Source organism: Chryseobacterium sp. MMO-72 (assembly GCF_037146035.1).
Classification (GTDB): Bacteria; Bacteroidota; Bacteroidia; order Flavobacteriales; family Weeksellaceae; genus Chryseobacterium; species Chryseobacterium indicum.
On the sequence record NZ_JBBCWG010000015.1, the window covers coordinates 1 to 102187 of the forward strand.

Sequence of the window (102187 nt, forward strand, 5' to 3'; positions counted from 1 at the left end):
ATACAAAGTTTTGTAACTCCAGAGGGCTTACTCCATGTTTAAGCGGAACTGATGCCTTTGGATGTCGTGTTGATGGGCAATGCGTCACTTTTTAAAAAATCATTTAAAATCCAAAATATTATGAAAAATCTAAAAAAACTTTCAAGAGAAAATTTGAAATCCGTAAAAGGAGGATATACACAAGAACATACAAAGTTTTGTAACTCCAGAGGGCTTACTCCATGTTTAAGCGGAACTGATGCCTTTGGATGTCGTGTTGATGGGCAATGCGTCACTTTTTAAAAAATCATTTAAAATCTAAAATATTATGAAAAATCTAAAAAAACTTTCAAGAGAAAATTTGAAATCTGTAAAAGGAGGTGTAAAAGAAGGCTGTCCTGGACCAAAGTCACCATATTATCGTCCATATGCTACACAAGCAGAATGTGAAGCAGCCACAGGAAAAACCTGCTCATATTCAGAAGATAGTTATTGCTTTCCTGCCGGATGGAATGCTGATCTTTAAAAATTAAAAATTTAATTTTTTGAAAGAAAATAGTTGTCGTCTTACCGGCGGCAACTTATTTATAAATAAAAACGTCAATCATTGAAATCTTTTCCTTTCTATCGCCAACCAGATTCTAAAGACTGCGGTCCTACCTGCCTTCGTATTGTAAGCAAACATTATGGCAAAAGTATATCTTTACAACAAATCCGTAACCTCTCTGAAACGACAAGAGAAGGAAGCAGTTTACTCGGATTGAGTGATGCAGCGGAAGACCTTGGTTTCCGCTCTTTGGGCGTTCAGATTAATTTCGAAGCTTTAGCGGAGGAAGTTCCTCTTCCGTGTATTGTCCACTGGAATAAAAATCACTTCGTGGTTGTTTATAAAATAGACAAAAACAACAAAGTTTATGTTTCCGATCCGGGCTATGGATTGATTACTTATACCAGAGAAGAATTCATCAAGTTATGGATCGGTGAAAATGCCAATGAGAAAACAGAAGAAGGTATTGTTCTTATTTTAGAAACAACTCCTGCTTTTTTTCAGACAGAATTTGATGATCAGGAAAGTAAAGCCAGTTTTTCTTTTCTTTCAAAATATGTATTAAAGTATAAATCGCTGGTTATCCAGCTCGCAGTAGGACTTTTGGCAGGAAGTTTACTTTCTCTGATTTTCCCTTTCCTTACCCAGAGTATTGTAGATGTTGGTATTCAGAATCAGGATCTCAATTTCATTTATCTTGTTCTTTTAGCACAGGTGATGCTTTTTATGGGAAGAATGGGAATTGAAATGATTCGAAGCTGGATTTTGCTTCATCTTTCGGCAAGGATTAATATTTCTATTATTTCCGATTTCTTTATCAAACTCATGAAGCTTCCGATCAGTTTTTTCGATACGAGAATGACCGGAGATATCATGCAGAGAATTAATGACCATCACAGAATCGAGCAGCTTCTCACAAGTTCTTCGCTGAACACCCTGTTTTCATTAGTCAATCTTATTATTTTCAGTATTGTACTGTTATTTTATGATTATAGGCTGTTTATCGTTTATCTTATCGGAGCAGCGGCTTACATCGGATGGATCAGTTTTTTCCTGAGCAAAAGAAAAGAACTCGATTACAAAAGATTTTCACAGGTTTCTCAGGAACAGAGTAAAGTGATTGAGCTGATCAACGGGATGCAGGAAATTAAAATGCATAATGCCGAGAAACAGAAAAGATGGGACTGGGAATTTCTTCAGGTTAAATTATTCAAGCTGAGAATAAAGTCTTTGTCTTTAGAACAATGGCAGTCCGTAGGAGGAAACTTCATCAATCAGATGAAAGATATTTTTGTGAGTTTTCTTTCTGCAAAACTGGTGCTTGACGGAAATCTTACCTTAGGAATGATGCTTTCTGTTCAGTATATCATCGGGCAGTTAAACAGTCCATTGCTTCAGCTGATCGATTTCATTAAACAGTTTCAGGATGCTAAAATTTCTTTGGAAAGATTGGGTGAAATTCATGATAAGGATGATGAGGAGAATAAGGAAGAGCAATATTCCCACGAAATTCCGGAAAAAGACATTCTGGTGGAAAATGTTTCGTTCAGATACACCGGTTCCGATGTTCCCGTGTTTGAAAATCTTACACTTAGCATTCCTTTTCAGAAAACGACAGCCATTGTTGGAGCCAGCGGAAGCGGAAAAACGACACTTTTAAAACTTTTAATGAAATTCTACGAACCTTCTCAGGGAGAAATTCGATTGGGGAATACAAAGCTTAACAATATTTCTCCGAGATTCTGGAGAGACCATTGCGGAGTGGTGATGCAGGAAGGCTATGTATTCAATGATACCATTGCCAATAATATTGCCGTAGGTGAAGATTATGTGGATAAGCAAAAATTGAGGAGATCCGTAGAAATCGCCAACATTAAAGAATTTATTGAAGAACTGCCTTTAAGCTACAACACAAAAATCGGAAATGAAGGTTTGGGAGTGAGCGGTGGTCAGAAACAGAGACTTTTCATTGCAAGAGCAGTTTATAAATCTCCTGATTATATTTTATTCGATGAAGCTACTTCAGCTTTGGATGCAAACAATGAAAAAGTAATCATGGAAAATCTCGAACAGTTCTTCAAAGGAAAAACAGCAGTTGTGATCGCCCACAGGCTTTCCACCGTAAAACATGCCGATAAAATCATTGTTTTGGATAAAGGAAAAGTGGTGGAAGAAGGAAATCATGCAGAATTGGTTGCTCTGAGAGGAGAATATTACCGATTGGTGAAGAATCAGTTAGAACTTGGAAATTAAATTTTAGGTATACAGCGAAATCCGAAAAGCTTACAGAGTAGGAGTAAATAACAAAAATCAATTTATTTTATGAAAAAAATGAAGAAGTTAACAAGAGAAAATCTCAAAAATGTAAAGGGAGCAGGTGGTCCCACATATCCGGACGATTCTATTTATTATTGCCACTGTGGCGGAACCGGATGGTATATTGTAGAGGAAAAATCATGTATGGATATTAACGGGAATTATTATCCGCCGATTTGCCAATAATTCAACTTAAATCACATTCAAAATTACTATGAAAAATCTTAAAAAATTAACCAGAAAAGACCTTAAACATCTAAGAGGAAGCGGAGGCGGATTTTCAGGTGAAGGTTTAGGCGGCGGAGATTGTGGAGATTATTTCCCTCAAGATCCTCCGATGCCGGGAGAGCCTTATAACTGCGGATGCAATTATCTTGCGTGGTGCGAAAAAATGTCCGCCTGTGTACACATGAACTTTTATAGTGCAGAAAATTGTCACCTTTAATACAAATTAAAACAAATTTTAATTATGAAAAATTTAAAAAAATTAACAAGAAAAGATTTAAAAGATCTTAAAGGAGGAGGATTAAACGATTGCGGAGCATATTTCCCGCCAGAACCACCACTTCCGGGAGAACCGTATGATTGTGGCTGCAACCTTATGTGGTGCTCAAAAAGAAGTGCATGTATTCATCAGAATATGTACTCTCCGCAAATCTGCGAATAATTAAAAATTTTAAATTTCAATTTAAATCTGATGTATAACAATAGCAATCTTCTAAACGGAAGATTGCTTATATTAAAGTATGGAAAAAGACATTTTAGATAATATTGAGCTTCGTTCTGAAAGTGTTCAGGATATTCTTACCCAGCCTCCTCATTGGATGATCCGATGGGGGAATACCATTATATTTCTAATATTGGTACTGATACTAATCATGAGTTATATTATAAAATATCCGGAATTCATTCCTGCGCCAATTATTGTGACTTCACAAAATCCACCGGAAAAATTAGAAGCCAGAACCAATTCTAAAATCGAAAAAATATTCATCAAAGATCATCAGGAAGTTAAAAAAGATCAGGTATTGATGGTCATGCAGTCTTCTGCAAACTACAAAGATGTTCTTGCATTAAAAAAAATAATCGATTCTTTATCTCCGAATCAATTATCATCGTTTCCACTAACCGAAACCTCCCATTTCAAACTGGGAGAACTTCAGGGAGATTATAATGGTTTTGCAAAAGCATTTCAGGATGAAGCCTTATTTACAAGATTGCAGCCATATGCGCCGGAAAATCTAGCCGCCAATCAAAGCCTTTCTGAATACAGGGTGAGAATTGCGACTACCAAACAGCAGAAAAGTCTTGAGCAGGCAAAATATGAACTGACCAAGAAAAACTATAGCCGTTCACAGGAATTATTCAATCAAGGGGTAATTTCCTCCATGGAACTTGAAAATGAAAAAATAAAATACATACAGGCGCAACAGAATTTAGAAAACATCAATATTTCTCTTTCACAAATGGAAGAAGGTATTTCTAATTTAAATAAAACAAAAAGTGGAACTGCCATTAATACAGAGAAAGACAAGATCACCTACTCTACCCAGACTTTACAGTTGTTTGAACAGTTGAGAAAATCCCTGAAACAATGGGAACAAAACTATCTTCTTATTTCGAATACACACGGTATTGCAAGTTTTCAGCAGTTTTTCGGCGAAAACCAGTTTATTAAAGCCGGAGATGCCGTTCTCTCTATTCTTCCTAAAAACAGGGAAAAATTAGTCGGCAGAATGTCTGTTCCGGCTACCAACTCAGGTAAGATTGCTTCGGGTGAAAAGGTTTTAATTAAGCTCGATAATTACCGTTATCAGGAATATGGAATCGTGGAAGGAAAAGTGCAGAATATCTCTCTTTCTCCCGATAAAGAAGGAAATTATTATGTAGATGTACTTCTCCCGAAAGGATTAAAGACCAGTTATAACAAAAATTTAGTTTTTGATAAAGAGTTAAAAGGCAATGCCGAGATTGTCACTCAGGATTTGAGGTTAATCGAACGCTTTTTCTATCAAATGAGAAAATTGTTAGGATATCAAAGCTAATACAGAATATAGAAACCGAAACGTAATTGTTTCGGTTTATTTTTGCAGTCAGTTATATACAACTGGCTTTTTTATAGATAAAAAAGTTCGACAATCATAAAATAAAAAGGTTTCAGAAATATCCTGAAACCTTTATTCATCTGTAGCGAAGACGGGAATTGAACCCGTGACCTCAGGGTTATGAATCCTGCGCTCTAACCAACTGAGCTACCTCGCCGTTTTGGTGGTGCAAATATACAAAAATATTCACTACCTCCAAATTTATTTTAACTTAAAATATTCCAAAACATCACCAACATGCTCTGGTTTACTGATTATCTTATTGTTAGCATCTAAAATAAAATACGTCGGAGTTGCATGAACATTATATGTATCTACATAACTGCTGTTCCATCCTTTCAATTCGGAGTCATTTATCCATGGAAATGCTGCAATCTTTTTAGAATAAGAATCTTTATCTACATCCAGAGACAAGCCTACAACCTGAACGTTTTTGGCCTTTAAATCGTTGTATTTAGCCAATAATTGAGGAAGTTCACTCTCACAGTGAGAACATGTAGAAGACCAGAAAATAACGACCTTTTTATCAGCCTTCACATCCTGTAAAGATTTAGCGGTAGTATTTACGGGTGAATTGAACTTATAATTAGGGAAAACTGCTCCCATCTCAACATTTGCGTTGGATTTCAAAGTTGAAGCAAGTCTGTCTGTTATGGTGCATTTAAGATTTTTAGCCAGATTGAGATATTTATCCTTGAAATCCTGCATATCATACACATCAAAAATATCAATTAACTCAGAAAGCACGGTCTGCCCACGAGGAGTTTCTACTTTTAATCTGTCTAAAAGTTTATCTACAGATGCAGTAACATTGGTATTTCCACCTGAATTCAGATAACTTACTAAAACCGGTCTAAGTAATGAGGAAGTTTCCAGCATATCATTAGACTTATCTAAAAAATTAATGATTTCGTCCTGAGCAACTTTTTTAGATGCATCATTAGACAAGAATTTGCTGTAATTTGTATTATAATAATAAATGAACGGATGCTGTGTCTGGTCTATTCCCGAAGAATTTCCCGAAAGTCTGTTTATTTCAGTCTTTAATGCCTTTCCAAACTCCGTATTGTCTTTATAATATTCTTTGATCTGAGCTAAAGCAGGCAGAATAAGTTCCTTTTTCTGTGAACCTTCCTGAAGTTTACTCATAAGATCATTCGCTTCATCAAGATAAACAATATCTTTTATTTTATTAGCCTGCGTTTCAAGCTTAACACTTACATTTTTATTTTCTGAAATGAAATTGAAAGTATTATTGGAGTTGGGAAAATAAACTTTCATCATTCCCATATAATTTTTGGGATATTTAAAAGTCCATACATTATTTTTACTTTGTTCTTTGGTTACAATAATATCCTTAGAACCATTTAAAGTATATAAAATTGCGTCTTGATCTTTAAAATCGGCAGGAGCCTGAATGGAGATAGTAAACTGAGCCTGTAATGAAAATGCAGCTGCTAAAGCTGATATTGTAAAAATTTTTTTCATAACGTAAAAATAAAAAAACTCTCTGAGTAATCAGAGAGTTTAATATTATTTTAATAAAATTTTATGCTTTCTTAGCTGTATATCTTCTAGTAAAAAATGCTATAAATAAAACAGCAATAATTCCTAATGCATACACATACATGTCTATTGGCGAAGCAGTAGCACCCGGTCCTACCGTACCACTACCTCCTGTTGGATTAGGAGGCTGCGCCATGACAAACATTGCAACAAACAGAAAAAAGATAGACACTAGTTTATTAATAGTTTTCATATTCAATTATTTTAAGATTTTCGTGTTAACAATATCTCCTTTATCCGAAACAATTTTAACCACGTAAGAATTTTTGATTTGCTGATCTAATTCAATCACAAAATCTCTGGTTGTTTCCACCGCCTTTTTAGAGATTACTAATTTACCACTCATATCATAAACTTCGATATCTGCTTTTTTCCAGTTTGGATCGAATCTAACAATGTAGTTCGTGATTGCAGGATTGTAAATAACAACAGTTCTTGATGGAGATTTCGTTTCGGTTGTTGCTAAAACTACATTTGGTTCTCCATAGTAAAGGTCGTACTCTGCGTTTGTAACACTAGTAACACCTCCTTGCACTGCTTGTTGTAAAGTACCATTAGCAGCTTTATAGTAGAAACCAATTCCGGTAGATAAGGCATGAGTTCCATTAGCTACTAGCTGTGCATTTTCTCTAATTTCAAATTTATAAGACTTAATCTTATTAAGGTCGTAATTAACTAACTTAATATTTTTGCCCTTGAAATTAAATTCGTTTGCCTCGTTTATATAAAGCCAGTACTGACCTGTATAGTTATTATCATATCCTCCGTTAACATCTTCTTCAAATGTTCCTAAAATATCACCGGAAGACAAAGTAACCTGAGTTAATGCATTGGTAGAATGCCCAGTTGTACCGTTAGGATAAACCACGTAGTAAGTACGTGCTACCTCATTTCCATTTGCATCAAGACCAATCACACCTAATTGTTTTACTGTTCCGCTGCTGTTCTTGTTGGCTGCAACGCTATAGTTTGTACTTGCGGCTCTCGAATAGTAATTAAACCTTCTAAGATTAGCAAAATTGAAAGTATCTGAGCTAGTATTGTCCAATAGCTTAATTACAAATGTTCCCATAGGTCTTACCACAGTGTAATCTACATCACCTGTAGGAACTCCTGATGGATATGTAATAAATTTATATGAACTGGAGCCAGTACCACCTGAACCACCTGTAGAACTCGCAGTCTGTACTCCCGACACTTCTAGTCTTACCCCCTGAATTTTTGTAAGATTTATTCCGTCTCCCACTGTAGCACCTTCGTTAACTGCAATTTGAGACAAATCTATATTAGTAAGGAACGGATTGGAAAACTGATAAATATTTCTTCCATAGTTACCCTGCCAAGCAGTACCACCGCTCCCAATATGGAAACCATCCTGAAGATATGTATAATATTTTTCGTTATACATATTCGTAGCACTTCCTCCCGTACCAAAATTAATACCGTTACCCGCGTTTTGTAATGTAACCGTAGTTCCAATATCCGTTAAAGGTCTACCTTTAAGTGTTCTTGTTGTATTGCTTACATCCAATCCCAATCCGCCAAGCATATAATATGCTGTTCCAGGATTCGCAACACCAAGTTTTGTAGTTATATCTACATTCATTGAAACTACTGTTGGATTGCTGTATGCAAGAATCTCGTTTTTAGAATATCGAGCATTGGTAAATGTTTTACCTAATTCTGCGCTAAGAGTAGAAGCCGTTTTATCATAAAACGGTAAACCGATCTGTTGATAAGTTCCATGATTTACTGCTCTATATTCCTGATCCACAATACCCGTAATATTGGTTTGAGGAATACCGGAAATAAAAAGCTGTCCGTAAGTATAAGCCGGTGTAGCGGAAGAACTATTTGTATTATAAGTTGCATAAGCGGTAGGCTCATTAAGCTTATTAACAAAATTACCGCCACCATTTGCCTCAGTTTTATTTACATTTGAAGCATCAATAGTTTTAAAAGAATCTGTAGATGTCCCGTCAACCATAAAGTTACCGTGATTTTCTACAATTCCAGATCCCTTCATCTGTAGGCCACCGCCACTGTAAACAAGTGTACCTTTACTTACATACGTAGTAGCAGCATCATCTACGTGTACTAGAACATTCTGCGCCTGAACAGAATTAATAGCTGCTAATAAACCAATAGCAAATAAACTTTTTCTCATTGTATATAAATATTTGTGTGTTAATACAATATCTCAAATGCAAAGTTATGTTTTTTTTACTAAAAAACAAAAATATTTTATGTATTAACAAAAATATTATCTTCCGTTAATATTATTTCTTTTTCTTCCCCTATAGAAAACATATAATCCTCAAGCACTTTTTCCGTAGTTCCTCTCAGCCCTCTTGCTCCTAAACCTTTTTCAATAGTTTCTTCAACAATTTTTTCAATGGCTCCGTCTGTAAATTTCAGATCTGTTCCGTCCATTTTAAAAAGCTCAATAAACTGGTTCACAATAGAATTTTTAGGTTCTTTCATAATTCTTACCATCGTTTCTTTCGTAAGTTTATCCAGGTAAGTAATGATCGGGAATCTTCCCAAAAGTTCAGGAATTAATCCGAAAGAACGAAGATCGATGGCATTAATATTCGTTAATATATATTCGTCTTCATCCGTTTTATTGATTTTTTCTGAGCTGAAACCAATTGCCTGCTTGTTCATTCTTCTTTCGATAATCTCTTTGATCCCGTCGAAAGCTCCACCTGCGATAAACAGAATATTCTGTGTATTCACCTGAATATATTTCTGATCGGGATGTTTTCTCCCTCCCTGTGGCGGAACATTTACAATACTTCCTTCCAGCAATTTCAGCAATCCCTGCTGAACTCCTTCTCCGGAAACGTCTCTCGTAATACTCGGATTATCAGATTTTCTGGCGATTTTATCAATTTCATCAATAAAAACGATTCCTTTTTCCGCTTTTTCCACATCATAATCGGCAACCATTAAAAGCCTTGAAAGAATACTTTCCACATCTTCGCCTACATAACCGGCTTCGGTTAGAATCGTAGCATCTACAATACAGAAAGGAACATTCAGTTCTCTGGCGATGGTTTTTGCCAGTAACGTTTTTCCTGTTCCTGTTTCACCAATCATAATGATGTTTGATTTTTCCAGCTCTACTTCTCTGTTTTCGTCCTGAGCGTGAAGTAATCTCTTGTAGTGATTGTACACGGCAATCGACAATTGTTTTTTTGCCTGATCCTGCCCGATTACGTACTGATCGAGAAATTGTTTAATCTCTTTCGGCTTCTTAAGTTCGTTTATATTTTCTGCCGGAGCATATCCTGATTTTGAACTGCTGTCCTTCACGATTGCATGAGCCTGCTCGATACAATTCTCGCAAATAAAGCCGTTTTGACCTGAAATCAGCATCTGCACTTCATTTCTCTTTCTTCCGCAGAAAGAACATTGGTTTGAATTCATTTTTTAGATCTAAATATATAAGGTATAGATTAAAGAAACTCGTAAAAATCTGCTTTACGAGTTTCCTTTATTTTTAAGAATTAATTATTGAGTTCTGAATTTCGGTATATTCTTCACCCGTAAGTTTTAATCGCTCATTTTTAAAATTCATATCTTCCACAGTATTGAGCGGGATAAGATGAATATGTGCATGAGGAACTTCTAATCCTACAACGGCCACCCCAACTCTCACACAAGGTATTGCTTTTTTAATTTTTTTGGCAACTTCCTGAGAAAAACCCCAAAGGTTTTTGTATTGTTCGCTATCCAGATCAAAAATTAAATCAACTTCTTTCTTGGGAACAACCAATGTGTGTCCTTTTACTAAAGGCATTGCATCCAGAAACGCAATAAAGTTTTCATCTTCGGCAATTTTATAAGAGGGAATATCGCCATTGATGATTTTTGTGAATATTGTGCTCATTTTAATTTAAAAATGTTAAAGATTAGAAAATTAAACAACAGTTATTTTACAGGGTAATATCCAATACTTCAAAAGAAAGTTTGTTTCCGTTTGGTAACGTGATATCTGCCGTTTCTCCTACCGCTTTTCCAAGCAGTCCTTTTGCAATCGGCGTGTTTACTGAGATCTTTCCGGATTTCAGGTCGCTCTCATTATCCGGAACCAGTGTAAATACCTGCTCCTGATTGGTTGCATTATTTTTAAGTTTTACCGTTGTAAGAATTGAAACTTTTGAAGTATCCAGCTGACTTTCGTCTATGATTTTTGAAGTGGAGATCACATCTTTCAGCTTAGAAATCCTCATTTCAAGCATTCCCTGAGCTTCTTTTGCCGCATCATATTCTGCATTTTCCGACAAATCTCCTTTGTCTCTTGCTTCTGCGATCTGCTGAGTAATTTTTGGTCTCTCTACAGTTTCCAACTGTTCCAGCTCAGCTTTCATTTTCTCTAATCCCTCCTTTGTAACATAGCTTGCCATAATTTTCAAAATTTAGTTTTAGTATAAAAAAATAATCCGACATTTGCCGGACAATGTTTTCGTGTAATAATCGTTTAATTTTTACAAATATATAAAAATTTAAATTGAAATGAAAAAAACTTTTTCAATATTATCTATCATCACATTATTGATTTTCAGTAATTTATCTATACATTCCTGCGGAAGCCGTGAAGACACCGTAAGTTGCTTTCCAAGTAATCCGATCAATGTTACACTAAATCTGAACCTTCCTGCTTACTACGCTCTGAATCAGGTTGGTGGATGGGTTTACATCAATGAGCAGCAATCCGGAACGAAGGGATTAATTGTGGTAAGAGCATCCGACAATTCTTTTAAAGCCTACGACAGAAATGCGCCTCACATCTGTCCCGACAGCAATACCACTCTGGAAGTTCAGGACAACATAAGAATTGTCTGCCCGAAAGACAATGCCCAATGGATTTTGTTAACCGGACAACCCACTGCTGTAGCCAATGTACAGCCGAAAACGTATCTTTACAATTATGATCCTTCAGGAAAAATTTTAAATATTTATTATTAAAAATGAAAGTTGTCATACAAAGAGTTTCAGAATCCAGCGTAAAAGTGGATGGAAAAGTGGTCGGGGAAATCGGAAACGGATTAATGCTTCTGGTAGGAATTGATGAAAATGATGAAAAAAACGATGCAGACTGGCTTGTACAGAAAATTTTAAACCTCAGAATTTTCGGGGATGAAGAAGGGAAACTCAATCTTTCTGTTCAGGATATTCAGGGAGAGATATTATGCATCAGTCAGTTTACCCTGATTGCCGATTACAAAAAAGGAAACCGTCCTTCTTTCATTAAAGCAGCAAAACCGGATAAAGCGATTCCCTTATTTGATTATTTTAAAGAAGAAATTTCAAAATCCGGACTGAAAACCGAAAGCGGAATCTTCGGAGCAGACATGAAAGTTTCGTTAATTAATGACGGACCGGTAACAATTGTGATGGATTCCGTTACAAAAGCTTAAATTCGCAGAAAATATATTTACATTCAACAATGAAAAAAACGTTATTTACCTTAGTTCTTTTAACAGGAGTAAATCTTGCATTCGCTCAGAAATCTTATACAGACGAGCAGAAAGCGTCTTATTACATCGGTCTTGATATTGCTGAAAACATGAAGAAGCAGGGTTTTCCGGCAGATCCTGAATTATTGGCACAAGGTTTTAAAGATGCATTCGGAGATAAGGCAAGTTTATTCCCGAAAGAAGAAATGGGAACTTTTTTGCAGGGCTTTATGCAGAAGCAGAATGAAAAAAAGCAGGCTGAAGCAAAAGTAAAAGCAGATGAAAACAAAAAGAAAGGTGCCGAGTTTTTAGCTAAAAATAAACTGAACAAAAACATTAAAACCACGGCAAGCGGTTTACAGTATGAAGTTCTTAAAGAGGGCGATGGTAAGGCAAAGCCTACAGCTTCAAGCACAGCTAATGTAAAATACACCGGAAAATTAATGGATGGAACGGTTTTCGATTCTACAGATAAAAACGGAGGACAGCCTATTGAATTAAATATTTCCAGCGTTATCAAAGGATGGACAGAAGGAATTCAACTGATGTCGAAAGGTGCAAAATACAGATTCTATATTCCGTCTGATCTTGCATACGGAGACAACGGAGCAGGCGGCGTAATTCCTCCGGGAGCAACCCTTATTTTTGATGTTGAACTGGTAGATTTTAAATAATCTTTTCTATAAAAAAAAGCAAAAACGTCTTTCAGAAATCTGAAAGACGTTTTTTAAAATAAACTTTTATAAAAAAACTAATTCGCAGGAACGCTGCTGAAATTTAGTGCAATTCTAAGGTTCATGTCCGAACTTGTCTGGTTCTTCAGTTCATAAACCGTTCTTACGGTAACCCCCGTACTTTTTACTACCTCATCCAAAAATCCTGAGGTTGCAAGATCAAGATTTAAACTTGAAGCATCTGTAGAAATATTGGTTCTTGAAGCAACCAGTCTTTCTCCTGTTCCGCTCGATGAAATGTATACTTTTATCGATTTAAAAGCATTCAGGCTTCCTCCTGCCGGAGAAACTACGGAAACTTTGGCATCCGATATTCTTACGTCTTTAATCTTCGCATTGTTATTGCCTCCAAACCACGTCTGAACATTAGACGCAGTAGAAGTAGAAGAAACTTCTTTATCGGCGGGAACTCCTGTGGAAACTAACACATTGGCTGTATAAGGAAATGTATTCTGAACCAACGACTGCACCGTTCCACAACTTACAAGAGCTACTGAAGCTACTGCCGCCGTCAAAAATATATTTTTCATAATGATAAATTTTAAAGTTTTGTTTGCATAAACTGTACCAAAATGATGAAAATTATTCTACGCTTACGGTAAAACTGCCTTTTGTATTACCGGAAGCCATATTGCTTTTTCCGATGATCAGCCAAACTTCACCTTTATCTTTTACATCATAAGTAATTTCTCTTCCGAAAGGTCCGTCGAAATCTCCATTGGGAAGTTTAATCTGATTGAATCTGATATTGAAATCCTTTTCATTTGTTGATATTTTAGCCTGTATTTTGGATTTGTTGAAATTGATGATTTTCAGAATAAATTCCTGTCCGTCCGTCGTGAACTCTTCTCCTAAAGTGAGCGGAAACTGTTCTGCATCTACGGTTCTGGTGATCTTCCCGTCCTTTACGGTCCTCATCACTCCTGTTTTAAGAACTTCTTTGGTTTTCGGCGCGTTATTAATCACGGAATCCTTCATTTTTATGGCTGCAGAATCTGTTTTCGGAGCAGAATCAGGCTGTTCGCTCATGATTACTGAATCTTTATCCTGAGTTTCAACAGAAGCAGATTCTTTTTTACACGAAACTATGAGTAACGGGATCAATACTAAGAACTTTTTCATAACAATTATTTTTTGAATACGATCTAAAACCGTCTTGATTTTTAAAGTTTATGGAGATGCCAAAATTGTTCCATTGACTGAGATTTTTCAATAAACAATAACCCTTTTTAATTTTTTATAACAATAACTTCCCTGTTAAGATTATTTACAGACTTCATCATAAAATACATAAAATTGAGCATTACTCCCATCAAAACAGTTACTCCCCATGTTTTTGTATAGTCCATCGGATAAATAATTCTTACAGCAATATCATTGAAGAGACCAAAAGGATTGCTGAGAATATCCCAACTGTTCCATCGTAAAAATCTTCCCAGATAAACACCAAAACTCGCTATGAATAAAAACGAAAACGTAAGGAAGTTGATGATTCTTGGTTTAAAATAATCTGACAATAGTTTTTCAATGTCAAGCAAACTAACGAATCCACAAAATAATCCTGTCCATGCATACGAAAGAATGACCACCAAATCATACCAGATCGGAATTGCATTTCTACTTTTCAGATGAAAAAGGTCAGTAAGAATATATGGTGAATTGGGAAAAAATACAATCCAAACAGCGATTGCTACAACAAGTGATAATTTACTTCTGATTTTAAAAATTACTAAAAAACTGCTGATAAAAAAAGGAATCCAGGCAAGAAACAAATTCCAGTTAAGAAATAAAAACACTTTCGTTTCACTGATGTAATATCTGGAAATTGAAAGACTGAAACAAAAAAGTGTCATTAATACCAACAATAAAGTGATTTCAAATCTTTTGCTATTTTTTAATTTTCTGATCATTTTTAAATTGATTATAGTTAAGTTTTTATTGACAATAAAAACCTCACAGGTTTTTGAAACCTGTGAGGTTTGACCGGAGATCTTCTTACTTTAAATTCTGATAATACAAAACCTGAGAAAGAAATTTTTCATTTTTCTGGAATTTCACTCTTTCTAAATTCAGAATTTCGGATTTTAAGGCATTGTTATGATGTTCTTCGGCATAATTCAGCAATTGCTTCTCACTGAAATTAATTTGAGTTTTATGGTAGTTTAAAGCAAAATCTTTCCGTTTCATATTTTCAAAAGTGATGATGCCGCCCCAATTGATGTAGCTGCAAACAAGGATTACTCCGTAAATATACCATGCCATCGTATTGAAAAGAAAAACATTTCTCTTCTGCTTCTGAATTTTAATAAAAGTGGTGACCAAGCCAATTAAAGCCAATATCAAAAATGCATAAACACCCAGTCTTTTGTAAGTAAAACCATAATTGATGATGTATTCTGAGTTTTTCACCATGGCAGAAATAACGAGAACGGCATTCAGGAAAATCCAGACTTTGGCTAACATTTTCATTAGTCCGGCTTTCGGATCAAAATTGAAATTCGATTTAAAGTAAAACATAATCACCAGAATCGACATGATGATTGAAAGAATGACTGCATTTACTCTTTCATGTGTTTCTTCGGAAAGTTTAACGGGACTTTTTACCGACTCGTAAAACTGTTCATAATTGTAGGTGATGATGAAAAAGACAAGCAGAACATTCAGAGATACTAAAGAAATCACGCCGCTCATTCTTTCAGCATCGAGATCAAGAAAAGAATAGGTGGCTTTCTGAATTTTATCTTTCTCCCCGAAATTGTTATCCAGCAATCGGTTGCTTTTGTAAATAAACCGTTCAACGGCGAAATTCCAGTAATTGAATGCGATGAAGAAGCCTAAAAAGATCATTGCCAGCAATTGCCAGAAATTAATATCCAGCTCTACATTCGTGAATAAATTGGCAAAATGATCGCTTCCCGCGGAATAGATTCCGAAGAAAACAGAGATCAGAATTAAAGGAATTATTACAAAAGCCAGTGTTTTCTGCCACAAACCGGAAACATTTCTTTTGGGAAGCCACGCATCGAAATTCAGAATTCTGAAAAACTCTGTAAAACAATTCGTCACAAAAACCGGAACAAGCAAAAGGATTTTCATTCTTCGGTTTCGGGATCGGTATCCTAACAATAACAGTGAACTGACAACCGCCAGAAAGGACGGAAAATCTCCGTACCACGCAAACGCAGCACTCGAAATAATGCTCGTTACCAAGAGAAAAATAAACGTTTTGGTTCGGTTTCGTTCAGGCGTTCTGAAGAAAGTAAGCACGGCATAAATAATTCCGATAATTCCGAGATTGAGACCTACATTCTGATCATAAAATACAATGACAAAAAGCAGAGTCGTAAGAAATATATAGTGATGTGTTTTCATAGGTTAGTTTAAATGTTGGTGAAAATAATAAAGTAAAAGGCGGCGATCGGAATATTCAACAGAATCAGCAAAGCTGAGTTTCCGTGCGATTTTTTATCTGAAACATCGGTTAAAAAAGTCAGCAATTCGGAGCAGAAAACAATCATGTTGATAACAACGGCAATAACGACATAATAAAATCCTAGCCAGACAAAAAACCAAGATTCGGAGATCCAGAATGCCAATAAGATGATGGTTCCGAGCAGCCATGAAATCAGAAACAGACTTTTTCCGACGGGACTAAATTTTACCTTTTCCATAATTAATATAAAACAGCGGTATTCTTCTGTTGAATGAAATCTTTCAGATGCTCAAAATTCTGCCAAAGCAAAGCTTCAAAATCCCACTGGTAAAACGGACGCATATTTTGTCCTTTTTTGTAGGCTTTGATGTAGAGTTTGTAATATTCCGGTAAAATGATGCTTCCCAAAACAATCGCTGCCAAAAGATGGGCGTTGAGTTTTCCGTTTCCTAACAGGAGAAACTGCATGGCGATTTCGTCCTCGAAATTGGTTCCGCATCCTGTAATAAGATGATGAACATCGTGATTTTCCATTTTGGGAATCATCGTGAAACCATGTTTTTTATAAAACTCTCCCAGTTTTCTGCCCAGAGAATCTTCCTGAAATTCCAGCAGTTGTTTTTCGGTAAACTGCCACTGCCTTTTCTTTTTCTTGAAATAGGTTCTGTACAATTTCTGGGTTTTATTATAGACAAACAGAAGAAATTTAACACGTATTTTTTTCATAGTTTATAGTTTATAGTTTATTTTAAATTGTTATTACACTCATTCCAATTACTATGTAAATCATTGCAAACGGTATATTGAGTAACATTATACCTGCCGATTTTAAGCAAACATTCAGCTTCGATTTATCAAAAATTCCATAAACAATTAGGATTAAAACTGCTATAAGATTAATATAGAATCCCCATCCTAATAACAGAAGTCCTCCTTCTATGAAACTGTTACTTTTTGTGAAAATATATCCGAAAAGACAGATATTTCCCAGTCCGAAAGAAAGCCAAAACAGAGTTTTTCCGATGGTTATGATTGTTTTTTCATTCATAGTTTATAATTTTAATCGATTTTAGTATAGACATGATTCATATCTGCGTTCAGAATAATTTTTGGCTTTTCAAAAAGTTTATTCGAAAAATAAGTATTACCTAATGCTGGTTCTCCATCACTTATATAATGCAGGATAATTTTGGAAACCAGCCCATTGCTAACCTCAAACCAACCTTTCCCATAAAATCCGCTTTCAAAATGTCCGTCACGGAATAAGATCAAAGTATCCGGTTCATGAGGAGCTTCAACACAGCAAATCGGATTTTCGTAATTTGTATTAATGTATTTACCAAACAGTGTTTTTTCTCTTAAAGGAAAATCTATGGTGAAAATTATGATCACCAATATTCCCAATGCAAAAATTTTAAGTTCCAGTTTCATCATTTATCCTTGTCTTAAAGTAAAAACCGTAATTTCCGGACGCACCATAAAGCGAACCTGAAAAGAATGTCCCAAAGCACGGTTGATGTAAAGCATTCTTCCATCTTCAAGATCAATTTCTCCGGAAATATATTTTCTGTTTTTCACGGGAAGCAGAGGTGTAATGACTCCGGGAATTCGGCACTGTCCTCCATGCGTATGTCCGCTCAGAATCCATCCCTGATAACCATTCCAGATATCTTTATCACAGGCATCGGGATTATGACAGAGAATAATATTCGCTTTGGAAGGATCATAATCTTTCATCACTTTCTGTGGTGCAAAATTGGGCGACCATAAATCTTCAAAACCGATAAAATTCAGTCCGTTGCTTTCCTGTTGCGCATTATTCAGCATTGTGATTCCGAAGCCTTCCAGAATATTGCAAATATTGTCGGATGACTGAAGATCCTGCCAGTCTTTTCCGTAATCGTGATTTCCCAGAATTCCAAATGTTGCCAGATTTCCCAACACAGCGTGTTGCATCACTTTTTTAAGGTCTTCCGTTTCTTTAGCTCCTCCCCGATTAACAAAATCTCCCGTATACACCACAAAATCCGGATTGTATTTTTTAGCTTTCTGAAAAGAATCGATAATGAAATTCCAGTCGAAGCGGGTTCCAACGTGGAGATCAGAAATCTGCATCAGTATTTTTCCTTCAAGATTTTGGGGTAAATTTTTAACCGGAAGTTTCCGTTCTACAAACTCAAGCCAAAATGGCTCAATCTGCCATGAATAAAGAAGAGGAAATGCTCCTATTACAGAAAGCTGAAAGATCTTTTTTAAAAATGTTTTCCTGTTCATTTATGTTTTAGTTTTTTTACAACATTAGCTTCCCGCGAAAGGAGTTCCGAAAAGTCCGACCGCCAGTTCGATCCAGACTAAAGCCAGGACTAATAAAATCGCAAAGCAGATCAGCAGTTTATACCGTAAAGATTTTTTAGAACGGATGACAAGATTGATGAAGAATGCAGTTCCGAAAAGTAAAGATCCGGCAATAATAAAATCAGCAGGTGACCAGTTCCAGTCTTCTGCAAAAAGATTGGCAAAAAATGCCGTAAGCATTAATAATGCAGGAACTGCGAAAATGATGGTTGTTTTTTGTTTTTCTAAAGTCATAATTTTTGTTTTAAATTATTAAAAGTACTTTGTATTTCAAAGTTTAAAAATAAAAAAATTTAATCTCTATTTTCCGAGTAATTTTTCCAAAGCATTAAGATGTTCTGTAAAGGCTTCTCTTCCACTTTGGGTTACACGATACGATGTTTTGGGTTTCTTGCCCACAAATTCTTTCTTCACTTCTACATATGCAGCTTTTTCCAGCGCGTTGCTGTGACTGGCAAGATTTCCGTCTGTAATTTCCAGCAGGCTTTTCATTTCTGAGAAATCAACCCAGTCGTTTACCATGAGAACAGACATAATGCCCAATCTTACACGGCTTTCGAATTCTTTATTGAGTTGATTTATATTTATCATTTTAATTTTATCCTTTCTATTCTGAAATAATCATACACTGTGGCATCAATGCCGATTATTTCCTTTGTCTTTACATTTTCAACGGTTACAAAATCATGATCTCTGAAAAATTCAGAATTAAAATGTCTGTTGATATTTTCATTCATTAAATAAATTTCTCCGACGTTATGATGAACTTTCCATTCGTTTTCCAACCCGCTCTGCTTTAATTTAAACTGAATAACAGAAGCTAAAAATGCTGAGTAACCGATACAGTTTGCTTTTTTGGTTTCAACTAATTTATCCGTTTCATGATCACATTTATAAAATGAAAAACTAAGGGTAGAAGCAGTTTCCTTCAAAGAATTCTGAATGAGATCTTCTACAGACGTATTGTTTTCCGTTTCCTTTAACCGATTTTTCAGTTTCTCGTTGGCAACATCTAAAACCGTTCTTTCTTTAATTGTGTCGTAAGAGAAAAACATCCGGAATACATAAGTTCTGCAGATGACTATTGCAAAAATAATGATTAAAAATATCCCCCACTTTTTCACAATTCTATTTGTATTTCTTATGCATTATCAATCCGTAAACGATATGCAACGCACCAAATCCGATTGTCCAGAAAACCAGTCCCCATCCTAAAAAGAATAAGGAAATTAATCCTAAAACAATCTGACAATAGCCTAAATATTTTATATCCGTTAAGGTGTATCGTTCCGCACTTACCAGAGCCAGTCCATAGAACAGCAATGTTGCCGGAGCAATAAACACAAAAAGATGATGATAAAGAAGTGCCAGACAAAAGAAACCTCCCGTTACCAAAGGAACTGCAAAGGTAACCAAAAGTCTTTTAGTTGTCGCATCCCAAATCTTCAGTCCCTTCTTTTTACTTTTATTGGCTGTAAAAATATAACCACTGAGCAATGCAACTCCTAAAATAACAATCCCGATGATGACAAGTTCTTTCACTAATGATGGCCTGAAAATATTTCTTTCCCCGTCAAAATAATCAATCCCCTCTCTCTGAAAGACAAAATAAACATATACCGCTCCGATAATTGCAGCCAAACCGGCAACAACTCCGGACAATCCGCTCAAAGAAATAAATCTGGAAGAACGCTCCATCATGGAGCGAATATGTGATAAGTCTTCGTGATAGTTTTTTGATTCCATAAAAAGAACTTTGAATTACAAAGTTAATATTTATTTTGAATCTGCAAAATATTTTTTTGAAAAAAGAATGTATAAAAAAGCCGCTGATTTCTCAACGGCTTTATGATTATTTTGCTCTTAATCTTTCTTTAATGGCTCCGATGTTTTTCTTAGCCGAGTCTTCCAGTATTAAACTGGCACTCATATGAATTCTTGCAGGCATTAGTTCATTGAAATGATCTGTTCCTTCCCACGAAACTTTTTTAATTAACGCCAAAGCATCGCTGCTTCTTGAAGCCAGAGTCTGAAGGAATTTTTCCAGCTTGGCATCCATTTCTTCAATGGTTTCTGAAACCGAATGATAGATATTGTGCTGTTCTGCCCATTCTGCCGATCTGAAATCCGCATCAATTGCCATTGCCGAAAACTGAGACTTTCCGATTTTTCTTTCCACATACGGTCCGATCACGAAAGGCCCGATTCCGAGATTAATTTCCGTTAAGGCTAATGCAGAGTCTTTGGTTGCAAAACAGTAGTCTGCTCCACACGCAATTCCAACTCCGCCACCTGTAGTTTTTCCCTGAACTCTCACAACAACTATTTTTCCACAGTTTCTCATTGCATTCAGAACTTTGGCAAAACCTCCGAAAAATTTTGTGGATTTTTCGAGTTCCTCAATTTCCAGAAGTTCATCGAAACTTGCTCCCGCACAGAAAGCTTTTTCCCCTTCACTTTTTACAAGAATGGCTTTCACCTCTTCTTTTGCTCCTTCATCTAAAATGGTCTGTGCTAACTTTTCAAGAATGGCTCCCGGAAGCGAGTTGCTTTTCGGAGTTCCGAATGTAATTTCGGCAATGTTATTTTTTAGTTCTGATAGTACAAATTCGTTCATTTTTAGTTTTAATTGGATTTACACAAAAATACTAAATAGAACGCGTTCCGAGAGAATAAACTTTAATAAATAAAACACCTAAATCTTCACATTATTTTCTTTCACACAAAAAGAACACGAAAAATATCGAAATTACAATATACAAACTAATAAACACATATTAAGATTAATAATTCAAACATAACCAATTTACACAACTATATATTTGTTAAATAAAACAAATATTTATTATATTTATATCAAATCCGTAAAAATACGTAATCTGCAATTTGGTATTTTCTACTCTATGGCAAATATTTCTATTGTTGTTACTTTGACATGTCAATAAGACATAAGTTTTTAAAGATTTTCTGGCGGTATCCGAAAAGCCATAAACAGAGTAGGAATTTTAAAAAAACTGAAAATTTATATTATCATGGATGACGAATTAATGGGCGTAATCAAGACGTTCGCAGGAAATTTTCCGCCGGTAGGTTATATGTTCTGCAACGGAGCTCTTCTAAGCATTTCGCAGTACTCTGCTCTTTTCTCGATCTTAGGAACCACTTACGGTGGTGATGGTGTCAGAACTTTTGCTCTACCCAATCTAAACGGACGTGTTCCAATTAGTGCAGGACAATCTACAACAGGGCAGTATTATGAATTGGGAGAAGCAAGCGGCACTCCTACAAATACACTTCTTGCCTCTAATCTACCAAGCTTCGCAAGTCAGCTAAAAGTATCTTCGGCTAATGCGACAACAGCTGTACCAACCTCTACAACATCGATTGCAGTAAGCGGGACACAGGCAGGAAGAGACTTTTTGGCCGTTCCGAGCTTTATAAATGCAGCTCCGGATACTATGCTATACCCTCAGTCTGTTTTTTTTATCGGTCAGAACTTACCGGTTAACAATATGTCTCCATATTTAGGAGTCAACTACATTATATGTGTGGAAGGAATTTATCCTTCAAGACCTTAATTTAAACTAGTACTAACAATATAAATACAATAATCATGGACGAAGAATTAATTGGAACCATCAAGCTTTTTGCAGGAAATTTTGCACCAAGAGGCTATATGTTATGCAACGGTGCAATACTAAATATCAGCCAAAATCAGGCACTTTTCTCTATCTTGGGATCAGTTTATGGCGGAGATGGAAAAACAACATTCGCTTTGCCTAACCTTAACGGGCGTATGCCAGTTGGCGCAGGAACTTCAAACACAGGTAAAAGTGTTGTATTAGGAGAAGCTGCAGGTACTGTTAACAACACTCTGCTAAGCTCAAATCTTCCGTCAATAGTAAGCCAGCTAAGAGTTTCAAAATCTAACGCAACAACTTCAACGCCATCATCATCGGCATCAATTGCTGTATCAGGAACTCAGGCAGGAAGAGATTTCACAGCTGTTCCGAGCTTTATAAATGCAGCACCGGATACGCCTATCAATTCGGCTTCAGTAACCTTTGCAGGTCAGAACCTGCCTGTTAACAATATGCCACCTTACCTTGGTCTTAATTATATTATCTGCGTAAATGGTATATATCCATCAAGACAATAATTAATAACCTAAAAATTTAAAATCATGAAAAGTACTATACTTTTTACCTTATCTCTTCTTTTTATATCGGTTTTTTCTTTGGGACAGACCAGTACGGAAACGTTTGAGACAGAATCCAACGGAAGCGCAAGTTTTACTGATAACGGAGTAATTTTCAATATTCTGTCGCATGTTAACACATATGACATTCAGGCTTCTTATCCCGGTACAGGATGGAGTGGTACCGCAATTGATAACAGATATATAGATAACTCCGGAGCGGGTAACCAATCTTCCGGAACATCCTTTAGTATCAAAACAACATCTAACCTGTTTAAAGTAAACAGATTCTGGGTTTATTTAGGTGCAGCAACTACTGAACAGAATGTAACGGGGACATTAACTATTACAGGTAAATTATCCGGAGTTACAAAATTTACTCAGACAAAAACTACAGGTTTTGTTAATTCTATTGCTGTTACAAACGGATATACTTTAATTGATATGACCAACCTGAACGGACAGAACTATAGCAATATTATAATCGACCAGCTGCAGATTACTGCGGGAGGAGGTTATCAATATATGGGGCTGGATTCTTTCACATGGGTAAAAGATACAGGAATTGTATTGTCTGCCAATGATGTAAAAGCTTCAAAAAAAGATTCAGGATTTTACCCTAACCCGACTAACGGTCCGCTAACGATCAAAACTAATGAAAATACTAAGTTTGAGATGTACAGCCAGGCGGGGCAACTGGTAAAAACAATTGAAACTCAAAAAGGAGTAAATGAAACAGACATTTCAGAACTGCCAAAAGGTGTTTACACCGTAAAGTCTTCTAAAGAATCTTACAAAGTTATTAAAAAGTAATACAGGCTATTATTAAAGTGAAACTAATAACCATGAGATTCAATAAAAGCATCTAATTGTACCTTGAAAGATTTTAAAGCATAATATTGTGATGATGTCCCCTGAGCAATCGGGGGATTATCATATTTTCCCTCGTTCCGGCGATATTGAATAATATCATCGTCCCGAAAACTCTTTGAGAAATTCAAAGAGTTTTATTTTTTTAGAGCAAGAATATACTTGTCAATGTATAATTGTTTGTCTTTGGATTTGTACTGCTGTATATATCTGGGATGTTCCAAAACCGTCATCTTACCAAATAAATTAGCTTCCCGATTTAATTTTAAAATGAAATCTGCATTCTTCTTACCTAAAACAAAGACTTCCGAAGTGTCGAGATTCAGAGAGATATGTTTTCTTAAAGAATCAATCATAAATTTTTTTACGTCCCTGAAAAGCTCTTTATCGTCATAATAATTCGCATTGATCCAGCTGCCTTTCGATTTCCTGACGATCGCTAAAGGAAACGGTGAGTTTATATAAACATCCTTGTAAAATTCTTCTGCTCCGCCATACTGCTCAATCATATCATACATAAAAACAGAAGAAACTTCATGAGTATGAGCAGATTTCATCTTAATTCCGCACACGCTTTCCAGACGTTTTGTATCTGTAAAAGGAACTCCTGTAACGCCTGCTCCGTGACGACTGGGATTAATCCCTATCAGAAATTTTCTTTTATTGAAATCATTGTAGTATTTATGATAAAACCTTTCCATGACAATTATGGTTTCGGGATTGTCGAGATAAGGATTTAACACCTGAAAATCATCGGGAAGTATTCCGGAGTAATATAAGTTTCGGTTAAATTCTACTACTTCCTCAGCAAAAGTTTTCGTCATATTTGGTTTTAAAAAAAAATTATATGGCTGATCTTTTTAATCTACATCATCTTCGTCTCCATCTTCGCTTAAGGCTAATTCAATATCAATAAACTGGATGTATAATCCACAAATACTGTCATGGATATCATAAGCAAAATATACCGGATAAGTACCGTCTCCAAAACCACTTGCAAACATAGGAATATGATAATTGGTATTCGGAACTTTCCAGTTGATCCAGTCTCCGGCATCTCTTTGATTCTCCGGATGGTCTTTATAGCTTTGCTCGAAAAGTGCGGCGAAATAATCATCGTAAAAATTGTCGACATTAGTTTCATCCGCAAATTTATCCACAAAAGGAAGCACTTCTTTATCAGTAATACAACCTAAGCCTGCATCCACACTAAAACCAAAATAATCATCTTCAGTAACACCTTCCAATTCTTCAATTCCAACCAAGGCTTCCCTGTAAACAATTGGTTTTTCTTTCGTAAATTCTACTTTAACAACAGCATATCTATCACCCCAGTCTTCTGACTTTACCACAGCAATGGTTACAGGAAAATCACCTTTCGGAGCCTGAATAAAATAGGGCGATTGATTTCCGTTCAGATCAACAAGCGGATCTCTCACCACTATCTTACCGGAAGGAAGAGAAACATTTCCGATTTCCATCACTTCCAACGGTTGCCCTGCAATTTCATCAGACGTAAAATAGGTTTCCAAATCCGTCGGACATATGAGAACATCTTTTACTTCTTCATATTTCTGTAGCCAGTTTTCGTTCATTTCTTTTGTTTTATGATATAATTAAACCTGAAAATAAGGAATAAAAACAAGCGTATCAAATATCATTAAGTTTTTAACATAAGATTATAAAAACCCCTTTCAATATAGACTGAAAGGGAGTATTGAATTATTTAACTGAATTAGACTCATCAAAATGATACATGAAATATTGATTTTGTATCCTTAAGAATCTGCACATATAACACATGCTCTTGGAGTAGTCGGCCAGATTCCGGGAATGCAGCAGCTTCCTTTAGGGCAAGAAGTGGGCGTACAAGACCAATTAGGACCGGAACCTTCTATAGATCTTAACTCTGGTCTTGACAATTTTTTCAAATTTTTCATAATAATTTAGTTTTAATGGTTATTTCCTACTCTATATGCTTTTCGGATTTCGCATTCTAAAGTTAGCAATAAAATTACTTAAAAACAATTTAATCAAATAGTTACACAATTAAAAAGCAGCAATTCATTAAAGAATGCTGCTTTTTATAATCTTCTGAATTTAAATTAATCCAAACTGTTCAAAATGATGCGTAAAATGCTTCTTATGCATTAGTTCCCACATTTCCTTATTCAGTTTTCCGAATACGAAATTCATGTGTTCTGCCTGTGGATTTTCTTTATAATAAATCACAAATCTTTTTAAGTTATCAATGAAAGACTGTTTAGCAGCTTCAAGATTTTTATGCCTTAACTCCAATAGTTTTTCATCATCCGCTAAAAACGGCGCAGGGAAATCTTTCGGCATTTTTCTGTGGTTATACAAAGAATCCTGCCATTTTTCCAACTGTTCTTCAGAAGTGAAGCATTTATCAGCTTCCGGTTCGCCAAGGCTTACCAAAACTCCGTGCTCCAGATGTTCAATCATTTGCTGAGGAGACATTTTACCCCAGCTTGGCTGAGTAGATTCTGTTAATCCATTCAGCATTTTCTGAATATTTTTTAAGTTTAAATCGATAAAAGGAGACTGTTTTGCCACCAATGTTAAAATAGTGGCCACACAAACGATTTCATCTCTCTGATTTACGACCTCAACTAACCATTTTACAACTCCGGAAGGAATATTTCTTCCTTTTACTCCTCTGTTGATTTTTTCTTTCGCCGTTAAATACACCGTAATGGTATCTCCCGCATAAACAGGTTTAAAGAACGAACAGTTTTCCAGTCCGTAATTTGCGATAACCGGTCCTTTTTTCCCTGAAACAAACAGTCCTGCCGCTGCTGAAAGGATGAAATATCCGTGAGCAACTGTTTTATCGAAAATTGTTCCGGTTAAACTTGTTGCATCGGTATGAGCGTAGAAATGATCCCATGAAACATTGGAAAAATTTACGATATCTGCATCGGTAACCGTTCTTCCTGCCGTTTCCAAAGAATCTCCAACCTCAACTTCTTCAAAATACTTCTGGAAAGGATGTTTATCTGAATATTTTTTCTCGGCTCCTTGCTGATAAATTTTGGTAATCGCGGTTAAAACATCCGGAGAACCCTGAATTGCTGTTTTCTGAAGGAAGAAATGAAGACCGTTCAGTCCGCCCATTTCTTCACCGCCTCCTGCTCTTCCGGGACCGCCGTGCATCAAAGTCGGAAGCGGAGAACCGTGACCTGTACTTTCTTTCGCACTGTCTCTGTTCAGTACAAAAATTCTTCCGTGTTGTGAAGCCATTTTCCAGGATGTTTCGGCAACGAAATTATTATCATGGGAAACGATAGAACCTACCAAACTTCCTTTTCCTCTTTTTGCCAACGCCGCCGCTTCTTCCGCATCTTTGTAAGGCATTAATGTAGAAACCGGACCGAAAGCTTCGACATCGTGAGAGATATTTTTTTCAAATGGTTTATCATTTAAGAACAATTTCGGACTCATGAAAGCTCCGTTTTCGTAATCGGCATCTACCAATTCGTGCTTTCCGTCGTAAATTAACTCGGTTTCAGCTTTAAGCAAATCAACTTTTCTTAAAACCTCATCATACTGTTGTTTTCCAACCAAAGATCCCATTCTGGTTTCTCTACTCAACGGATTTCCGATTTTTGTCTGATCTAAAGCTTTAGATAAAGCATTCTGAACGTCACCAATTAAGTTTTCGGGAACAATAATTCTACGGATTGCTGTACATTTTTGTCCGGCTTTCGTCGTCATTTCGTTACGTACTTCTTTGATGAATAAATCAAACTCCGGAGTTCCCGGTTTTGCATCCAATCCAAGAATTGAACAGTTCAGAGAATCTGCTTCCATATTGAAACGAACGGCATTTCCTGCAACAGATGGTAAAGATTTTAATTTTCTTCCTGTATTGGCAGAGCCTGTGAACAAAACAGAATCTCCATCCTGCACATAATCCAGAATATTTCCCGGTTCACCACAAACCAACTGAACCGCTCCTTCAGGAAGAATTCTGCTTTCAATCATATCCTGAAAAACAGCGTTCGTTAAATAAGAACCGAAAGGCGAAGGTTTTACGATCGAAGGAACACCTGCTAACAATGATGTGGATAATTTTTCCAGCATTCCCCAAACCGGAAAGTTGTAAGCATTAATTTGTACCGAAACTCCTTCGCTCGGTGTTAAAATGTGGGTTCCCAAAAAGGTTCCGTTTGCTGAAATTTTCTGTGTATCTCCATCTACCCAAAACGGCGTGTTAGGAAGCATTCTTTTTGCCAATCCTGAATACGTGAAGAATGTACCAAAACCTCCTTCAATATCTACCCAGGAATCAACGTGAGTTGCTCCTGTTTTATACGATAGTTCGTAATATTTTTTCTTTCTTTCAAGGAGATAAAGTGCTACTTTTTTAAGCATTTCTCCACGATCGTAGAACGTCATGGATGAAAGGTTTTTATAACCTACCGTTCTTCCGTAATCCAAAGCCTGCTCAAAATTCAGACCTTCCGTGTCGGAAATGGCAACCTGCTCTCCGTTTACAGCATTGTACAAAGGAATTCCGTTTCCGTTTCCTTCGACCCATTCGCCGTAGATATAGTTTTTTAATTTTTCCATATAGTATTTAATTTAACAATGATTCAATATAATATTGATACATTTTTAGATTTATTTATTCTTTATTTTGAGACTCTTTTTTCTTCGAAAATTTATTAGCTGCCGTTTCAGCACCAAGCATAATCAAATTTTTAATTAATGCAAAAACATTCATTATAATTAGAAGACCTGCTATAATCCCTATAATCTGAAATATCCATAAATATTTTCCTTCCTTTTCATTTTTAACCTGGTCATATTCTTTGCAAGGATCTTTGGTTTCATTGGCAGACGGATTTTTCGGGTCGTACCAAACATCAATCATCATTTCAGGCTTATCAGTAAGTGAAGTTTTATCCGCGTTGTAATACTGATTGTTAACTACATACGTATAATGAAATGTATTAATATCAACTTTTAAAGCTCTCTTACTAATTGTTGTCTGATCATAAGTTTGTTCAATATCTGCTGTCGTTTTTTTGAATGTCTCACATTCTTTTTTATAAAGATCTTTAGTTCCTGTCTTTGATCCTGTTAAATATCCCATGTAGCCAGTAACTCCAAGATATAATCCCATTAAGACAAGTACGTAAATATTTCCTTTAATTTTTTCTTTTCTTGTTTCTTCCATTTGTGTTTTTGATTATTTTAATTCATTAATTTATTTCGGTTCCTGATAAGGAAATAATTTCACCAATCCTTCATACAAACTTCTATGTAGGATTGTTGCATGATTGTCTGTTTCCATCATTTTATATTCTATCGTCCAGTTTTTCTTGTTAGATTTTTTTAAAACATCAAATAAATCTTCTGCATCTTTTACCATTACAGGATGTTCCTCTTTTCCAACGGAAATGTAAATAAATTTTTTAATATCCTTAATTTTAGACAATAATTGAGGAGCCTGTTTTAGAAGACTTTCATCATCCCACCATAAACTCGGACTGATGATAAAGTAATTATTGAACAGTTCAGGTTTTTTCAATAAAATTTCAGTTGCTAAAAGTCCGCCAAGCGATTGTCCGAAAAGATAATTATCTGTTGTTTTAAAATGACTTTCAATATAAGGCTTCAATTCTTTATCTAAAAAATTAATAAACTTATCTGAATGTCCCGTTGTAGGGTAATCTTTCTGTAAATCTTTCAAATCTGTATGAAAAGTGAAATCTCTTTTCCTATCAATATTTGCAATTCCCACAACGATTGTTTCCGGCATGGAATACATCTGATTAAAGAACTGAACCAAGCCTGTCACATGAATAAAATCTTCATTCATACTCCCATCCAAAAGATAAACGATTGGATAAGATTTTGTTTTGTCAAATTTTTGTGGAAGATAGATGTTCAAAGTTCTTTCTTCATTTAAAATTTTAGACTTTATTGTTCTAATTTCTCCAATAGTCAGTGGTTTTACATTTTCAGTCTGGGCGAAAACCAGAGACTGAAAAGCAAACAGAATACTGCAGAAAATGAGAAGTTTTTTGATCATACTTTTTTGTTGTTAATCACCTTTTTAAACCTCATAGGTTTTAGAAACCTATGAGGTTTGAGTTTTACTATAATTTATTCAATTGATAGAAAATCATATTCTATATTTGATTTATGATATTCTATAAAATCATTTACTGTTTCAAAATATTGCATCATTTCAGCTCTTTCAATTTTACTTTCTTTAGTCAAATTAATATAAGAATGATACGATGAATATTTCCAATTACTAATATTTTTAACAAATCCATGATTGACAGGATTATTATGAATATAATGAAGTAATTTCATAAAATATTTTTCATCGTTTATTCTTTTTCCCTTCAGATAATCCAGAAACAGAGAACCTTTTCGGTTATATCTTTTATTATAAGCTTTTGCGTAAGCATTCAACAGATTGCTAAACTGCTTCATTAAGTATTTATGTTCATCTTCATTTAAAATATCACCCAGCTTTTTAAATCTTACTAATAAATGAAAGTGATTCGGCATTAAACAGTATGCATATATTTCAGCTATCGGAACAATATACTTTGCAAGCTTATCTAAAAAATATCTGTAATTTTCTTCTACTCTGAAAATTAAATCTTTTCCATTTGCATGAGTGTAGATATGATAGACATATTCACATTCAAAATTTTCTGTGTTTGACATTTATTTTTCTTCATTTGTGTGCTTTATATTTTCAAACCTCATAGTTTTGAAAACCTATGAGGTTTAGTAAGGAACGAAAAATTATTTCACATCATCCCAAATACTGTAATCCACCATTTTTGTAGGGATCTGCTGAACATATTCTGTAAAGGGTTCACAAGGCAAAATAGCATCTTTTCCTTCTCTTGCCAATTCCTGATACAGTTTTGTTCCTTCTGTTTTCCATTTAATCATTTCATCGGAAACATCGCGGATGATTTTTGCAGGACTTCCGACAATTAATTTTCTGGCATCACATCTGAAATTTGCCGGAACAAAAGCCAAAGCACCGATGATACATTCATCTCCGATGACCGCTTTGTCCATCACGACTGAATTCATTCCGACCAGACAATTTTTTCCAATATGTCCGGAGTGAATAATCGCTCCATGACCGATATGTGCAGACTCTTCAAGTATAGTTTCAATTCCCGGAAAAACGTGTAGGGTACAGTTTTCCTGAACATTGGCACCGTCTTTCACTATAATTTTTCCCCAGTCGCCACGAATCACCGCATTGGGCCCAACATAAACTTCTTCGCCGATTTCTACATTTCCGATGATCACCGCTTGCGGGTGAACATACGCAGAAGGTTTTATGATAGGGCGAATTCCGTGATATGAGTAAACGTTCATTTTTTATTTAATTTGAAAATTTGAGAATGAGTTAATTTGAAAATTATTTTTAACGCAAGGTTCACAAAGTTTTTTGAAAATTTTCATGCATATTTTTCGTTCGCAAAGGCGTTTAACTCAGCCAAGGCTAAACGTTAATTTAAATTAGCTAACTTGAAAATTGATGACGGTTTTAAGCATTTTCAAATTCTCAAATTTGCACATTTTCAAATTAAACTCGTTCAATCACCATCGCATACCCTTGTCCGACACCGATACAAAGTGTACACAATGCATATTTTTTATCCTGCTTTTGAAGTTCCATAGCTGCAGAACCAACGATTCTGGCTCCCGAAACTCCAAGTGGATGACCGATTGCGATGGCTCCTCCGTTTGGATTTACTCTTGAATCGTCATCTTTTAAACCCAAACTTCTTGTTACAGCTAAAGCCTGAGCCGCAAATGCCTCATTTAGCTCAATGATATCCATATCGTCTAATGAAAGATTCAGCCTTTTTAATAGTTTTTGAGTGGCTTCTACAGGTCCGATTCCCATAATTCTTGGCTCAACTCCGGCAACGGAAGATCCTAAGATTTTCGCTTTTGGCTTCAATCCATATTTTTTTACAGCTTCTTCACTTGCTAAAATTAAAGCTGCTGCTCCGTCATTCATTCCTGAAGCGTTTCCTGCCGTTACTGTTCCTTCTTTTCTGAAAGCCGGACGAAGTTTTCCTAGTCCTTCCATTGAAGAAGTCGGTTTGATAAATTCGTCGGTATCAAAAATTTTCGGTTCACCTTTCTTCTGTGGAATTTCAACTTTTACAATTTCTTCTGCCAGTCTTCCGCTTTCCTGAGCTTTGGTGGCTTTCTGCTGAGACCAAAGAGCGAATTTATCCTGATCTTCACGACTGATGTTGTGGATATCCGCTAAATTTTCAGCAGTTTCGCCCATTCCGTCAACGCCGTACATTTCTTTCATTTTCGGGTTGATGAATCTCCATCCGAAAGTGGTGTCAAACATCTGGCTGTCTCTTCCGAAAGCTGTACTTGGTTTTGACATTACATAAGGAGAACGCGTCATATGCTCTACTCCACCTGCGATATAAATTTCACCTTCTCCTGCAGCAATTGAACGGAAAGCATTTGCCACCGCAGACATTCCTGAAGCACACAATCTATTCACCGTTTCCCCTCCGATTTTATAAGGAAGTCCTGCCAATAAAAGTCCCATTCTGGCTACGTTTCTATTATCTTCTCCCGCCTGATTGGCACATCCGAAAATAACATCTTCAATTTCCTCAACAGGAACTTCAGGGTTTCTTGCTACAATTTCTTTAATAACAATAGCAGCTAAATCGTCGGCTCTTACCTCTGAAAGCCCTCCGCTCAATTTTGAAATGGGAGTTCTTATGTAATCTATGATGTATACGTTGTTCATTTTACTTAATTTGAAAATGTGTTAATTTGGAAATTTGAGAATGAAATAAAGCATTAAAAAATAATTTTCAAATTGCTTCATTCTCAAATTTTCAAATTTTATAATTCTGTTACTTTTTTTCCTATTTTATACACTGTTCCGACAAATTTTGCCACCAATTCTTCATTTTGATTGGTAATTTTAATATCGTAAACAGCAGTTTTTCTGGTTTCATTGACCAAAATACTTTCTGCTCTGAAAGTATCCCCTTCTTTTCCGGCTTTGGTAAAATTGATGATGCAGTTTAAAGCAACAGCTGCATCTCCGGAATTGTTGGACGAAAAAGCCAGTGCAGAATCTGCAAAAGCAAATGTAACGCCTCCGTGAACCGTTTTCAGCCCGTTAATCATTTCTTTCTTAATAGGCATTTCAATTAAACAATAATTTTCTTTGACTTCAATCAGTTTGATATTCATCCATTGGGAAAAATAATCCTGATCAAACATATATTCTGCAACCTGTCTCGGATTCATTTACTCTTATTTAAATTTTTAAATCTAATCACATCTTTCCATGTATATTCTCTGCCGTCCAAAATGAAAAAAGCTAAAAACATAAAAATGAAATAAACTATAAAACCATATATATTGATGCTTTTTTCATCGTCCCATCCCAAATAATAAAAAAGAAATTTGATAAGAGAGAATCCAATTACAAAAATAACGGCATTCATGAATGAGCGTAAAAAGTTCTTTTTTGTAAAAATTCTTTTAAACATGGTTTAAATTTCAGATTAATGTGTTATTTCTTCATATAATTCATCAGCTAGCTTGTCGTAAACCGCCATGGTTTTTCCAAGAATAATCTGATTGTATGAAAGATTTTCGCAATTTGATGGATCTTCTGTTTGAAAATGTTCATTTAAATCAATTCCAGATTCATTTGCCAATCTTTTAATCAGTTCTTTATACTTTTCATTGAATTTACCTAATAATTCAAGCTTTTCCTGATAATCATGTATCGAAGAAAGTTCCTGAATGATGTATTCTTTTTCAATGATAAGCCTTGTTTCAAGTTCAGCTCTGAATGATTCTATATCCATCCTAAATATTACTTATTTCATCAAATCCTTTCTGTCAGGATTTTTTAAATATTGTTTACCATCTTTATCAAAACACCAGACATCTGATATTTCTCTTAGCTGAAAAAATTCAAAATCTCCCTTATGAATTTTCATTCTATTCAATCTTCTAAGCTTTCTATTGGCTTCTAATTTATTTTCCTTTTCTGTTTCAGCAGTTGTTATTCCAATAATCGGAGTTTTTCTTTTTGACCTACTCATAAAAATCAATTTTATTGATTGATTATCCTGTTCAAATCTTTAATCCCATTTTCATAAGATTTTTTAAAAAGAAAATTAATTATAAAATATAAAAATCCAAATGTCATCAAAAGTGGTATAAATAGGGAAAAAGCCTTTACTCCAAGTTCTAAAAAATTTATAATAATCAGAAAAAAGGGAAGCAAACTCCATATACAAATCAATATTTTAAATGTATTATGAAATTTTGCATCCAACCTTATTATTGTTTCACTTTCTTTCCGAACCAATCTTCCATCAAAAACACAGAAAATTCCTAAGGGCTTTTCTGAACTAATGATTTTGAAATAATTCTTATCTATATTTCCCTTAAAATATTTATCAGACCTTCTCATTGTCAAAGAACTGATCTCAGTATTATTTTTGATATTTAATAACACTTCTTCAATTATTTTTGAAGATTTTAATTCTTCAGATTTTTCCGGAAAAAACTTCATCTTATAATTTTCTCAGCAAAGGGCTTTGTCTGTATCTTTCTTCCTGATATTCTTCGTAAAGATCCTGCAAAGTTTCGGAGATTTTAGAATATCCTATTTCTTTTCCCCATGCCAATAAACCTTTGGGATAATTTACGCCTTTCTGCATTGCCAGTTCGATATCTTCGTCATTCGCCACGCCTAATCTTTTTGCTTCTACGGCTTCGTTAATCAGCATGGAAATAATTCTCATGAATATTTGCTGATAAAGCGCATCATCTTTAACAGGTTCTGCTTTAACAGCTCCTTCAGAATAATCGTAAAAACCTTTTCCTGTTTTTCTGCCGTGAAGTTTCGCTTCCGACATTCTTTGCTGTAGAAGAGACGGTTTGTATTTCGGATCGTAGAAATATTCGTTATAAACGGTTTTGGTTACCGAGAAATTTACGTCAACTCCAATTAAATCCATTAATTCAAAAGGTCCCATTTTAAAGTTACCTAAAGTTTTCATGGCATCATCAACCTGTTCTACCGTTGCGATGTTTTCCTCAACGATTCTTAACCCTTCACCATAGTAAGGACGGGCAATTCTGTTGACGATAAATCCGGGAATATCTTTGGCAATAACCGGAGTTTTTCCCCAATCTTTCATCAGACTGTAGATTTTTTCTGCTAAAGATTTTTCGGTTAACAAGGATGGAATAACCTCCACTAAAGGCATCAGCGGAGCCGGATTGAAGAAGTGAATTCCGATGAAACGCTCCGGTTTCTGTAATTCCGCACCAAGAGAAGTGATGGAAATGGAAGATGTATTGGAACCAATAACACAGCTTTCTGAAACGTATTTCTCTAATTCTGTGAAAACTTTGGTTTTTATTTCTTTATTTTCGATGATGGCTTCAATGATCAGTTCACAATCTTTGAAGTCTTTTAATTCGGTGGCAATGGAAATATTGGCTAAAATTTCAGTCATTTTCTCCGCCGAAATTTTCTGTTTGTCGACCAGTTTAGTCAATGTTTTTTCCAAACCTACGGTTGCCGTTTCTACTTGTTTTGCATTAGCGTCATAAATCCAGACTTTGCATCCATTCGTTGCGGCTACCTGTGCAATGCCGATTCCCATGGTTCCGGCACCGATAATTCCTACATTCATATTTTTAATTTGAAAATTTGGAAATGAGTTAATTTGAAAATTATTTAAGCTTTGAACTTGAAATAATTTTAGATAGAATTAATAAAATTTCTTTTAAATCTGAAATTAATTTTTCATTGGGCGATTGCAAATGTGGAGACTTTAAACACAATAAAAGCCAATATTCTGTTTCATCAGCTTCTTTAGCGGCAATTTTCAATTTATGGATAAAATCTGCTTTGCTTTCTGCATTTTGAGCTTCTCTAACATTAGCTCCAATCGAAGTTCCAGAGTTGAAAATCTGATTTGCTAATGGAAATCTTTTAGATTCGTACAAACCTTCTGAAAATTCAATAATGTCTAAAGCAAAATCAAAAGTCTTATTTACAATAATATTCTCTTTATCATTTCTCATTTTCAAATTCTCAAATTAACTCATTTTCAAATTAATTATTTCCCTTTATATTCAGGTTTTCTTTTCTGTAAAAAGGCACTTACTCCTTCTTTAAAATCTTCTGTTTCTGCAGCTTTCTGTTGAAGATCTCCTTCTAATTCCAACTGCTGCTTCAGCGTATTGTCATAAGAATGTGCAAATGCTTTTTTGGTTAATTTTAAACCAACTGTAGGCATATTGGATACTCTTTCCAAAATTTCCATTGATTTTGAACCGAATTCTTCTTCACTGAACACTTCAGCAACTAAACCGTATGATTTAGATTCTTCCGTAGATAATTTTTTTCCGGTAAATGCTAAATAATTAGCCAATTGTCTTCCCAATAATTTTGGTAAAAAGTAAGTTCCCCCCGTATCAGGAATCAATCCGATATTGGAAAATGCCTGAGCAAAGTAAGCTTTTTCATTTGCCAGAACAAAATCGCAGATCAACGCCAACATCGCTCCAGCTCCAACTGCAGGACCATTTACCAATGCAACAACCGGTTTTTTACAGTGGGTAATTTCCATCACTAACGGATTGTAATAATCTGTTACAATTTTTCTGATGATATCGTTGTCATGATGTTCATTGCCTTGAACAAATGCATCATCAAGATTCTGACCGGAACAAAATGCTCTGCCTCTTCCCGAAATGGCAACACATCTTACAGCAGGATCTTCACTGCATTCTTTTACGAAATCTTTCAGATCTGATAAAGACGGCTTTGTAAGCGCGTTCATGGTATCCGGCTGATTGAGATAAGCAATTTTTAATTTTCCGTCGAAATGCGACTCAATATCGAGTTGTGTATACATAGTTTTAATTTTTTATGATTAATGCACTAATTTAACAATAAAAATGCACCAACATATCAGTTTATAGGTATAACAATATTTAAAGCATTCAAAATTGTTATATTACCACATTTTCAGATTGTTACACTCATTTAGTGACATTTAAAATAGTCAAATGGTTCCAGACAATCTAAACACTGATACGAAGCCTTGCATAGCGTAGACCCGAATCTGCTGATCTGTTTTGAGTTCATAGAACCGCAACGCGGACATTTTTTCGGTTTCCCGATGTGATGTTCGTCGGCTCCTTTTTCGGGAGGAGTGATTCCGTATACCCGAAGTTTTTCTCTCGCTTCATCGGTTAACCAGTCCGTTGTCCAGATCGGAAACATTTTGGTCACCACTTTTGCTTCCCATCCGTTTTCCTTCATGATTTTGATGATGTCTTCCTCAATGGTGAACATGGCGGGACAGGCAGAATAAGTCGGCGTAATCGTTACTTCGCAGGAATTTTCGCTGGTAATTTTTGCGTCTCTTACAATACCCAATTCCACGATATTAATCACCGGAATTTCCGGATCGGGAACCATTTCTAATATTTCTAAAGGATTTTTCAATCTTCTTTTTATCTTAATTTTTTTACGTAAAATGCGCTAAGATTTTTTTGACTACCATTTTTTTTAAGTTCACAAAGGCGTTCTACTTAGCAAAGCCGTAAACTGCAAAATTGTTATGGTCGTTTGTTATTTTTAAACCTCACAGGTTTTAAAAACCTGTGAGGTTTGTGTTTCTACCAGGTACAACCCGGATATGCTCTCTGCATATACTGCAATTCACAAAGGATATATCCAAAATATTCTGTGTGATATCCTGTTCTGGATTTTGGCTGCATGAAAGGATTTGTAGGATATTCTAAGTGGAAATCTGCAAAATCTTTTTGAGTGATTGTTATAAATTCTTCATAAAGAGCATCGGTATTCGGAGCAATATTTAAAGCGACCAAATCATCTTCTCCTTCTGTTTTTGCAAATAAACCTTTGGTGTATTCCCAAATATTTTCAATGGCTTTTTCCAGACGGCTTTTACTTTCTTCTGTTCCCTGAGCAAAAATTTTCATCCAAGAAGCAGCGTGTGTGTAATGGTATTTTACCTCTTTTAATGATTTTTGAGCAATCGCCGCCAATTCTTCATTGGCTGAATTGGACAATGCTTCGTACATCAGTTTCTGATAGACAGCAAAGACATACACTTTCAAAATGGTCTGTGCATAATCTTCGTTCGGAAGTTCTGTCCAGTGTGCATTCACATATTCGTGTTCGTATCTTAAAAAAGCAATATCATCTTCAGATTTTCCGTCGTCTAAAAGTCTTGAAGCGTACACATAAAAATTGTTCGCCTGACCAAGTTCATCCAGCGCAATATTCGTTAATGCAATATCTTCCTCCAGATAAGGACCTTCACCGCACCACGCAGACAAACGTTGTCCCATAATGAAACTGTCGTCTGCCAATTTTAATAAATAATTATATAATGGGTTCATTGTTTTAGCTTTTGGCTTTTGGCGTCTAGCTTTCGGCAAATTGCAAGCAGCTAACAGCCAATTGCTGTTTTACATATTTTTTACATCGTTCGGGATCTCGTAGAAGGTTGGGTGACGGTATAATTTGTCATCAGCCGGATCGAAAAATGCTTCTTTATCCACTCCTTCCGAAGTTACGATGTATTTACTTGGAACTACCCAAACAGAAGTTCCTTCTTTTCTTCTTGTATAAACGTCTCTTGCGTTTTGTAAAGCCATTTCTGCTGTTGGCGCCTGTACAATTCCAACGTGTTTGTGAGATAACCCCGGTTTAGTCTGAATAAACACTTCCCACATATCTAAATTTGCCATAGTCAAATTTTATTTTTATCTAAATTTTAGATTTTGAATTATTTTAAATTTTAATTTTTGAACCATTAAGGACAATTAAGTTGTTAAGAATATTAAGATTAGCTTCGCTTTTGGATTTTAATCAAAATGATTTTTCTTAATTCAACTAAACTTCTAAATAAAATCTTAATGGTTTAAATTAAGAATTAGTTTACCTTTTCGTTCTGCTTCTCAGCAAAAGCTGCTGCCGCTTCTTTTACCCAAGAATTCTCTCTTTGAGCTTTTCTCTTCGTTTCGATACGCTTTTTGTTGGCAGGCCCGTTTCCTTTTAAGATTTCCATGAATTCATCCCATGGAAGCTCTCCGAAATCATAATGCTGTCTTTCTTCGTTCCATTTCAGATCTTTATCCGGAATGGTTAACCCTAAAAATTCAGCCTGAGCAACCGTCACGTCGATGAATCTCTGACGAAGACTATCGTTGCTTTCTCTTTTCACTCTGTAATTCATCGAAATTTTAGAGTTTGGTGAACTGTCATCATTTGGACCAAACATCATTAAAGCTGGCCACCAGAATCGGTTTAACGAAGCCTGAGCCATTTCTTTCTGCTGTTTTGTACCACGGCAAAGAGCCATCAAAATTTCATAACCCTGTCTTTGGTGGAAAGATTCTTCTTTACAGATTTTAACCATCGCTCTTGAGTAAGGACCATAAGAATTCCCCATCAACATCACCTGATTCATAATTGCAGCACCATCAACCAGCCAACCGATCGCTCCGATATCTGCCCAGCTTAAAGTCGGATAGTTGAAGATACTTGAATATTTTGCTTTTCCTGAAAGCATATCTTCATACGTTGCATCTCTGTCTGCTCTGATGGTTCCATCACCTAAAGTTTCGGTTGCAGAATAAAGGTATAAACCGTGACCTGCTTCATCCTGAACTTTAGCCAGAAGAGCCATTTTTCTCCTCAAAGAAGGTGCTCTGGAGATCCAGTTCGCTTCCGGCAACATTCCTACGATTTCAGAATGCGCGTGCTGTGAAATCTGACGAACCAATAGTTTTCTGTAATCATCGGGCATTACATCTTTTGGTTCTACTTTATTTTCGTCGTGTACGTACTGTACAAATTTTTCAATATCTATTTCCATCTTGTAATATTTAAAATGAAGGTAAATTTTAACGCAAAGCTCGCTAAGATTTCTTTTACTACTAACTGTTTTTAAGTTCGCAAAGGCGTTTCACTTAGCCAAGTCCACAAAGTTTTAGAGTGAAATCTTATTATTTTTACATTGGTAAATTATTACATTGTTACATTAATTATACGTCATAATTAAGCATCACTACATTGGTTGTCGGGTGACACTGGCAGGTAAGAACGTAACCTCGGGCTACTTCTTCTTCGGTAAGCGCGTAGTTTTTTTCCATGAAGACTTCCCCTTCCAAAACTTCGGCTTTACACGTACAACACACTCCTCCTTTACACGCAAAAGGTACAGGAAGATTGTCTTTCAATGCTTTATCTAAGATACTTTCTTTTTTTGAATTCAGGTGGAACGAATATTCATCATCGTCAATGATTACCGTAACCATACTTTCAATATTGGCAATGGCCTTGAATTCGTCGCTCATTTCCTCTGTATTTTCTTCGTCAGGAGCAGTGAAATATTCAAATAGAACCTGAATTGCCGGTACTTTTTTATCTTTCTTTAAATAATCTGCAATTCCTTTGATCATTTCAGAAGGTCCGCAAATGAAATAAGTGGCTTCTTTTACATCAATATCTGCATATCTTTCAAATAAATGTTCCAGTTTTTCAGGGGAAATTCTTCCTTCAAAAATCGGATCTTCATGCTTTTCACGGCTTACGAGATAAACAACTTTCAATCTTCCGCTGAACTGCTCCACCAATTTATCGATCTCAGCCTTTTTCATCACGTGATTCATGCTTCTGTTGCTGTAGAACAGATACGCATTGGAAGTCGGCTCCTGATAAAGACTTTCTTTAATATTCGATAAAACCGGAGAAATTCCGCTTCCTGCCGCCAAACCAATGTATGTTTTTACGTTTGTCGGATGATAAGAAGTGTTGAAACCGCCCATCGGAGGCATTACCTCAAGAATTTCATCCATGTGAAGATGTTCATTGAAATAACCGGAAACTTTTCCGCCTTCCAATAATTTCACTAAAACTTCCAGCGTGTTGCTTTTTTCACTCGGCGCATTGCAGATGGAGTAAGAACGTCTTTCTTCATTTCCGTTGATCATCATTCGGAAATTAAGATACTGCCCCTGTTTGAATCTGAATTTATCCTTCAGCTCTTCAGGGATTTCAACCGCTACATTTACTGCATCGTTGGTATCTTTCTGAACTTTTACCGTTTTAAGTTTATAAAATGAATTCATTTATTTTTTAAGTATTCTGTTAATTTTTCCACCTTCGCATTTCGGAAGACTGTCCTGAGCATGAATTTTCACTTTTGTGGTAATTCCTACCCTCTTTTTTATTTCGTTTTCTATACTTTTTCCGAAGTTTCCGACAAAAATAGCATAATCATCGGTATTTTGATTTAAATTTTTCGAGGCGATCAATTCATCATCAATCTCAACATCAATATCCAGTGCAACACACATTTGTTCCTTTTCAACAGGAGTTAAATAATAGTTCGGAACGACTCCTTCTACATGAGAAAATACTTCTTCAATCTGACTTGGATAAACATTTACCCCTCTTACAATCAGCATATCATCGGCTCTTCCTAAAATCGGGCGCATTTTCACCATCGTTCTTTTTCCGTTTTCGTCATAGTAAAGACTTGTGATATCATTTGTCCAGTAACGCAGAAGCGGCATTGCTTTCTTCGTTAAAGTGGTAATCACCAAAACGCCTTCTTCACCAAACGGAACAGGCTCCTTTGTAACCGGATCGAGAATTTCGGGATAAAAATGATCTTCCCAAATGTAAGAACCTCCTTTTTCCTCAAAATCTTCCATCGAAACTCCGGGTCCGATAATTTCGCTTAATCCGTAAATATTGGTTGCATGAACATCTAATCTTTCTTCAATATGCTGTCTGATTAATTCTGTCCACGGTTCTGATCCCAAAACGGCATATTTTAAACTGATTTCTTCTGCGGGGATTCCTCTTTTTGCAAATTCATCAGCAATGGTTAAAGCGTAAGATGGCGAACAGCAGATTACTTCCGGCTGAAAATCCATGATGAGATCGACCTGTCTTGCCGTCATTCCTCCTGAAATCGGAAGAACGCTCATTCCCAGTTTTTCCGCTCCGTAGTGCAGTCCCAGTCCGCCTGTGAAAATTCCGTAACCATATGCATTATGCAACTGCATTCCCGGTTTCGCGCCTGCTGCATTTAAAGATCTCGCCACGACTTCGCTGAATAAATCAACATCTTCTTTTGTATATCCCACCACCGTCGGTTTTCCCGTTGTTCCGCTTGAACAGTGAATTCTCTGCAGTTCATTTTTCGGAACGGTAAATAAACCAAATGGATAATTGTCTCGCAAATCCTGTTTGTAGGTTATAGGAAGTCTGGTAATATCTTCGATTGACCTTATTTCCTGTGGAGATATTTCTGATTCTTTAAATTTTCTCTTATAAAACTCAGACTTCTCTCCAAGATAGTCTACCAAATTCGCTAACCGCTCAGACTGAAGCTGTCTCAACTGATCGAGCTTAAGATATTCAACACCAAAATCCATAACTAACTAACATTTGTTAGGTGTAAATTTAAAAAGATTTTGGAACGTGACAAAATTTTTATGATTTTCGTCAGATTTTTAATGATTCTAAATAATTAAGGTGAAGATTGAGGTTTAGTTTAAGGATGATTTTGTTATTCAAACATAGATAAAAAGTCTATGAACAAAGTTCGGAAGTGAAGTGAAGAATCTGTTTTTACTTTAATGTTTAATAGATTTCTCCTTCGTCGAAATGACAGTTTAAAACAAAGTAACTAAGCACAAAGTTTATCATTTAAATTATAAAAAATCTCTAACACTAAGCTTAGATTCTTCCTTCGTCAGAATGACAAAAACTATGATAAAGTTTTGGGAAATTTTAAGCTTAAAACTACTATTTCTGATTTCCCAGCAAACCAAAAAGAATTTTATCCCTAATTTCATCGGTGATATCCGAACCGGATTCTATATTTCTTTTAAACCAGAAATAGGAGTTATTTAAAGTATGAAGAATAAATCTCGTGGTAAAAGCCGGTGATCTTAATTCCCAGTTTTCAGCGGTATAAATTTCAGAAATCAACTGTTCAACTTCCTGCTGATAATTTTTTCTTAATTCGATAAATTCAGGTAATCTCTCTTCAAGATGCTTCCACTCATTGGAATAAATGTGCGTGACATCACGGTTTTTCAGAACAACCGACAAATGTTTTTCAATGAAAAGATTGAGCTTTTCCTTTGGTGGAATATTGGTATTTTTTACTTGCTGAAGTTCATCAAAAAACTCCTGCGCGATGCCGAAACAGATCCATTCCAGAATTTCTTCCTTTGAGCGGATGTGCGCATATAAAGAAGCCGCTTTGATATTCAGTCTGGTTGCCAAATCCCGAACAGAGCTTCCCATGTAGCCTTTCTCCTTGAAAAGTTCCACGGCAACATCTAAAATTTTCTTCTGTTTTTCTTTAAGCTCCATTTGTAAAAACGCAAAAGTAATTATTTTGATTTTAATATTTGATTTTGAGAAGATGATTTTTAAACTAAAAATTAAAAGCTAAACACTGCTTTTTCAAAATGATGAAATGAAAAATTATTTAAACCATTAAGAAGATTTAAGATGTTAAGTTTAATTAAGAAAAAATCAATAGATTTTTAATAAGCATTATTTTGGAAAGCGAAGCAACTCTTAAATATTCTAAACTTCTTAATTAAAATCTTAATGGTTCAATCAAAAAATAAGGTTAGACGTATTTTGAGATTCACCAAATCTGACGGTTCTTCCGATAATTTTCACTCAAATTCTTCGAATCGGAAATTTTGTCTTTTCAAAACAGATTAAAAATAAATATTTCGGAAATTTTGTCCAATATTTTTAAAAATTCAACAATAGAATACTTTTTGCGATAATGTACCCGAATTAAATGATTAAATAAAGATTAAGGGCATCAGAAATTAGAAAATCTGATTAAAAAATTAACATTTATTTGACTCTTATGGTCTGAAATCTGATGTCTAAAATCTAAAATTGGAAACTAAAAATTAAAGAATCAAAAATATACAAAATATGAATTTAAATCAATATACCGTAAAATCTCAGGAAGCAATTCAGGCTGCACAACAGGTGGCAATGGAATTTGGCAACCAACAGATCGAACCTCAACATTTACTGGAAGGAATTTTTCAGGTAGATGAAAATATATCGCCTTTCTTATTAAAAAAATCTGAAGCAGATGCAGCTTTGGTAAGAGAGCGAAACCGCGAAAATTTAGAGAAGCTCCCTAAAGTTCAGGGAGGCAACATTTACATTTCACAATCAGCAAATAAAGTTTTGCTTGATGCGCCTAACATTGCTAAAAAAATGGGCGACGAATATGTAACGATTGAGCATTTATGGCTTTCATTATTGGAAACAAATTCAGAAGTTTCAAAAATGCTGAAAGATATGGGCGTTACCAAGAGTCTTCTGGAAGGCGGAATTAAAGAATTAAGAAAAGGCTCAAAAGCCACTTCTGCAAGTTCAGAAGAAACGTATCAGTCTTTAAATAAATACGCTAAAAACTTCAACGAATTAGCGGCGGAAGGAAAATTAGATCCTGTAATCGGGCGTGATGAAGAAATCCGAAGAGTGTTGCAGATTCTTTCCAGAAGAACAAAAAACAACCCGATCCTGATTGGTGAACCCGGAGTTGGTAAAACCGCCATTGCGGAAGGAATCGCCCACAGAATTATCAGCGGTGACGTTCCTGAAAATCTAATGGATAAAACATTATATTCACTGGATATGGGCGCTTTGATTGCCGGTGCAAAATACAAAGGTGAGTTTGAAGAGCGTCTGAAATCCGTAGTGAATGAAGTTATTAAATCGGAAGGACAGATTATTCTTTTTATCGACGAAATCCACACTTTGGTGGGAGCCGGAGGCGGTGAAGGCGCAATGGACGCTGCAAATATTCTGAAACCAGCTTTAGCGAGAGGAGAATTAAGAGCGATTGGAGCCACGACTTTAAATGAATATCAGAAGTATTTTGAAAAAGATAAAGCTCTTGAGAGACGTTTTCAGAAAGTAATGGTGGAAGAACCAGATACAGAATCGGCAATTTCTATTCTTCGTGGAATTAAAGACAAATATGAAGCGCACCACAAAGTAAGAATCAAAGATGAGGCAATTATTGCGGCGGTGGAAATGTCGCAGAGATATATTTCAGACCGATTTTTACCGGATAAAGCGATTGATTTAATTGATGAAGCTTCGGCAAAATTGAGAATGGAGATCAATTCGAAACCGGAAGAGTTGGATGTTCTCGACAGAAAATTAATGCAGTTGGAAATTGAACTGGCTGCGATTTCAAGAGAAGGCAACCAGACGAAAATCGATCATTTAAAAGAAGATATTTCGAAAATTTCTGAGCAGAGAAATGAAATTAACGCCAAATGGCTGAAAGAAAAGCAAAAATCTGAAGATTTAACGCAGATTAAAAAAGATATAGAATCTCTGAAACTGGAGGCAGAAAGAGCTTCAAGAGCAGGAGATTACGCAAAAGTAGCAGAAATCCAATACGGAAAACTGCGTGAAAAAGAGGAAGAGCTGAAAAAGCTTGAAATCGAAATGCAAAATCATCAGAATGAGCTAATTAAAGAAGAGGTAACTTCTGAAAACATTTCTGAAGTGATTGCCAAATGGACCGGAATTCCTGTAACGAAACTGCTCCAGTCTGAAAGAGAAAAGCTATTGAATCTGGAAACCGAACTTCATCACAGAGTAGTTGGACAGGACGAAGCCATTACAGCCGTTGCGGATGCGATCCGAAGAAACAGAGCGGGATTGAGTGATGATAAAAAACCAATCGGGTCATTCTTATTCTTAGGAACAACGGGAGTCGGAAAAACCGAGCTGGCAAAAGCTTTAGCGGAGTTTTTATTTGATGATGAAAACAATATGACGAGAATTGATATGAGTGAATATCAGGAGCGTCACAGTGTTTCGAGATTGGTGGGTGCGCCTCCGGGATATGTGGGTTATGATGAAGGCGGACAATTAACGGAAGCTGTGAGAAGAAGACCATATTCTGTGGTTCTTTTAGATGAAATTGAAAAAGCACATCCTGATGTTTTCAACACTTTGTTACAGGTTTTGGATGACGGAAGATTGACCGATAACAAAGGAAGAGTGGTGAATTTCAAAAATTCGATTATCATTATGACATCGAATTTAGGTTCACATTTAATTCAGGAGCGCTTCGACTCCGCTCTGCGTGACAAGGATGATAACATTAGTCCGGAAACACTGGAAGAGGCAAAAGATGAGGTCTTTGATTTATTGAAACAGACGTTACGTCCGGAATTCTTAAACAGAATTGATGAGGTTGTATTGTTCCAGCCTTTAAGAAAAAAGGAAATCGGAAAAATCGTTACCTATCAGCTGAGAGGATTTAATGAAATGCTTTCGAAAAGAAATATCATTATGACGGCAACTCAGGACGCAGTAGATTACCTGATGAATAAAGGGTATGACCCTGCATTCGGAGCAAGACCTCTGAAAAGAGTGATTCAACAGGAGGTTCTTAACCGGTTATCGAAAGAAATCCTTGCCGGAAAAGTGAACGATGGCGACAGAATAACACTGGATTATTTCGAAGAGACAGGTTTGGTTTTCAGACCGACCGATTTATAAGTAGTTTTTTTCATATATATTATTTTTGAAGAATTTCCGCAGACCAAAAAATCTGCGGAAATTTTATTTGTAATATATCAGATGTGAAATACTTTATGAATTTTGTATTCAAAATATTATTTTATATTCACTAATTCTACATCAAAAGTAATAGTAGCGCCTGCAGGAATTGGTCCGGCTCCATTATCTCCGTAAGCCAGTTCTGAAGGAATGTAAAATCTGTATTTAGATCCTTTGCTCATCAACTGAATACCTTCTGTCCATCCTTTGATTACACCGCCCAGATTAATATCCATTGGTGCGCCTCCGTTTTTGTCGGTAGAGTCGAAAACAGTTCCATCCAGAAGCTTTCCGGTATATTTTACCTGTACAATATCAGACGCTTTTGGTTTTGTTTTACCGTCACCTTCCTGCAGGACTTCATACTGTAAACCGGAAGCCGTGGTCTTCACTTTAGGATTGCTTTTATTTTTGGCAAGAAATTCCAGACCTTTTTTCTTATTTTCATCTGCCTGTACGCCTGCTGCAGCCTGCTTTTTTTCATGCTGTTTCTGCATAAACTCCTGCATAAAAGAATCCATTTCTTCAGCCGGCATCAGCTTTTTCCCTCCATCCATTTCTTCTTTAATAGCCTGAGCCAAAAGATCTGCATCTACTTTGAAGCCTTCCTGTTTCATGTTTTTAGCAATACTCAGACCTATATAGTAGGAAGCTTTTTGATCATCCGTGTATTTGCCATCCGCTGCAGTTTCGTCTTTCTTAGCGCATGAAACACTAAATATTGCTATGCAAAGTAATGCGATAGTCTGTCTTTTCATTTGATAATTTATTGTTTATGATTAATGAATTTAATAATCGCTGCAAATCTATCTAAAATCTTTATAATTTTAATTAAAATTTACAATCCGTAAAAACCCCATAAATAATCAGGAAAAAACCGTGTCGTATTCCCCTGAAATTTTACGAGATTTGCAATAACCAACTAACCTTTCACCTTTTTTAAAACTAGCTTTATGGAAACAAAACCAAATTTAGACAACTTAGAATTTGAATCAGCCGAATCAATTTCTAATCCCAACACGCTTCACTGCGATTTAATCAGAACTCTTGTAGAGAACTACAGAAAAAATCAGTTAGCGTGTGTAAACCAAAATTTAGGATTTGATGATGCCCACTCTATTCATTTTGATCTGGCAACGCTGAAAAAATTTATTTCAGACATTGAAAATGAGGCGATGAAAAATGATTCCCGTGTTACAGATCAGGATTTGGGAATACGATTTTATTATGCGGCTTATCCTAAAGAGCAGGACTGGAATATTATGTCGGGAACTCCGATCGGAACAGAATATGCACAGAGACACACTTTAGTTTTGGTTCCTACCATGAAACAGGAAGATGAAAACGGAGAAAAACTCTGCTATGATTTCAATCCTTTAAGCACAAGCGGAAGCGGAGAGTTTTTGGCGATGGCTTCAGCAAGAAATTCCGGTTTGCAGGGAGAAGTGGTCTGCCAGAATCATGGAACCCTATCTCCTCCTTCTACACAGGCAACCGAATCTTTTTAATAAAAAAATATATTTACACGAATAAGCACAATGAGTGAATTTCAAAAAGTACTACAAGAATCTTTAATCTGGATGGAAGGGCTGGCTGCTCTTATTTCTATTATTTTTTATAGAAATGCTAAAGATAAATACTGGAAGTACTTTTCCATTTATTTAATACTCATGTTTTTATGTGAAGTTTTTGGGAAATGGGGAGGATATTTAATGGAATATAATAAGCCAAAGTTTTTTAATTATTTTGTTATTCCAATTGAATTTTTATTTTTCTATTGGCTGTATGCTGCAAAATCATTAAAAAAGCCAAAATTATTTTATACAATTTCTATAATTTATTTGCTTTCCTTTCTTCCCAATGAGTATTTTTTTAAAGCGGGAAAAATAATTTTTTCATTCAATTATACATTTGGCTGTCTCATATTGATGGTTTTAGTAATCATGGAGTATTACAGGCAAATTAATTCATCTGATATTCTGAGCTTCAATAAAAACAAAATGTTTTATATTAATCTTGGAGTAACTTTATTTTATATCGGAACGCTACCGTTTTGGACATTTTTCAGCTTATTAAGCAAATATCCTGAACTATGGAATATGTACTTTAATTACTTTCTAATGTCCGGAATTACAATGTATTTATTATTCTCAATTTCATTCATATGGGGAAAACAGAGCTCATAATAACAATTATTTTATTCAACATCTTTTTTGTATTGTTTGTGGCTGCGGTGATGGTTTATATCCGCAAATACAAACAGCGCAAAAAAGAATATCTGAATGAGATTGAAATAAAAAACGAAATTCACCAGAAAGAATTGTTAGCGACGCAGCTTGAAATTCAGCAGGCAACGATGCAGCAGATCGGGCGCGAACTTCATGATAATATCGGTCAGAAATTAACGTTGGTAAGCCTATACACGCAACAGCTTTTGTATGAAAATAAAGTTCCGGAAGTAAGCGAAAGAATCGAGCAGGTTTCGCAGATCATTAATCAGTCGCTTCACGATCTCAGGAGCCTTTCAAAAACATTAACGGACGACAATATTAATCAAAAGGAAATCGTAACTTTAATTCAGGAAGAAGTAGACAACACCAATGCGTTTAAAAAATGCCATGTCGATTTTCAGCATAATTTTAATCAGCTGGATCTCAGCTTTGTGCATAAAAATGTATTGCTGAGAATTACTCAGGAATTTATTCAGAACAGCATCAAACATTCGGGCTGTAAAAATATTTTCATTAATCTGAACACTTCTCAGGAGTTACTTTGGGAACTGAATATTAAAGATGACGGCATCGGTTTCGATCAGTCCAGCATCAAATCCAACGGAATCGGGCTCACCAATATGAAAAACAGAGCCGAAATTATCGGGGCAGATTTTTGCCTTGAAAGTCAGAAAAATTTGGGAACTACGCTCAACATTATTTTAAAAAGACAGCCATGAAAAAAACGATAGTGATTGTAGACGATCATGTACTTATCGCAAAAGCTTTAGAAGGAATTATTGACAATTTTCCGGAGTTTGAAGTAATCTACGTTGCCGAAAACGGAAAAGATCTCATCCAGAAATTCGAAAACAACAGCAAAATTCCGGATATTATTCTTCTGGACATCAGTATGCCGATTATGGATGGTTTCGAAACGGTACTCTGGCTCAAGGAACATCATCCGAACATTAAAGTAATGGCTTTAAGCATGCAGGGCGACGATAAAAGCGTTATTAAAATGATCCGTAACGGTGCTAAAGGCTATTTACTGAAAAATACGCATCCAAAAGAACTGGAAAATGCATTGACGAAACTTAACAATGACGGTTTTTTCTATCCGGAATGGGCTTCCAAGATCATTTTTTCCAATATGAACAATGAAGATGCCGCCAATAATGTGAAAATTTCCGACCGTGAGAAAGAATTTTTAAAATATACGGTTACAGAACTCAGCTATAAAGAAATTGCGGATAAAATGTGCTGCAGCCCGAGAACGGTGGAAAGCTACAGAGATCAGCTTTGTGATAAATTAGATCTTAAAACGAGAGTTGGTCTTGCTGTTTTTGCTATTAAAAACGGGTTCGCAGAATCTTAAATTCAGAATAAACATTCACTCATATTTTTTAACTTAAATCTGAATCCTTTCTCCAGTGGAAAGGATTTTTTGTGCCGTAAATAACTTTTTTCACTTGCTAAAAAATCAATAAAAACATCATTTAAATACAAATAATACAGCATATTTTAAAAAATACTATTTATTGAATAATAAAATAACTCAACTAAAGGGTGAAATACTTGCATATATACTTCAAATAATATAATTTCATTGCCGAACAAAATATTATATTTTTTATGAAAAAACTATTATTCGGAGCTCTTATGCTGAGTTTCCTTTCTGCCTGTAACAGCGACAATGTTTCTAACCAAACCGAAGGATCTGAAAACACACCTGCTATTTCCGGAACTGCACTTCAAAGAGGCTGTGCTTCTGAAGAAATCCGACAAGCAGCGTTGAAAAACAGTTCGGAACTGAGACAGAAATATTCTGAAATCGAAGCCAGAACCGAAAGATTTGAAAACGATATGAAACTGGGAAAAGTATTATCTGATGGTACCGTTGAAATTCCGGTAGTGGTAAATGTCTTATACAGAACAACTGCTGAAAATGTTTCTGACGCCCGTATTGCAGAACAAATTGCAGTTCTTAATGCGGATTATGCAGGAACCAACACCGACGTCTCAAAAATTCCTTCTGAATTTCAGGGGGTAAAAGCGGGGGATGTAAAAGTAAGATTCAGACTGGCGAATGTGGTGAGAAAATCTACTACCAAAACAAGCTGGAGTACCAATGATGCGATGAAAAAAGCATCTACCGGAGGAATTGATGCAACAAGTCCTTCTAATTATCTAAACATCTGGACGGTAGGAAATATGGGGCAGATTCTTGGCTACGCAACTTTCCCTGAATCTTCCGGATTATGGAACGACGGAGTGGTAATTGCGTCTCCATATTTTGGTAAGACCGGTGCATCTTCTCCATTCAATCTGGGAAGAACAGCTACACACGAAGTAGGACATTATCTGAACCTGAGACACATCTGGGGAGATGCTAACTGTGGAAACGATCTTGTGGCGGACACTCCGACTCAAACTACTTCTAATGCTGGAAAACCAAGCTATCCTCTTTACAATACCTGCAGCGGCGTACAGAGATCTGTAATGTTTATGAATTACATGGATTATGTGGATGATGCAGCTATGTTTATGTTCTCTGCAGGACAAAAAACAAGAATGCAGTCTGTGGTAGCTTCTTCCGGAGCAAGATCAGGATTAAGAATTAACTAAACTTTATTGCTAATTTTAATACAAATGATTCCGGCTGTTTCAGAGAAACAGCCGGAATTTATTTATAATGTTTTAGTATTGTCTTTTGGTGTGTAATCCATAAAGATACCTCCGTCAAGATTTACCGATTTAACTTTTTTGGTAATCGGAACTGTAAGCATTGTTTTTTTCTGATCCTTTTCCCAAACCGATGGCGAAAAATGAAGCTTCTCTACACTTCCGTCTTCATATCCGATCTCTGCATCAAAAGGGATGGCAAAACCGCCTACATTATCCACATTTACCGTTAGAAGATCATTCATCTGAGATGCTGAAGACACTTTCAGGTCGATATAATTATTGGTGTAAAACCAGTTATTAAAGAACCAGTTCAGATTTTTTCCCGAACCTGTATTCATAGAATTAAAATAATCCCACGGAATCGGATGCTTTCCGTTCCAGTTGTTCATATAATGATGTAATGCTTTTTTAAACAAATCATCTCCCAGATAATCTTTTAAAGCCAGATAAGACAGGGATGCCTTTACATAAGAATTGTTTCCGTAACCTGCTCCGCTTACCTGAGTACTCATCGTAATAATTGGCTGATCCTGTTCTGCAGAAGGATCATTGATCCATCTTTTTACCCTGAAATTTTTATAAAATTCTTTGGCTTTTGCTTCACCGTTTTCATCAATTCCGATTAAATATTCCAAAGTTGTTGCCCAGCCTTCATCCATAAAAGCATAACGCGTTTCATTGATGCCCATGTAAAAAGGAAAATAGGTATGTGCAATTTCGTGATCCGCCGTTAATCTCGCATCCTGAAAATCATCCGGAATACTGGTATCGTTAATCATCATCGGATATTCCATGTCTGCAAATCCCTGAATTGCGGTCATCGCATTGTAAGGATATTCCACTCCGGGCCAGTTTTTAGAAAACCAGTCGAGATTATATTGCATCCATTCCACATAATGTTCAAAATCTTTTGCATCTGCTTTGTAACCTGCTTGAACACTTGCTCTTTTCGTTTTAAGCTGTACACTTGCCGCATCCCAAACATAATGATTGCTTAATGCAAAACAGAAATCTGTGATATGACTGGCTTTAAATTTCCAGGTATTCCATTTATTCTGTTTCGTTACTTTTCCGGACTTCATTTCATGCTCAGTAGCAACGTGAATAACTTTGTCGCTTTTTAACGAAGATTTATATCTTTTCAGATATTCTGGCTGAAGAACGGCATCGGGATTGAGAAAATCTCCGGTTGCCCAGACAACATAATTTTTGGGAGCAGTAATCGCAAAACTGTAATCGTTGAAATCATTATAAAACTCCTGTCTGTCGGAATGCGGAAGCATATCCCATCCATTGTAATCATCATAAACAGAGACTCTCGGGAAAGAATAGGCGACATAGAATGTTTCAGGATCTATCTGTCCTTCTCTTCCGCTTTGTACAGATAAAGGATACTCCCACTCTATTTTAATTTCAGCTTTCGCTTTGGATTTTAAGGCTGAATTCAGCTTTACTTTTTCAACTGTCCCCCAATCGTCGCTGTTTACGTTATATTTTTCACCATTTACGATAAATGATTTAATATGCAACCCCGAAGAAAGAAAATCTTTGGAAACAACGCCCGATCTCGGAGCCTGTGGTTTATGGAGATTATTAACAAATCTTATGGCAAGATCATTCAGATCATTTGGGCTGTTGTTGGTATAGACTATGGTTTCCTTTCCCGAAACCACCTTAGAATTGGCATCTACCTTTACCTCAACATTATAAATCCCTTTATTCTGCCAGTAATTTTTACCCGGAGCGCCCGACAGATCACGGGTTCCGTTTTCGTATGCTTTTTTAATATTTCTCGGCATATACAATTCCTGCGCGGAAAATTGCCATGAAACTAAAAACAATACACCCAAAACAAGCTTTTTCATTAAAATCTTTTTATAATAAGTATTTTATTTAACATAAAAGTAACAAAAAACGGCAATATAATTATTACCGTTTGTATTATTTTTTGACAGCTTACAATTAAGCAGAAATCATCTATTATCTTAAATATTTGACTAAAGCCATTTTAAAACATTAAATCTACCAAAACCGGAAAGTGATCCGATGGATACAGCAGATTTTCTCTTCTGTCGTTGATGTGTCTGTGAGATTTGATCTTAAATCCTTTGACGAAAATATAATCAATCCTGTCCTGCGGAATTTCATTTACATTAAAACCTGTAAAAGTACCTTTCGGACCGTAATGTTTTGTTTCTGAATGATAAAAACTGTCCTGCATATTCTGCGACATTATTTTTATCGGTTCTGAATCTTCCGTTAAATTAAAATCCCCGCTCACAGTTACAGGCAGATTTTTAGGATTGATTTCTTTGATTTTCTTTAAAATTAATTCTGAAGACTTCACTCTTGCTATATTTCCGATGTGATCGAAATGTAGATTCAGTGCCATGAATTCTTTTTTAGATTTTTTATCCCTGAAAACAGCGTAGGTACAGATTCTGTTCAAAGCGGCATCCCACCCTTTTGATGGTTTTTCAGGAGTTTCCGAAAGCCAGAAGGTATCCGATTTTAAAACCTGCAATCTCTCTGTATCATAAAAAATAGCCGAAAATTCACCTTTTTCTTTTCCGTCGTCCCTTCCCACTCCTACATAATCATAGTTTTTCAATCCGTTTTTTATATCCTTCATCTGATCCGGCAACGCTTCCTGAACGCCAAAATAATCCGGATGATAATACGTCAACAAATCTGCAACATCCTGTTTCCTGTTCGTCCACGAATTTTCTTTATCCGAATCTACATTCAGTCTGATATTAAAACTCATCACCTTAAGATTCTGCGAAAATCCTAATGCAAAAACCATCAGGAATACGATTGAAAATCTGTAATTCATAATCATCTATTTTAATTAACAAAGTAACAAAAGTAAGGTTTCTCGTTAAAACAGCCTTCAGAATTGGGAATTTTAATATTAAATTCAATTTAAAAACAAAAAACTCCGGAGTATTTTCCGGAGCTTGATATGGTAAAATAGAACCATTAAGATTTTATTTAAGGAGTTAAGGTCAAATTAAGTTTACCATTCTTTAAGATTGAAAATCTTGATTTTCCTTAATAAAGCTTAACTTCTTAATTTAGAACTTAATGGCTCAAAAGATTAAAATTATTCTTTATTAAATTTAAATTCTCTTCCGCCCCGCTTAAAGGTAAATGACTTTTTATCCTGACTAAAGGTTAAAGAAATCTGTGCCATTTCCAGACTGAATGTATTGTTTCCGGTATATTCCAGAGGAAATTCCGGCTGTCCTGTTGCCTGAGCGAAAAGCTGGTTGTTTTTCTCTGTAAATACAATTTTCATCGGAAGATCCTTGCTTCCGAAAGTTCCTGTAAATTCTTTAAGATTTACTTTTTCCATCGGTTTTGCATCAGCGGAACTCCATGTATTATTTTTAGAGTCTACATCCGGAATTTCCGAATTCGGATCCAGTTTTACCTGATCAATTTCTTTGGTAGAATTAATTCTGAATGTCCATTCCGTATTTCTTTTCCAGACCTCGATCGGCAGTTTTACCATCTGCTGCGTTCCGTCTTTAAATTTAACCTGAACGTTGGTCGGCATTGGTAACTGTCCGATATTTTCAACCGTAATCTGCGCTCCGTTTTTAAAGTCTCCGTTAACGTATTTTACATTTTTAATGCCCTGATCGATTTTCCATTTGTTGATGAACCAGCCTCTCCAGAACCAGTTCAGCTCTTCACCCGAAACATTTTCCATCGTGTGGAAAAAATCCCAAGGGGTAGGATGTTTGAAAGCCCATCTTTCAACATAGGTTCTGAATGCTTTATCGAATTTTTCAGGTCCTAAAATGGATTCTCGTAAGATTTGAAGTCCCATTCCCGGTTTGAAATAAGCCAAAGCTCCAATGCTGTTCTCTTTCATATTATCCGGACCTACCATAATGGGTTCAAAACCGTCGCTCATAATATATCCGCTCATCTGCGCAATATTTTTCTTTTCGTAATACTCACCTTTGTTGAAAGCTTCCGTAGAAAGTTCGTTGATGAATGTATTGAATCCTTCATCCATCCATGCAAACAATCTTTCGTTAGAACCTACAATCATTGGGAACCAGTTGTGCCCGAATTCATGATCTGTAACACCCCAAAGATCGCCGCCTTTGGAATCCATGTGACAGAAAACAATTCCCGGATATTCCATTCCGCCTTCATTTCCTGCCACGTTGGTTGCAGCCGGATAGGTGTATTCGTACCATTTTGCAGAGTAATGCTCAATCGCCGCTTTTGTGTATTCTGTAGATCTGCTCCATGCCTCTTTCCCTACACTTTCTACAGGATAAGCGGAGATTGCCAAAGATTTTTTCCCGCTCGGAAGGTTGATTTTTGCTGCATCCAGAATAAATGCCGGAGACGAAGCCCATGCAAAATCTCTTGCCTGATTGATTTTAAATTTCCATGTTTTTGTTCCTGTAGAATTGTTTTTTCCTAATTCAGATTCAGAACGGATCATCACTGTTTTATCGCTGTTTTTTGCCTGATCCCACCGGCTGATTTCTTCTTTGGAATACACTTCTTTTGAATTCAGTAATTCTCCTGAAGCCACCACATAATGATTGGCAGGAACGGTAATGTTTGCGGTAATATCTCCATATTCCAGATAAAATTCCGAAGCACCGAGATAAGGCAGCGTATTCCATCCCATGACATCATCATACACACACATTCTCGGATACCATTGTGCTATCGTAAAGATTTTTCCGTTTTTCGTATCCTGAATTCCCATTCTGTCGGAACCGTATTTTGGAGAAAGGAAAGAATATTCAATCTTAATTTTTGCGACTCCTCCCAGAGCTTTCAGTTCGGCAGGAAGATCAATCTGCATTCTGGTATCGGTAATGGTATATTTTACGTCTTTACCGTCCAGTTTTACCGATTTTATTTTGTAACCGCCGTCAAATTCCTCACCGTGCGCTCCGTTTCGGCTTCCCGAAGTCGGTACGACTGCATTTCCTCTTGAATCTTTTGCAAATAAATTCTGGTCGAGCTGCAGCCATAAAAATCCTAATTTATCAGGACTGTTGTTGGTATAGGTGATTTCTGCAGTTCCTGTAAGTTCGTTTTTGGCTTCATTAAGGCTTACATCCAGATTGTAACTTGCCGAATTCTGCCAGTAGGCGTGTCCCGGCTGTCCGCTTGCGGATCTTGTAGGCGTACCTGTCTGTGTATAGAAAAATGGTTTGAAAGCTTCTACGTAGCTGTATTTCGGGGCTTCCTGAGCCAATGCAGACTGTGAAAAGAACATCACGGCAAGCGCAGAAACAAGGGTTGGAATTTTGAAGTTCATATTACTATTTTTAATTTAACAAAGTAAACAAAAATAAGACTTCTCCGGACAGAAAAGTCTGATGTCTCCATTTATCTTGTTAAATTTCTTTATCTTCTTCAACAGAAAGGAAATACTGCTCAAAATCTTTATCGGAAACCGGCTTTTCGCTTTCGAGTTTTACAACTCCTATGGTTTTATAGTGGGCAGACAATCTTACATTGTTTTTTTTCAGTTCTTTTTCAAGCTGTCTGATATCTGTATCTTTTTTGAGAACTGCTAAGTATGTTTTCATCATTATATCTGTATAAGTCCGTTTCCGATGTCTCTGTATTTCAAACCTTCGATGGGTTTTGCCTTCGCTTCAACAAGTTCCCAGATTTCTTTTGCCGATTTTTCGGGAAACTGTTCCATGTACAAAGCAATAAGCCCTGAAACATGGGGTGTTGCCATGCTTGTTCCGCTCATTGCGTAATAATTGCTGTTTTTATTCTTAGAATTTTTGGGATAAGAACTGATGATATCGACTCCGGGAGCGCAGACATTGACGTTTCCTCCGGTTGAAGGATTTAAGCCCGCGTTGGAAAATTTAGCCACTTTCATTTGTCCGTCAATCGCTCCGACTGCCATTACCGACATGGAGTTTGCAGGCATTGAGACAGGTTTGGGAACAGCCGGTCTGTTGCTGTCGTTTCCTGCGGCTGCAATAATGATGCAGTTGTTTTCCAAAGCTCTTGCACCCACGGTTTCAAAAAGCGGAGAAGGCGCTTCATTCAGCAGAACGGGAGAAGCGAGTGAAAGGGACAGAATTCTGAATTTCTTTGTAATTGCCCAATCTATGGCATCAATAACGCTGCTTGTGGTTCCTTTTCCGGCATCGGAAAGCACTTTTGCAATTTTCAAATTAGCCTCTTTTGCGATTCCATATCTTTTTCCGTTATCCAGCCGTATGTTTCCTGTCGCAACTCCTGCACAGTGGGTTCCGTGACCGTTGGGATCGCGGCTCCAGTCTTCTCCGGCAATAAAGGATTTGCCTTCAATATTTTTTCCGAAAAAATCGGGATGAGAAAGTTCAAGTCCTGTATCCAGAATACAGATATCAATACCTTTTCCCGTGTATAAAGAATTTCCGAGACCCAAAGCTTTAAGTCCCCATTCCATTTCCACTAAAGGTTTCTGCGGTAACGGTTTATTTATAATGTATTTTTCCAGCTCGGTGATTTTGTCTGCAATCTCTGCGGACTGCTTTTTCAGTTCACTGATGATCGACAGTTCATCCGCCGAAAAAAAATCTCTTTCTTTTTCAAAATAAACGATCGGGTTAGAATCGTTTTTCACAGCGCTTTTCAACTGTGCCTCATCCATATTTTCAACCACAAGAACGCCCAGATTTTTGTAAAGAACTCCGTTATCATCATCAATAACATCGTAGGAACGGTTTTCTGCGGAAAGAAATTCTGATGAGGTAATGTTTACATCCAGTTCGTTTTCCACTTTTTTGAGGGAATTTTTATGCTGATCTTCGAGAACAACAATGTATCTTTCTTTTTCCATGGGTTTTGTTTTAAATCTTTATTCACCTTTTAATTTTAACACAAACGGCACTAAGTTTTTTTTACAATTAATTGTTTTTAAGGCTCACAAAGGTGTTTGACTACGTCGAATCTTCGATTTCACTTAAATTAAGAAACACAGAGATTTTAAATTATTACAGATTAGTTTAATTTTAAAAGAATTTTTTCAAGAAGCAGGTAAATGTCTTCCGAGATCATCTGTAATCTCAGTTTTTTATTAATTCCGGCAATCTGAGTATTTTGTTTGATTAAAGAATTCCAGAAGTCTTCAATTTTTGGTACATTGGCGAGACTTTTCACGATTTCGTCGTTCAGTATTCCGTTTTGATAGAGAGAAACAATTAATCCTGATAAAATTTCTTCTGCTTCATCCAGTTTTTTATGCTCTTTGGTGTACATTTCCATTAAAAATTTGTGGACACTTTCCATTGCGCTGAATGAAAATCCCCAAGTCAGCTCACGTTTTCCCGAAGCTATTTTTTCCATCTGAACAGGATTAAATCCTCTTTTTACAGTGGAAATCATGTTCATAACCTTTAAAACTTCGGATTCGTACGTAGTATTTCCTTTGGTTTTCAGGTAATCTAAAAATTCATAGAGAAATTCTTCAAACTGTGCATCAAAATCGAAAGACTTCGACAGATAAAGCTCCTGAACTTTATTGAAATGTTCCAGCAGTTCCTGAATTTTCTGTATCGTATGATGAACGAGTTCCTGCATTACTCAAAAATTATCTGTTCTACTTCTTTACCGTCTTTGTCTTTAAAAGAGACGATTCTGATTCCTTCGTCTTCCATTTCTACGTGAAGATTTACGAAAAGCTTGTCTTTGTCTTCCGCAGAGTTGGTATTGGGATCGATGTAAATATTGTTGATTTTAGAATTCACGAGGCTGAATCTGTTCAGCAAAGCACTGGTGAAAATTTCTTTCATTTCGTTCACTTCCGCTTCGCCGTTTCCTTCCTGTACGCGGAAAATTCCTGAATTTAAACTTTTTACATTCTGTCTGAGATCAACTTTAAGCAATTCGGCAGAAGGTTTTTTACCAAATTTCTGGTCTCCGGCTTCAAGCGCTTTAAAAAGACGGGTAAATTCTTTGGTCTGAAGCTGTTTTTTGCTGATCTCCGTCATGTTGAGATTTTTCTCGTTATTGGCAAGACGGATTTTTTGGTTAACATCTTCCATAAGCTGATCTTCGCTGTACTTGAAATTGTACTTTGAATCTGCATCAATATCCGTGATCTTGATGGGAATATCCATCTTTACACTCGGAAGCGAATATCTCGGAACTTTAAAAAACTTTAAATACTCGTGTTTAGCATATTCTTTTGCGATCATTACCGCATTTTCGTCTGCTTTTTTACGAGCCTGAATTATCTCGTTGTTGAGATAATCCAGGTAATCTGATAATTTAATCATTTCTCGTAAAGGGTTTTTATTGTGCTAGTAATCCTAAAACTTTTTCCAATCCTGCAGGCATTTCGTCGTTGGTTGCTCTTACTTTTACGCCCAGAGAATATTCTTTTTCCACTTTAATTCCTGTGGCTGAAGTTCTTTTGTAAGAAACATCCACTTTGAATTTCACCGGTCCGAAACCTCCTGAAGCTCCTGCAGTGATCCCGAATTCATCGCTTACATCTTTTGTATAGGTAGAATTTAATTTTACATTGAAATCCACTTCGCAGGTTTCAATTCTGAAGCTCGGAACATTTAATAATGCAATGAAAGGAACTGAAATTTCAACATCGTTCATTGTTTCTTTCGGGTTGGTAGAACTTTCGGGTTCTGCCGGATCAAAATCAGGATTAGGTCCCATTTTTTTGTATTTGAATTCCGCCATACGAAGCTTACTGTCGCTTCCATCCTGCTCGAATCCTACTTCTTTGATGAAATTTACGGTGCTGATGGATGCGTTCGACTGTGCTTTTACACACGCATCCAGCGGACCTCCGATGATGGTTGCAAAATCGATGCTTCCCAATTCTGCTGCAAAATCTGCACTTTCGGCTCCTGAAGTTTTGAAAACCTGGTCGTCTGCCGCCATTCTTCCTGCCATCATTTTCATCACTTCCGAAGAAACGGCTGCGAAAGATTTTTCCCACTTCTCGTCGTAATTTTTCTTGAAGTCTTCAATAATGCTTACCAATTCTTTGTTGGAAAGAGAAGAAAGCTCGGAAGTTTCAATACCCGAAACTTTTTCGTAAACTGCGGGACTTAAAGATTTTTCCAGTCCTGTTAATAAATCAATTAATTCACTTTTTGTTTTTTTGGTGTGGTTCGCCTCCAACACCGACTTTAATGTTTCCATGTTTTGTTGTTTAGGTTATTAAAAATTGATACTGCAAATTTATAGTCGTGTCGAACGAGATATCTCAGTAATTCACCTAAATTTCAACCGTGAAATCACCCAAATAAAAAAAAGTAGATTCCCCATTGAGAATCTACTTTTTGCTTTATTTAAAGGATTTTTTTCTTTTTAAATTAGAAAACAATTTAAATTTTTCTGATTATCCGCAATATGTTATAATTAAATGTTGCTCACTGTAATCATTATTATTTTTTACCACAACGTACACTAAGGTTATCCACAAAGCTCACAAATATTGTGTTCCTTGTGAAATCTTTAGCGCTCTTCGCGGTTAAAATCCAAGCATGATAAATAACGGATATCCAAATAAATTTTTATACACATTGTCATTCTGACGAAGGAGAAATCTAAATATTCTTTTTTAGAGATTCTTCACTCCACTTCGTTCCGATCAGAATGACAGTGAAAACATTAAAATCTAAAATTTAATTTGATTTTTTTGCTTTAATCATGGCTTCCAGAGCATCCCACATTTCCTGCGGAATATCTTCCAACATGTTAAATTCACCTGCTCCCTGCAACCATTCTCCGCCGTCGATGGTTACCACTTCACCATTCATATAAGCTGAATAATCTGAAACTAAGTAAGCCGCAAGATTTGCCAGTTCCTGATGTTCTCCTACTCTTCTCAAAGGGACTTTCTTTCTCATATCAAATTTTTCCTGCAGATTTCCCGGAAGCAATCTGTCCCATGCTCCTTTTGTAGGAAATGGTCCCGGAGCGATGGCATTGAAACGGATTCCGTATTTTGCCCATTCCACCGCCAAAGATCTCGTCATTGCCAAAACGCCTGCTTTTGCACAAGCCGAAGGAACGACATAAGCAGAACCTGTCCATGCATAAGTCGTTACGATATTCAACACCGTTCCCGAAGTTTTGGAATCGATCCAGTGTTTTCCAACGGAAAGGGTACAGTTTTTTGTTCCTTTTAATACAATATCCAGAATAGAGTCAAAAGCAGAATGGGTGAGTCTTTCTGTAGGAGAAATGAAGTTTCCGGCAGCATTATTAAGAAGGATATCAATTTTTCCGAATTCTTTTAACGCAGCTTCTTTCATGGCTTCTACCTCATCCCAGTTTCTTACGTCACACGCAACGCAAAGAACTTTTCCGCCTGTTTCTTCTTCCAGTTCTTTTGCAGTTCCCTGTAATTTTTCGAGGTTTCTGGACGTGATGACTACTTTTGCGCCCAATTCGAGAAAATATTTGGTCATTGCTTTTCCAAGACCACTTCCTCCTCCTGTTACAATGGCTACTTTATCTTTTAAAGCTCCTTCGCGAAGCATTGGCTGTGTATAAAGATTCATAATTTAGTTTTAATAGATTACGTTACGTAGTAAATTTACTATAAATATTTGTTTTGGCAGCGTAAAAAGCTATGCAGGATATAGAATGCAGAAAAAAGCAGATTCAGCCTACCACAAAATCAATAACGAAATATTTTCAATGTTTACTAAATTTAATCTCTATAATTTTATTAAAACATTATATTTAATTCATTAAAATTGTACATTTGTTCAAAATAAAGCATAATTATGCCAAGTCTTACTCCTAAAACTACTGTGCTGGGATTTTCGAATGCTTATCATCTTCTCAGACGCACTACTTACAACATTACGAAAGCAAAGATTCTGGATTTTGCGACCAAAACTCCGCAACAGGCGCTTGCAGAGTTATTTACGTTCAGCAATCCGGTTCCGCCTTCTCCACTTAATAACGTAGGTGAAACGATTGTTCCCACGGCTGCAAATCCTACGATTACCGATACACAAAGTACGGCAAACAGTGTGAGGAATGATCTTTACTGGTGGCTTTACAGTGCTTTGAAGGATTCTTCTGCACAACATAAAATTGCTTATTTTCTTCATATTCTTTTTGTAACGGATGATAACGCTTCTTTCTGGACGAATTATGATTATAAGGAACTTCTAAGATTTCACGCCGGCGGAAGCCTTAAAGAACTGGCATTCAGAATAACACAGAATCCGAGAATGCTTATTTTCCTGAACAATAATGTGAATCTGAGCACAAGTCCCAATCAAAATTACGCAAGGGAATTTCTGGAATTGTTTACGATTTTAAAAGGACCGCAGATTGCTACGGGAAACTATACCAATTACACGGAAACAGATGTACAACAGGCAGCAAGAGTTTTAACAGGATTCTCTCTTACTTCATCGGTACATCTGGATAAAACAGCAAGACTTAATTCTCTGGATCCGGCAACGAATATTCCGACAGGTCAGGTAAAAGTTAACACGCACGATACGGGAACCAAAACTTTTTCGTCCGCGTTTGGAAATCAGGCAATTTCGGGAGGAAATACAGACGCAACGATTAAAGCTGAGCTTCAGAATTTCATCAACATGATTTTTAATCAGGATGAAACGGCAAAAGCATACTGCAGAAGAATGTATCGCTATTTTGTGGGAAGATTAATTACTCCTGAAATAGAAAACGGCATCATTGTTCCTCTGGCAGCATCTCTTAAAGCAGACAATTACAACATTATCCCTGCGCTTACCACTCTTCTGAAAAGTAAACATTTTTATGACGAAGAAGACAGCATCACGGGAGATCAAACCATTGGAAACATGGTAAGAAATCCTGTAGAGCTGTATCTTCATATGTTTTCGCTTCTCAGCCTTCAGGTTCCAATGTATGAAGTCAATCCTTCTGCAATACACAGCCTCATGGGCGTAGTTGGTAATTTCTCTTCCAATATGGGAATGCCTGTCTTCAATCCGCAATCGGTAAACGGATATGCAGGATATTACAGCAGCCCGAATTATGATAAAAACTGGATTACCACTTCATCCCTGAGAATTCGTTACAACAATACAATAGATTATTTCATCAACGGTCTTACTTACAACGGCTTTACATTTAAACTGAATAATGCATCCTTCGTAAAAGACAGCGGCTATTTTTCAAACCCGGGAAATGCAAATACGCTGATAACAGAATTTCTCCAGATGATGTTTGTGGAAGTTCCGGACGGCACACGCTACGATTATTTTAAAAGTGTTTTCCTAAGCAATCTAAGTCCTATAAACTGGCAGAACGAATGGAATAATTACATTAATACAGGAAATTCCAATAATGTAAAAATCCCGATAGACAGGCTGGTAAAAGCCATCATTAAATCTCCTGAATTCCAAACAATTTAAGACCATGAACAGAAAAGATTTTTTAAAATTAATATCTCTTGCAGGTGTGGGAGCACCATTTTATCTCAACGGAATGCCTTCGAGGTTTATGAATCAGTTTTTGGATTTTCAGCTTAACTGTGATACGGTTAATGACCGTTCTCTGGTTATTTTAAGACTTGCAGGAGCAAATGACGGTCTTAATACAGTAATCCCGATCAGCCAGTACAGTACGTATGCAGCTCTGCGTCCCAACATAAAAATTGCCAGTTCAGGAACCGGAAGCTATATTCCGTTAGACAGTACGGTATCTTCCGGCAAACTTGTAGGACTTAATCCTTCCATGACGGGTTTCAAAAGTTTATATGATTCAGGCAAATTGCTTTTAATGAACGGAGTTGGCTATCCGAACCCGAATTATTCGCATTTCCGGTCAGAAAATCTTATGTTTGCGGGAAAAGACGGTACAGCAAGTAATGATCTGCTCGACGGTATTTTCGGAAGATATCTCGGCGCATTGTATCCGGGACTTGCCGGAAATCCTACGACCCTGAATCCTGATCCGCTCGCCATACAAATGGGAAACCTCAACCCATGTCTGTTTTATGAACATACAACGGAAAAGAATATTGAATATAATATTACGGGATTTCAGTCGAGTGTATTCAGTAATCTTAATTTAATAAATTCTGAATATAATGACCTTTTGGATTATATAAAAGGAATTGCTACAAGTATGGACGCTTATTATGACAGAGTGATGCAGGTTTTTAATGCCGGAAATAATTCCACGACCACTTATCCTAATTCATCGCTGGGAAAACAGCTGAAAACGGTGGCAAGAATGATTAAAGGAGGAAGCAAGACAAAAATTTTTCAGGTTAATTTAAGCGGATTCGATACCCATGTAAGTCAGGTACAGACCGGAAGTACACATTTGGGAAACCACGCGAATCTCTTGGCCGATATTTCCAATTCTGTTGCTGCATTTCAGGATGATATTCAGCAACTGGGAATTGCAGATAAAATTATGACGGTTACCTTCAGTGAATTCGGGAGACAGGTTCGCGAAAACGGAAGTATCGGAACCGATCATGGAGATCTTGCTCCGTTTTTCGTCATTGGAAATGCAGCCGCAGCGGGAATTTTGGGAGATCATCCTGTATTTACGAATCAGACAAGTTTTTACTATAATCAGAGTGAAAGAAGATATGATTACCGGCAGATTTTTGCCTCTCTTCTTCAGGACTGGCTTGGAGCAAGCACAAGTCTGATGATTACTTCGGAACTTGATTATTACGTTACGGGAAATCAAAAAGTGGATGTCATTAAAAATTCTCAAAAAGCGAATGCAGTATGCTCAACTTTGGGAACATCGAATGTGGTTTCCGATAAAGGAATTAAGATTTATCCGATTCCGGCAAGCCAGTTTGTTTATGTGGAATTTGAAAACAGAACATCCGGAAGTATAAAGTATCAGTTAATGGATATGAGCGGTAGAGTGATTTACAGTTCGTCAGAAAAACCACTATCCAACCGTATTGAAATTAATGTTTCGGGAATTCCTGAAGGAAATTATATGTTGAAAATTAATACAGATTCTGAAGAGATCAGCAGAAAAATTATTGTTTCGCACCGTTAGAAGTTGAGCCTGTTCAAACTTTTTATTTAACCACAAAAGGTACAAAAGATGACTAAACTTTTATTTAAAGCTGATCATTATAAATGAAAAAGTTCACAATAGTTTTTAAAAATCTTTGATTTTTATTCTTTTGAGCGCTTTGAATATTATTGAAATTAGCTTTAACATTGTCTTTTGTGCCTCGTATGTTTGCATATCAAAAATTTACGTTTATATAGGATAACCAAAAGCTAAGGGACAGAAGAAATATTTTGTGACAGGTAGTTGATTTGATTTTAATATACCGTGAAAAGAAAGATTCTCTGTCTCTAAGTTTCTTCAAAATCTGAACAGTACTTAGGGAATGAATAAATATCCCGGATAATTACGAGAAAAGATGATCGGGAACTGTGGCTTTATAAAAAATAATATGATGAAAAAACAGTGTGTTGGCATTGACATATCCAAGGATCATCTTGATTGCTGTATCGGATGTATAGATTCTGACCAGAATCATAAGCTGCAAAATAACAAAAGGTTTTCGAATAATGAAACTGGTTTTAAGGCACTTCTGCATTGGGTTTCAGATCTTCAGGTTACAGAAAATTTGATGTATGTAATGGAAGCTACAGGAGTTTATTATGAAAATCTGATTTATTATCTCACAGAAAACGACTGTAAAGCATCGGTTTTATTGCCCAATATGGTAAAACACTATGTCAAAAGTTTGAACATAAAGACGAAAACGGATAAGGTAGATGCTGAAGTTTTATGTAGGCTGGGCTTGGAAAGAAGACTTAGATTTTGGCAAAAACCATCCGGAATCATACGGGAGCTTAAGTTCTTAAGCAGAGAGTATCGTGAGATAAAATATAAAATAAATCAGGTCAAAAACCAGCTTCATGCAAGGTTTTACAGTTATCAATGCCCTGAAAGTACAGAACAAAGATTAAAAAGACAGATTGCATTGCTCGAAACTCAGGCACTGGAGATAGAGGCAGAGATAAGAACTTTGGTGATGACAGACCACTCTTTTTATGATAAAATACAGCGGGTATGCACGATCCCGGGAGTGAGTTTTATAACAGTTGTTTGCGTTGTGGCTGAAACAAATGCATTTGCCTTAATCTCCAATTGCAAACAGCTTACCAGCTATGCGGGTCTTGATATACAGCAGAACCAGTCTGGCAGCAGAGAGGGAAAAACAAGAATTTCGAAAAAAGGAAATAGCTTTATTCGGTATGCGCTCTATATGCCGGCATTGTGTGCCAGTAGATTTAATCCCTCGATGAAATCTTTTTACAGAAATTTAACGGAACGGAAACCTGCAAAAAAAATAGCGGTAACAGCCGTAGCGAGAAAGTTATTGTGTTTAATCTACGTTCTCTGGAAAAAAGAGGAAGAATTCAAAATTAATTATGAAAAAAATAAAAATACAGACAGGGTTTCGCCTGTCTGAACGGGATAAACAATAGCTTTCCCAAAAATAGTTTAAACAAATTTAAAAAATAATTTGCATATTAACACAGTACCTTTTGTGGTTAATTCTGAAATTAGTTTAAAGTTTATTAAAAAAATTCTGAAATAAAAGTTTTAAAATAATTCAATTTAAATCAAAAACAGCCCGACAATTTCTGTCGGGCTGTTTTTATATTGAACAAGATTAAATTTATTCAGATTATGAAGCAACAACTGTACCTTTAAAAGAAAGAGTCTTTGGAGTTTTGCTGTCACTTGTGGTAACATTTACCGTTTTCATGAACGGACCCGCTGCTGCAGCGTTGTAGCTTGCTTCTACAAATCCTTTTTTACCAGGAAGAATAGGCGTTTTTGTATAATCCGCTGTTGTACATCCGCAAGAAGGTGCTACATTTTCGATAATGATAGGCTTCTTTGAAGTATTTGTAAATTCGAATCTGATGGTTTTTGGTTTTCCCTGAGGAATATTTCCAACATCAATAGATTCTGATTTCCATGTAACATCTGCAAGAATTCTTACAACCGGATTATTATCAGCTGGAAGTGTATTTGCAAAAAACGGTGAAAATGCCAAAACAGCTAATAATGCTGAAATTTTTAAATTTTTCATGAGTATAAATTTTAATAATTAAAAAAAACCGATTTATTTTTGTTTTCACAAATGTAAGATGAATATTTGTATTAATCCTGTTAAGCGGTCTCAAACATTTGTTAATAAGTTGTTAACGATCAGAAATTAATAGATATTTTTGGATATTATTGTTCCTGTAAATGGAAATAAAGAAACTCAATATTATTATAACGCTTGGTTTTGTTGCTATTATCGGAATTCTGATAGCACAGCTTTTGTGGACAAGACAGGCTTATAATCTTGAAGATAAGAAATTCAATCAGACTGTAAACATTGCTTTACTGGAAGTGGTTGAAAAGCTTTCCGGCGGAAAAACTTCCTTTACCGAAAGCCCCGTTCAGAACATTTCCAATGATTATTATGTGGTGAATATCAATAATGAATTCCATCCTGAACTGCTTGAACATTACCTGAAAACTGAATTTACACGTTTTCAAATTAATACAGACTATGTTTACGCGTTATACAACTGCCACAGCGACCAGATGATTTACGGAAAATTCGTATCCCAACATCAGGAAAGCCCGAATGAAAAAGTGATTAAATTTCCGAAGCATAAAAATCTGGTGTATTATTTTTCCATCCGTTTTCCGGATAAAACCACCTATCTTATCAGCTCTTTACGCTTCTGGTATGTTCTTACTTTTGCCCTTATCATCATTCTTCTGGTGTATGTATATTCCATTTATACGATTATTCAGCAGAAAAAATTCTCGGAGCTGCAAAGGGATTTCATCAATAATATGACGCATGAATTCAAAACTCCTCTTTCGTCGATATTGCTGGCTTCAGAAGCTTTAACCAAGCAGGAACAGATCAAAGAAAATCCCAAATTACAAACCTACACATCCATCATTACGGATCAGAGCCATAAACTGAATAATCATATTGAAAAAATTCTGAATATTGCCAAAAATGATGCTTCAGGATTGTCTCTGAAACCGCAGAGGATCATTTTAAAACCTTTTATTCAGGACATTGCAGAAACTGTAAAGCAGAAAAATGAAAACATTTCGATTGAATTATCTATTGATGAAGGTACTTCCGTTATAGCTGATGAATTTCATTTCAGCAATATCATTTACAATATTCTGGATAATTCTATAAAATACTGCGAAACCCAGCCTAAAATCATTATTTCTTCCTTAAATGACACAAAAGGTTTATATTTAAAGTTTAAAGACAACGGAATCGGGATTCCTGCGAAAAATCTTCCTCATATTTTTGATAAATTTTACAGGGTAAACACTTCAAAAAGCGATGAGGTAAATGGTTTCGGACTGGGACTTTTTTACGTAAAAAAAGTGGTTCAGCAGCATAACTGGAAGATTTCTGTTGAAAACAACAATGATAAAGGAATTACCACCACTCTGTTTCTGCCATTGTAAAGAATATGTGTAATCATGGAAAAATCTAAAATTCTCTACGCCGAAGACGACAAAACCATCGCTTTCCTCATTCAGGACAGTCTGGAAAATCATTACGATATTTCCTGCTATTCTGACGGGAAATCGGCTTTGGATGCTTTTAACAGAGAATGTTTCGATATCTGTCTTTTAGATATCATGATGCCGGAAATGAATGGTTTTGAGGTTGCACAGCACATCAGGAAAAAAGATGCTGAAATTCCCATTATTTTCATTTCTGCCAAAGCATTGAAAGAAGACCGCATTAAAGGACTGAAAATCGGAGCGGATGATTATCTGGTAAAACCTTTCAGCATTGAAGAGCTTATTCTTAAAATTGAAGTCTTCCTGAGAAGATCTAAGAAAAAAGAATCTGCACCTTTAAAATACAGAGTCGGAAAATATGATTTTGATCCGAACAATTACACTTTACAAAACTCTGACAGCAAAGTAACACTTACTCAGAGAGAATCTGAACTGTTGTTATTTTTTATCCGTAATAAAAATACTGTTCTCAAACGACAGGATATTCTGAAAGCAGTCTGGGGCGATGATGATTATTTTATGGGAAGAAGCCTTGATGTTTTTATATCAAGACTGCGAAAAGTTTTTTCTGGTGAAGAAAATATTTCCATTGAGAATCTTCATGGGATTGGTTTTCGTTTTTCAGAGAAATGATTTTTTATTTCTGGTTAATCGTAAAGGCGCAAATTTTAATTTAAAACAAACATTTTATTTAAAATTTAAAATCTTCTTTAATTTTTCGTTTATGCGTCTTTCCCCACTGCGAAAGCGCAATAATAACGGGTTTCAGTGTTCTGCTGTAATCTGTTGAGATATATTCTACGATAACCGGAGTCTGCTCTGCATGCACTACTCTTTTTACGAAACCATTCAGTTCGAGATCTTTTAATTCGTTTGAAAGAACCCTTGCCGAAATTCCGGGGATATTTCTCTGCAGATCGTTGAATCTTATATTCCCTTTATCCTGCAAGACAATAATGATTTTCAGTTTCCATTTTCCACCGATTACATAGATTGCATCTTCAACGGCGGAAAGATTTTCCGAGCAGGCCTGCGCTGTAGCTGGACCTTCAAATTCGAGTGTATTTTCCATAAAACAGATGGTAACTAACCCAAAAGTTACCGCTAACCTTTTGTATACTGCTAACTTTTGATAAGCAAATGTACATAATTTTGCTAAAGAAATTTTAACATTTTAATAATGAAAAATATACTTCATATCATCTCAAGTCCGAGAGCTGAACTGTCGGCAAGCAGAAAACTGGGAAATGCCGTTGTAGAAAAAATTAAGGCAAAATACACAGATGCTGTTATAAAAGAACGTGATCTTGCTAAAGACCATGTTCCGTTTCTGGAAGAAAAACACATTAATACATTTTTTTCTCCGGCAGAAAACTATTCTGAAGAGCAATCTGAAATGAGCAGATATTCAGAAGGACTGATTGCGGAGTTACAGGAAGCGGACATCATTGTTGTTGATTCCCCTATGTACAATCTTTCTGTTCCGGCAACTTTAAGAGCTTATTTTGATTTCACTTCGCGGGCAGGATATACTTTTAAATACAGTGAAAATGGACCTCAGGGTTTACTGCAAAACAAAAAACTGTACATTGCATTTACTTCCGGAAATATTTATTCTGAAGGTCCATACCAGATCTTTGACTCTAATGTTCCTTATGTGAAGAATATTTTTAGTTTTTACGGAGTTTCGGACGTGAGTGTAGTACGCGCTGAAGGCTTATCTATTCCTGGAATTATGGAAACTTCTTTGGAAAAAGCGATTGAGGGTATTCGTATTGACTAATTTTTAACGACTGTTAGTAACTTGATCCTTGTTGAGGTTTTGAGCTTTAACAAGGATTTTTTTTGTTATCAAGTTTCGGCTAAAGCCATTTTCCGTTTTAAAATGGAAAAAGCGGACTAAAGTCCGCTCCTATCGATATCGTTCTATTTTATATTTATCACTCAACTTCAAAAAGCAAACGCTCCCCGAATTTCTGTTCATTGATTTTTCCGTTTTCGTACACGAGATTTCCGTTGACAAAAGTGTGGGTGACTTTAGAATGGAAATTCATCCCTTCCAACGGGCTCCAGCCGCATTTGTAAAGAATATTGTCTTTTTCCACCGTCCAGTTTTCGTTTAAATCAACCAAAACAAGATCTGCTTTATACCCTTCTCTTATGAAACCTCTTTTTTCAATTCTGAATAAAATGGCAGGGTTATGAGCCATTTTCTCAACAATTCTCTCTAAAGAAATTTTTCCGTTTTTGTAATTTTCTAACATTACGACCAAAGAATGCTGTACCAAAGGTGCTCCGGAAGGACATTTTGTATACACATTCTGTTTTTCTTCCCAAGTGTGAGGCGCATGATCCGTTGCAATCACATCAATTCTGTCATCCAGTAATGCTTCCCAAAGTCCGTCTTTGTCTTTTTGGGTTTTTACGGCAGGATTCCATTTGATCAATCCGCCTTTTGTTTCGTAATCTTCGTTTGTGAAAGTCAGGTGATGAACACAAACTTCCGCTGTGATTTTTTTATCTTTTAAAGGAATATCATTTCTGAAAAGTTCTGCTTCCTTCGCAGTTGATAAGTGAAAAACGTGAAGTCTGGCTCCTGTTTTCTTTGCCAATTCAATTGCTTTGGATGAAGATTTATAACAGGCTTCCTCACTTCTGATTAAATGATGAAATTTCACAGGAATATCTTCTCCATATTCATCCATATATTTCTGAGTATTTGCTTTAATTATCGCTTCGTCTTCACAATGAACGGCAATCAGCATTTTGGTATTGCTGAAGATTTTTTCCAGCGTTTCAGGATTATCAACCAGCATATTTCCGGTGGAGGAACCTAAAAACAATTTAATTCCGGGAACATTTCTTGGATTGGTTTTTAAAACTTCTTCCAGATTATCATTGGTTCCGCCCATCATGAAACCGTAATTGGCGTAAGATTTCTGAGAGGCAATTTCATATTTATCAGCCAACAACTCCTGTGTTACCGCATTCGGAACTGTGTTGGGCTGTTCGATAAAACTGGTTGTTCCTCCTGCAATGGCTGCTCTGGATTCTGTTTCAATATCGCCTTTATGCGTTAATCCCGGTTCACGAAAATGCACCTGATCATCAATGACTCCCGGTAAAAGATATTTTCCTTCCCCATCAATAATCTGGTCTGCTTCTTCGGAAATTTGTGAATCTATTTTAGAAATTAAATCGTTATCCATTAAAATATCACCTTCAACGATCTTTCCTTCGTTAACGATTTTTACATTTTTGATTAAGGTTTTCATTTTTACTTTTTTTACAAATTAGAGATGGAGCTAAGCTGCCCACTTTGTCAAAGTTTAAAACTTTGACAAAGTTCTTCAAAATTAAGGTTTATGAATGAATTTTAATGCGGCTGATAAAAAATCAATTTCTAAATATTTACATTTGCATAAAAATTTCACACTTTGTATAAGAAATTATTAGGACAGACAATTATCTATGGAATTGGAGCAATAGCGCCAAGAATTATCCTATTCATCCTAAATCCACTTTTAATCTACAAAATTCCCAACGAAGGTTTTGCAATTTTCACCCAGCTTTATGCATGGATTTCTTTTGTTAACATTATACTTTCTTTTGGTTTTGAAACTGCCTATTTCCGATTTTCTGCGGAAGAAGATAATGAGAAAAAAACATTTAACACCTCATTCTGGTTTTTATTTTCAACTTCCAGCCTTTTTTTAGCTTTATGTTATTTATTCAATCAGCCGATTGCAGATTATGCAGGTTATCACAACAATCCGGAATACATACGGTGGTTTGCGCTGATTGCTTTTTTCGACAATCTTTTGGTGATTCCTTTTGCATGGCTGCGTTTCCATAATAAACCGATAAAATACTCTGCGGTAAGAATTGTACAATCTGTATTTCAGGCAATTTTCACAGCGGCATTATTCTTCTGGATCCCAGAAAGTGTATCTAAAAACTTTGGATTGGATCAAAATGTAGACTTTCCTTTTTTCAGTAATTTAGCAGGAAGTGCCTTAGGATTTTTATTACTTTTTCCTATTATATTAAAGGTAAGATTTCAGTTTGTGACTTCTTTATTTAGCCGAATGATTAAATATTCATTTCCGTTGATGCTGGCCGGTCTTGCTTTTATGGTGAATGAAAATTTTGATAAATCTGTTCAAAGAGGTCTTATTTCTGATGAAGAAGCAGGAGCTTATGGAGGATGCTACAAATTAGCTGTATTAATGACATTATTTGTAACCGCTTACAGAATGGGAATCGAGCCTTTCTTTTTTAAACAAATGGATAAAGGTGACGCTAAAAAAACCTATGCTAAAGTAGCCGAATATTTTGCATTTTTTGCCTGTGTGGTTGCTTTAGGAATCATCGCCAATATTTCCTGGCTGAAAAGCGTATTTATCCCTAACAAATCTTACTGGATTGCGATAGATATTATTCCTATTATCGTGGTTGCAAATCTTTGTTTCGGAATTTACTACAATTTTTCAACCTGGTATAAAGTAACGGATAAAACCAGTGTAGGAACCATTATTTCATGGCTGGGAGCAGGAATAAATATAACCCTGAATCTTTTGGCACTTAAATATTATCACAGTATGCTTGGTTCTGCATGGGCAACTTTCGGAGCTTATGCTATTATGATGATCGTCTCTTATTTACTTGGTCAAAAATATTATCCTATCCCTTACAGAATGAAAAAAATGTCATTCTTCCTTATATTATTAGGCTTTTTCAGCTTTATTATCGTTAAATATTTCAATTATAATATTTTAATGAGTAATGCCTTATTTATCATTTTTACCAGCATTTTAATCTATTCCGAAAAAGAAATGCTATTATCAAAAATCAAAAGATAAACGGGTTCCGGATTTGCTTATAATGGTTTCTGCATAACATCATACAAAAACATTGAAACTATTGGCAACAATACCACACTCAAAGGTTTTATTGCTATCTTTATAAAAAATTAGAAATAACAAAAAAAACATATTTATATCATTTATGAAAATCATTGTTCCTATGGCTGGACGCGGTTCCAGATTACGTCCACATACACTGACTGTACCAAAACCTCTTATTCCGATCGCAGGAAAACCGATCGTACAGAGATTGGTGGAAGATATTGCTAAAGTTGCGGGAGAAACCATTGAAGAGGTAGCTTTTATCATCGGAGATTTTGGTCCGGAGATTGAAAAATCTCTTATTCAGATTGCCGAAAAACTGGGAGCAAAAGGAAGTATTTACTATCAGAATGATCCGCTTGGAACAGCTCATGCCATTAAATGTGCAGAACAGTCCATGACAGGAGATGTAGTAATTGCTTTCGCAGATACTTTATTCCGTGCAGATTTTGTTTTAGATAAAAATTCAGATGGAGTAATCTGGGTAAAAAGTGTAGAAGATCCTTCTGCTTTCGGAGTAGTGAAATTAGACAACTACGGGTTCATTACAGATTTTGTGGAAAAACCTCAGACTTTCGTTTCGGATCTTGCCATTATCGGTATTTATTATTTCAACAGTGCCGAAAAACTGATGGATGAAATTAATTATATCATGGACAATGATATTAAAAACGGAGGTGAATATCAGCTAACCACAGCATTGGAAAACCTGAGAACAAAAGGCGCAAAATTCACGCTTGGAAAAGTAAACGACTGGATGGATTGCGGAAACAAAAATGCAACCGTAGAAACCAACAGTAAAATTCTGGAATACGAAAGAGATGCGATGTCCCATTTTCCGGCTTCTGCTCAAATCGAAAACTCTTTAATTATTCAGCCTTGCTTTATCGGGGAAAATGTAAAAATTTCAAACTCAAAAGTGGGTCCCGGAGTTTCTTTGGGAAACAACACCATCATCGTTAATTCAAATATAGAAAATTCTCTGATTCAGGAAAATACAAGAATTAACCACGGAAACCTTTCTAATTCCATGATTGGTAATTCTGCACAGTATTTCGGTGTTGCAAGGGAAATTTCTTTAGGAGACTATTCGGTTCTGGATTTTTTGTCTAAATAATTTTTTGAAAATATAAAATATTACCATAAATAAATTATCTTCAAGCCACACAAAATGTTTTGTGTGGTTTGGCGTTAATATTGCAACAATTTATCAAATTTTCCGGCATGAAAAAGTGGCTTCCATTACTTATTTTAACATTATTTCTTTTCAACTGTAAATCCAGAAAAACAGCCATGCAGCAAAATCAGAATATTGACAGTCTTGCTGTAAATGATGTACAGGATCCGGATAAGAAGGAAAATCACGTCGGAGACAGGATGGATTTCTACCAGAAAATATATCTTCACCCGCAGTTTGATTATCTTAAAATAACCAGTAAAATAACCGCAGACAATATTAAAGTAAGTCCGCTGGATGCCATTATTTATATTGAAACCGATAAAAAAATCTGGTCCAGAATAGACTTCCTGTTTTTTAATGCGGCAAGAGCTTTAATTACTCCGGAAGGAATTAAGGCGATGGACAAATACAACAAAAATTACATCGATTCGGATTTTGAGTATTTAAATAATCTCCTTAACGTTAACTTTATTGATTATAAAAATCTTGAAAAACTTTTAGAAGGGAGAACATTTTTCACTTTAAGCGACAGAAATGCCAAAATTGTAAAGAACAACGACGGCTACTTGTTAGAATCCATTTCCAATCTCAAAATTTCTACAGAAAATATTGAAAGGGAGTATAAAATTATGATGCAATATTCGGACGATTTTGATCTTACCACGGTAAATTTAAGGGATGCTAAATCCAATGATGCCATGCAGATCGTATATAGTGATTGGGAGCTTCAGCCGAATAATGTAAAGTTGCCAAAAAATGTTAAAATAATTATAAAAGGAAGTAAAAACAGCCAGATTTTAATAGAAAATACGAAATTTGACTTTTCGAGGATGGAAACACCTTATTCTGTACCATCTAGTTATAAGAAAATCGAGATTCAATGATTAAAAAATTTAGCTTTTTAATAGGTATGTTACTGTTCGGATTCCACCATGGGCAGAATCTGAAAAAAGAGCAGCTGCAGAAGCAAAATGCCGAACTTAAAAAACAAATTGCACAAATAAATACAGATCTGGCAAAGACAAGAACAGAATCTAAGCTTTCTGTCGCTTATCTTGATAATGTGAACAAAAAACTGGCTTTAAGAGAAAAAGTTTATACCAATACCCAAAAGGAAAAAAGATTTATTGAAGACGATATCTATCTTCGTCAGTTGGAAATTAACCGCCAGAATAAAGAGCTAAAAGTCTTAAGAGACAACTATGCTAAAGTTTTGGTAAATGCCTACAAAAATAAAGGAGTGCAGAACAAGGTTACGTTCATCCTTTCGGCTAAAAATCTGGGAGAAGCAATCCGAAGAGTACAGTATTTAAAACAATACTCTGATTATCAGGATAAAAAAGCGGCTGAAATTACAAATGCCGCAGAAAAAATAAAGCAGACGATTGCCAGAAGACAAAATTCTGTAAAAGAAAAAGCCAATTTATTGGTTAGTCAGCAAAAAGATTTAACAACGATTAATGCAGAAAGGGCGCAAAAAGAACAGCTGGTTGCAGAATTCAAGAAAAATGAATCTAAACTTACTGCTGAACTAAGACAAAAGCAGACTCAGTCTAAAGCTCTGGAAGGACAGATCAGAAGCATTATCGCCGAAGAAATCCGAATTGCCAAGGCTGAGGAGGAGGCAAGAAAAAAAGCTGAAGCTGAGAAAATCCGTTTGGCAAAAATAGCTGCGGAAAGAGAAAAAGCAAGAATCGAAGCAGAAGCAAAAGCAAGAGCAGAAGCGCTGGAGAAAGAAAGACTAGCAGCAGAAGTTGAAGCAAGAAAAGCAAGAGAATTAGCCGAAAAAAGAGCGGAAGAAGAGAGAAAACGTAATGAAGAAGCAGCCCGTTCTGAAGCTACAGCAAGAGATGAAGCCAGAAAAATAGCTGCAAAAAAAGCATCTGATGAGGCCGCAGCGAAGGCGAAAGAAGCATCCGACAAATTAACTGCCGCAAGAGCTGCGGAAGCCGCTTTAGCAAAGAAAAAAGAAGATGATAAAAAAGCTGCGGAAAGCAAGGCTATGACAAGTTATGGTGTTACAACTGTAGCAGGAAGCAATTTCGCAGACAGTAAAGGACGATTGGGATATCCGGCTGACAGAGTCGGACAGATTACCCACCGTTTCGGAAGACATCCGCATCCTGTATTTAAAAATATTGATGAAGAAAATAACGGAATTAAAATTTCCGTACCATCCGGAACCAGAGCAAAATCTGTATTTCCGGGAACCGTATCTTCGGTATTGGCAAACAGCGACGGAACAAAAACCGTAATGTTAAGACACGGAAATTATTTTACCATCTATTCCAACCTTTCCGCTGTAAGTGTTTCCAAAGGACAACAGGTTTCCGCAGGAACACCGGTGGGCGTTGTAGGACAGGATTTTGACGGAACTTATACCCTTGATTTTCAGGTATGGAACGGAAGTACTCCGGTGGATCCATTAGGTTGGGTTTCTTATTAAAAAAAGACTAACTTTGTAAAAATTTTAGAAATGAATACATTAACAATACTGTCATTATCTTGGCAACATATTTTGATCGTAGCGATCATCCTGCTTCTTCTTTTCGGAGGTAAAAAAATTCCTGAATTGATGAGAGGTGTAGGTTCTGGTATCAAAGAATTTAAAGATGCTGTAAAAGAAGAGGACAAACCCGGTTCTGAAAACAAAACAACAAACAACAACTCTTCGAGCAACTAAAAATTCTTTACATTCAATGAATTTTACTGAGACTGCATGGAAAGTCTTCAATCAGGCTATTGAAGACTATCACGTGTCTGATGACGTTAACACTCTAATTAACAACCCGTTCGAAAAGGATACTTTGGAACGGATTTTGTATGCTAAAAACTGGATTGACACCGTTCAATGGCATTTGGAAGATATAATTAGAGATGAAAATATAGATCCCGCTGAAGCTCTTCAATTAAAAAGAACTATTGACGCTTCCAATCAGAAAAGAACTGATCTGGTAGAATTTATAGACAGCTGGTTTCTTAAAAAGTTTGAAAATATTACTCCTAAACCTGATGCAAAAATTAATACTGAAACAATCGCCTGGGCGGTAGACAGATTATCGATTCTGGCATTAAAGGTTTATCATATGTCGCAGGAAGCATACAGAGAATCGGCTTCTGAAGAGCACAGAGCTGCCTGCAAGGCTAAACTGGATGTTCTTCTTACGCAGCATGAAGATCTTTCTACTTCCATCAATCAGTTGCTTGCTGATATCGAGAACGGAAATGTTAAGATGAAAGTGTACAAACAGATGAAAATGTACAATGATGAAAGTCTTAACCCAATCCTTTATCAAAAGGGGCAGCAAAAATGAAACGACTAATTTTTTTTGGAGTATTACTAATTATAACGTCTTCCTGTGCAACGGAAAAACAGAATTTTTCTCCGTTGTCTAACAGTTTTTATAGCGAAACAAAAGGTTCAGATTCCGATAAAGGAGACAAAAACAGCATCGAAATTAATGTTCGTGATAATGTAAATGCTTCCGAAATATCCAATCTTATTGCTACTTTTCCACAGTTTAAGATTACCGCTTTAAATACAGAGATTACTACGTTGAAATACAGTCTTCAGAATTATCTGTATGCAATAGACGCCGGAAATCTTCAGGGAAAGAACAGAGCGATAAAAGACTTTGAAAAATCCTATAAAAAAATTCAGAAGCTCAGACAAAATCTTAAAGAGGACGATAACGAAGTTCTCAACAGATATTTGGTAAGATTAAAAACCAACATTTCTGCAATAGAAGATTCTGTAAAAAGAAATTAAAAAACTAATTGGGAATTAATGATTAAAATTCAGGCGGAATCCAACGTTCCAACGGAATACGGAACGTTCCGAATGATCGCGCTCTCTGAAAACGAAAACGACTGGATGCCTCATATGGCAATTGTTGCGGAAAATACGGATTTTTCCAAATCTGTAAACGTTCGTTTTCACTCAGAATGCATCACCGGAGAAGTTTTCCATTCCAAAAAATGTGAATGTGGTCAGCAATTAGATGCTGCCATGAAATACATCCATGAAAATGGAGGAATTATTATTTATCTTCGACAGGAAGGTAGAAATATCGGGATCATCAATAAATTAAAAGCATACTCTTTACAGGAAAAAGGTTTTGATACCGTAGAAGCGAATTTAAAGCTTGGGCTTCCTGCAGACGACAGAAACTTTGGTGTGGCTATTGAAATTCTGAATTTATTAGGGGTAAAAGATATAAATCTGCTCACCAATAATCCTGAAAAGGTAAAATATGTAACAGAAAGTAATATCCGTCTCAACTCAAGGGTTCCTTTGCAGATTCCTGCAAACGAGATCAGTAAAAGATATTTGCAGACAAAAAAAGATTATTTCGGTCATCTTCTTGATGATAATGACAAGTAAAATAATTATAAAAAAAGCAAAGCTCCGGAATTTCTTCCGGAGCTTTTTTGTAATTATAAAAAACTGAAAAGATATATTCTTATTTTGTAACCACGGTGTTGATTACTTTAGAGTCATCAAGATTATAATATTTAACTACACTGTTATAGTCTTCATAATTAACACCTGAATTTTTTGAACCGCTTGCAGGAACTAAAACAATTCTGAATTTTTGATTGTTTAAATACTGATTGGCTTCCGCAGTGGTTAAACCTGTTGCAAGATTGAAGTTCTCATCATCAATTCTGATTTGTACATTTTGACTGTCAAAAACAAAATTGTACTGAAACTCTCTGTTGTTAGGCATTCCCGTTGAATTAGGAATATATTCCATTTTAGGGATTAACTGCCATGCAGCACCTAAATTTCTGTAAACTAAAACTACATCTGTGCTTTGTATATTGATACCCTGTGTGAAGGCATAACTGTTTGCGGAAGTAAAACTGCCGGTAACATCACGCATCTTAGAATACGTATCATTATCCTGAGTAACAGTATCATTACTATTATCGCAGCTGAATATAAATAAGCTTACAAAAGCCATTATTAAGATTGGAAGAATTTTTTTCATTTTATAAAAGTTTAGTTGTTTATTATTTATAATCCGTATTCAAATCATATACCAAAAATTACAAAAACATTGTTTTCATGATTTTTTTAATTGTATTTTTGTTCTTATTCAAAAATTATGAAGAAACTTATTTACAGTTCACTTTTCATTTTCATATTCTCAAGCTCAAAAATATCAGCTCAATATCAGCCTAAAAACATTTCAAAAGACGATCTGAAAAAGGCAAACCAATGGGTTGACAAAACCTATAAGAACCTTTCTCAGGACGAAAAACTCGGACAGCTTTTCATTGTGGCACTTTACACCAACAGAGGTGAAAATGAAATTGAAAAAGTAAGGAGTATTGTCACCAATGATAAGATCGGAGGATTAATTCTGATGCAAGACGATGCGGCAAGAGAAATCACTTTGGTAAATGAATTTCAGCAGAAATCTAAAGTTCCTCTAATGATCGGAATGGATGCGGAATGGGGACTGTACCAGAGAATTGCGGCCGCACACAAATTTCCGTGGGCAATGACTTTGGGAGCTATTCAGGATAAAAGTTTAATTGAAAAAATGTCGGCTAAAATTGCGGAAGACTGTCACCGGATGGGCATCAACTGGGATTTTGCGCCGGTTGTGGATGTAAATACTAATCCCAACAACCCTATTATCGGAAACAGGAGTTTCGGATCGGAAGTAAACAACGTGGTGAATTCTGCATCAGCTTACGCAAACGGACTTCAGAATAACAATATTTTAGCAGCAATTAAGCATTTTCCGGGACATGGAGATACAAGCACCGATTCTCATGCTGATCTTCCTTTAATTTCTCACAATTTAGACCGACTTAACGCTGTTGAATTAGCACCTTATAAAGCACTTATCAATCAGGGAATCGGCGGTGTTATGGTGGCTCATTTATATGTTCCTGCATTGGAAACCACCAAAGGAATTCCTGCTTCCGTTTCTAAAAACATCATCACCGGACTGTTGAAAAATAAGCTTGGATACAAAGGGTTAATTATTACCGATGCTCTTAATATGGGCGCTGTTGCGAACAGATACAAACCCGGAGAACTCGATGCAATGGCTTTTAAAGCCGGAAACGATATTATGTTGTTTTCACAGGGAGTTGCAGAAGGAAAAAAACTAATTCAGAAAGCTATTGAAAGCGGCGAAATTTCACAGTCCAGAGTGGAAGAAAGTGTGAAAAAGATTCTTTTAACCAAATACTTTTTAGGACTTGAAAAATATACTCCTAAAAATCCCGAAAACATCAATTCAGATTTAAATAACGACTCTCACAAAACTTTAGTTCAGAATCTCTATTCAAATGCGATCACTTTACTGAAGGATGAAAAAAAACTGCTCCCATTAAACGGAAAACAAATATATTACGTTCCGTTGGAAGAAGCTCCTTATCAGACATTTGTCAATCGATTAGGTTCAAATATTACGATTAAAAAAGCTGATGAAATTGCTACGATTCCTGCAAATTCTACAGTAATTGTCGGTTTCCATAAAGATAATTCCACGGCTTACAAACCGTATAAAATTTCAGACTCTTCAAAAAAAGTGTTATCCGATCTTACGAAAAATCAAAATGTGATTCTTAACGTTTTCGGAAGTGCATACGCCTTGAAAGATATTGATATTTCAAAGGTTTCAACCGTTCTGGTTTCGTATGAAAACAATGAAGACTCGATGAACGCAACAGCCGATGCATTCAACGGAAAAACAAAAATCCAAGGCAGGCTTCCTGTTTTGGTAAATGATACTTTGAAGGCAGGGATGGGAATTGATCTTATTCCAGCAATTGTAAAATAAAGGTGTGAATTCTAAAATTTACAACATCAAAACCCCAAAAATAAATGAAAATAGGCATACTTTGCTATCCCACCTACGGAGGAAGCGGAATTGTAGCAACAGAACTCGGAATGTCGCTTGCCAACAAAGGCTATGAAGTCCACTTCATCAGCAGTGCATTACCTGCGAGATTAGATATTACCAATCCGAATATTTTCTTCCACAGGGTAAATGTTCAGACTTATCCGCTTTTCCAGTATCAGCCGTATGATATTGCGCTGAGCTCGATGATTTACCGTGTGGTGAATCTCTACAAACTGGATCTGCTTCATGCACACTACGCGATTCCTTACGCTTACGCTGCGTTTACAGCCAAACAGATGCTGAAGGAAGATGATAATGATATTCCCTTGGTAACAACGCTTCACGGGACAGACATTACATTGGTCGGGCAGCATCCAAGTTACAAACACGCTGTAGAATTCTCCATCAACCAGTCGGATGCGATCACTTCGGTGTCGGAAAGTCTGAAAAGAGATACGCTCCAGTTCTTTAAGATTAAAAAAGAAATTCAGGTGATTACGAATTTTATTGATAATTCTGAATTTGACGAATGCAACGAATGCCAGAGAACACAGTTTGCCAATCCGGACGAAAAAATCCTGATCCACGTATCTAACCTGCGTCCTGTAAAACGTGTGGAAGAAGTATTGCAGATTTTCAAGAACGTTCAGAAAAAGGTAAAATCCAAGCTTATCATCATCGGAGAAGGTCCCGATATGGAGAAAGTAAACCAGTTTCTGGAAGAAAATCCGGATCTGATTTCAAAAATCCGTCTTTTGGGTAAAGTAAATGATCTTTACAGAATTTTACAACTTTCGGACGTCTTTTTACTACCTTCCGAACAGGAAAGTTTCGGTCTTGCCGCACTGGAAGCAATGGCAGCCAATACTCCAGTCATCAGCTCGAATGCGGGAGGAATTCCGGAGGTAAACATTCAGGGAGAAACAGGTTTTCTTGCAGAGATCGGAAATGTGGAAGCGATGAGCAATTACACGATTAAACTGCTGAGCAACGATGAGCTTCTGGCGAAGATGAAAGTCAATGCAAAAGAACAGGCGAAAAAATTCGACCTTAAAAATATTCTTCCGATCTACGAAGAAATGTACAGAACCACCATCGAAAATTTCAAAAGTGAACTTACCAAAGCATAGTTTTATATTGAAAAAATTTGGAATTGGAATTACAAAACCTCACAGGTTTTTAAAAACCTGTGAGGTTTATACCATAAAAAAACAGCGGCTGCATTCATCAGGATGCAGCCTTTTTTGTGCAGCCAGTTTTTGAAGATTAATATTTTTCATGCAAACAATTATTTTCCATGAAAGAATTTATAAGTTTTGAATTAATTGTAAAATAATTTTTATTATTTATCTGATTTTTAAATACTTAATATCATTAAAATTATTTTTGTTCTATATTTGCAGTAAACACTCATGACCGAAAAACTACTGCAATATCTCTGGAACTATAAAGTGTTCAAGCATTTCGACTTCAAAGATCTTGAAGGCAATCCCGTTGAAATTTCAGACTTCGGGAAATGGAATACAGATTCCGGTCCGGATTTTTTGGCGGCAAAGGTAAAGATCAATGAAATTACTTTTGCAGGAAACATCGAACTTCATGTAAAATCTTCCGACTGGATCTTTCACAACCATTCACACGATCCCAACTATCAGAATATAATTCTTCATGCTGTTTTTCAGAACGATTGCGAGGTTGAGGAACTGAAAAACAGAAACATTCCTACCATAGAATTAAAAGATCATATCGACGAAAATATCCTGTGGAAATATGAAAAACTGATCGGCGGAACGCAGTTTATTCCCTGCGAAAATATTCTTGATCCCGGCAAAATTCCTGTTCATTTTCATGAAGAAAATGTTCTGAAAAAGCTGGCTGAGAAATCTTTAGAATTTGAGATGAACTTAGCTCAGTTTAAAAATAATTTCGAAGCCGTTTTATTTCATTCTTTAGCTTATTCTTTCGGATTAAAAGTGAATGCATTTATTTTCAGGCAAATTGCGGAAAGCATAGATTTCACCATCATTAACAAGATCCGGCAAAATGAAATTCAACTGGAAGCTTTATTTTTCGGTGTTTCCGGCTGGCTGGAAAATCCTGAGGATGAAACGATGAAAATCTGGAAACGGGAATTTGATTTTATTAAGGCTAAATTCAACATTTCCAATCTTAAATTTCATCCTAAATTTCTGAGATTACGACCTCCCAATTTTCCTACGCTCCGTTTGTCGCAGTTGGCGAATCTCTATTTCACACATCAGAATTTATTTTCAAAAATAATTCATGCTAAAAATACAGGGGAGCTTTTCGAAATTTTTAAAAATGTAAAAGCTTCGGAATACTGGAACAATCATTATAATTTCGGAAAAATATCATCAGTAAATCAACCCAAAGTTGTTTCGCAGGATTTTATAAAAGTAATTATTTTAAACACCATTTTGCCTTTAAAATATACCTATCATCAATATCACAACGAAGAAATTGCAGACGAAATTCTACTTTTTTACAAAAACCTTCCGTCCGAAAAAAATTCAGTTATTACGGATTGGAAAAAGCTGGGCTTGAAGTGTAAAACGGCACTGGAATCGCAAAGCCTGATTTATCATTTTAAAAATTCCTGTGAAGAAAAAAATTGCTTAAATTGCGGTATTGGATTTAAAATTTTAAAAGAATCTTCAAATGCTTGACAATATCCGCCATAAAATGGAAAGAGAATGGTTTGGCGTTCTTACAAGAACGGGCGCAAAACTCGGAATTCCTGTTTCTAAACTGAGAGTATTTTTCATCTACTCTACTTTTGCAACGGCAGGATTTTTCTTTTTAATTTATCTGGGACTGGCATTCACACTTTGGGTAAAGGATATTTTTATCACCAGAAGACCCAATGTTTTTGATTTATAGATATGGAATTTTTACAGATAACTTCTACAGAAGATTACAGGGTTAAAAAGATTTTTGAGGCATACTGCAAAACGTTTCCGGAAGATGAAAGAAGAGACTGGGACAAATTGTCTCCGCTGTTCTCACACCCTAAAGTGAAAATAATTTCTGTGCTTCACGAAGCTAAAAATATAGGCTACCTCATCATCTGGGAACTCAGCAATTTTGCTTTTGTGGAACATTTTGAAGTGTTTGAAGAATTCAGAAGTCAGAAACTGGGATCGCATATCACCAACTATCTTTTTGAAAATTATCCCAGAATTGTTCTGGAAATAGAACACGGACATTTAACAGAAGATACCAAAAGACGCTATTCTTTTTATCAGAAAAACGGGTTCAACCTGATTGATGAAATGTACGTTCAGCCAAGTTACGGCGAAGGAAAAAATCCTTTAAATCTATGGCTTCTTGCTAATTATCAGCCCGAAAATCTAAAGGAAGTAAAAGACGAAATCTACGATATCGTTTATCATTAAAATATAAAATCCGAAGTTTCAAATGCTTCGGATTTTTTTTCAGTTAAAAACTAATTTACCTGATATTCCAACTTTATGGTAATACTTGCTTCCTTATCTTTTGAAGCGGTATTAAAGGTTCCTCCATAAGAATAATCTTCATTGGAATTCGGAGCCGTAATCTGGATAACGCCCATGGTTGCTTTTTTCAGATTTCCCAGGCTGCTTCCTGAATTTTCAGCAATTTTTTCTGCACGTTCTTTAGCATCTTTTGTGGCAGAGGCAATCATTTCCTGTTTCACCGTTGCTAATTTGGTATAAAAATAATTTGGCGAAGACGATGTAAATTCTATTCCTCTGTTGATAATTTCCGTAATATTTCTCGAAAGATTTTCGATTTTCGCAACTTCTTTACTTTCAATCGATACAGTCTGCGTAAGGTTGTATCCGGTAAATTCATTCTGAACGTTATTCCCGTTATTATCTGTATAATTTTTGAACTGTTTCTGGATATCAACAGAAGAAAAAACAATCTCATTTTGCTTTACTCCTTTTGATAATAAATAATCGTTGATGGTTTTTCGGTCTAAAGCCAGTTCATCATAAGCCGATTTCAGGTCAAAATTATTCTTAGAAAAACTTCCCGACCACGTAATAAGATCAGAAGTAAATTGCTTGGTTCCCAAACCCGTTACAGAAATGGTATTTTCAGATTTGTTTCTGTTCTTAATGGCGTTTCCTAAAAGTCCGAGACCAATAACGAAACCCAATGCTGCAATAGCAATCGAAAGAATGTTTTTATTCATAAAAATTTGTGAATTTGTTTGTTACAATAATTTTAATGCCTGTTTACTGAAACTATTGCATCAATTCTTATTCCAAATTTTAAGATTTCCTTAACATTTATTAATGATTTTTACTCTCTTTGATTCTGTTGACAAAAACAGGTATTGCATCGTCCATTCTGGATAAAGCTCCGGTTAAATTTCTGGCTCTTACAAAAGTTCGCGTTTGCGGTTTATTCACAAATGCAAATTCTATAAATTCTGAAATTCTTTCGGCAGGAATGCCTTCTTTTGTAAAATATTCGTCTTCTACCCTGTTTCTTATCCACGCAATGTCTTCCTGAAGATCATCATACCTGTATTGACGCTTCATTCTTCTTGCGTCGCCACTGATAAGATCATACAATCCCTGAACATTCAGGCTTCCTAAAAGAATCGGAATTAAAACCTGCTTTACTTCTGCTGGTTTTTCGCGCATTTTTCCGACAGGCTGCGGTAATCCGACCGCATCTTCCACTATTTGTCCTTGATCGGTTTTTGCAACAGCCTTTGAATCTTTATCAAGATCTCCGGTAATTTTAGCCACTTTTACTTCTTCAATTTGTTCTGCAATTCTCGTAAGCTTAATATTCAGCTCTTTGTTTAAACCATACATTGCTTTTATGGAAGATCTTTCGAAACCGTTTCTTACAAAACGAATTTCATCATCCTGAGAAGCAATCTCAATAGAAAAAGTTCCGTCATTGGCAGTATACGTTTTTTTGTCCGCAGAAACATTCATTACCGTAACGGAGGGTAAATTGATGCCATCTTCATCCGTAATCCTACCCGAAATTTTCTGTTGTGAAAAGACATTCACAAACAGAAAAAGCAGAATAATAATTAACCTGATATTCATAAGATTATTTATTTTTGAGGCTGCGGCGATTTGTAGGCTGAAATTCTGCCCAAAACTGCATTTTTAAACCGATTCATATCTGCTTCTGTACAATAGCCGTATTTCAGAATGTTTTTCCTTTCAAAACCTGTTCTTAAAATATAGAGAATAAAATGCTGAATCTGCGGTTTGGAAATCTGAAGCTCCTCAAAGAAGGTATTTCCTAAAGAATTTTGCAGATAATTCATCAGATCCACATCATCCCATTTGTCTTTAATTTTTCCGAAGCTGTAAATTCCTCTGGTTACGGGCTGCACAAATTCTCCCGGTCTGGCCGCCAAAACTCCCGGAGCAGACTTTTGAGACATATATTTTGCCAGATCATTCTTCAGTTTTTCAACTTTTCTCGGCGGATTAAGATTTTTAGCATCGATCTTAATATCTCCGGTGATATTTTTCTTAATTTCAACTTCTGCAATAAGTTCCGCCGCTCTTATCATTGTTGCATTCACCGGAGCCGTAATATTTTCCTGTGTAATTTTACGGTTTGTACGCTCGTAGCCGGCTTTTATAAAACGAAGTTCGTCTCCCGCTCTTCCCGAAATCATGAAATGACCATCACGATTCGTAAGAACCCTTTCATCTGTCCGGATGTTAATTACCGTTACTTCCGGCATCTCATTATTATCTTCGGAAGTTACTTTCCCGAAAATATAATTCTGAGCGTGGCTGTTGATGAAAAAAAGAGAAGCTAATACAAAGAATAGTTATATTTTCACAGGTTATTTTTTATAAAGCAAAACTAAAGTTATTTTTAAATTAAACCATAAGTTTAACCACAGTTAACGTGTTTTAGGATTTCTTTTAGAATTTTATTTTTAAAACTGTTAAATAGCAGCAGAAAATTGTTAAAATTTCACTTAAAAATTAGCTAACTTGCACTTTGAATTCCACTAAAAATGCAAAATTCTTACACGGTAATTAATGCTTCGGCAGGTTCGGGGAAAACCTATGTTCTGGTGCAGAGGCTTTTAATGATCTGTCTTCGGTATCCTAATCAGCAGCAGTCGATCAGGAATATTCTGGCATTAACCTTTACCAACAAGGCAGCCAATGAGATGAAGGAAAGAATTCTGACGTGGCTTGGAAATTTTTCCAACGATAATTTTGCTGAAAATCCGGATTTAAAAAATATTCAGAAGGCATTTGAGGAAGAAGGTCTGAAAATAACGATTGATGAACTGCATCACCGCGCCAAAAAAATGCTCGACTATGTACTTCATAATTATTCTACTTTAAATATCGGAACGATCGACCGTTTTAATTCGCGACTGGTGAGAAGTTTTTCTTATGAACTGGGACTCGCCAAAAATTTCAATCTGGAAATTGAAGCGGAACCTTTTCTGATTGAAGCAGTTGATAAAATGCTCGATCAGATTGGTGAAAACGAAGTGATCTCCAACTCTTTCATGGATTATGTGGATTACAGTCTCGAAAATAACGAAAGAATAAACCTGAACAAAAGTCTTTACGGTTCGGCAAAAGAATTTGTGAAAGATATTCATTACGAGCATCTTAAAAACAATAAGGATTTCGACAGCACGAATTACGAGAACATCAAAGATACACTCCGAAAAGAAATTGCCCAAAACAAAAAACAGGCGGTTGAACTCGCTACACGATCCATCGAATTATTCAGGTCTAGGAATATTGAAATTGAAGATTTCGCCCAGGGAAAAAACGGAATCGGAGGCTTTTTCACGAAAGTATTAGACTTTTATCATCAGAAAAGACCGGGTTTTCCTTTTCCTACGACTGCGGAAGAATCTGTTGTGAATAACTACCGAAAAGGAGCTTCGGCAAAATCAAAAAACAAGGAAGCTGAAATTCTTGAAATTCTTGATCAATTACTGGATTACAGAATGCAGCTTATTCGGCTGTACATAGAAACCCAGAAAAAAGAGAAAATTTTATCAGCACTTTTACCTTTGAAGGTAAATAAAGACATTCAGGATGAGCTGAAGAAAATTGAGGAAGAAAACGACCTTGTTTTGCTTTCTAAATTTAATATTTTAATTAACGAAAACCTTCGGAATGAGCCTTCGGCATTTATTTATGAAAAAGTGGGTTCACAGTTTCAGCATTATTTCTTTGATGAATTTCAGGATACTTCAGAATTGCAGTGGCAGAATTTCCTTCCTTTGAGAGATCATGCCATTTCATCAGAAAATACTTCTTTTACGTTGGTTGGAGACCCTAAACAGAGTATTTACCGTTTTCGTGGGGGGGAAAGTAAACTGATGCTCGATATCATCAACAAAAAGGAATTTTCTCCAAAACAGGCAGATTTGCTGGTTTTAAAAGATAATTGGCGAAGTGCAAAAAATATTGTTCACTTTAATAACGAACTGTATAAATTTCATTCTGAATCTTTAGCAGAAGAGCATAAAAATATTTTCGGAACTGATGCCGAACAAAATCCGAAATCTTCCATCGAAGGCCGTGTAAAAGTAAATCTGATTGAAAATCTCACCAATGAAGATTTTTACAACGATACGTCTGAAAGCATGAGGAAAGACATTCAGGAGATTCTGGATAACGGCTTTAAATTTTCAGACATTACCATTCTTTGTCGCGGAAATTTTGATATTTTCAGTTATTCTCAAAAACTGGGAAATCTGAAGGTAAATTACAAAGGAGAAGAAACGAATATTAAGACGATTTCCGATAAAGGTCTTACCTTAGAATTATCCAACACGCTTAAAGCCGTTGTTGAATTTCTGCGATGGGAAAGCAATCCTAAGAATAAGCCGAATCTGATCATGATGATGTATTACCTGAATAAACTGGGAAGAATTCAAATGAAAGATTTCACTTTGGAGATGAAGGAAATTTTAGGATTTGAAACGCATGAAGAGACCGTCCATTTTATTCAGGAAAAATATGCTCTGAAAATTAAGCAGGACAATTTCCCAAGATTCAATCTGTACAATTTTGTTGAATATTACATTAATGAATTTTCTGTTGAAAATAAAGAGACTGATTTCCTGCTGAACTTTCTCGAAATGCTTTTCAATTTCACACAAAATGCAGGAGCGAGTACGAAAGAATTTCTGAAATATTGGGATGAAGAAGCTTCGGCGTATACCATTCAGGCTTCGGAAAATATTGATGCAATTCAGATTATGACGATCCACAAAGCAAAAGGGTTGGAGTTCCCGATTGTTTTTATCCCTATGATCAATAAAAACCGTGATGCTGAGTTCACCAATTGGTTTGAAACGAGCAATGACAGTGCTTTAAAGTCTGTGAATATTAATCAGTTCAGTAAAAATCTTGAGGTGTATGATGAGGAAATCCAATATTTCAATCTTCAGAATTCTTACAAAAACTTTGTAGACAGGCTGTGTCTGCAGTACGTTGCGACAACACGACCTGTAGAACAATTGTACTTTTATATCCAAAAAGCGAATAAAACGTCTAACAATCTGGAATTGCTGGAGTTTTTACAATCTAAGAATCCGGAAAATCTGGATGAATTTGATTTGTATGAAGTAAATCCGGAGATGCTGAAAAAACATTCAAGGAATAAAACCTCCCATTTCGAAACAAAAGATATTCAGAATTTAAAAAATATCAACGAAAAAAATACATCAATTAAGATTGCCACTCCGTCAAAAAACTATCAGGTAAGGGTTGAAAAAGTAAGAATCGGGCTTTTCGTCCATGAATTACTCTCGCAGATTAACACGGCAAAAGACATCAGAAAAGTTCTGGAATGCTACGTCCTCGATGGTCATATAACCCTCGAAGAAAGTGCCAAAATCGAGAAAAATTTAAAAGAAATCATAGAGAATAATGCTGAATTTTTTGATGAAAAATGGCAGGTTATCAATGAAAAAGACATCATGATTTCCGAAAACGGCGAAAGCAGTGTGTATCGTCCCGACAGAATTTTAAAAAACTCCGAAGGTTACGTTATTGTAGATTTTAAAACCGGTGAAGAATCTGAGAAAAATGACAGACAAATTGTCCATTATAAAAATATTCTGGAAAAACTGGGAAAAAAGGTTTTGAAAACGCAGCTTATTTATTTGTAATGATAAATTGGATCAGAAAATATCATGTTTATTTTTGGATTATTCTTATTGAAATTTCGGTCAACTGGAAGATAAAAATGTCCTTCTCAAAAAGCCCGGAATAGAAATATACTGTAAGAAATTCCTTCTTCCGGCTGGTTTTGGGAAAATTACTTTTAAAACAGGTTTCGGGGGGCCCAAAAGGGCCCCCGAAACTTATTATTATTTAAATACAGAATTAAGCTGTTGTATCCGGTGCGAAAACTCTCTGCGCCAATTCCTGATCAAAAAGATATAAAGCGGATGGATTATCGCTTACCATTTTGATTTTGGTAACCAACTGAGAAGCGCTTGCTTCTTCTTCTACCTGCTCGTTGATGAACCACTGCAGGAAAGAAGTCGTAGCAAAATCGCCCTCGTCATTTGCATTTTTCACAATATTGAAGATGCTTCTTGTTACTTTTTTCTCATGTTCCAGTGCTTTTTCAAAAATATCGATTGCGCCTGCAAATTCGTGGGGTGGCTTTGCGATTTCTCCGATAATAATTTCTCCACCTACGTCATTTAAATAATCGAACATTTTGTCGGCATGCATTAATTCTTCTTTGCTCTGTACACGGAAATAATTGGCAATCCCGTCAAGATCCTTACCGGAAAACCATGCAGACATAGAAAGATAATATTGTGCAGCGTACTGTTCGTGAGCTATTTGTTCGTTAATTAATTTTGCAATTTTTTCGCTAACCATAAGTCCTAAATTTTCAGTCAAAATTAGGGAATAAAACCCCGAAATCAAAAGTTTTAGCAGAAATTAATAAAAAAGGACGGAATAAATCCCGTCCTCCTACACATTAAAAAATCAAAATTATAAACTACTTAATTCGCATCTGGAGCAGCCGTGTTCATTGGTTTGTGCATTCTTCCGCCCTTCATTCCTCTTTCTTTCATTGCCACTTTTCTCTCTTCCATTTTTGCTTTTCTGTCCGCCTGCCATTTATCATATTGCTGAGGAGTAAGAATCTGTTTCATGTCGGCATCCATCTGTGCTCTTTTTGCCTTCATTTCTTCCATTTTAGCCTGTCTCTGATCTTTATTTTTTTCAAAATCAGCTTTCATTTCGGCTTTTCTTTTTTCGTGAAGTGCCTTGATTTTATCTACCTGAGCCTGATTTAAGTTTAAATCTTTCTGCATCTGCGCCATATGCTCCTGCTCTCTCTGCTGAAATCTTTCTTTCATTTCAGCTCTTTTAGCCTGTCTGTCCTGTGGTTCAGGAGTTATCTGTTGTGCCATTGCAAAACTTCCCATTCCGATAAATGCTATTGCTAAAACTAACTTTTTCATTTTTTTAAATCTTTAATTAATTGTTATACATCTTTTTTGATTATTAGTTAAAATGAAAGTTAAAACACAAACCTCATAAAAAATGTTAAATTTTAACATTAATTTTTTAATGATAAAAATAAAAAAGAGCAGATCATAAAAATCAGCCCTCACACCACTTAAATATAATATATGAAAATTAATTTCTTGCAAATCCGGTTCGGAATCCGCCATTTCCTCTGCTTTCTCCTCCCCCTCTGTTCTGTTCTCTGGGAGCTGAATTTTCGTTTCCTCTGAATCCTCCGTTGTTTCTGAAACCGCCTCCATTATTTTCAATTCTCGGAGCTTCTTCTCTTCTTACTTCTCCGCCTCTGAAACCTCCGCCTCTCGTTCCGCTGTTTTCGGTTCGCTCGTTTCTGAAACCGCCATTGCCCCTAGCAGAACCTATTTCATTCCCTCCACGGAAACCTCCATTATTTCGTACTTCATTCTCGTTTCTGAAAAACGGACTGTTGCTTCTGTTTTCTGCCTGATTGCGGAAACCTCCGTTATTTCCATCTCTTACACCGCCACGGAAACCATTATTAGGTCTGTCGCTTCCTCTTACGATATTAAAAGTAGGATTATCATAGCTACGGAATCTGGTTCTGTCTACTCTGTAAATATTGATATTTACATTTCTGTAGCGCGGCATCGGTCTGCAAATCCCTGCATAATGCGTTCTTCGGTAATTCTGGAAATATACTACAGGACTGTATCCTCTGTAATAATTATTCTGGAATACAACAAAAACTCTTGGTCCCATAATTCTTTCCAATGCATAGAATCTGTCATAATACCATCTGTCCGGATTGTATCTGTAGAAATTATTCCATGTGGAGAAACTTACATACAGATTATTCAGTCTTAAGATCTGGTCTATCTGCCAACGATTCAGCCTGTTTTGGGCAAAAAAGCCATTCCAGTTGATGCTTATAATGCTGTTCCTGTAATCATTGTAATTGGTCTGGTAATAATCCTGTGGATAATAATCCTGCGGATAATTGTAGTAATAATCGTCCGGGAAATAATTCTGATCGTCTTCATCACTGTAATATCCTCCGTCATTCTGATAATAGCCGTCATCTTCCCAACCATTATTCGGATACTGCTGAGCAAACGATAAAGTCGCCATACCCAAAGCAAAACTGATTAATATTTTTTTCATTTCTATAGTCGTTAATTGGTTAATATAGTCGAATTTCTACTTCTATCTTTTGGATATAAATAAAAAAAAGAAGTTAAATCTTCCGATCCAACTTCTTTTAATTTATTATTAACCAATTGATAATCAAATGTTAAATTTATATTCTTCCACTATCTTTAATCCAATAAGCTATTTTTTGGTTAAAATCTTTCTGCTCTTTCAGGTCTTCCAGATTAAGATGCATCCTGTATCTCCAGTAATGTGGAAAAACTGCGGGATTGTTGATTCTTTCATTATCCATTTTAGGATTGCTAAGATTTTTATCCGTTGCTAAAAACTCCTGAATCGGGAAAATTGCTAACATTGAGTCATTATAAAGATGCTGTTTCATTATAATTTCAGCTAAATGAGGATCCAGTTCTTCCGGAGCTTTTCCATACTGTACCAACTGCTGATTGAAATACTTTTGCGTAAGCGCCGGATCTTCTTTCCACCACTGTCTCAAAGTCGAACTGTCGTGTGAGGAAGCCGTTACAACATTCAGATAACCTGCATCTTTTGGATTATAAAAAGGAATATTATCCGAAGGCATTCTCTGAACTTTTAAAGCTATAATCGCGAGTTCATCCATCACAACAGGAACACAGTCCGGAACAAGACCTAAATCTTCTCCGCAGATCAGCATTTCTGTAGCATTAAGAATCATCGGAAGTTTTTCCATTGCTTTTTCATACCAGAGATGATCCTGTCTTTTGAAGAAATAATCGTGATAAAGGTCATAGATGGATTTTTTCTCCCAATCCGAAAGATATTTATAAGATTCTGTGTTGTACACATTAAATCTAGGATGATAAACAACCTGCCCGTTTCGTTCTTCAATTAAAAATAAAACATTGGCACAAAGAGAAATCAACTGATCTTCAATCGGACCTCGTGGATTTTTCTTAAAAAAGTCAGCTAATTTGCGCTGTGTATTGAATTCTTCTTTAAATGAATAGGTTCCGTTCTGGTTATTATTGATAAACTCAAGTGCTTTTCCGCTGTTTTCGCCTAAATATTTCCAGAGAATCTGATCATTAATAAAAGGTTTGCAGTATCTGTCGAAATTAAAAGGAATATGTCTCGCATTGAATTCTTCCAGCGTAATGGGAACAGCAGGATAAAAATATCCTAAAATACCCTGAGTTGCAGAAACCGGCATTCTCCAGATTCTGAAAAACCCTAAAATATGATCGATTCTCATCGCATCAAAATACTGTTCCAGTGCTTTGAACCTGTTTTTCCACCACTTGTAATCATCAGCTTTCATGGCTTCCCAATTGTAGGTAGGGAATTCCCAGTTCTGCCCCAATTCTGTGAACTGATCCGGCGGTGCTCCTGCCTGAAAATCCATTCCGAAAAGTTCAGGTTCTGTCCAAGCTTCCACAGAATGTCTGTAGATTCCGATCGGCAGATCTCCTTTCACGGAAATTCCAAGGTTATGCGTATAATCAATCGCGTCCTTTAATTGCTTATGAAGCTGATACTGAACCCATGCATGAAGCATAGAAGCATCATAATCTTTACTTTTTGCAGAGAAAAATGCAGAAACCTTTCCTGCAATGTATTTTTTATGCGTTTTCCATTCGTTGAAATTCGGAGTTTTGTATTTATCTCTCAATACACAGAACGCGGCATAAGGAAGAAGCCAGCTTTCGTTATCTTTTATGAATTTCTTAAAGTTTCTGTCTTTGTATATTTTTTCTTTATCTTCATTGAAAACAGCGGTCAGATATTTCCATTTCCCGGAAATCATCTTTTCGTAGTCGATTAATTCTAATGAATTTAGTTCTGACTTTTCAGCCTGATAATCTTCAATTAAATCTTCCGGTAACGCAAAATCGAGATTTTCAAGGGAAATATACTGCGGATGAAGCGCATACACAGAAACTGCAGCATAAGGATAAGAATCTGTCCATGAATAATTTGCCGTTGTATCGTTGATCGGCAGAATCTGGATAATTCCGAGATTAGTTTCCTTTGCCCAGTCTGCCAGTTTTTTCATGTCAGAAAATTCACCAACACCGAAACCGTCTTCCGTTCTCAGAGAGAAAACAGGAACCGCAACTCCTGCATCGTGATACATCTGATACAGTTTGAACTTAAAATAATGATCTGAAACAATCTGTAAAACGTCTTTCGAATGATTTGGTAATGCAAATCTGTTTTCGCCGGTTTCCACATCGATCACTTTATCTTTAGCTGTATCGTAAAGACAATACTTATATTGAATAACTTCGTTTTCGGGAATTTCCAGAGAAGTTTCCCAAATTCCGAAATCAGTCTGAGACAAATGAATCACTTTTTCGTAACTCCAGTTTCCTAATGAAGCCGTACTTCCGAATACAACAATCTTCCAGTCCGGATTATAAATCGGAGCCTCTATTCTGAATACATGAGTATGCTTTTTCAGCACAGAAACTTTTTCCGGCTTGAAGGTGTTCAGTTTGTTGTAGAGAATTTTATTATTGAGATAGTTTTCAGGGAAATTTTTATTATTCCATTCATCAAAAATTACAAATTCCTTGTAATTGTGCGGAAAAGTAAGATGATGCGGAACAAATTCCTTGCGAAGAATATTTCCTCTTTCATCAACAAGCTGATAGTGGTATGATATGGTTTTGGAAAAATAATCCACCTCACACTTCCAAAATCCGTTTTCTCCGTAAAACATAGCATGAGTCTGATGTACAGAGCCTTCGTCTTTGATCATCAATTGCAGATTTTCTCCAACTTTTGTACTGTAACCTACATTAAAGTATAGCTTCATTTATATTTTTTTATAAAAATACATTATAATCCTGAAAAATAAAACTTATTGAATATCAAATATTCATTAAAAAAACCTTTTCAAAATGTCTGAAAAGGTTTCTAAGCTTTACACAAAGTTAAAGATTATTCTGTTACTAAAATTTTCTTGTTTAATAATACTTTTCCGGATTCGTCGGTAATGTTTACCAGATAAGCTCCGCTGATTAGATTTTTAAGATATACCTGTTGATTTAAAGAACCGTCTTTTACAGATAAATTCTGCTTCATTACATTTTTTCCTGACAAATCGAAAACATTCAGTGTAATGTTTCCTTTTACGGCTTTGTCATTTACATTCACATTAATATACTTTTCATCCACTCTTGTCGGATAAATATCCAGATTGGCATAAGCATTATTAGAAACGGCTTTATCATTAGCAAAATATTTACTTGCCAAATCATAAATATGCAGATTCTGTTCTCCTCCAAGCGGTTTTGCCTGTAAAGTGGCTAGATCCACTTCATAAAGAGGAGCACCTTTTGCACTTGCAATCACTACTTTTCCTTTTGAATTTACGGCAGATCCGTTTACTGAATAATTTTCAGGAATTCCGGCAATTTTTCCTATGAATTTAGCCTTCATTTCCTTTGGAGAAAGTTTGAAAACATTTCCCGAAGCCGAAAAAACATAGAAATTATTTTCTGCATCCGCAATCATATCCCCTCCGAAACCTGTTTCAATGGTGGTGAAAGAATTTTTTCCGTTGGAAGCATCATCTTTAATGATCCCCAAATCGTTAACCACATATTGATTTCCTTTTCTGCTGATCTGCAAAAACTGTGTTCCGGAATTGTTGATCGCGTAAATATTTCCGTCATAACCTATTGTCATTCTCGTTACATGAGAATTGATGTCACACGAAGTAACTCTTGCAACACTGTTTTCTACCAAAGTAATTTCTTTCGTTTTGGCATTTAAAACATAAATATTGGAAGAAAACATTGGCATATAGATCAGATTACTATTGTAAGAATCATAAGCCAGTGTTGCCATATTTACAGCCTGCGGATTATTGTAGGTATTCTTGTCCTCGGTTACAGCGCCGTTTCTGCTTTGTGAGAAAACCTTTGATGAAGAATCTGCAGTGAAAATCTGTTCTCCGGAAGTTCCGCTTGTTCCGTCGATGGCACGGAAATCATTGAAAACAATACTCTGAGTATCTTTCCCGACCAAAGCAAAAAAATCCTGCTGCGCCGAAGCGTTTGCGCCCATCAACAACAGGAATAAAGGGAATAAATGTTTTTTCATAGTCTATTCATTTAAATTTTTAATCATTTTATTATGACTAAGTTACGTAATTTTTGGATTGAATATGAAAAAAAAATTAAGATTGAGATTTAGGTTTAAGAATTAGTTTTTAACACAAAGTCGCAAGTTTTTTTGAAATGTCTGATCATATTTTTCGTTCGCGAAGGCGTTTGACTCAACAAAATTATTCACAAAGTTTTTCATGCTGAAAGCATTTCTATGATTATATTTTATAGATTTCTCCCTTGTCGAAATGATAGTATCATGTATAAAAAAACTCCCGCAGATTTTTCAGATTTGGCGAATGATTCTGTAAAAAATCTGCGTAATCTGTACAATCTGCGGGAGATATATTAAAAGCCGTAAAGCTTTATTCTAATTCAAAACATAAGAAGTTCCGTCTCTCCCGTCTTTCAGTTCGATACCTTCTGCAAGAAGCTTATCGCGAATCTGATCAGAAAGTTCGAAATTTTTTGATTTTCTTGCCTGATTTCTCAACTCGATTAAAACTTTCAGGGTCTGATCCAGTTTTTCATTATTGTTTTCCTCAATCGTCTGAAGTCCCAAAACGTCGAAAACCAAAGCATTTAAAGTAGATTTTAAATCATCTAAATCCTTCGTTGAAACAGTTTCCTTCCCATCATTTAAAGCAAAGATATATTTTACCGCTTCAAATAAGTGCGCAATTAAAACCGGAGAATTGAAATCGTCCGTTAATGCATCATAGGCTTTATTCTTCCACTCTTCAAGACTGAAACCGGATTGTTTTTCATCATTCGGAGTGATGCTGTTCAACACTTTAATGGCTTCCATCAATCTCGTGTATCCTTTTTCACTCGCAATCATGGCATCATTTGAAATATCTAAAACACTTCTGTAATGTGCCTGCAAAAAGCAGAAACGAACGATGGAAGGATGGAAAGGTTTTTCGAAGAAATCGTTTTCTCCTGTCACCAACTGCATCGGCAAAATATAATTTCCGGTGGATTTGCTCATACGCTGAGAATTCATCGTCAACATATTGGCGTGCATCCAGTAATTTACAGGAGAAGCATCATTGCACGCTTTTCCCTGTGCGATTTCACATTCGTGGTGTGGGAATTTCAGATCCATTCCGCCTCCGTGAATATCGAAAGTTTCTCCCAAATATTTTGTACTCATCGCAGTACATTCCAGATGCCATCCCGGAAAACCTTCTCCCCAAGGCGAATTCCATCTCATGATGTGTGCCGGAGAAGCTTTTTTCCACAATGCAAAATCCTGCGGATTTTTCTTTTCACCCTGTCCGTCAAGATCACGGGTATTGGCAAAAAGTTCTTCTATATTTCTTTTTGAAAGTTCACCATAATTCAAGCCTCTCCTGTTGTATTCCAAGACATCGAAATACACAGAACCGTTGCTTTCGTAAGCGAATCCTCTTTCTATTAATTTCTGAGTAAGTTCGATCTGTTCCACGATATGTCCTGTTGCAGTCGGTTCAATATTCGGAGGAAGTAAATTAAACATATCCAACACTTTATGAAAATCGACTGTATACTTCTGTACGATTTCCATTGGTTCTAACTTTTCGAGACGAGTCTGTTTAACGAATCTGTCGTTATTCACGTCGCCGTCGTCAGTAAGGTGACCTGCATCGGTAATGTTTCTTACATAACGAACTTTATAGCCCAAATGCATCAAACTTCTGTAGATAAAATCGAAAGAAAGGAAAGTTCTTACATTTCCCAAGTGTACATTGCTGTAAACGGTTGGTCCGCAGACGTACATTCCTACATTTCCTTCTAAAATCGGCTTGAATATTTCTTTTTCTCCCGCAAGCGAGTTGTATATTTTTAGTTGCATTTTTTTAATTTGATTTAATGATTTTAAATTTAGTAAAGTTTTATTGATTAAAAGATTTTCATCTTTTAACAGCAGAAGTTACAGCAACAACAAATAATGGTTGTTACGAATATCTTGTATGAAACTTTTTTAAATTTTATCATTATAATTTACTTCCAGAAAATTTCAGGTTTAATATAAAAAACGGTATCAATAAAATATAACATTCCTTTTTGTGTAATGACATTTTCGTCATGGAGATCTTCCAGAATAATTCCTAAGGAAGAGTTATAATAATCATTGTTTCTTATATTTTCAAATCCATTATTACCAAGAAAACTTTTAACTTCTCTGAGATCGGTTAACTGATCTAATTTAACAAATCTTTGTTTAACAACTGCATATAAACTGTCTGAATTCAAATAGAATCCAATTAATTCATATGCTGTATCCGGAAAAAAATAATTATTTAAAAGAAGATTATGAAAGTAATCCAACCATGATTCATAGTAAATAGAATCATTCAGCTTTAAAACAAAACTATCATCTTTCAAATATACTTTTTGTTCCGCTCCTTCTGATACGAACAGATTAAAATCTATCGTATTATACCAAAAGTTATTAGAATTAATCCAATCGATTAACTCTAATGTTTCTTTTCTTTTGAAATACTTTTCTTTTGAAGCCAGCCTGCCTGTTTCTTGGCTTCTTCTAAGGTAACCGGCGATTGTTTGGATAGTATTTCCATACTTAACTTCGCTCTTTCCTGAAAGGATATATTGGAGTTCATATTTAATATCATTTAACATTGTTAAAAATAGTACAATTTTTCATTTAATCCAATTTCGCATGGCTTCCCACATAGTGCAGGAACTCCTGTCTTGTGATAGGATTTGTTCTGAAAATTCCGCTTAATTCTGCGGTAATGGTAGAACTTGCAGTATCTTTTATTCCTCTGCAATTAACGCAAAGGTGTTTTGCATCAATAATACAGGCAACGTCTTTTGTTCCTAAAGCTTCTTTTAAAGCATTCACAATCTGCATGGTAAGCCTTTCCTGAACCTGCGGTCTTTTTGCGTAATAATCCACAATTCTGTTGATTTTTGAAAGACCGATTACTTCACCATTCGAAATGTAAGCAACGTGTGCTCTTCCGATAATCGGCAAGAAGTGATGTTCACAAAATGAATAAACAGTGATGTCTTTTTCCACCAACATCTGGCGGTATTTGTATTTATTTGAAAATGTGGAAATTCCCGGTTTGTTTTCAGGAAGAAGCCCCCCGAAAATTTCATTCACGTACATTTTAGCAACACGTTTCGGAGAGTCTTTCAGAGAATCGTCGGTCATGTCTAAACCCAGCGTTTCCATGATCTCCCCAAACAGTTCGGTAATTTTTTCTATTTTTTCTTCCGGTGATTTATCAAAAGCATCTTCCCTTATAGGCGTATGTTCTTTTCCTGTGAAAATATCATCGTCGTTATCCGTAAAATCAACCATTTTTATTTAATTTGCACAAAAATACGGATAAAATCTGTTCGTCATATTTAATTTGGGCGAAAAACATTATCTTTCGCGCCTACTATCATTTTACATCATGATTATTGCTGAAGAAGTACAAAACGAATCCCAGAGGAAGGAATTTTTAGAATTTCCGGCAAGGCTTTATCGAAAAGACAAAAACTATATAAGACCCAGAAATATTGATATTGAAGATGTTTTTAATCCTCAGAAAAACAGGTTTTTTAAAAACGGGGAATGCGCAAGATTTTTGTTTAAAAATAAAGAAAATAAAACCGTAGGCAAAGTTGCGGTTTTTATCAACGAAAGCTATCAGCAAAAACAGCCAACTGGCGGAATCGGATTTTTCGACTGTGTAAACGATCAGGAAACTGCAAATTTTATTTTTGATCACTGCAAAAGCTGGCTTCAGGAAAGGGGAATGGAAGCAATGGACGGACCGATTAATTTCGGGGAGCGTGACAAATTCTGGGGATTGGTAATTGAAGGTTTTATCGAACCTTTATATGGAATGAATTACAATTTCCCTTATTACAAAGAGCTTTTTGAAAACTACGGATTTAAAATTTATTTTGAGCAGCTTTGTTTTTCAAGACCTATTTTCGCCGAAGTTTCGAGACTTTTTACGGTAATGCACGCCAAACACAGTAAAAATCCCGATCTTTCCGCAAAACCCATGACGAAAAATAATCTGGAGAAATTCGCCAAAGATTTTACAGAAATTTATAATAAAGCGTGGGCTGCACACGGCGAAGGAAAATGCATGCAGGAATCTAAAGTTCTGAAAATGTTCAAAATGATGAAACCGATCATCAATGAACATATTTCATGGTTTGTTTACGAAAACGAAAAACCGATCGCGATGTGGATGAATCTTCCGGATACGAATCAGTGGTTTAAATATCTGAACGGGAAATTCGGGATTTGGGAAAAGCTGAAGTTTCTCTGGATCAAACAGTTTAAGAAGAACGAAAAAATGGTCGGTCTCGTTTTCGGCGTTGTTCCGGAATGGCAAAAGAAAGGTCTTGAAGGCTACATGATCTGGGAAGGAACACAGCATTTGAGAAAACATACGGATTTTAAAATCATAGAAATGCAGTGGATCGGAGATTTCAATCCTAAAATGATTAAGATTGCCGAAAATCTTGACACCACAATTACCCGAAAATTAGCGACATATCGTTATCTTTTTGACAGGAATAAAGAGTTTGAAAGACATCCTGTTTTATGATTTATAGGGTTTTGGGGGGGGGGGGGGGGGGCCCCCCCCAACCCCAAAAAAGGCCGCAACAAACCGCCAAAAAAGGGAAGGGCCGAAGGAGAGAAAGTAAAAAAATTTTTAAAACAATTAAAATTTTTTTGAGAAAAAAGTAACAACAT

107 protein-coding genes and 1 tRNA gene are annotated in these 102187 nt (G+C 35.9%); 39 read left to right on the plus strand and 69 right to left on the minus strand.

Features of this window, described 5'->3' with window-relative positions:
* Positions 1 to 120 precede the first annotated feature (120 nt).
* From WFH39_RS21245 to WFH39_RS17445, 7 genes are all read left to right on the plus strand, one after another.
* Complete coding sequence (locus tag WFH39_RS21245; protein ID WP_442891758.1) at positions 121 to 282, plus strand: bacteriocin-like protein; 162 nt, start codon at positions 121 to 123, stop codon at positions 280 to 282.
* Between the two features lie 25 nt (positions 283 to 307).
* Complete coding sequence (locus WFH39_RS17420; RefSeq protein WP_214588488.1) at positions 308 to 505, plus strand: bacteriocin-like protein; 198 nt, start codon at positions 308 to 310, stop codon at positions 503 to 505.
* Between the two features lie 81 nt (positions 506 to 586).
* The gene (locus WFH39_RS17425; protein ID WP_336690804.1) at positions 587 to 2779 is read left to right on the plus strand and encodes a peptidase domain-containing ABC transporter; all 2193 of its coding nucleotides are present in this window, start codon (positions 587 to 589) and stop codon (positions 2777 to 2779) included.
* Between the two features lie 69 nt (positions 2780 to 2848).
* Positions 2849 to 3028 carry a bacteriocin-like protein gene (locus WFH39_RS17430; protein WP_442891759.1) on the plus strand — a complete coding sequence of 60 codons (180 nt, stop codon included), beginning with the start codon at positions 2849 to 2851 and terminating at the stop codon, positions 3026 to 3028.
* A 28-nt stretch (positions 3029 to 3056) separates the two neighbouring features.
* Complete coding sequence (locus WFH39_RS17435; protein WP_336690806.1) at positions 3057 to 3287, plus strand: bacteriocin-like protein; 231 nt, start codon at positions 3057 to 3059, stop codon at positions 3285 to 3287.
* Between the two features lie 24 nt (positions 3288 to 3311).
* Positions 3312 to 3509: a bacteriocin-like protein gene (locus WFH39_RS17440; RefSeq protein ID WP_076395219.1), complete on the plus strand. Its 198-nt coding sequence runs from the start codon at positions 3312 to 3314 to the stop codon at positions 3507 to 3509.
* A gap of 79 nt (positions 3510 to 3588) precedes the next feature.
* The gene (locus WFH39_RS17445) at positions 3589 to 4887 is read left to right on the plus strand and encodes an HlyD family secretion protein (protein WP_336690807.1); all 1299 of its coding nucleotides are present in this window, start codon (positions 3589 to 3591) and stop codon (positions 4885 to 4887) included.
* Between the two features lie 143 nt (positions 4888 to 5030).
* Here the strand turns inward: WFH39_RS17445 and WFH39_RS17450 are convergent.
* The 7 genes from WFH39_RS17450 to greA form a co-directional block, all read right to left on the minus strand.
* Positions 5031 to 5104: transfer RNA gene (locus WFH39_RS17450), tRNA-Met, on the minus strand.
* 44 nt (positions 5105 to 5148) lie between these two features.
* Complete coding sequence (locus WFH39_RS17455; protein ID WP_336690808.1) at positions 5149 to 6435, minus strand: peroxiredoxin family protein; 1287 nt, start codon at positions 6433 to 6435, stop codon at positions 5149 to 5151.
* Between the two features lie 61 nt (positions 6436 to 6496).
* Positions 6497 to 6706 (minus strand): signal peptidase, encoded by a 210-nt coding sequence (locus WFH39_RS17460; RefSeq protein ID WP_336690809.1) that lies wholly within the window; start codon positions 6704 to 6706, stop codon positions 6497 to 6499.
* A gap of 6 nt (positions 6707 to 6712) precedes the next feature.
* Complete coding sequence (locus WFH39_RS17465; RefSeq protein ID WP_336690810.1) at positions 6713 to 8680, minus strand: T9SS type A sorting domain-containing protein; 1968 nt, start codon at positions 8678 to 8680, stop codon at positions 6713 to 6715.
* Positions 8681 to 8757: 77 nt separating this feature from the next.
* The gene (clpX, locus tag WFH39_RS17470) at positions 8758 to 9945 is read right to left on the minus strand and encodes an ATP-dependent Clp protease ATP-binding subunit ClpX (RefSeq protein WP_336690811.1); all 1188 of its coding nucleotides are present in this window, start codon (positions 9943 to 9945) and stop codon (positions 8758 to 8760) included.
* A gap of 73 nt (positions 9946 to 10018) precedes the next feature.
* On the minus strand, positions 10019 to 10408 hold the full coding sequence (locus WFH39_RS17475; RefSeq protein ID WP_336690812.1) for an HIT family protein: 390 nt from the start codon (positions 10406 to 10408) through the stop codon (positions 10019 to 10021).
* 46 nt (positions 10409 to 10454) lie between these two features.
* Positions 10455 to 10925, minus strand: a complete 471-nt coding sequence (gene greA, locus WFH39_RS17480; protein WP_336690813.1) for a transcription elongation factor GreA — start codon at positions 10923 to 10925, stop codon at positions 10455 to 10457.
* A gap of 109 nt (positions 10926 to 11034) precedes the next feature.
* Between greA and WFH39_RS17485 the strand changes: the two genes are divergently transcribed.
* The 3 genes from WFH39_RS17485 to WFH39_RS17495 are packed head-to-tail and all read left to right on the plus strand — an operon-like array spanning position 11035 to position 12652.
* Positions 11035 to 11487, plus strand: coding sequence for a hypothetical protein (locus tag WFH39_RS17485; RefSeq protein ID WP_214588477.1), 453 nt, complete (start codon positions 11035 to 11037; stop codon positions 11485 to 11487).
* 2 nt (positions 11488 to 11489) lie between these two features.
* Positions 11490 to 11939: a D-aminoacyl-tRNA deacylase gene (dtd, locus tag WFH39_RS17490; protein ID WP_336690814.1), complete on the plus strand. Its 450-nt coding sequence runs from the start codon at positions 11490 to 11492 to the stop codon at positions 11937 to 11939.
* A 29-nt stretch (positions 11940 to 11968) separates the two neighbouring features.
* Entirely contained in the window at positions 11969 to 12652 is a 684-nt protein-coding gene (locus tag WFH39_RS17495; RefSeq protein WP_336690815.1) for an FKBP-type peptidyl-prolyl cis-trans isomerase, read from the plus strand.
* 77 nt (positions 12653 to 12729) lie between these two features.
* Here WFH39_RS17495 and WFH39_RS17500 read toward each other — a convergent pair whose 3' ends face one another.
* The 14 genes from WFH39_RS17500 to WFH39_RS17565 all read right to left on the minus strand — a co-directional run bounded on the left by WFH39_RS17500 (position 12730) and on the right by WFH39_RS17565 (position 21117).
* Positions 12730 to 13242 carry a hypothetical protein gene (locus WFH39_RS17500; protein WP_087708002.1) on the minus strand — a complete coding sequence of 171 codons (513 nt, stop codon included), beginning with the start codon at positions 13240 to 13242 and terminating at the stop codon, positions 12730 to 12732.
* A 52-nt stretch (positions 13243 to 13294) separates the two neighbouring features.
* Positions 13295 to 13834 carry a hypothetical protein gene (locus tag WFH39_RS17505; protein ID WP_336690816.1) on the minus strand — a complete coding sequence of 180 codons (540 nt, stop codon included), beginning with the start codon at positions 13832 to 13834 and terminating at the stop codon, positions 13295 to 13297.
* Positions 13835 to 13941: 107 nt separating this feature from the next.
* Complete coding sequence (locus tag WFH39_RS17510; protein ID WP_336690817.1) at positions 13942 to 14622, minus strand: DUF1361 domain-containing protein; 681 nt, start codon at positions 14620 to 14622, stop codon at positions 13942 to 13944.
* An 85-nt stretch (positions 14623 to 14707) separates the two neighbouring features.
* A complete protein-coding gene (locus tag WFH39_RS17515) occupies positions 14708 to 16084 on the minus strand; it encodes a DUF4153 domain-containing protein (RefSeq protein ID WP_336690818.1) in 1377 nt (458 codons plus the stop codon).
* 8 nt (positions 16085 to 16092) lie between these two features.
* Complete coding sequence (locus WFH39_RS17520) at positions 16093 to 16383, minus strand: hypothetical protein (protein ID WP_336690819.1); 291 nt, start codon at positions 16381 to 16383, stop codon at positions 16093 to 16095.
* Between the two features lie 2 nt (positions 16384 to 16385).
* A complete protein-coding gene (locus WFH39_RS17525) occupies positions 16386 to 16871 on the minus strand; it encodes a Coq4 family protein (RefSeq protein WP_268052674.1) in 486 nt (161 codons plus the stop codon).
* 22 nt (positions 16872 to 16893) lie between these two features.
* Positions 16894 to 17193, minus strand: coding sequence for a hypothetical protein (locus WFH39_RS17530; RefSeq protein ID WP_076395188.1), 300 nt, complete (start codon positions 17191 to 17193; stop codon positions 16894 to 16896).
* Positions 17194 to 17204: 11 nt separating this feature from the next.
* Positions 17205 to 17579, minus strand: coding sequence for a hypothetical protein (locus tag WFH39_RS17535; RefSeq protein ID WP_336690820.1), 375 nt, complete (start codon positions 17577 to 17579; stop codon positions 17205 to 17207).
* A complete protein-coding gene (locus tag WFH39_RS17540; RefSeq protein ID WP_336690821.1) occupies positions 17580 to 18419 on the minus strand; it encodes a metallophosphoesterase in 840 nt (279 codons plus the stop codon).
* Between the two features lie 24 nt (positions 18420 to 18443).
* Positions 18444 to 18734, minus strand: coding sequence for a hypothetical protein (locus WFH39_RS17545; protein WP_336690822.1), 291 nt, complete (start codon positions 18732 to 18734; stop codon positions 18444 to 18446).
* Between the two features lie 66 nt (positions 18735 to 18800).
* On the minus strand, positions 18801 to 19091 hold the full coding sequence (locus WFH39_RS17550) for a winged helix-turn-helix domain-containing protein (RefSeq protein ID WP_336690823.1): 291 nt from the start codon (positions 19089 to 19091) through the stop codon (positions 18801 to 18803).
* Positions 19088 to 19624, minus strand: coding sequence for a hypothetical protein (locus tag WFH39_RS17555; RefSeq protein WP_336690824.1), 537 nt, complete (start codon positions 19622 to 19624; stop codon positions 19088 to 19090). Before WFH39_RS17555 ends, WFH39_RS17550 begins: the two co-directional genes overlap by 4 nt.
* Before the next feature lie 4 nt (positions 19625 to 19628).
* Positions 19629 to 20246: a hypothetical protein gene (locus tag WFH39_RS17560; RefSeq protein ID WP_336690825.1), complete on the minus strand. Its 618-nt coding sequence runs from the start codon at positions 20244 to 20246 to the stop codon at positions 19629 to 19631.
* Positions 20247 to 20352: 106 nt separating this feature from the next.
* Entirely contained in the window at positions 20353 to 21117 is a 765-nt protein-coding gene (locus WFH39_RS17565) for an enoyl-CoA hydratase/isomerase family protein (protein ID WP_336690826.1), read from the minus strand.
* A gap of 415 nt (positions 21118 to 21532) precedes the next feature.
* Between WFH39_RS17565 and WFH39_RS17570 the strand changes: the two genes are divergently transcribed.
* From WFH39_RS17570 to WFH39_RS17580, 3 genes are read left to right on the plus strand one after another with little or no spacing between them, the layout of a single operon-like run.
* Positions 21533 to 22078, plus strand: coding sequence for a phage tail protein (locus WFH39_RS17570; protein WP_235132921.1), 546 nt, complete (start codon positions 21533 to 21535; stop codon positions 22076 to 22078).
* 35 nt (positions 22079 to 22113) lie between these two features.
* Positions 22114 to 22659 (plus strand): phage tail protein, encoded by a 546-nt coding sequence (locus WFH39_RS17575; RefSeq protein ID WP_336690827.1) that lies wholly within the window; start codon positions 22114 to 22116, stop codon positions 22657 to 22659.
* Positions 22660 to 22683: 24 nt separating this feature from the next.
* Positions 22684 to 23511, plus strand: coding sequence for a T9SS type A sorting domain-containing protein (locus WFH39_RS17580; RefSeq protein WP_336690828.1), 828 nt, complete (start codon positions 22684 to 22686; stop codon positions 23509 to 23511).
* Positions 23512 to 23705: 194 nt separating this feature from the next.
* Here WFH39_RS17580 and WFH39_RS17585 read toward each other — a convergent pair whose 3' ends face one another.
* The 23 genes from WFH39_RS17585 to WFH39_RS17695 form a co-directional block, all read right to left on the minus strand.
* Complete coding sequence (locus WFH39_RS17585; protein ID WP_336690829.1) at positions 23706 to 24392, minus strand: SMUG2 DNA glycosylase family protein; 687 nt, start codon at positions 24390 to 24392, stop codon at positions 23706 to 23708.
* Between the two features lie 36 nt (positions 24393 to 24428).
* Positions 24429 to 25163 carry a DUF4241 domain-containing protein gene (locus WFH39_RS17590; protein WP_336690830.1) on the minus strand — a complete coding sequence of 245 codons (735 nt, stop codon included), beginning with the start codon at positions 25161 to 25163 and terminating at the stop codon, positions 24429 to 24431.
* A gap of 183 nt (positions 25164 to 25346) precedes the next feature.
* Complete coding sequence (locus tag WFH39_RS17595) at positions 25347 to 25508, minus strand: bacteriocin-like protein (protein ID WP_235132926.1); 162 nt, start codon at positions 25506 to 25508, stop codon at positions 25347 to 25349.
* A 160-nt stretch (positions 25509 to 25668) separates the two neighbouring features.
* Positions 25669 to 28164, minus strand: a complete 2496-nt coding sequence (paaZ, locus tag WFH39_RS17600; RefSeq protein WP_336690831.1) for a phenylacetic acid degradation bifunctional protein PaaZ — start codon at positions 28162 to 28164, stop codon at positions 25669 to 25671.
* Positions 28165 to 28219: 55 nt separating this feature from the next.
* On the minus strand, positions 28220 to 28774 hold the full coding sequence (locus WFH39_RS17605; RefSeq protein ID WP_336690832.1) for a hypothetical protein: 555 nt from the start codon (positions 28772 to 28774) through the stop codon (positions 28220 to 28222).
* A 30-nt stretch (positions 28775 to 28804) separates the two neighbouring features.
* Positions 28805 to 29632 carry an alpha/beta hydrolase gene (locus WFH39_RS17610; RefSeq protein ID WP_336690833.1) on the minus strand — a complete coding sequence of 276 codons (828 nt, stop codon included), beginning with the start codon at positions 29630 to 29632 and terminating at the stop codon, positions 28805 to 28807.
* Between the two features lie 74 nt (positions 29633 to 29706).
* On the minus strand, positions 29707 to 30285 hold the full coding sequence (locus WFH39_RS17615; protein WP_336690834.1) for a transposase: 579 nt from the start codon (positions 30283 to 30285) through the stop codon (positions 29707 to 29709).
* Positions 30286 to 30366: 81 nt separating this feature from the next.
* Complete coding sequence (locus WFH39_RS17620) at positions 30367 to 30960, minus strand: acyltransferase (RefSeq protein WP_336690835.1); 594 nt, start codon at positions 30958 to 30960, stop codon at positions 30367 to 30369.
* Between the two features lie 211 nt (positions 30961 to 31171).
* Positions 31172 to 32377, minus strand: coding sequence for a 3-oxoadipyl-CoA thiolase (gene pcaF, locus WFH39_RS17625; protein WP_235132932.1), 1206 nt, complete (start codon positions 32375 to 32377; stop codon positions 31172 to 31174).
* 98 nt (positions 32378 to 32475) lie between these two features.
* Positions 32476 to 32889 carry a PaaI family thioesterase gene (locus tag WFH39_RS17630; RefSeq protein WP_309845040.1) on the minus strand — a complete coding sequence of 138 codons (414 nt, stop codon included), beginning with the start codon at positions 32887 to 32889 and terminating at the stop codon, positions 32476 to 32478.
* 260 nt (positions 32890 to 33149) lie between these two features.
* On the minus strand, positions 33150 to 33458 hold the full coding sequence (locus WFH39_RS17635) for a hypothetical protein (RefSeq protein WP_336690836.1): 309 nt from the start codon (positions 33456 to 33458) through the stop codon (positions 33150 to 33152).
* A 12-nt stretch (positions 33459 to 33470) separates the two neighbouring features.
* Positions 33471 to 33698 (minus strand): hypothetical protein, encoded by a 228-nt coding sequence (locus WFH39_RS17640; RefSeq protein ID WP_235132936.1) that lies wholly within the window; start codon positions 33696 to 33698, stop codon positions 33471 to 33473.
* Between the two features lie 11 nt (positions 33699 to 33709).
* Positions 33710 to 34174 (minus strand): hypothetical protein, encoded by a 465-nt coding sequence (locus tag WFH39_RS17645; RefSeq protein WP_336690837.1) that lies wholly within the window; start codon positions 34172 to 34174, stop codon positions 33710 to 33712.
* 1 nt (position 34175) lies between these two features.
* Positions 34176 to 35306: a 3-hydroxyacyl-CoA dehydrogenase NAD-binding domain-containing protein gene (locus tag WFH39_RS17650; protein ID WP_336690838.1), complete on the minus strand. Its 1131-nt coding sequence runs from the start codon at positions 35304 to 35306 to the stop codon at positions 34176 to 34178.
* A 40-nt stretch (positions 35307 to 35346) separates the two neighbouring features.
* Positions 35347 to 35700: a four helix bundle protein gene (locus WFH39_RS17655; protein ID WP_336690839.1), complete on the minus strand. Its 354-nt coding sequence runs from the start codon at positions 35698 to 35700 to the stop codon at positions 35347 to 35349.
* A 35-nt stretch (positions 35701 to 35735) separates the two neighbouring features.
* On the minus strand, positions 35736 to 36536 hold the full coding sequence (locus WFH39_RS17660; protein ID WP_336690840.1) for an enoyl-CoA hydratase/isomerase family protein: 801 nt from the start codon (positions 36534 to 36536) through the stop codon (positions 35736 to 35738).
* Between the two features lie 131 nt (positions 36537 to 36667).
* The gene (paaD, locus tag WFH39_RS17665; protein ID WP_442891766.1) at positions 36668 to 37105 is read right to left on the minus strand and encodes a 1,2-phenylacetyl-CoA epoxidase subunit PaaD; all 438 of its coding nucleotides are present in this window, start codon (positions 37103 to 37105) and stop codon (positions 36668 to 36670) included.
* 200 nt (positions 37106 to 37305) lie between these two features.
* A complete protein-coding gene (gene paaC, locus WFH39_RS17670; RefSeq protein WP_336690842.1) occupies positions 37306 to 38094 on the minus strand; it encodes a 1,2-phenylacetyl-CoA epoxidase subunit PaaC in 789 nt (262 codons plus the stop codon).
* A 30-nt stretch (positions 38095 to 38124) separates the two neighbouring features.
* Positions 38125 to 38406 (minus strand): 1,2-phenylacetyl-CoA epoxidase subunit PaaB, encoded by a 282-nt coding sequence (gene paaB / locus WFH39_RS17675; RefSeq protein ID WP_002981782.1) that lies wholly within the window; start codon positions 38404 to 38406, stop codon positions 38125 to 38127.
* A gap of 185 nt (positions 38407 to 38591) precedes the next feature.
* Complete coding sequence (gene paaA, locus WFH39_RS17680; RefSeq protein WP_235133093.1) at positions 38592 to 39530, minus strand: 1,2-phenylacetyl-CoA epoxidase subunit PaaA; 939 nt, start codon at positions 39528 to 39530, stop codon at positions 38592 to 38594.
* A 175-nt stretch (positions 39531 to 39705) separates the two neighbouring features.
* Positions 39706 to 40791, minus strand: coding sequence for a 2Fe-2S iron-sulfur cluster-binding protein (locus WFH39_RS17685; RefSeq protein WP_336690843.1), 1086 nt, complete (start codon positions 40789 to 40791; stop codon positions 39706 to 39708).
* Complete coding sequence (locus WFH39_RS17690) at positions 40792 to 42108, minus strand: phenylacetate--CoA ligase family protein (RefSeq protein ID WP_336690844.1); 1317 nt, start codon at positions 42106 to 42108, stop codon at positions 40792 to 40794.
* A 373-nt stretch (positions 42109 to 42481) separates the two neighbouring features.
* Complete coding sequence (locus WFH39_RS17695) at positions 42482 to 43057, minus strand: TetR/AcrR family transcriptional regulator (protein ID WP_336690845.1); 576 nt, start codon at positions 43055 to 43057, stop codon at positions 42482 to 42484.
* 588 nt (positions 43058 to 43645) lie between these two features.
* On the opposite strand from WFH39_RS17695, the gene clpB reads away from it, so the two are divergent.
* Positions 43646 to 46252, plus strand: coding sequence for an ATP-dependent chaperone ClpB (clpB, locus tag WFH39_RS17700; protein ID WP_336690846.1), 2607 nt, complete (start codon positions 43646 to 43648; stop codon positions 46250 to 46252).
* 116 nt (positions 46253 to 46368) lie between these two features.
* On the opposite strand, the gene WFH39_RS17705 is transcribed toward clpB, so the two are convergent.
* On the minus strand, positions 46369 to 47070 hold the full coding sequence (locus WFH39_RS17705; protein ID WP_336690847.1) for an FKBP-type peptidyl-prolyl cis-trans isomerase: 702 nt from the start codon (positions 47068 to 47070) through the stop codon (positions 46369 to 46371).
* A gap of 195 nt (positions 47071 to 47265) precedes the next feature.
* On the opposite strand from WFH39_RS17705, the gene WFH39_RS17710 reads away from it, so the two are divergent.
* The 4 genes from WFH39_RS17710 (at position 47266) to WFH39_RS17725 (ending at position 51150) form a co-directional block, all read left to right on the plus strand.
* On the plus strand, positions 47266 to 47820 hold the full coding sequence (locus WFH39_RS17710) for a hypothetical protein (protein ID WP_336690848.1): 555 nt from the start codon (positions 47266 to 47268) through the stop codon (positions 47818 to 47820).
* A gap of 656 nt (positions 47821 to 48476) precedes the next feature.
* A complete protein-coding gene (locus tag WFH39_RS17715) occupies positions 48477 to 49262 on the plus strand; it encodes a sensor histidine kinase (RefSeq protein ID WP_235132948.1) in 786 nt (261 codons plus the stop codon).
* Positions 49259 to 49900, plus strand: coding sequence for a response regulator transcription factor (locus WFH39_RS17720; RefSeq protein ID WP_235132949.1), 642 nt, complete (start codon positions 49259 to 49261; stop codon positions 49898 to 49900). The genes WFH39_RS17715 and WFH39_RS17720 overlap by 4 nt, the downstream gene beginning before the upstream one ends.
* Positions 49901 to 50157: 257 nt before the next feature.
* On the plus strand, positions 50158 to 51150 hold the full coding sequence (locus WFH39_RS17725; RefSeq protein ID WP_336690849.1) for a zinc metalloprotease: 993 nt from the start codon (positions 50158 to 50160) through the stop codon (positions 51148 to 51150).
* A gap of 62 nt (positions 51151 to 51212) precedes the next feature.
* On the opposite strand, the gene WFH39_RS17730 is transcribed toward WFH39_RS17725, so the two are convergent.
* The 9 genes from WFH39_RS17730 to WFH39_RS17770 all read right to left on the minus strand — a co-directional run bounded on the left by WFH39_RS17730 (position 51213) and on the right by WFH39_RS17770 (position 61742).
* Positions 51213 to 53075 (minus strand): M1 family metallopeptidase, encoded by a 1863-nt coding sequence (locus tag WFH39_RS17730; protein ID WP_336690850.1) that lies wholly within the window; start codon positions 53073 to 53075, stop codon positions 51213 to 51215.
* 143 nt (positions 53076 to 53218) lie between these two features.
* Complete coding sequence (locus WFH39_RS17735; protein ID WP_336690851.1) at positions 53219 to 54046, minus strand: endonuclease/exonuclease/phosphatase family protein; 828 nt, start codon at positions 54044 to 54046, stop codon at positions 53219 to 53221.
* Positions 54047 to 54316: 270 nt separating this feature from the next.
* Complete coding sequence (locus WFH39_RS17740; RefSeq protein WP_336690852.1) at positions 54317 to 56515, minus strand: M1 family metallopeptidase; 2199 nt, start codon at positions 56513 to 56515, stop codon at positions 54317 to 54319.
* Positions 56516 to 56594: 79 nt separating this feature from the next.
* A complete protein-coding gene (locus WFH39_RS17745) occupies positions 56595 to 56789 on the minus strand; it encodes a hypothetical protein (RefSeq protein WP_336690853.1) in 195 nt (64 codons plus the stop codon).
* A gap of 2 nt (positions 56790 to 56791) precedes the next feature.
* Positions 56792 to 58048, minus strand: coding sequence for a S8 family peptidase (locus WFH39_RS17750; RefSeq protein WP_336690854.1), 1257 nt, complete (start codon positions 58046 to 58048; stop codon positions 56792 to 56794).
* A gap of 161 nt (positions 58049 to 58209) precedes the next feature.
* Entirely contained in the window at positions 58210 to 58788 is a 579-nt protein-coding gene (locus tag WFH39_RS17755; RefSeq protein ID WP_336690855.1) for a hypothetical protein, read from the minus strand.
* Entirely contained in the window at positions 58788 to 59486 is a 699-nt protein-coding gene (locus WFH39_RS17760) for a hypothetical protein (protein ID WP_336690856.1), read from the minus strand. The genes WFH39_RS17755 and WFH39_RS17760 overlap by 1 nt, the downstream gene beginning before the upstream one ends.
* Positions 59487 to 59502: 16 nt before the next feature.
* The gene (locus WFH39_RS17765; RefSeq protein ID WP_228457828.1) at positions 59503 to 60375 is read right to left on the minus strand and encodes a DUF2589 domain-containing protein; all 873 of its coding nucleotides are present in this window, start codon (positions 60373 to 60375) and stop codon (positions 59503 to 59505) included.
* Between the two features lie 485 nt (positions 60376 to 60860).
* Positions 60861 to 61742: an SDR family oxidoreductase gene (locus tag WFH39_RS17770; protein ID WP_336690857.1), complete on the minus strand. Its 882-nt coding sequence runs from the start codon at positions 61740 to 61742 to the stop codon at positions 60861 to 60863.
* 228 nt (positions 61743 to 61970) lie between these two features.
* On the opposite strand from WFH39_RS17770, the gene WFH39_RS17775 reads away from it, so the two are divergent.
* From WFH39_RS17775 to WFH39_RS17785, 3 genes are all read left to right on the plus strand, one after another.
* The gene (locus WFH39_RS17775; protein WP_336690858.1) at positions 61971 to 63605 is read left to right on the plus strand and encodes a DUF1800 family protein; all 1635 of its coding nucleotides are present in this window, start codon (positions 61971 to 61973) and stop codon (positions 63603 to 63605) included.
* Positions 63606 to 63609: 4 nt separating this feature from the next.
* Positions 63610 to 65226: a DUF1501 domain-containing protein gene (locus WFH39_RS17780; RefSeq protein ID WP_336690859.1), complete on the plus strand. Its 1617-nt coding sequence runs from the start codon at positions 63610 to 63612 to the stop codon at positions 65224 to 65226.
* Between the two features lie 412 nt (positions 65227 to 65638).
* Positions 65639 to 66664 (plus strand): IS110 family transposase, encoded by a 1026-nt coding sequence (locus WFH39_RS17785; RefSeq protein ID WP_336690860.1) that lies wholly within the window; start codon positions 65639 to 65641, stop codon positions 66662 to 66664.
* 219 nt (positions 66665 to 66883) lie between these two features.
* Here WFH39_RS17785 and WFH39_RS17790 read toward each other — a convergent pair whose 3' ends face one another.
* The gene (locus WFH39_RS17790) at positions 66884 to 67294 is read right to left on the minus strand and encodes a DUF1573 domain-containing protein (RefSeq protein WP_336690861.1); all 411 of its coding nucleotides are present in this window, start codon (positions 67292 to 67294) and stop codon (positions 66884 to 66886) included.
* A 161-nt stretch (positions 67295 to 67455) separates the two neighbouring features.
* On the opposite strand from WFH39_RS17790, the gene WFH39_RS17795 reads away from it, so the two are divergent.
* Positions 67456 to 68703, plus strand: coding sequence for a sensor histidine kinase (locus WFH39_RS17795; protein ID WP_336690862.1), 1248 nt, complete (start codon positions 67456 to 67458; stop codon positions 68701 to 68703).
* A 15-nt stretch (positions 68704 to 68718) separates the two neighbouring features.
* Positions 68719 to 69399, plus strand: a complete 681-nt coding sequence (locus WFH39_RS17800; protein ID WP_336690863.1) for a response regulator transcription factor — start codon at positions 68719 to 68721, stop codon at positions 69397 to 69399.
* Positions 69400 to 69457: 58 nt separating this feature from the next.
* On the opposite strand, the gene WFH39_RS17805 is transcribed toward WFH39_RS17800, so the two are convergent.
* Positions 69458 to 69838, minus strand: coding sequence for a winged helix-turn-helix transcriptional regulator (locus WFH39_RS17805; protein ID WP_214588416.1), 381 nt, complete (start codon positions 69836 to 69838; stop codon positions 69458 to 69460).
* A 108-nt stretch (positions 69839 to 69946) separates the two neighbouring features.
* Here WFH39_RS17805 and WFH39_RS17810 point away from each other — a divergent pair, with 108 nt between their 5' ends.
* Positions 69947 to 70549, plus strand: a complete 603-nt coding sequence (locus WFH39_RS17810; protein ID WP_336690864.1) for an FMN-dependent NADH-azoreductase — start codon at positions 69947 to 69949, stop codon at positions 70547 to 70549.
* Positions 70550 to 70706: 157 nt separating this feature from the next.
* Here the strand turns inward: WFH39_RS17810 and WFH39_RS17815 are convergent, their stop codons facing one another.
* Positions 70707 to 72041 (minus strand): dihydroorotase, encoded by a 1335-nt coding sequence (locus tag WFH39_RS17815; protein WP_336690865.1) that lies wholly within the window; start codon positions 72039 to 72041, stop codon positions 70707 to 70709.
* A 162-nt stretch (positions 72042 to 72203) separates the two neighbouring features.
* Between WFH39_RS17815 and WFH39_RS17820 the strand changes: the two genes are divergently transcribed.
* The 8 genes from WFH39_RS17820 to ribA all read left to right on the plus strand — a co-directional run bounded on the left by WFH39_RS17820 (position 72204) and on the right by ribA (position 79237).
* On the plus strand, positions 72204 to 73628 hold the full coding sequence (locus WFH39_RS17820; protein ID WP_336690866.1) for an oligosaccharide flippase family protein: 1425 nt from the start codon (positions 72204 to 72206) through the stop codon (positions 73626 to 73628).
* Positions 73629 to 73773: 145 nt separating this feature from the next.
* Positions 73774 to 74790, plus strand: a complete 1017-nt coding sequence (locus tag WFH39_RS17825) for a sugar phosphate nucleotidyltransferase (RefSeq protein ID WP_076395095.1) — start codon at positions 73774 to 73776, stop codon at positions 74788 to 74790.
* 107 nt (positions 74791 to 74897) lie between these two features.
* A complete protein-coding gene (locus tag WFH39_RS17830) occupies positions 74898 to 75737 on the plus strand; it encodes a DUF4292 domain-containing protein (protein WP_336690867.1) in 840 nt (279 codons plus the stop codon).
* Complete coding sequence (locus WFH39_RS17835; protein ID WP_235132969.1) at positions 75734 to 77299, plus strand: peptidoglycan DD-metalloendopeptidase family protein; 1566 nt, start codon at positions 75734 to 75736, stop codon at positions 77297 to 77299. The genes WFH39_RS17830 and WFH39_RS17835 overlap by 4 nt, the downstream gene beginning before the upstream one ends.
* 30 nt (positions 77300 to 77329) lie before the next feature.
* Positions 77330 to 77536 (plus strand): twin-arginine translocase TatA/TatE family subunit, encoded by a 207-nt coding sequence (locus WFH39_RS17840; RefSeq protein ID WP_042721620.1) that lies wholly within the window; start codon positions 77330 to 77332, stop codon positions 77534 to 77536.
* A gap of 16 nt (positions 77537 to 77552) precedes the next feature.
* A complete protein-coding gene (locus tag WFH39_RS17845) occupies positions 77553 to 78167 on the plus strand; it encodes a DUF4254 domain-containing protein (protein WP_214588409.1) in 615 nt (204 codons plus the stop codon).
* A complete protein-coding gene (locus WFH39_RS17850; protein ID WP_290266497.1) occupies positions 78164 to 78622 on the plus strand; it encodes a hypothetical protein in 459 nt (152 codons plus the stop codon). The genes WFH39_RS17845 and WFH39_RS17850 overlap by 4 nt, the downstream gene beginning before the upstream one ends.
* Before the next feature lie 18 nt (positions 78623 to 78640).
* On the plus strand, positions 78641 to 79237 hold the full coding sequence (gene ribA, locus WFH39_RS17855; protein WP_336690868.1) for a GTP cyclohydrolase II: 597 nt from the start codon (positions 78641 to 78643) through the stop codon (positions 79235 to 79237).
* 79 nt (positions 79238 to 79316) lie between these two features.
* Here ribA and WFH39_RS17860 read toward each other — a convergent pair whose 3' ends face one another.
* On the minus strand, positions 79317 to 79847 hold the full coding sequence (locus WFH39_RS17860; protein WP_336690869.1) for a hypothetical protein: 531 nt from the start codon (positions 79845 to 79847) through the stop codon (positions 79317 to 79319).
* A gap of 117 nt (positions 79848 to 79964) precedes the next feature.
* Here WFH39_RS17860 and WFH39_RS17865 point away from each other — a divergent pair, with 117 nt between their 5' ends.
* The 5 genes from WFH39_RS17865 (at position 79965) to WFH39_RS17885 (ending at position 85138) form a co-directional block, all read left to right on the plus strand.
* Entirely contained in the window at positions 79965 to 81659 is a 1695-nt protein-coding gene (locus WFH39_RS17865; RefSeq protein ID WP_336690870.1) for a glycoside hydrolase family 3 protein, read from the plus strand.
* Between the two features lie 44 nt (positions 81660 to 81703).
* On the plus strand, positions 81704 to 82852 hold the full coding sequence (gene bshA / locus WFH39_RS17870; protein ID WP_336690871.1) for an N-acetyl-alpha-D-glucosaminyl L-malate synthase BshA: 1149 nt from the start codon (positions 81704 to 81706) through the stop codon (positions 82850 to 82852).
* 282 nt (positions 82853 to 83134) lie between these two features.
* The gene (locus WFH39_RS17875) at positions 83135 to 84409 is read left to right on the plus strand and encodes a DUF2851 family protein (protein WP_336690872.1); all 1275 of its coding nucleotides are present in this window, start codon (positions 83135 to 83137) and stop codon (positions 84407 to 84409) included.
* Complete coding sequence (locus tag WFH39_RS17880) at positions 84402 to 84623, plus strand: PspC family transcriptional regulator (protein ID WP_029297636.1); 222 nt, start codon at positions 84402 to 84404, stop codon at positions 84621 to 84623. Before WFH39_RS17875 ends, WFH39_RS17880 begins: the two co-directional genes overlap by 8 nt.
* 2 nt (positions 84624 to 84625) lie before the next feature.
* On the plus strand, positions 84626 to 85138 hold the full coding sequence (locus WFH39_RS17885; protein ID WP_336690873.1) for a GNAT family N-acetyltransferase: 513 nt from the start codon (positions 84626 to 84628) through the stop codon (positions 85136 to 85138).
* 50 nt (positions 85139 to 85188) lie between these two features.
* On the opposite strand, the gene WFH39_RS17890 is transcribed toward WFH39_RS17885, so the two are convergent.
* The 3 genes from WFH39_RS17890 to WFH39_RS17900 form a co-directional block, all read right to left on the minus strand.
* Positions 85189 to 85923, minus strand: a complete 735-nt coding sequence (locus tag WFH39_RS17890) for an SIMPL domain-containing protein (RefSeq protein WP_214588401.1) — start codon at positions 85921 to 85923, stop codon at positions 85189 to 85191.
* Between the two features lie 100 nt (positions 85924 to 86023).
* Complete coding sequence (locus WFH39_RS17895) at positions 86024 to 86800, minus strand: carboxypeptidase-like regulatory domain-containing protein (protein ID WP_336690874.1); 777 nt, start codon at positions 86798 to 86800, stop codon at positions 86024 to 86026.
* Between the two features lie 8 nt (positions 86801 to 86808).
* Positions 86809 to 87456 carry a hypothetical protein gene (locus WFH39_RS17900; RefSeq protein ID WP_336690875.1) on the minus strand — a complete coding sequence of 216 codons (648 nt, stop codon included), beginning with the start codon at positions 87454 to 87456 and terminating at the stop codon, positions 86809 to 86811.
* A gap of 282 nt (positions 87457 to 87738) precedes the next feature.
* Here WFH39_RS17900 and WFH39_RS17905 point away from each other — a divergent pair, with 282 nt between their 5' ends.
* Positions 87739 to 90879, plus strand: coding sequence for a UvrD-helicase domain-containing protein (locus WFH39_RS17905; protein WP_336690876.1), 3141 nt, complete (start codon positions 87739 to 87741; stop codon positions 90877 to 90879).
* 217 nt (positions 90880 to 91096) lie between these two features.
* Here WFH39_RS17905 and WFH39_RS17910 read toward each other — a convergent pair whose 3' ends face one another.
* The 8 genes from WFH39_RS17910 to folE form a co-directional block, all read right to left on the minus strand.
* Positions 91097 to 91606, minus strand: coding sequence for a ferritin (locus WFH39_RS17910; RefSeq protein WP_214588397.1), 510 nt, complete (start codon positions 91604 to 91606; stop codon positions 91097 to 91099).
* Positions 91607 to 91734: 128 nt separating this feature from the next.
* Positions 91735 to 92199, minus strand: a complete 465-nt coding sequence (locus WFH39_RS17915; protein WP_336690877.1) for a hypothetical protein — start codon at positions 92197 to 92199, stop codon at positions 91735 to 91737.
* A gap of 178 nt (positions 92200 to 92377) precedes the next feature.
* On the minus strand, positions 92378 to 93385 hold the full coding sequence (locus WFH39_RS17920; RefSeq protein WP_336690878.1) for a hypothetical protein: 1008 nt from the start codon (positions 93383 to 93385) through the stop codon (positions 92378 to 92380).
* Positions 93386 to 93521: 136 nt separating this feature from the next.
* Positions 93522 to 96173 carry a 4-alpha-glucanotransferase gene (locus WFH39_RS17925; protein ID WP_336690879.1) on the minus strand — a complete coding sequence of 884 codons (2652 nt, stop codon included), beginning with the start codon at positions 96171 to 96173 and terminating at the stop codon, positions 93522 to 93524.
* Positions 96174 to 96298: 125 nt separating this feature from the next.
* Positions 96299 to 97465 carry a T9SS type A sorting domain-containing protein gene (locus WFH39_RS17930; protein ID WP_336690880.1) on the minus strand — a complete coding sequence of 389 codons (1167 nt, stop codon included), beginning with the start codon at positions 97463 to 97465 and terminating at the stop codon, positions 96299 to 96301.
* 375 nt (positions 97466 to 97840) lie between these two features.
* On the minus strand, positions 97841 to 99307 hold the full coding sequence (cysS, locus tag WFH39_RS17935) for a cysteine--tRNA ligase (protein WP_273078577.1): 1467 nt from the start codon (positions 99305 to 99307) through the stop codon (positions 97841 to 97843).
* Positions 99308 to 99456: 149 nt separating this feature from the next.
* On the minus strand, positions 99457 to 100095 hold the full coding sequence (locus tag WFH39_RS17940) for a hypothetical protein (RefSeq protein ID WP_336690881.1): 639 nt from the start codon (positions 100093 to 100095) through the stop codon (positions 99457 to 99459).
* Positions 100096 to 100120: 25 nt separating this feature from the next.
* Positions 100121 to 100786, minus strand: a complete 666-nt coding sequence (folE, locus tag WFH39_RS17945) for a GTP cyclohydrolase I FolE (RefSeq protein ID WP_076395046.1) — start codon at positions 100784 to 100786, stop codon at positions 100121 to 100123.
* A gap of 97 nt (positions 100787 to 100883) precedes the next feature.
* Between folE and WFH39_RS17950 the strand changes: the two genes are divergently transcribed.
* Entirely contained in the window at positions 100884 to 102038 is a 1155-nt protein-coding gene (locus tag WFH39_RS17950; protein ID WP_336690882.1) for a hypothetical protein, read from the plus strand.
* Positions 102039 to 102187 lie beyond the last annotated feature (149 nt).

Excerpts from the sequence above, each read along its gene's own strand:
- WFH39_RS17830 (WP_336690867.1), top strand. The coding sequence starts at position 74,898 with ATGAAAAAGTGGCTTCCATTACTTATTTTAACATTATTTCTTTTCAAC.
- WFH39_RS17430 (WP_442891759.1), top strand. The coding sequence starts at position 2,849 with ATGAAAAAAATGAAGAAGTTAACAAGAGAAAATCTCAAAAATGTAAAG.
- WFH39_RS17630 (WP_309845040.1), bottom strand. The coding sequence starts at position 32,889 with ATGAATCCGAGACAGGTTGCAGAATATATGTTTGATCAGGATTATTTT.
- WFH39_RS17900 (WP_336690875.1), bottom strand. The coding sequence starts at position 87,456 with ATGCCGGAAGTAACGGTAATTAACATCCGGACAGATGAAAGGGTTCTT.
- WFH39_RS17825 (WP_076395095.1), top strand. The coding sequence starts at position 73,774 with ATGAAAATCATTGTTCCTATGGCTGGACGCGGTTCCAGATTACGTCCA.
- WFH39_RS17890 (WP_214588401.1), bottom strand. The coding sequence starts at position 85,923 with ATGAATAAAAACATTCTTTCGATTGCTATTGCAGCATTGGGTTTCGTT.
- WFH39_RS17530 (WP_076395188.1), bottom strand. The coding sequence starts at position 17,193 with ATGAATGAAAAAACAATCATAACCATCGGAAAAACTCTGTTTTGGCTT.
- WFH39_RS17535 (WP_336690820.1), bottom strand. The coding sequence starts at position 17,579 with ATGATGAAACTGGAACTTAAAATTTTTGCATTGGGAATATTGGTGATC.
- folE (WP_076395046.1), bottom strand. The coding sequence starts at position 100,786 with ATGGTTGATTTTACGGATAACGACGATGATATTTTCACAGGAAAAGAA.
- WFH39_RS17610 (WP_336690833.1), bottom strand. The coding sequence starts at position 29,632 with ATGATCAAAAAACTTCTCATTTTCTGCAGTATTCTGTTTGCTTTTCAG.
- WFH39_RS17950 (WP_336690882.1), top strand. The coding sequence starts at position 100,884 with ATGATTATTGCTGAAGAAGTACAAAACGAATCCCAGAGGAAGGAATTT.
- WFH39_RS17845 (WP_214588409.1), top strand. The coding sequence starts at position 77,553 with ATGAATTTTACTGAGACTGCATGGAAAGTCTTCAATCAGGCTATTGAA.
- paaD (WP_442891766.1), bottom strand. The coding sequence starts at position 37,105 with ATGGTTCCCGATCCGGAAATTCCGGTGATTAATATCGTGGAATTGGGT.
- WFH39_RS17750 (WP_336690854.1), bottom strand. The coding sequence starts at position 58,048 with ATGGAAAAAGAAAGATACATTGTTGTTCTCGAAGATCAGCATAAAAAT.
- WFH39_RS17810 (WP_336690864.1), top strand. The coding sequence starts at position 69,947 with ATGAAAAATATACTTCATATCATCTCAAGTCCGAGAGCTGAACTGTCG.
- WFH39_RS17545 (WP_336690822.1), bottom strand. The coding sequence starts at position 18,734 with ATGACTTTAGAAAAACAAAAAACAACCATCATTTTCGCAGTTCCTGCA.
- WFH39_RS17800 (WP_336690863.1), top strand. The coding sequence starts at position 68,719 with ATGGAAAAATCTAAAATTCTCTACGCCGAAGACGACAAAACCATCGCT.
- clpX (WP_336690811.1), bottom strand. The coding sequence starts at position 9,945 with ATGAATTCAAACCAATGTTCTTTCTGCGGAAGAAAGAGAAATGAAGTG.
- WFH39_RS17560 (WP_336690825.1), bottom strand. The coding sequence starts at position 20,246 with ATGGAATCAAAAAACTATCACGAAGACTTATCACATATTCGCTCCATG.
- WFH39_RS17550 (WP_336690823.1), bottom strand. The coding sequence starts at position 19,091 with ATGATAAATATAAATCAACTCAATAAAGAATTCGAAAGCCGTGTAAGA.
- WFH39_RS17720 (WP_235132949.1), top strand. The coding sequence starts at position 49,259 with ATGAAAAAAACGATAGTGATTGTAGACGATCATGTACTTATCGCAAAA.
- WFH39_RS17795 (WP_336690862.1), top strand. The coding sequence starts at position 67,456 with ATGGAAATAAAGAAACTCAATATTATTATAACGCTTGGTTTTGTTGCT.
- WFH39_RS17755 (WP_336690855.1), bottom strand. The coding sequence starts at position 58,788 with ATGCAGGAACTCGTTCATCATACGATACAGAAAATTCAGGAACTGCTG.
- WFH39_RS17500 (WP_087708002.1), bottom strand. The coding sequence starts at position 13,242 with ATGAAAAATATATTTTTGACGGCGGCAGTAGCTTCAGTAGCTCTTGTA.
- WFH39_RS17895 (WP_336690874.1), bottom strand. The coding sequence starts at position 86,800 with ATGAATATCAGGTTAATTATTATTCTGCTTTTTCTGTTTGTGAATGTC.
- WFH39_RS17570 (WP_235132921.1), top strand. The coding sequence starts at position 21,533 with ATGGATGACGAATTAATGGGCGTAATCAAGACGTTCGCAGGAAATTTT.
- WFH39_RS17420 (WP_214588488.1), top strand. The coding sequence starts at position 308 with ATGAAAAATCTAAAAAAACTTTCAAGAGAAAATTTGAAATCTGTAAAA.
- pcaF (WP_235132932.1), bottom strand. The coding sequence starts at position 32,377 with ATGAACAACGTATACATCATAGATTACATAAGAACTCCCATTTCAAAA.
- WFH39_RS17940 (WP_336690881.1), bottom strand. The coding sequence starts at position 100,095 with ATGTTAAATGATATTAAATATGAACTCCAATATATCCTTTCAGGAAAG.
- WFH39_RS17460 (WP_336690809.1), bottom strand. The coding sequence starts at position 6,706 with ATGAAAACTATTAATAAACTAGTGTCTATCTTTTTTCTGTTTGTTGCA.
- WFH39_RS17485 (WP_214588477.1), top strand. The coding sequence starts at position 11,035 with ATGAAAAAAACTTTTTCAATATTATCTATCATCACATTATTGATTTTC.
- WFH39_RS17515 (WP_336690818.1), bottom strand. The coding sequence starts at position 16,084 with ATGAAAACACATCACTATATATTTCTTACGACTCTGCTTTTTGTCATT.
- WFH39_RS17690 (WP_336690844.1), bottom strand. The coding sequence starts at position 42,108 with ATGGATTTTGGTGTTGAATATCTTAAGCTCGATCAGTTGAGACAGCTT.
- WFH39_RS17725 (WP_336690849.1), top strand. The coding sequence starts at position 50,158 with ATGAAAAAACTATTATTCGGAGCTCTTATGCTGAGTTTCCTTTCTGCC.
- WFH39_RS17435 (WP_336690806.1), top strand. The coding sequence starts at position 3,057 with ATGAAAAATCTTAAAAAATTAACCAGAAAAGACCTTAAACATCTAAGA.
- WFH39_RS17575 (WP_336690827.1), top strand. The coding sequence starts at position 22,114 with ATGGACGAAGAATTAATTGGAACCATCAAGCTTTTTGCAGGAAATTTT.
- WFH39_RS17780 (WP_336690859.1), top strand. The coding sequence starts at position 63,610 with ATGAACAGAAAAGATTTTTTAAAATTAATATCTCTTGCAGGTGTGGGA.
- WFH39_RS17660 (WP_336690840.1), bottom strand. The coding sequence starts at position 36,536 with ATGTATACACAACTCGATATTGAGTCGCATTTCGACGGAAAATTAAAA.
- paaZ (WP_336690831.1), bottom strand. The coding sequence starts at position 28,164 with ATGGAAAAATTAAAAAACTATATCTACGGCGAATGGGTCGAAGGAAAC.
- clpB (WP_336690846.1), top strand. The coding sequence starts at position 43,646 with ATGAATTTAAATCAATATACCGTAAAATCTCAGGAAGCAATTCAGGCT.
- WFH39_RS21245 (WP_442891758.1), top strand. The coding sequence starts at position 121 with ATGAAAAATCTAAAAAAACTTTCAAGAGAAAATTTGAAATCCGTAAAA.
- WFH39_RS17650 (WP_336690838.1), bottom strand. The coding sequence starts at position 35,306 with ATGAATGTAGGAATTATCGGTGCCGGAACCATGGGAATCGGCATTGCA.
- WFH39_RS17580 (WP_336690828.1), top strand. The coding sequence starts at position 22,684 with ATGAAAAGTACTATACTTTTTACCTTATCTCTTCTTTTTATATCGGTT.
- WFH39_RS17505 (WP_336690816.1), bottom strand. The coding sequence starts at position 13,834 with ATGAAAAAGTTCTTAGTATTGATCCCGTTACTCATAGTTTCGTGTAAA.
- WFH39_RS17495 (WP_336690815.1), top strand. The coding sequence starts at position 11,969 with ATGAAAAAAACGTTATTTACCTTAGTTCTTTTAACAGGAGTAAATCTT.
- WFH39_RS17880 (WP_029297636.1), top strand. The coding sequence starts at position 84,402 with ATGCTTGACAATATCCGCCATAAAATGGAAAGAGAATGGTTTGGCGTT.
- WFH39_RS17685 (WP_336690843.1), bottom strand. The coding sequence starts at position 40,791 with ATGAATTCATTTTATAAACTTAAAACGGTAAAAGTTCAGAAAGATACC.
- cysS (WP_273078577.1), bottom strand. The coding sequence starts at position 99,307 with ATGCAACTAAAAATATACAACTCGCTTGCGGGAGAAAAAGAAATATTC.
- WFH39_RS17655 (WP_336690839.1), bottom strand. The coding sequence starts at position 35,700 with ATGAGAAATGATAAAGAGAATATTATTGTAAATAAGACTTTTGATTTT.
- WFH39_RS17695 (WP_336690845.1), bottom strand. The coding sequence starts at position 43,057 with ATGGAGCTTAAAGAAAAACAGAAGAAAATTTTAGATGTTGCCGTGGAA.
- paaB (WP_002981782.1), bottom strand. The coding sequence starts at position 38,406 with ATGGCAAATTTAGATATGTGGGAAGTGTTTATTCAGACTAAACCGGGG.
- WFH39_RS17850 (WP_290266497.1), top strand. The coding sequence starts at position 78,164 with ATGAAACGACTAATTTTTTTTGGAGTATTACTAATTATAACGTCTTCC.
- WFH39_RS17745 (WP_336690853.1), bottom strand. The coding sequence starts at position 56,789 with ATGAAAACATACTTAGCAGTTCTCAAAAAAGATACAGATATCAGACAG.
- WFH39_RS17640 (WP_235132936.1), bottom strand. The coding sequence starts at position 33,698 with ATGAGTAGGTCAAAAAGAAAAACTCCGATTATTGGAATAACAACTGCT.
- WFH39_RS17805 (WP_214588416.1), bottom strand. The coding sequence starts at position 69,838 with ATGGAAAATACACTCGAATTTGAAGGTCCAGCTACAGCGCAGGCCTGC.
- WFH39_RS17520 (WP_336690819.1), bottom strand. The coding sequence starts at position 16,383 with ATGGAAAAGGTAAAATTTAGTCCCGTCGGAAAAAGTCTGTTTCTGATT.
- WFH39_RS17915 (WP_336690877.1), bottom strand. The coding sequence starts at position 92,199 with ATGAAAAAGTTAGTTTTAGCAATAGCATTTATCGGAATGGGAAGTTTT.
- ribA (WP_336690868.1), top strand. The coding sequence starts at position 78,641 with ATGATTAAAATTCAGGCGGAATCCAACGTTCCAACGGAATACGGAACG.
- WFH39_RS17770 (WP_336690857.1), bottom strand. The coding sequence starts at position 61,742 with ATGAATCTTTATACACAGCCAATGCTTCGCGAAGGAGCTTTAAAAGAT.
- WFH39_RS17465 (WP_336690810.1), bottom strand. The coding sequence starts at position 8,680 with ATGAGAAAAAGTTTATTTGCTATTGGTTTATTAGCAGCTATTAATTCT.
- bshA (WP_336690871.1), top strand. The coding sequence starts at position 81,704 with ATGAAAATAGGCATACTTTGCTATCCCACCTACGGAGGAAGCGGAATT.
- WFH39_RS17875 (WP_336690872.1), top strand. The coding sequence starts at position 83,135 with ATGACCGAAAAACTACTGCAATATCTCTGGAACTATAAAGTGTTCAAG.
- WFH39_RS17790 (WP_336690861.1), bottom strand. The coding sequence starts at position 67,294 with ATGAAAAATTTAAAAATTTCAGCATTATTAGCTGTTTTGGCATTTTCA.
- WFH39_RS17445 (WP_336690807.1), top strand. The coding sequence starts at position 3,589 with ATGGAAAAAGACATTTTAGATAATATTGAGCTTCGTTCTGAAAGTGTT.
- WFH39_RS17455 (WP_336690808.1), bottom strand. The coding sequence starts at position 6,435 with ATGAAAAAAATTTTTACAATATCAGCTTTAGCAGCTGCATTTTCATTA.
- WFH39_RS17840 (WP_042721620.1), top strand. The coding sequence starts at position 77,330 with ATGAATACATTAACAATACTGTCATTATCTTGGCAACATATTTTGATC.
- WFH39_RS17835 (WP_235132969.1), top strand. The coding sequence starts at position 75,734 with ATGATTAAAAAATTTAGCTTTTTAATAGGTATGTTACTGTTCGGATTC.
- WFH39_RS17585 (WP_336690829.1), bottom strand. The coding sequence starts at position 24,392 with ATGACGAAAACTTTTGCTGAGGAAGTAGTAGAATTTAACCGAAACTTA.
- greA (WP_336690813.1), bottom strand. The coding sequence starts at position 10,925 with ATGGCAAGCTATGTTACAAAGGAGGGATTAGAGAAAATGAAAGCTGAG.
- WFH39_RS17510 (WP_336690817.1), bottom strand. The coding sequence starts at position 14,622 with ATGATCAGAAAATTAAAAAATAGCAAAAGATTTGAAATCACTTTATTG.
- WFH39_RS17645 (WP_336690837.1), bottom strand. The coding sequence starts at position 34,174 with ATGAAGTTTTTTCCGGAAAAATCTGAAGAATTAAAATCTTCAAAAATA.
- WFH39_RS17765 (WP_228457828.1), bottom strand. The coding sequence starts at position 60,375 with ATGGAAACATTAAAGTCGGTGTTGGAGGCGAACCACACCAAAAAAACA.
- WFH39_RS17635 (WP_336690836.1), bottom strand. The coding sequence starts at position 33,458 with ATGGATATAGAATCATTCAGAGCTGAACTTGAAACAAGGCTTATCATT.
- WFH39_RS17440 (WP_076395219.1), top strand. The coding sequence starts at position 3,312 with ATGAAAAATTTAAAAAAATTAACAAGAAAAGATTTAAAAGATCTTAAA.
- WFH39_RS17860 (WP_336690869.1), bottom strand. The coding sequence starts at position 79,847 with ATGAAAAAAATTCTTCCAATCTTAATAATGGCTTTTGTAAGCTTATTT.
- WFH39_RS17815 (WP_336690865.1), bottom strand. The coding sequence starts at position 72,041 with ATGAAAACCTTAATCAAAAATGTAAAAATCGTTAACGAAGGAAAGATC.
- WFH39_RS17925 (WP_336690879.1), bottom strand. The coding sequence starts at position 96,173 with ATGAAGCTATACTTTAATGTAGGTTACAGTACAAAAGTTGGAGAAAAT.
- WFH39_RS17775 (WP_336690858.1), top strand. The coding sequence starts at position 61,971 with ATGCCAAGTCTTACTCCTAAAACTACTGTGCTGGGATTTTCGAATGCT.
- WFH39_RS17705 (WP_336690847.1), bottom strand. The coding sequence starts at position 47,070 with ATGAAAAGACAGACTATCGCATTACTTTGCATAGCAATATTTAGTGTT.
- WFH39_RS17760 (WP_336690856.1), bottom strand. The coding sequence starts at position 59,486 with ATGATTAAATTATCAGATTACCTGGATTATCTCAACAACGAGATAATT.
- WFH39_RS17865 (WP_336690870.1), top strand. The coding sequence starts at position 79,965 with ATGAAGAAACTTATTTACAGTTCACTTTTCATTTTCATATTCTCAAGC.
- WFH39_RS17565 (WP_336690826.1), bottom strand. The coding sequence starts at position 21,117 with ATGAACGAATTTGTACTATCAGAACTAAAAAATAACATTGCCGAAATT.
- WFH39_RS17905 (WP_336690876.1), top strand. The coding sequence starts at position 87,739 with ATGCAAAATTCTTACACGGTAATTAATGCTTCGGCAGGTTCGGGGAAA.
- WFH39_RS17710 (WP_336690848.1), top strand. The coding sequence starts at position 47,266 with ATGGAAACAAAACCAAATTTAGACAACTTAGAATTTGAATCAGCCGAA.
- WFH39_RS17885 (WP_336690873.1), top strand. The coding sequence starts at position 84,626 with ATGGAATTTTTACAGATAACTTCTACAGAAGATTACAGGGTTAAAAAG.
- WFH39_RS17540 (WP_336690821.1), bottom strand. The coding sequence starts at position 18,419 with ATGAACAGGAAAACATTTTTAAAAAAGATCTTTCAGCTTTCTGTAATA.
- WFH39_RS17930 (WP_336690880.1), bottom strand. The coding sequence starts at position 97,465 with ATGAAAAAACATTTATTCCCTTTATTCCTGTTGTTGATGGGCGCAAAC.
- WFH39_RS17735 (WP_336690851.1), bottom strand. The coding sequence starts at position 54,046 with ATGAATTACAGATTTTCAATCGTATTCCTGATGGTTTTTGCATTAGGA.
- WFH39_RS17785 (WP_336690860.1), top strand. The coding sequence starts at position 65,639 with ATGAAAAAACAGTGTGTTGGCATTGACATATCCAAGGATCATCTTGAT.
- WFH39_RS17620 (WP_336690835.1), bottom strand. The coding sequence starts at position 30,960 with ATGAACGTTTACTCATATCACGGAATTCGCCCTATCATAAAACCTTCT.
- WFH39_RS17715 (WP_235132948.1), top strand. The coding sequence starts at position 48,477 with ATGGGGAAAACAGAGCTCATAATAACAATTATTTTATTCAACATCTTT.
- WFH39_RS17740 (WP_336690852.1), bottom strand. The coding sequence starts at position 56,515 with ATGAACTTCAAAATTCCAACCCTTGTTTCTGCGCTTGCCGTGATGTTC.
- WFH39_RS17730 (WP_336690850.1), bottom strand. The coding sequence starts at position 53,075 with ATGAAAAAGCTTGTTTTGGGTGTATTGTTTTTAGTTTCATGGCAATTT.
- WFH39_RS17590 (WP_336690830.1), bottom strand. The coding sequence starts at position 25,163 with ATGAACGAAAACTGGCTACAGAAATATGAAGAAGTAAAAGATGTTCTC.
- WFH39_RS17475 (WP_336690812.1), bottom strand. The coding sequence starts at position 10,408 with ATGAGCACAATATTCACAAAAATCATCAATGGCGATATTCCCTCTTAT.
- WFH39_RS17605 (WP_336690832.1), bottom strand. The coding sequence starts at position 28,774 with ATGGAAGAAACAAGAAAAGAAAAAATTAAAGGAAATATTTACGTACTT.
- WFH39_RS17920 (WP_336690878.1), bottom strand. The coding sequence starts at position 93,385 with ATGAAAAAAATATTAATCAGTTTTGCTTTGGGTATGGCGACTTTATCG.
- WFH39_RS17910 (WP_214588397.1), bottom strand. The coding sequence starts at position 91,606 with ATGGTTAGCGAAAAAATTGCAAAATTAATTAACGAACAAATAGCTCAC.
- WFH39_RS17525 (WP_268052674.1), bottom strand. The coding sequence starts at position 16,871 with ATGAAAAAAATACGTGTTAAATTTCTTCTGTTTGTCTATAATAAAACC.
- WFH39_RS17595 (WP_235132926.1), bottom strand. The coding sequence starts at position 25,508 with ATGAAAAATTTGAAAAAATTGTCAAGACCAGAGTTAAGATCTATAGAA.
- dtd (WP_336690814.1), top strand. The coding sequence starts at position 11,490 with ATGAAAGTTGTCATACAAAGAGTTTCAGAATCCAGCGTAAAAGTGGAT.
- WFH39_RS17615 (WP_336690834.1), bottom strand. The coding sequence starts at position 30,285 with ATGTCAAACACAGAAAATTTTGAATGTGAATATGTCTATCATATCTAC.